This is a genomic window from Acidobacteriota bacterium, assembly GCA_028875725.1.
Classification (GTDB): Bacteria; Acidobacteriota; Thermoanaerobaculia; order Multivoradales; family Multivoraceae; genus Multivorans.
Map to the genome: position 1 here is coordinate 1897583 of JAPPCR010000006.1, position 115343 is coordinate 2012925.

The 115343-nt window shown below is 68.3% G+C and carries 91 protein-coding genes, 2 pseudogenes and 1 riboswitch (2 of these 94 running past the window's edge); of the genes and pseudogenes, 50 read left to right on the forward strand and 43 right to left on the reverse strand.

What is annotated here, in order from left to right; genetic code table 11:
• The 6 genes in view from OXI49_09650 to OXI49_09675 are tightly spaced (at most 28 nt apart) and all read left to right on the forward strand, a layout consistent with a single transcriptional unit that may run on beyond the window.
• On the forward strand, positions 1-1234 hold the 3' portion of the coding sequence (locus OXI49_09650; protein ID MDE2690764.1) for an MFS transporter. 140 nt of this gene lie to the left of the window's left edge; the window shows 1234 of its 1374 coding nt (coding positions 141-1374); the start codon falls outside the window, past its left edge; it ends in the stop codon at positions 1232-1234.
• Between the two features lie 4 nt (positions 1235-1238).
• On the forward strand, positions 1239-2150 hold the full coding sequence (locus OXI49_09655) for a GNAT family N-acetyltransferase (protein MDE2690765.1): 912 nt from the start codon (positions 1239-1241) through the stop codon (positions 2148-2150).
• Positions 2151-2174: 24 nt separating this feature from the next.
• The gene (locus OXI49_09660) at positions 2175-3053 is read left to right on the forward strand and encodes a P-loop NTPase (protein ID MDE2690766.1); all 879 of its coding nucleotides are present in this window, start codon (positions 2175-2177) and stop codon (positions 3051-3053) included.
• A 12-nt stretch (positions 3054-3065) separates the two neighbouring features.
• The gene (locus OXI49_09665) at positions 3066-3545 is read left to right on the forward strand and encodes a PCP reductase family protein (GenBank protein MDE2690767.1); all 480 of its coding nucleotides are present in this window, start codon (positions 3066-3068) and stop codon (positions 3543-3545) included.
• A gap of 18 nt (positions 3546-3563) precedes the next feature.
• The gene (locus OXI49_09670) at positions 3564-4934 is read left to right on the forward strand and encodes a radical SAM protein (protein ID MDE2690768.1); all 1371 of its coding nucleotides are present in this window, start codon (positions 3564-3566) and stop codon (positions 4932-4934) included.
• 28 nt (positions 4935-4962) lie between these two features.
• Positions 4963-5613: an SUMF1/EgtB/PvdO family nonheme iron enzyme gene (locus OXI49_09675; protein ID MDE2690769.1), complete on the forward strand. Its 651-nt coding sequence runs from the start codon at positions 4963-4965 to the stop codon at positions 5611-5613.
• A 270-nt stretch (positions 5614-5883) separates the two neighbouring features.
• Here the strand turns inward: OXI49_09675 and OXI49_09680 are convergent, their stop codons facing one another.
• Genes OXI49_09680 through metG form a run of 3 tightly spaced genes read right to left on the reverse strand, consistent with a single transcriptional unit; the run spans position 5884 to position 9726 of the window.
• Positions 5884-6855 carry a D-glycerate dehydrogenase gene (locus tag OXI49_09680; protein ID MDE2690770.1) on the reverse strand — a complete coding sequence of 324 codons (972 nt, stop codon included), beginning with the start codon at positions 6853-6855 and terminating at the stop codon, positions 5884-5886.
• A complete protein-coding gene (locus OXI49_09685) occupies positions 6852-8090 on the reverse strand; it encodes an ABC transporter ATP-binding protein (protein MDE2690771.1) in 1239 nt (412 codons plus the stop codon). Before OXI49_09685 ends, OXI49_09680 begins: the two co-directional genes overlap by 4 nt.
• Positions 8071-9726 (reverse strand): methionine--tRNA ligase, encoded by a 1656-nt coding sequence (gene metG, locus OXI49_09690; GenBank protein ID MDE2690772.1) that lies wholly within the window; start codon positions 9724-9726, stop codon positions 8071-8073. The genes OXI49_09685 and metG overlap by 20 nt, the downstream gene beginning before the upstream one ends.
• A 129-nt stretch (positions 9727-9855) precedes the next feature.
• Here metG and OXI49_09695 point away from each other — a divergent pair, with 129 nt between their 5' ends.
• The 3 genes from OXI49_09695 to OXI49_09705 are packed head-to-tail and all read left to right on the forward strand — an operon-like array spanning position 9856 to position 11785.
• On the forward strand, positions 9856-10473 hold the full coding sequence (locus tag OXI49_09695; protein MDE2690773.1) for an RNA polymerase sigma factor: 618 nt from the start codon (positions 9856-9858) through the stop codon (positions 10471-10473).
• A complete protein-coding gene (locus OXI49_09700; GenBank protein ID MDE2690774.1) occupies positions 10470-11168 on the forward strand; it encodes a hypothetical protein in 699 nt (232 codons plus the stop codon). The genes OXI49_09695 and OXI49_09700 overlap by 4 nt, the downstream gene beginning before the upstream one ends.
• Complete coding sequence (locus OXI49_09705; GenBank protein ID MDE2690775.1) at positions 11165-11785, forward strand: hypothetical protein; 621 nt, start codon at positions 11165-11167, stop codon at positions 11783-11785. Before OXI49_09700 ends, OXI49_09705 begins: the two co-directional genes overlap by 4 nt.
• Positions 11786-11853: 68 nt before the next feature.
• Here the strand turns inward: OXI49_09705 and OXI49_09710 are convergent, their stop codons facing one another.
• Both OXI49_09710 and OXI49_09715 read right to left on the reverse strand, forming a co-directional pair.
• Positions 11854-12777, reverse strand: coding sequence for an LLM class F420-dependent oxidoreductase (locus OXI49_09710; protein MDE2690776.1), 924 nt, complete (start codon positions 12775-12777; stop codon positions 11854-11856).
• A 32-nt stretch (positions 12778-12809) separates the two neighbouring features.
• A complete protein-coding gene (locus OXI49_09715) occupies positions 12810-13583 on the reverse strand; it encodes an SDR family NAD(P)-dependent oxidoreductase (GenBank protein ID MDE2690777.1) in 774 nt (257 codons plus the stop codon).
• Positions 13584-13661: 78 nt separating this feature from the next.
• Here OXI49_09715 and gshA point away from each other — a divergent pair, with 78 nt between their 5' ends.
• On the forward strand, positions 13662-14816 hold the full coding sequence (gshA, locus tag OXI49_09720) for a glutamate--cysteine ligase (GenBank protein MDE2690778.1): 1155 nt from the start codon (positions 13662-13664) through the stop codon (positions 14814-14816).
• An 18-nt stretch (positions 14817-14834) separates the two neighbouring features.
• On the opposite strand, the gene OXI49_09725 is transcribed toward gshA, so the two are convergent.
• Together OXI49_09725 and OXI49_09730 are read right to left on the reverse strand one after the other, a co-directional pair.
• Positions 14835-15329: a flavin reductase family protein gene (locus OXI49_09725; GenBank protein MDE2690779.1), complete on the reverse strand. Its 495-nt coding sequence runs from the start codon at positions 15327-15329 to the stop codon at positions 14835-14837.
• Positions 15319-18846: a fibronectin type III domain-containing protein gene (locus OXI49_09730; protein MDE2690780.1), complete on the reverse strand. Its 3528-nt coding sequence runs from the start codon at positions 18844-18846 to the stop codon at positions 15319-15321. Before OXI49_09730 ends, OXI49_09725 begins: the two co-directional genes overlap by 11 nt.
• A gap of 194 nt (positions 18847-19040) precedes the next feature.
• Between OXI49_09730 and OXI49_09735 the strand changes: the two genes are divergently transcribed.
• The 8 genes and pseudogenes from OXI49_09735 (at position 19041) to OXI49_09770 (ending at position 26978) form a co-directional block, all read left to right on the forward strand.
• Complete coding sequence (locus tag OXI49_09735) at positions 19041-20726, forward strand: arylsulfatase (protein MDE2690781.1); 1686 nt, start codon at positions 19041-19043, stop codon at positions 20724-20726.
• The gene (locus OXI49_09740; GenBank protein MDE2690782.1) at positions 20723-20941 is read left to right on the forward strand and encodes a hypothetical protein; all 219 of its coding nucleotides are present in this window, start codon (positions 20723-20725) and stop codon (positions 20939-20941) included. Before OXI49_09735 ends, OXI49_09740 begins: the two co-directional genes overlap by 4 nt.
• Positions 20942-20956: 15 nt before the next feature.
• Positions 20957-21343: pseudogene (locus tag OXI49_09745) on the forward strand (redoxin domain-containing protein).
• A gap of 43 nt (positions 21344-21386) precedes the next feature.
• Positions 21387-22670 carry a serine hydroxymethyltransferase gene (locus tag OXI49_09750; protein MDE2690783.1) on the forward strand — a complete coding sequence of 428 codons (1284 nt, stop codon included), beginning with the start codon at positions 21387-21389 and terminating at the stop codon, positions 22668-22670.
• A 36-nt stretch (positions 22671-22706) separates the two neighbouring features.
• Positions 22707-23564 (forward strand): crotonase/enoyl-CoA hydratase family protein, encoded by an 858-nt coding sequence (locus tag OXI49_09755; GenBank protein MDE2690784.1) that lies wholly within the window; start codon positions 22707-22709, stop codon positions 23562-23564.
• A gap of 44 nt (positions 23565-23608) precedes the next feature.
• Positions 23609-24886 (forward strand): MFS transporter, encoded by a 1278-nt coding sequence (locus OXI49_09760; GenBank protein ID MDE2690785.1) that lies wholly within the window; start codon positions 23609-23611, stop codon positions 24884-24886.
• Positions 24887-24936: 50 nt separating this feature from the next.
• On the forward strand, positions 24937-25524 hold the full coding sequence (locus tag OXI49_09765) for a hypothetical protein (protein ID MDE2690786.1): 588 nt from the start codon (positions 24937-24939) through the stop codon (positions 25522-25524).
• A 20-nt stretch (positions 25525-25544) separates the two neighbouring features.
• Positions 25545-26978 (forward strand): SPFH domain-containing protein, encoded by a 1434-nt coding sequence (locus OXI49_09770; protein ID MDE2690787.1) that lies wholly within the window; start codon positions 25545-25547, stop codon positions 26976-26978.
• 18 nt (positions 26979-26996) lie between these two features.
• On the opposite strand, the gene rpmB is transcribed toward OXI49_09770, so the two are convergent.
• Positions 26997-27236 carry a 50S ribosomal protein L28 gene (gene rpmB, locus OXI49_09775; GenBank protein MDE2690788.1) on the reverse strand — a complete coding sequence of 80 codons (240 nt, stop codon included), beginning with the start codon at positions 27234-27236 and terminating at the stop codon, positions 26997-26999.
• A gap of 186 nt (positions 27237-27422) precedes the next feature.
• On the opposite strand from rpmB, the gene OXI49_09780 reads away from it, so the two are divergent.
• From OXI49_09780 to OXI49_09795, 4 genes are all read left to right on the forward strand, one after another.
• Complete coding sequence (locus tag OXI49_09780; GenBank protein MDE2690789.1) at positions 27423-29282, forward strand: thiamine pyrophosphate-binding protein; 1860 nt, start codon at positions 27423-27425, stop codon at positions 29280-29282.
• Between the two features lie 232 nt (positions 29283-29514).
• A complete protein-coding gene (locus tag OXI49_09785) occupies positions 29515-31608 on the forward strand; it encodes a DUF5916 domain-containing protein (GenBank protein ID MDE2690790.1) in 2094 nt (697 codons plus the stop codon).
• A gap of 46 nt (positions 31609-31654) precedes the next feature.
• Positions 31655-34900, forward strand: a complete 3246-nt coding sequence (locus tag OXI49_09790; GenBank protein MDE2690791.1) for an amidohydrolase family protein — start codon at positions 31655-31657, stop codon at positions 34898-34900.
• Positions 34901-34913: 13 nt separating this feature from the next.
• Complete coding sequence (locus tag OXI49_09795; protein MDE2690792.1) at positions 34914-35039, forward strand: hypothetical protein; 126 nt, start codon at positions 34914-34916, stop codon at positions 35037-35039.
• 54 nt (positions 35040-35093) lie between these two features.
• Here OXI49_09795 and OXI49_09800 read toward each other — a convergent pair whose 3' ends face one another.
• From OXI49_09800 to OXI49_09820, 5 genes are all read right to left on the reverse strand, one after another.
• On the reverse strand, positions 35094-36122 hold the full coding sequence (locus OXI49_09800; protein ID MDE2690793.1) for an isocitrate/isopropylmalate family dehydrogenase: 1029 nt from the start codon (positions 36120-36122) through the stop codon (positions 35094-35096).
• Between the two features lie 7 nt (positions 36123-36129).
• Positions 36130-36648, reverse strand: a complete 519-nt coding sequence (locus tag OXI49_09805) for a 3-isopropylmalate dehydratase (protein ID MDE2690794.1) — start codon at positions 36646-36648, stop codon at positions 36130-36132.
• Complete coding sequence (locus tag OXI49_09810; GenBank protein MDE2690795.1) at positions 36645-38000, reverse strand: aconitase/3-isopropylmalate dehydratase large subunit family protein; 1356 nt, start codon at positions 37998-38000, stop codon at positions 36645-36647. The genes OXI49_09805 and OXI49_09810 overlap by 4 nt, the downstream gene beginning before the upstream one ends.
• On the reverse strand, positions 37997-39157 hold the full coding sequence (gene lysS, locus OXI49_09815; GenBank protein ID MDE2690796.1) for a homocitrate synthase: 1161 nt from the start codon (positions 39155-39157) through the stop codon (positions 37997-37999). Before lysS ends, OXI49_09810 begins: the two co-directional genes overlap by 4 nt.
• Positions 39158-39405: 248 nt before the next feature.
• Entirely contained in the window at positions 39406-40245 is an 840-nt protein-coding gene (locus OXI49_09820) for a TIGR03619 family F420-dependent LLM class oxidoreductase (GenBank protein ID MDE2690797.1), read from the reverse strand.
• An 81-nt stretch (positions 40246-40326) separates the two neighbouring features.
• On the opposite strand from OXI49_09820, the gene OXI49_09825 reads away from it, so the two are divergent.
• Positions 40327-40821, forward strand: coding sequence for a thioesterase family protein (locus tag OXI49_09825; protein MDE2690798.1), 495 nt, complete (start codon positions 40327-40329; stop codon positions 40819-40821).
• Positions 40822-40839: 18 nt separating this feature from the next.
• Here OXI49_09825 and OXI49_09830 read toward each other — a convergent pair whose 3' ends face one another.
• The gene (locus OXI49_09830; GenBank protein ID MDE2690799.1) at positions 40840-41172 is read right to left on the reverse strand and encodes a DUF2834 domain-containing protein; all 333 of its coding nucleotides are present in this window, start codon (positions 41170-41172) and stop codon (positions 40840-40842) included.
• A 282-nt stretch (positions 41173-41454) separates the two neighbouring features.
• Between OXI49_09830 and OXI49_09835 the strand changes: the two genes are divergently transcribed.
• On the forward strand, positions 41455-42378 hold the full coding sequence (locus OXI49_09835; GenBank protein MDE2690800.1) for an alpha/beta hydrolase: 924 nt from the start codon (positions 41455-41457) through the stop codon (positions 42376-42378).
• 14 nt (positions 42379-42392) lie between these two features.
• On the forward strand, positions 42393-42998 hold the full coding sequence (locus tag OXI49_09840) for a CoA pyrophosphatase (GenBank protein ID MDE2690801.1): 606 nt from the start codon (positions 42393-42395) through the stop codon (positions 42996-42998).
• Positions 42999-43001: 3 nt separating this feature from the next.
• Here OXI49_09840 and OXI49_09845 read toward each other — a convergent pair whose 3' ends face one another.
• From OXI49_09845 to OXI49_09885, 9 genes are all read right to left on the reverse strand, one after another.
• The gene (locus tag OXI49_09845; GenBank protein MDE2690802.1) at positions 43002-43808 is read right to left on the reverse strand and encodes a tetratricopeptide repeat protein; all 807 of its coding nucleotides are present in this window, start codon (positions 43806-43808) and stop codon (positions 43002-43004) included.
• Entirely contained in the window at positions 43805-45631 is a 1827-nt protein-coding gene (locus tag OXI49_09850; GenBank protein MDE2690803.1) for a BatD family protein, read from the reverse strand. Before OXI49_09850 ends, OXI49_09845 begins: the two co-directional genes overlap by 4 nt.
• 4 nt (positions 45632-45635) lie before the next feature.
• Positions 45636-46571: a tetratricopeptide repeat protein gene (locus tag OXI49_09855; protein MDE2690804.1), complete on the reverse strand. Its 936-nt coding sequence runs from the start codon at positions 46569-46571 to the stop codon at positions 45636-45638.
• Positions 46555-47724, reverse strand: coding sequence for a VWA domain-containing protein (locus tag OXI49_09860; protein ID MDE2690805.1), 1170 nt, complete (start codon positions 47722-47724; stop codon positions 46555-46557). Before OXI49_09860 ends, OXI49_09855 begins: the two co-directional genes overlap by 17 nt.
• Entirely contained in the window at positions 47721-48779 is a 1059-nt protein-coding gene (locus OXI49_09865; GenBank protein ID MDE2690806.1) for a VWA domain-containing protein, read from the reverse strand. Before OXI49_09865 ends, OXI49_09860 begins: the two co-directional genes overlap by 4 nt.
• On the reverse strand, positions 48776-49798 hold the full coding sequence (locus tag OXI49_09870) for a hypothetical protein (GenBank protein MDE2690807.1): 1023 nt from the start codon (positions 49796-49798) through the stop codon (positions 48776-48778). Before OXI49_09870 ends, OXI49_09865 begins: the two co-directional genes overlap by 4 nt.
• A 2-nt stretch (positions 49799-49800) precedes the next feature.
• Positions 49801-50733, reverse strand: a complete 933-nt coding sequence (locus tag OXI49_09875) for a DUF58 domain-containing protein (protein ID MDE2690808.1) — start codon at positions 50731-50733, stop codon at positions 49801-49803.
• A gap of 18 nt (positions 50734-50751) precedes the next feature.
• Positions 50752-51819 (reverse strand): MoxR family ATPase, encoded by a 1068-nt coding sequence (locus tag OXI49_09880; protein MDE2690809.1) that lies wholly within the window; start codon positions 51817-51819, stop codon positions 50752-50754.
• 115 nt (positions 51820-51934) lie between these two features.
• Complete coding sequence (locus OXI49_09885) at positions 51935-52555, reverse strand: histidine phosphatase family protein (GenBank protein MDE2690810.1); 621 nt, start codon at positions 52553-52555, stop codon at positions 51935-51937.
• A gap of 70 nt (positions 52556-52625) precedes the next feature.
• Here OXI49_09885 and OXI49_09890 point away from each other — a divergent pair, with 70 nt between their 5' ends.
• Positions 52626-53384, forward strand: coding sequence for a glycosyltransferase family 2 protein (locus tag OXI49_09890; GenBank protein MDE2690811.1), 759 nt, complete (start codon positions 52626-52628; stop codon positions 53382-53384).
• Positions 53345-53629, forward strand: coding sequence for a lipid-A-disaccharide synthase N-terminal domain-containing protein (locus tag OXI49_09895; protein MDE2690812.1), 285 nt, complete (start codon positions 53345-53347; stop codon positions 53627-53629). The genes OXI49_09890 and OXI49_09895 overlap by 40 nt, the downstream gene beginning before the upstream one ends.
• Before the next feature lie 10 nt (positions 53630-53639).
• Here OXI49_09895 and OXI49_09900 read toward each other — a convergent pair whose 3' ends face one another.
• Complete coding sequence (locus tag OXI49_09900; GenBank protein MDE2690813.1) at positions 53640-56879, reverse strand: TonB-dependent receptor; 3240 nt, start codon at positions 56877-56879, stop codon at positions 53640-53642.
• Between the two features lie 207 nt (positions 56880-57086).
• Positions 57087-57215, forward strand: a riboswitch (SAM riboswitch).
• A 127-nt stretch (positions 57216-57342) separates the two neighbouring features.
• Between OXI49_09900 and metB the strand changes: the two genes are divergently transcribed.
• A complete protein-coding gene (gene metB / locus OXI49_09905; protein MDE2690814.1) occupies positions 57343-58533 on the forward strand; it encodes a cystathionine gamma-synthase in 1191 nt (396 codons plus the stop codon).
• A 231-nt stretch (positions 58534-58764) separates the two neighbouring features.
• Here the strand turns inward: metB and OXI49_09910 are convergent, their stop codons facing one another.
• Entirely contained in the window at positions 58765-59772 is a 1008-nt protein-coding gene (locus tag OXI49_09910) for a D-alanine--D-alanine ligase (protein MDE2690815.1), read from the reverse strand.
• A gap of 60 nt (positions 59773-59832) precedes the next feature.
• On the opposite strand from OXI49_09910, the gene OXI49_09915 reads away from it, so the two are divergent.
• Positions 59833-61482 (forward strand): tetratricopeptide repeat protein, encoded by a 1650-nt coding sequence (locus OXI49_09915; GenBank protein MDE2690816.1) that lies wholly within the window; start codon positions 59833-59835, stop codon positions 61480-61482.
• On the opposite strand, the gene hemW is transcribed toward OXI49_09915, so the two are convergent.
• Both hemW and OXI49_09925 read right to left on the reverse strand, forming a co-directional pair.
• Positions 61479-62633: a radical SAM family heme chaperone HemW gene (gene hemW / locus OXI49_09920; protein MDE2690817.1), complete on the reverse strand. Its 1155-nt coding sequence runs from the start codon at positions 62631-62633 to the stop codon at positions 61479-61481. The two genes, OXI49_09915 and hemW, sit on opposite strands and share 4 nt — an antisense overlap.
• A gap of 287 nt (positions 62634-62920) precedes the next feature.
• A complete protein-coding gene (locus OXI49_09925; GenBank protein ID MDE2690818.1) occupies positions 62921-65503 on the reverse strand; it encodes a DUF3604 domain-containing protein in 2583 nt (860 codons plus the stop codon).
• 99 nt (positions 65504-65602) lie between these two features.
• Between OXI49_09925 and OXI49_09930 the strand changes: the two genes are divergently transcribed.
• From OXI49_09930 to OXI49_09940, 3 genes are all read left to right on the forward strand, one after another.
• Positions 65603-67534 carry a DUF3604 domain-containing protein gene (locus OXI49_09930; protein MDE2690819.1) on the forward strand — a complete coding sequence of 644 codons (1932 nt, stop codon included), beginning with the start codon at positions 65603-65605 and terminating at the stop codon, positions 67532-67534.
• Positions 67535-67579: 45 nt separating this feature from the next.
• The gene (locus OXI49_09935; protein MDE2690820.1) at positions 67580-68206 is read left to right on the forward strand and encodes an SRPBCC domain-containing protein; all 627 of its coding nucleotides are present in this window, start codon (positions 67580-67582) and stop codon (positions 68204-68206) included.
• A gap of 1361 nt (positions 68207-69567) precedes the next feature.
• Positions 69568-71817, forward strand: coding sequence for a carboxypeptidase-like regulatory domain-containing protein (locus OXI49_09940; GenBank protein ID MDE2690821.1), 2250 nt, complete (start codon positions 69568-69570; stop codon positions 71815-71817).
• Between the two features lie 357 nt (positions 71818-72174).
• Here OXI49_09940 and lepA read toward each other — a convergent pair whose 3' ends face one another.
• Positions 72175-73965: a translation elongation factor 4 gene (lepA, locus tag OXI49_09945; protein MDE2690822.1), complete on the reverse strand. Its 1791-nt coding sequence runs from the start codon at positions 73963-73965 to the stop codon at positions 72175-72177.
• A 53-nt stretch (positions 73966-74018) separates the two neighbouring features.
• On the opposite strand from lepA, the gene rocF reads away from it, so the two are divergent.
• Together rocF and OXI49_09955 are read left to right on the forward strand one after the other, a co-directional pair.
• Positions 74019-74924, forward strand: coding sequence for an arginase (rocF, locus tag OXI49_09950; protein ID MDE2690823.1), 906 nt, complete (start codon positions 74019-74021; stop codon positions 74922-74924).
• A 25-nt stretch (positions 74925-74949) separates the two neighbouring features.
• Positions 74950-75426 (forward strand): EVE domain-containing protein, encoded by a 477-nt coding sequence (locus tag OXI49_09955; protein ID MDE2690824.1) that lies wholly within the window; start codon positions 74950-74952, stop codon positions 75424-75426.
• A gap of 6 nt (positions 75427-75432) precedes the next feature.
• Here OXI49_09955 and OXI49_09960 read toward each other — a convergent pair whose 3' ends face one another.
• A complete protein-coding gene (locus OXI49_09960) occupies positions 75433-76641 on the reverse strand; it encodes a DUF4097 family beta strand repeat-containing protein (GenBank protein ID MDE2690825.1) in 1209 nt (402 codons plus the stop codon).
• Between the two features lie 167 nt (positions 76642-76808).
• On the opposite strand from OXI49_09960, the gene efp reads away from it, so the two are divergent.
• Together efp and epmA are read left to right on the forward strand one after the other, a co-directional pair.
• On the forward strand, positions 76809-77378 hold the full coding sequence (efp, locus tag OXI49_09965; protein MDE2690826.1) for an elongation factor P: 570 nt from the start codon (positions 76809-76811) through the stop codon (positions 77376-77378).
• Between the two features lie 9 nt (positions 77379-77387).
• The gene (gene epmA, locus OXI49_09970) at positions 77388-78374 is read left to right on the forward strand and encodes an EF-P lysine aminoacylase EpmA (protein MDE2690827.1); all 987 of its coding nucleotides are present in this window, start codon (positions 77388-77390) and stop codon (positions 78372-78374) included.
• On the opposite strand, the gene OXI49_09975 is transcribed toward epmA, so the two are convergent.
• Together OXI49_09975 and rnd are read right to left on the reverse strand one after the other, a co-directional pair.
• Positions 78346-78957, reverse strand: coding sequence for a hypothetical protein (locus OXI49_09975; GenBank protein ID MDE2690828.1), 612 nt, complete (start codon positions 78955-78957; stop codon positions 78346-78348). The two genes, epmA and OXI49_09975, sit on opposite strands and share 29 nt — an antisense overlap.
• 53 nt (positions 78958-79010) lie before the next feature.
• A complete protein-coding gene (gene rnd, locus OXI49_09980) occupies positions 79011-80186 on the reverse strand; it encodes a ribonuclease D (protein ID MDE2690829.1) in 1176 nt (391 codons plus the stop codon).
• Positions 80187-80318: 132 nt separating this feature from the next.
• On the opposite strand from rnd, the gene OXI49_09985 reads away from it, so the two are divergent.
• Both OXI49_09985 and OXI49_09990 read left to right on the forward strand, forming a co-directional pair.
• On the forward strand, positions 80319-81254 hold the full coding sequence (locus tag OXI49_09985) for an NTP transferase domain-containing protein (protein MDE2690830.1): 936 nt from the start codon (positions 80319-80321) through the stop codon (positions 81252-81254).
• A gap of 2 nt (positions 81255-81256) precedes the next feature.
• The gene (locus tag OXI49_09990) at positions 81257-82591 is read left to right on the forward strand and encodes a sulfatase (GenBank protein ID MDE2690831.1); all 1335 of its coding nucleotides are present in this window, start codon (positions 81257-81259) and stop codon (positions 82589-82591) included.
• 5 nt (positions 82592-82596) lie between these two features.
• Here OXI49_09990 and OXI49_09995 read toward each other — a convergent pair whose 3' ends face one another.
• The 4 genes and pseudogenes from OXI49_09995 to OXI49_10010 all read right to left on the reverse strand — a co-directional run bounded on the left by OXI49_09995 (position 82597) and on the right by OXI49_10010 (position 87571).
• Positions 82597-83856 (reverse strand): aminotransferase class I/II-fold pyridoxal phosphate-dependent enzyme, encoded by a 1260-nt coding sequence (locus OXI49_09995; GenBank protein MDE2690832.1) that lies wholly within the window; start codon positions 83854-83856, stop codon positions 82597-82599.
• Positions 83857-83861: 5 nt separating this feature from the next.
• Positions 83862-85034: a PQQ-dependent sugar dehydrogenase gene (locus tag OXI49_10000; protein ID MDE2690833.1), complete on the reverse strand. Its 1173-nt coding sequence runs from the start codon at positions 85032-85034 to the stop codon at positions 83862-83864.
• A 523-nt stretch (positions 85035-85557) separates the two neighbouring features.
• Positions 85558-86673: pseudogene (locus tag OXI49_10005) on the reverse strand (PQQ-dependent sugar dehydrogenase).
• Between the two features lie 10 nt (positions 86674-86683).
• Positions 86684-87571: a DMT family transporter gene (locus OXI49_10010; protein ID MDE2690834.1), complete on the reverse strand. Its 888-nt coding sequence runs from the start codon at positions 87569-87571 to the stop codon at positions 86684-86686.
• 123 nt (positions 87572-87694) lie between these two features.
• On the opposite strand from OXI49_10010, the gene fabI reads away from it, so the two are divergent.
• Positions 87695-88486: an enoyl-ACP reductase FabI gene (gene fabI / locus OXI49_10015; protein ID MDE2690835.1), complete on the forward strand. Its 792-nt coding sequence runs from the start codon at positions 87695-87697 to the stop codon at positions 88484-88486.
• A gap of 202 nt (positions 88487-88688) precedes the next feature.
• Entirely contained in the window at positions 88689-89360 is a 672-nt protein-coding gene (locus tag OXI49_10020; protein MDE2690836.1) for a hypothetical protein, read from the forward strand.
• An 11-nt stretch (positions 89361-89371) separates the two neighbouring features.
• Here OXI49_10020 and OXI49_10025 read toward each other — a convergent pair whose 3' ends face one another.
• From OXI49_10025 to aceA, 3 genes are read right to left on the reverse strand one after another with little or no spacing between them, the layout of a single operon-like run.
• The gene (locus tag OXI49_10025) at positions 89372-90589 is read right to left on the reverse strand and encodes a M20 family metallopeptidase (GenBank protein ID MDE2690837.1); all 1218 of its coding nucleotides are present in this window, start codon (positions 90587-90589) and stop codon (positions 89372-89374) included.
• Positions 90586-93186 (reverse strand): zinc-dependent metalloprotease, encoded by a 2601-nt coding sequence (locus OXI49_10030; protein ID MDE2690838.1) that lies wholly within the window; start codon positions 93184-93186, stop codon positions 90586-90588. Before OXI49_10030 ends, OXI49_10025 begins: the two co-directional genes overlap by 4 nt.
• Positions 93183-95432, reverse strand: coding sequence for an isocitrate lyase ICL2 (aceA, locus tag OXI49_10035; GenBank protein ID MDE2690839.1), 2250 nt, complete (start codon positions 95430-95432; stop codon positions 93183-93185). Before aceA ends, OXI49_10030 begins: the two co-directional genes overlap by 4 nt.
• A gap of 203 nt (positions 95433-95635) precedes the next feature.
• Here aceA and OXI49_10040 point away from each other — a divergent pair, with 203 nt between their 5' ends.
• The 7 genes from OXI49_10040 (at position 95636) to OXI49_10070 (ending at position 103310) form a co-directional block, all read left to right on the forward strand.
• A complete protein-coding gene (locus OXI49_10040; GenBank protein ID MDE2690840.1) occupies positions 95636-97336 on the forward strand; it encodes a thiamine pyrophosphate-binding protein in 1701 nt (566 codons plus the stop codon).
• A gap of 173 nt (positions 97337-97509) precedes the next feature.
• Entirely contained in the window at positions 97510-98217 is a 708-nt protein-coding gene (locus tag OXI49_10045) for a (2Fe-2S)-binding protein (protein ID MDE2690841.1), read from the forward strand.
• A 9-nt stretch (positions 98218-98226) separates the two neighbouring features.
• Positions 98227-100677 (forward strand): xanthine dehydrogenase family protein molybdopterin-binding subunit, encoded by a 2451-nt coding sequence (locus OXI49_10050; protein MDE2690842.1) that lies wholly within the window; start codon positions 98227-98229, stop codon positions 100675-100677.
• Positions 100678-100753: 76 nt separating this feature from the next.
• Complete coding sequence (locus OXI49_10055; protein ID MDE2690843.1) at positions 100754-101758, forward strand: xanthine dehydrogenase family protein subunit M; 1005 nt, start codon at positions 100754-100756, stop codon at positions 101756-101758.
• 6 nt (positions 101759-101764) lie between these two features.
• Positions 101765-102583 (forward strand): cytochrome b/b6 domain-containing protein, encoded by an 819-nt coding sequence (locus OXI49_10060; GenBank protein ID MDE2690844.1) that lies wholly within the window; start codon positions 101765-101767, stop codon positions 102581-102583.
• A gap of 92 nt (positions 102584-102675) precedes the next feature.
• Entirely contained in the window at positions 102676-102912 is a 237-nt protein-coding gene (locus OXI49_10065) for a hypothetical protein (protein MDE2690845.1), read from the forward strand.
• Entirely contained in the window at positions 102909-103310 is a 402-nt protein-coding gene (locus tag OXI49_10070; protein ID MDE2690846.1) for a type II toxin-antitoxin system VapC family toxin, read from the forward strand. The genes OXI49_10065 and OXI49_10070 overlap by 4 nt, the downstream gene beginning before the upstream one ends.
• Before the next feature lie 26 nt (positions 103311-103336).
• Here OXI49_10070 and OXI49_10075 read toward each other — a convergent pair whose 3' ends face one another.
• The 4 genes from OXI49_10075 to OXI49_10090 form a co-directional block, all read right to left on the reverse strand.
• Positions 103337-106243 carry a carboxypeptidase-like regulatory domain-containing protein gene (locus OXI49_10075; GenBank protein MDE2690847.1) on the reverse strand — a complete coding sequence of 969 codons (2907 nt, stop codon included), beginning with the start codon at positions 106241-106243 and terminating at the stop codon, positions 103337-103339.
• 322 nt (positions 106244-106565) lie between these two features.
• A complete protein-coding gene (locus OXI49_10080; protein MDE2690848.1) occupies positions 106566-108134 on the reverse strand; it encodes a hypothetical protein in 1569 nt (522 codons plus the stop codon).
• Positions 108135-108207: 73 nt separating this feature from the next.
• Positions 108208-109086, reverse strand: a complete 879-nt coding sequence (locus OXI49_10085) for a haloalkane dehalogenase (protein MDE2690849.1) — start codon at positions 109084-109086, stop codon at positions 108208-108210.
• Positions 109087-109093: 7 nt separating this feature from the next.
• Positions 109094-110632, reverse strand: coding sequence for a VWA domain-containing protein (locus tag OXI49_10090; protein ID MDE2690850.1), 1539 nt, complete (start codon positions 110630-110632; stop codon positions 109094-109096).
• 208 nt (positions 110633-110840) lie between these two features.
• Between OXI49_10090 and OXI49_10095 the strand changes: the two genes are divergently transcribed.
• Positions 110841-112760: an AAA family ATPase gene (locus OXI49_10095; GenBank protein ID MDE2690851.1), complete on the forward strand. Its 1920-nt coding sequence runs from the start codon at positions 110841-110843 to the stop codon at positions 112758-112760.
• Between the two features lie 28 nt (positions 112761-112788).
• Positions 112789-113757: a MoxR family ATPase gene (locus OXI49_10100; GenBank protein MDE2690852.1), complete on the forward strand. Its 969-nt coding sequence runs from the start codon at positions 112789-112791 to the stop codon at positions 113755-113757.
• Between the two features lie 5 nt (positions 113758-113762).
• Here OXI49_10100 and OXI49_10105 read toward each other — a convergent pair whose 3' ends face one another.
• On the reverse strand, positions 113763-114800 hold the full coding sequence (locus OXI49_10105; protein MDE2690853.1) for a hypothetical protein: 1038 nt from the start codon (positions 114798-114800) through the stop codon (positions 113763-113765).
• 111 nt (positions 114801-114911) lie between these two features.
• Here OXI49_10105 and OXI49_10110 point away from each other — a divergent pair, with 111 nt between their 5' ends.
• Positions 114912-115343: the 5' portion of a (2Fe-2S)-binding protein gene (locus OXI49_10110; GenBank protein MDE2690854.1), read on the forward strand. The gene runs 51 nt beyond the window's last position; 432 of the gene's 483 nt are visible here — the first part of the coding sequence; its start codon is at positions 114912-114914; its stop codon lies off the right edge, out of view.

Consider the following 115343-nt stretch of genomic DNA (forward strand, 5'->3'; position numbering starts at 1 on the left):
CGGCGGCAGGACCGGTGTCGGCATCGGCGTGGCCGTCTTTGGCATGACGAATGGCCTGGTGGCGCCGTTCCTGGGCCACGCCCTGGACCAGGGCCACGCGAAACGGATCATGACCGCAGGCACCTGGCTGCTGGCCCTGGGCCTGCTGTTGACCGCGACGGTCCAGAATCTGATCCAGTTCTACCTCGTCCTCGGCACCTTCCTGGCCCTGGGAGCGGCGCTGATCGGTGGCGTGACCGCCTCCACCCTGGTCGCCAACTGGTACGTCCGCCAGCGCGCCATGGCTCTCGGCATCGCCACGATGGGCATCTCGCTCTCGGGCGTCGTCATGGCACCCGTGGCGACACGGCTGATCGACCTGATCGGCTGGCGCGGTACGTTCGTGCTCTACGGCGCGCTGACGCTGCTCTTCGTCCTTCCGGCCGTCCGGCGCTGGGTGATCGACCGCCCGGAGGACATCGGCCTTCACCCCGACGGGGCAGCGACCTCCCTGGCCGGCGAGTGGACCGCGGCGCCCGCGGCCGGGGAGGGACCGGTGGGCGTGGAACCGGTAACGCCCCTGCCCACGGCCGACGGCGCTCCGCCCAGGCGCCCACGGCTGGAGTGGACGCAGCCGCTGGCGAACCGCAACTTCTGGGTCATCGTCCTCGTCGTGTCGATGTGCTTTTGCGCCAACTCCGCCATCCTCACGCACATCATCGCCCACGCGACGGACCTGGGCTTTCCGCCCGTCGACGCTGCCTTCTGCCTGTCCACGATCGCTGCCATGGGAGTACTGGGCAAGGTCGTGTTCGGCTGGATCAGCGACCGGCTCAGCAGTCGCGGCGCCGTGTGGCTGGCGGTCAGCCTGATGGGCTCCGGCGCCGGCGGTCTGCTGGGGGCCGAGAGCTATCCGGCGGTTCTCGGCGCCGTCGCCGTCTTCGGACTCGGCATGGGCGGCATCATGCCCTTGTGGGGAACGCTGATAGGAGCCTGCTTCGGCCGCCGCTCCTTTGGCCGGGTGATGGGCCTGATGAGTCCCATGCTGCTGCCGATCCAGGTACTCGGCGTCCCCTTCGCGGGCTACGTCTACGATCGTTTCCACAGCTACGACCTGGCCTTCACCACGTTCGTCGGCTTGTACGCCTTCTCCATGGTGACCCTCCTGCTTCTCCGAGTCCCCGCACGGGAGCCGAGCGGCTCCGCGGCTTCCCCTACCGGCCTGACGACCGCCGCGGCGCCGCCAACGGAGTAACGGGGTGACCGCCTACCGTTTCTGCCGTTCGGACGACGTGCCCCTCATCGTCGACGCCTACGAGCGCTGCAACGTCGGCGCCGGCGCCCGGCCCTGGCGCATGACGGTGGACCACATGAAGCGCCTGGGCCGTGAGATGAACCTCTGGACCAGCAGTTGCATGGTCGCCTTCGAAGGATCCGACCCGATCGGCGTCCTCATCGCCGCGAAGCGGGAGCCGATCGCCAGCCTGGTGCTCCACGTCGCCGTCCACCCGGACCACCGCCGCCGGGGTCACGGCCGCCACATGATGACTTCGCTGAGCCAGAAGATGGCCATCCTCGAACCGACCCTGATGCTCGTCGAACTACCGGAAGACGACGCCCTCGGCCGCCGCTTCTTCGAAGCCTGCGGATTCACAAGGCGGGACGTCCTGACCGATTACACCTGCGCGGCCGAGGCGCCGGCCGGCGGCGTCGACCCGGTCGGTGGCGTCGACCTGGTCGCCGATGTCGCCGCCGCCGAGCTTGTCTCGCAAGAGGACTTCGAGGCCGTCCCGGAGCTCGACCGCTGCTGGCAGCGCGCTCCTCAGAGCATCCGGAACCTCCGTGACCGGCCGCAAGGTCTTGCGATCGCCACCGATCGGGACTTCGAGGCCTACCTGCTCCACCGGGGCGACGGCGACGCGGATAATCCCCTGCCCTTCCTGGCGACCCCGCCGCCGGGGACACCGCTTGAGGTGCTCGCCCTCGGCGGCAAGACGCCCGTTCCCGCGCTGGTGCGCCCGCTATTCGCCGTCGCCTCGGACCATGCCGGGCGGTCGCTCCACCTGCCGCGGGTCCATCCGTCGGAAGTTCCTGCCGGCCGCCTCGAGGAGTACGGCTTCAGGCCCGGCTCCAGGACGATTCGCTACGAGAGCGACGCGGCTCCGGCTTGAGGACTTGGTACTCTCGCACCCGCGATGAAGAGCTACTTCGACCTGATCGATGACGGCGGTTCCGACATCGTCGGCCAGGTCGGCCGGCAGCGGGAACGCATCGCCGAGGCCCTGACCGGCGTCGAACACATCGTCGCCATCGGCTCCGGCAAGGGAGGCGTCGGCAAGAGCACCCTGACCATGCAACTGGCCCTGGCAATAGAGCGCCGCGGCCGCCGCTGCGCCGTGCTCGACGCCGATCTGAACGGCCCTTGCCAGGCGCGCCTCGCCGGCCTGGAGAACACGGCTCTGCTGCCGGGCGGGCGCGGCATGGCGCTGCCCCGCACCTCGACCGGACTCGGCGTCGTGTCGATGGGCTCCGCGGTGCCGGAATCGGAGGACCTGGACTTCGCCAGCGTCGCCCGCGGCGACTCCCATGTCTGGCGCGCCACCCGCGAGTTCAACCTGTTCCAACAACTGCTCGGGCTGGTCGACTGGGGGCGTCTCGACGTGCTCCTGGTCGACCTGCCGCCCGGCGCCGAGCGCACGCTCCAGTACGCCGAGGTCCTCGGACCGGGGGCCCGCTTCGTCCTCGTCTCCATCCCGACCGCATTGGCAAGAGGCGTCGTGGCGCGGTCGGCCGCCGCTCTGCGGCGAACCCCAAACGTGACTCTCGGCGTGATCGAGAACATGAGCGGCTACTCCTGCGAAGGCTGCGACGAGGTCAGGACCCTGTTCGACGGCTCTGCCGGCGCGACATCAGAGCTTGGACTCCCGGTGCTCGCTTCGATACCGTTCGATCCGCGATTGGCCGCGGCCTCCGATGCCGGCGACCCGGAGCTGCCGCGGGGGCCGGCGGTCCGCGCCATCGAGACCGCCGCCGACTCAATCCTGAACGGCCTCGCCGAGCGCCGGGCCGGCTGATCCGGAGACCCGATGAAGTTCCTCTGCGTACCCTGCGACGAGCAGATGAAGCTCAAGCACGCGATCGGCCCCGAGGGCGGCTCGGTCGCACTGGTCTACGCCTGCCCCGCCTGCTCAGCCGAGATGGCGATGATGACGAACCCACACGAGACTCAGGTGGTCGGCTCGCTCGGCGTGAAGATCGGCACAACGGAAGATCCCGAGACGGCCGCGGCCGCGTCGAAGTGCCCGTTCACCGGCATGCTGGCCGACATGGGCGTTCCGATGACCGGGACACGGGCCGGGGAGAACGCCAGCCCGGTCGAGAGCGGCAACGGCGGCCCGGAGGGCATTCCATGGACCGCCGAGGCCCGCGAGCGGCTCGCCAACATTCCGGACATCGTCCGCGCCTCGGCGGTCGCGGGTATCGAGAAGTTCGCCGAGGACCACGGCTACGAAGAGGTGGACGCCGCCGTCCTGGAACGCGCCCGCTCGTTCTTCGGCATCGCCTGACCTCGCCTGGAGTTACCGATGACGGTGTCACCCCTGGAGCGGCAGCCGAGCGTGAATCCGGCCGCCTTCGCGCGTCCGTACGTCATCTCCTGGAACCTGACCTACCGCTGCAACCTGGCCTGCGAGCACTGCTACCTCGACGCCGGCGGCAAGCCTCTGGTCCAGACCGCGAACTTCGCCGACCGCTCGGAGCTCTCGACCGACGAGTGCCGCAAGGTGATCGACGACATCTGCGAGTTCGCTCCCGAAGCCCTGGTCATCCTCACCGGCGGCGAGCCGCTGCTGCGCCGGGACATCCTGGAGATCGTGCGCTACGCGGCAGAGCGCGACCTCTGGGTCGTCGTCGGCAGCAACGGCGTGCGCATCACCGAGAACCTGGCCCGGATTCTCGCCGGCGAGGGAGTCCGCGGTCTCGCCCTGTCGCTAGACGCCCTCGACGCCGAGGTCCACGACGGCTTCCGGCGGGTTCGCGGCGCCTGGCAGAACACGGTCGACGGCGCCGGGCACCTGGCCACGGCGGGGTTGCCCTTCATCATCCAGACGACGGCCGGGGCGCACAACCGGGGTCAACTCGAGGAGATCGCCGAGTTCGCCTACAGCGAACTGGCGGCCCGGGTCTGGAACCTGTACTTCCTGGTTCCGACCGGCCGCGGCCAGTTCGTCTCGGACCTGTCACCGGCCGACTACGACGACGTGCTGGCCGCCCTGACGTCCATCCAGCGCAACTACCGCGGGCGCATGGTCGTCAACGCGAAGTGCGCGCCCCACTACGTCCGCCAGTTGCTCGCAGCGGACCCGGACTCGCCCTTCCTCAAGGCGTACGACGGCGGCGCCGGCGGCTGCCCGGCCGGAACCCACTACATGGGAATCCGACCCAACGGCGACGTCACGCCCTGCCCCTACCTGCCGGTGTTCGGCGGCAACCTCAAACGGTCGACGCTCTCGGAGCTGTGGAACGACTCCGACCTCTTCCAGTCGATCCGGCGCCGCAACGATCTCGGCGGCCGCTGCGGCTCCTGCGAACTGTCGACGGTCTGCGGCGGCTGCCGGGCGCGGGCCTTCGGAATGACCGGCGACCTGATGGCGGAGGATCCGCTCTGCACCCACGAGCCCGGCTCGTTCACCGCGGATCAACTGCAGGCGTTCGGCGACCGCACGGGGCTGGCCTCTCTCGCGCGCTACGGCGAAGACAGTTCGACCAGTATCGCCTGGGAGCCCGAAGCCGAGGCTCGCATGAAGCGGGTGCCGGCCTTCGTCCGCGGCATGGTCGTGCGCTCGGTCGAGTCCCACTGCCGCAAGAACGGGATCTCGACCGTGACCGTCGACGAACTCGAGTCGATCCGCGCCCGGATGCCGACGCCAAAGGTCTTCGGCAGCCGCCCTTCCTGAACGGCGCAAGCAGCCCGGGTTAGAGGTCGTGGCCAGCAGCAGCAACCCGCTGCCCCGCTCCTACGCCCACGTCCCGCGCACGATCCTCTGGCTCGTGCCGGGCGGCGAGGTCCCGATCGACGGACGAACGGTGACGGTCCAGCCCTTCTACCTCAGCAAGTGGCCGGTGACGAACGAGCAGTTCGAAGCCTTCGACCCCGACCACCGGCGATCCCCCCTCTCTTCCGGTGACCGGGATCTCGCCGTCGGCATCAGTTGGAACCAGGCCGACGCCTACTGCCGCTGGTACGCCGAGGTGTCACGCAAGCCGATGAGACTGCCGACCCGAGCAGAGTGGCTCTACGCATGCCTCGGTCACTCGACCCCCGACGACCAGCCGCCCTGGACCGCCACCCCGGAGGCCATCGACCGCCACTGCTGGCACGCCGGCAACTCCGACGGCCGCGTCCAGCACCCTGAGCACCGGCAGGCGAACGACTTCGGCCTTCACGGCATGCTGGGCAGCGTCTGGGAGTGGGTCGCCGAGGGTCCTGGCGACGAACGACGAGTCCTTTGTGGGGGTTCGTTCCGGCTCCTGCCACAAGAACTCCACCCCGCCCCGATAAAGCACGAAGCACCCGGTTTCGCATCCGACGAAACAGGCTTCCGGGTCGCCCGCTCTTTCCGCATCCGAGGCTAGACGACGACGTCCAGCCCGTGTGGGGTCAGGGCGAGGGGGTCCCGGTGGGCTGGAGCCAAGCGACTACCGACGACATCCCCTCCAGCACCGCCCTAACGGAGCGCAGGCGACCGAAGCGAACCCCATCCCCACATCCACCAAGCGGGGGTGAGCGGCCGTCCGGGACCCCCTCGCCCTGCCCCCACGCGGGCGGGTGACATCCGACCGCCCGAAGACGGCCGCTCGGACTGTGACGCGGGTGGCGCGAGAACGCGCCACCCGGGTTCGACCTCAGCGCGTACCGCGGACGACCGGCGTCGGCGGGTCTTCGCCGCGGTGCAGAGCGAGGACGTTGTCCACGGCAAGCTGGGCCATGGCCAGGCGGGTCGGGATCGAGGCGCTGGCGATGTGAGGCAACAGGACCGCGTTGTCGAGGTCGAGAAGGTCCGGATGGACCTCCGGTTCGCGTTCGAAGACGTCCAGACCGGCGGCCCAGATCGTGCCCGAGCGGAGTGCCTCCGCCAGCGCGGCTTCGTCGACGATCGGCCCGCGGGCCGTGTTCACGAGCACCGCGGTCGGTTTCATCCGGGCGAGTTCGTCCCGGCCGATCAGGCCGGGCGTCCCGTCGGTCAGCGGCAGGTGGATGGAGACGAAGTCGGCGGCGCCGAGCAACTCGTTCAGGTCGGTACGCCGCGCGCCGAGCTCGCGCTCGAGCTCCGGCCGGCCCCGTTCGTCCCAGTACAGGACCTCCATCTCAAACCCGAGGCGCGCGCGGCGGGCCACCGCCTCGCCGATGCGACCCATTCCGAGGATGCCGAGCGTCCGGCCGTGAACCTCCTGCCCGGTGAGCAGCATCGGCCCCCAGCGCCGGTAGCGGCCGGCACGCAGAAAACGCTCGGCCTCCGGCAATCGACGAGCCGCCGCGAGCAGCAGCGCGATCGCCAGGTCGGCGGTGGCGCCGTCGAGCACGCCCGGCGTGTTCGTGACCCAGATGCCGCGGGCCTCCGCCGCCTCGGTGTCGACGTTGTCGAAGCCGACCGCCATGTTCGCGACCATGCGCAGGTTGCTCGCCCGGTCGAAGAGCTTCGCGTCCATCCGCTCCGTGAGCAGGGCCAGAATCACGTCGGCGTCGGCGGCTGCGTCGAGCAGCGTCGCGCGGTCCAGAGCCACGTTCTCCTCGAGCATCCACGTCTCGATCCCCGGTTCCGCCCGCAACCGCTCGACCGCCGGCTCCGGAATCGGCCGTGTGACGAGTACCTTCATGAAGCGTCCTCCCCGGATACTCCGGACCGCCGACCATCGAGTTCCCACTCGTGCGGCACGTCGAACAGGCTCGGCTCAAAACGTCCGGCCTCGATCTCCAGCACGTTCGCTGCCACCTTGCGGTCGTAGACGTGCAGGGACTCCTCGTCCAGCAGGAACACGCAGGCCGAGTAGTCCCCCTTCGTCATCGGCAGCCGCGGCACCGTCACCACCGCCCGGTGGCTGCCTCGCCCCCTGACCGGCGAAAGGCCGGCCCGCTCGGTCGTGAACGCGCAGACCTGGACGCCGTCCGCGGTGTCGAGGCCCACCGCCAGGTGAAAGCCGAATTCCTCTTCCCGGCTCTCCCACTCGATCTCGAGGGCCCAGGGCTCCGAAGCCCGGCGCCGGGCGGCGCCGTGGGGCCGGATGGAGACGATTCGCGCCAGGGCGCTTGCCGGATCGGCTCCTCCATCGCTCTCCTGGACACTCTCGCCACTCTTGGCCATCAGGAACCGTTCGTACTCGCCGACCACGCGCAGCGCCGGGCCCGCCGCGGCCACTTCGCCCTGGCGGAGCCACAGCGCCTCCTGGCAGAACGCGGTGACGTAGTACATCGCGTGCGAGCAGAACAGGAGGGTGCCGCCTCCGGCGACGAAGGCCTGCAACCGGTCCATGCACTTCTTCTGGAAGTAGCCGTCACCGACCGAGAGCGCCTCATCGACGACCAGGATGTTCGGCTCGACCTGGACCGCGATCGAGAAGCCGAGCCGCATCGTCATTCCGGTCGAGTACGAACGCACCGGCTGGTCGATCGCCGGCCCCAGCTCACTGAACTCGATGATGTCGCCGGTCCTCTCCCTGAGCTCGCGTTCGTCCAGCCCCACGATCGCGGCGCTCAGGCGGATGTTCTGGCGGCCCGTGAACTCGTGGTGGAACCCCGAGCCGAGTTCCAGGATCGAGGCGACCCGGCCCTGGACGTCGAGCTTGCCCGAGGTCTGCCGGGTGACCCCCGCGACGATCTTGAGCAGGGTGCTCTTACCGGCGCCGTTCTCCCCCACCACGCCCAGCCCCTCCCCGGCCGGCAGTTCGAAGCTGACGTCGTCAAGCGCCCGAAACGGCATGTGGGCAGGCCGTCTCGTCACCGCCTCCCGCAGCCGCCCCCAGGGGCTGGCGTAAACCTTGTAGACCTTGGTCAGACGGTCTGCCGTGACCGCGGTGGCGGCGGCCGTCATCGCCTCACCCGGCACCGTCCTCACCCGAAGCCGCGATCATCGCCGCCACCTGCTCGGGCCGCACCCGCGTGAGCAGCGGCTCGAAGGGACCGATCTCGCGGTCGAGCAGCGGCGTGTGAACGTCCTCCCAGACCAGGGAACCCGTCCGCAGAAAGGACTCTGCCCGCCCGGCGATCGCCGGCACGACCGGCTTCAGGAACACGACCAGTTGCCGGAACAGCTCGAGGCCCGTGGTGCAGACGGCCTGCACTTCCGCGGCGCGTTCCGGATCGCGCGCCGCCTCCCAGGGCCGCCGCTCGTCGATGTAGCGGTTGGCGCGGTCGGCGAGCGCGATGACGCGGCGGAGCGCCCGGTTGTAGTCGCGGCCTTCGTAGAGCTCGGCGATCTCCTCGGCTTCCGCGGCGGCCGCCGCCGCCAGCTCGGGCGCGTCGAGCGCCGCCGCCAGCCGGCCGTCGAACTGCCGGTGCAGGAAGCCGGCGCAGCGGCTGGCGATATTCACCACCTTGCCGACGAGATCGGAGTTCACCCGCAGGACGAAGTCCTCCAGGTTGAGGTCGATGTCGGCGAGGCCGTTGCTGAACTTGGCCGCGATGTAGTAGCGGAAGGCTTCCGGATCGAGGTGCTCCAGGTATGTGCGCGCCATGACGAAGGTGCCGCGCGACTTCGACATCTTGCCCCCGTCGACGGTCAGGAAGCCGTGAACGAAGACCGAGGAAGGCGTACGGTAGCCGCCGCCGTGCAGCATGGCCGGCCAGAACAGGCAGTGGAAGTAGAGGATGTCCTTGCCGATGAAGTGGTACAGCTCGGCGTCGCTGTCCGGTCCCCAGAAGTCCTCGAAATCGACACCGTTCCGATCGCAGTACTGGCGGAAGCTGGCCATGTAGCCGATCGGCGCGTCGACCCACACGTAGAAGTACTTGTTCGGCGCATCCGGAATCTCGAAGCCGAAGTACGGCGCGTCGCGGGAGATGTCCCAGTCGCGCAGGCCGTCATCGAACCACTCGCGGAGCTTGTTGACGACCTCGGTCTGCAGACGGCCGTCGCCGACCCACTCCTCGAGGAGCTCGCGGTAGTCGGAAAGGCGCAGAAAGAGGTGCTCCGACTCCTTCTCGACCGGCAGGGCCCCGGTCACGATGGAACGGGGGTCGATCAGATCGGCCGGCGCGTAGGTCGAGCCGCACACGTCGCAACTGTCGCCGTTCTGGTCCTTCGCCCCGCAGCGCGGGCAAGTGCCCTTGATGAAGCGGTCCGGCAGGAACATCTCCCGCTCCGGGTCGTAGAACTGGCGCACCGTCCGCCGGTCGATCGATCCACGGTCGCGCAACCGCTCGTAGATTCCCTCGACCAGCTTGCGGTTCTCTGCCGAGTGCGTCGTGTAGTAGTTGTCGAAGTGGATCGAGAACGCCCGGTAGTCCTCCAGGTGCTCGTCAGCCAGCCGGACGATGAGCTCCTCCGGAGAGATTCCCTCGCGCTCGGCGCGCAGCATGATCGGCGTCCCGTGGGCGTCCTCGGCGCAGACGTAGTAGCACTCGTGTCCGCGCATGCGCTGCAACCGGCACCAGATGTCCGTCTGCACCGCCTCCACCAGGTGGCCCATGTGGATCGGGCCGTTAGCGTAGGGCAGGCCGCTGGTGACCAGAATGCGTCGTCGTTCGGGCATGGCGATCCCTCCAGCGCGGACGAAGCCCGGCGGAGACGGGAACAGGTGGGACGACGGATTATGCAGGATCCACGGGCGCCCCACAGGAAACTTCGGCAGGGCATCATGCGTCTTCCTGATCAGAGAACGATGGCCTCCAAGCGACAGTCGCGAGAACCCAACCCCGACCTGTTCCTCGCCCGGCGCGCCGCCGCCGGCCACGCCGACGCCTGGTCCGAGCTGATCGAACGGTACGGCCGGCGCATCTACAACATCGCCTTCCAGTTCGCCGGCAACAGGGCCGAGGCCGAGGACCTGACCCAGGAGATCTTCCTGCGCCTCTACCGCAACCTCGGCCGCTACCGCGGCGACGTGCCGCTTGCCGGCTGGACCCTCCGCCTGTCTCGCAACCTCTGCATCGACCACTACCGGCGGACCCGGACCGAACGACGGACGGTCGTGGTTTCGGAGGAGATTCTGAAGCACCAGGCCAGCGGCAGCGACCCGGCCGCTCGGGCGGAACGAAGAGAGAAGCTGCGCCTGGTCTACGGGGTCATCGAGGAGCTGCCGGAGCCCTTCGCCGAGATCCTGACGCTTCGCGATCTGCAGGGTCTGAGCTACGCGGATATCTGCGCGTTCCTCGACCTTCCGGAGGGCACGATGAAGTCCAGATTGCGGCGCGCTCGCCTGGAACTCATTCGCCGGATCGACCGCAGGCGGCAGGCCCTCGGTGACTCCACGCCGACCCGCGGTGGAGCCTATCGATGAGCCGCCAGCGTCAACCCAGGGCGACCCCTCCGGAGGCGGCGCCCGCGGAACGGATGCCGGGCATCGAAGAGCTTGGCGCCGACTTGCCCGTCTCCACCGAACTTCAGGCCGGACTGCTCGAGATCGCCGTCGGCGCGCCGCTCCACCGCGATGGCGAGGCGCGAGCCGCGGAGCTCGAGGCGCTGATCGGATCCGAACTCGAGCCGTCACCGGCTCTGCTGGAGCGGTTGCGAACGATCCCGGAACGCAACCCGGCGCACCGGCCCGCGGTTCCCGGCGCGCCGCCCCGGACGGCGACGGCGGTCGCCGCCAGCTACGTGCTCGCGGTTGCCCTGACCCTGCTTCCCGGCGACCCGGTGGCCGCCGGCCGCAAGGCCGCCGCGAACCTCGGCGCCGCGGCCGGCGAGCACGTGCTCGAGCCCGTCGCCGAAGCCGGCTCCTCGATGCAGGCGGGGGTCGCGCACCGTCTCGGCACCGTCCAGAATCTCCGCCCCCCGGTCGGCTTCTTCACCGACCCCCTGGTCCTGGCCACCGACCGCGTGAGCGCCTGGTTTCAGAGCGCGGTCGACTCGTCGTCCGAGGCCGCCCGCAAACTGGGCGGCCTGTGGCCATGGAGCGATACCGGCAATGACGACAGTCCTCCGCCCACGAGTGGAGACCGCCCACAAACCCCGACGGAGGGAACTTCCGCATGAGTACCGAGAGCGAACACGACCTGTCCCGGACCGACCACACCGACACCGCCGGCCATGAACAGGCTCACGTAGCGGACGCTCCGCCGCCACCCCAGGCCGGCGCCGACCAGACGTCTGCACCGCCGCCGCCGACGTCGACGCAGGGAAGCCTCACAACCCGCCACGTGATCAGCGTCATCCTCGCCCTCTTCCCCGGGCTGGGCCACATCTACAACGGTCTCTACCAGCGGGGGATCGTGCTCTTCCTGCTGGCGGTCGGTTCCATCTATCTCGCCACCGAGGAGGGCGTGATGGGAATGGTCGTGGCCTTCGTGTGGCTCTTCAACATGATCGACGCCTATCGGCAGGCCTCCCTGATCGAGCGCGGCTTCGCCACGGACCTCGGACTGCAGGACGCCCCGAAACCGCCAGCCAACGGGCAACTGGGCCTGCTGGCCGGTGCCGGACTCTTCATCATCGGCTTCCTGGCCCTGCTCGACTACACCTTCGGCTACGACATCGACCGGGTATGGGAGTACTGGCCCCTCGGCCTCCTCGCGGCCGGCGGCTGGCTGATGATCGGCGCCTACAGGCAGTGGCTGCGCAATCGCGACGAGGCGAGGGCGGCTTCCGAGTAGGCCGATCTCGGCCCGCAACCTGTCATGCGGCAATGGCTGCGCAACCGCGACGAGGCGAAGGCGGCGGCCTAACCCAACTCGGCCCGCAGCTTCTCGTGGAGCGCGGCGGCGCCGTCGATCATCGCTTCGGCCGTCCGGGCGCCTGCCAGGAACAGGCCGGTCAGGTTCAGGGCCACGCCGTCGAACCCCATCTCGCCAAGCTTCGAGGCGGCCGCGGCTACACGGTCGGGTTCCGTGTAGAAGGTCCGGTCGCTCTCGTTGCCGGGCCGCGGCGGCGGCGACACCTGCGCCTGGAACTCGAGCGTCGCCGGATCGCGGCCGGCTTCCTCGGCGTACCTGCGGACCGCCGCGATGGCCTGGGCGCCGTTCTCGAAGAGCTCCGGCGACGCGACTCCCATCCAGCCTTCGCCGAGCCGTCCGGCCCGGCGAAGCGCGGCCTCGCTATGGCCGCCGATCCAGATCGGCAGCGCTCCGCCTCGGGGCGGTTTGGGTTCCATCGCCATCGCTTGGAGCCGGTAGAACTCGCCCTCGAAGTCGATCGGGTCCTGGCTCCAGCAGGCGCGGAGCACCGCGATCGCCTCGTCCATGCGCCGGCCGCGGTTCCTGAAATCGTGGCCCAGGGCCTCGTACTCCGACTCCTGCCAGCCAACGCCGAGGCCCAGGCGCAGGCGGCCGCCGGACAAGGTGTCCAGGGTCGCCGCCTGCTTGGCGGTCAGCACAGGGTCGCGCTGCGGCAGCACGAGGACTTCGGTGCCAAGCCCGATCCGGGAGGTGCATGCCGCCATGTAGCCGAGGGTGGCGAACGCCTCCATGATCGGCATCTTTGCCGGATAGCGGTTCTTTTCCCGACCCTCCGTGTCATGGCCCATGACCACGTGGTCGAAGATGTCGAGCTGATCGAAGCCGATCTCGTCCATCGCGGCGGCAAGGCGGGCGATGGCCTCCGGTCCCTCGCGGTACACGACACTCGGAAACTCAAGGGCAAGCTTCATTCTCGGTGCTCCTGGGAAGGTGTCGGCGGCGCTTACGCGCCGGCCAGGAAGCGCTCACGCAGCCGTCTCATGCCGTTGAGCCAGCGGTCGTAGTCGGCCGTCTTGCGGCGCATGTACTCCTGAACCTGCGGGTGCGGCAGGATGAGGAACCGTTCCTGGTCGATCGCCCGAACGACGATGTCGGCCACCTCTTCCGCTTCCATCATTCCGTCGACACCGGCAACGCCGGGGCCCCTCGCGGTCATCGCCGTGCGCACCGCCTGCGGACAGAGGACCGAGACACGAATGCCGTCGTTGCCGTGAGTGATGGCGATCCACTCGGCCAGGGCCACGGCCGCGTGCTTGGTCACCGCGTAGGGCGCCGAACCGATCTGCGACAGGAGGCCGGCCGCCGAGGCCGTGCTCGCGATGTAGCCCTCGCCACGCTCGATCATCTTCGGCAGCACGGCGCGGGCCGCGAAGATGTGGGACATCACGTTGATCTCCCAGATGTTCTGCCAACCCTCGTCGCTCACCTCGACGCCGCCTCCGGTACCGATGCCGGCATTCGAGAAGATGAGATCGATGTCGCCGAAGGTGGTCTCCGCGCGGGCGACCATGTCCTGGACCTCGCTCTCGACCGCCACGTCGACCGTCACGGCGATCGCTGCGGCGCCGATCTCCTCCGCCACCGCCGCCGCGCCGTCGCCGTCGCGGTCGGCGACGACGACTCCCCGCGCACCGTCGGCGGCGAACCGCCGGCAGAGCGCCCTGCCAATGCCGCTGGCGCCGCCGGTGACGACGCAGTTCCTGCCCTGTATCTCCATGGGCGGCGATCGTAGCAATTGCTCGAACGAGCCGCAGGATGCGGCTAGAATCAGTTTCCTGACCGGCCCCGCAGCTAGATGACCGCAGACCAACTATCGCTGCACCGGCAGTTACTGAAGGGCCTCGAGGAGGAGGTCTACACCGGCACCGCCGACGGTCAAGTGCTCCCGCTCTCGGCCCACGTCAAGGCCGCGATGGACGGCTACACGACCGAGCCGGACGGCCGGAACGTCGAGTTCACGACGGCGCCCTACCGCAGCTACCAGGTCCTGATCGACCGCCTGATGGCAAAGCGCTGCGCCCTGCGCCGTTACCTGGAAGCCGAGCACGGCTGCACGCTGATACCCGGCGGCGCGCTGTCCCTGGCCGACCCGGATTCCTTCCATTTCTCCGACCCGGACAACCCCTACTACCGCTACATCCGGGACACGTACGGCAACCGGGTCGTGACCGCCTCGACCCACATCAACCTCGGCATCGACGAACCGGACGAGCTGCTCCGCGCCTACCGGGTGCTGCGGCTCGAGGCGGCGATCTTCCTGGCCCTGACCGCGGCGTCGCCCTTTCTGGCCGGCAAGCCGACCGGACAGCATTCAAGCCGCTGGCTTCGCTTCCCCCTGACCCCGGAGCGCGTGCCCTTCTTCCCCGACGCAGCCGCGTTCGCGATCTGGATGGACGAACAGCTCGAAACCGGCACGATGCAGAACCAGCGCCACCTCTGGCTCGGCATCAGGCCGAACGGGCCGGCGACACCCAGGGAACTGGATCGCCTGGAGCTTCGCATCTGCGACCGGATCAGCGATCCCCACATTCTGCAGGCGGTCACGGCGCTCTACGAGGCCCGGGTCTGGCAGGTGCTGGAACGGCCCGACCTCGATCCTCTGCGGGAACGGCCCTCAACGGCGCTCGAAGAGCTGGCCGCCGCCAACGAGCGCGCGGCCGGCACCGGCAGCCTGGACGCGGTCGCCGTGAACTGGGTCGACGGCAGGAGTCTCACGTTCAGGGACTGGACCCGGTCGATGCTCGACGATGTCGCCGAGACCGCGAATCGTCACGGCTTCGCTTCGCTCCTCCAGCCGATCGAGGCTGTCCTCGCCAACGGCAATCCGGCGATCCAGTGGCTGCGCCGGGTGGAACAGGGGGCGACGCCCCAGCAGGTCATCCAGGAGGCGATCGTCGAGCTGGCCGCGCTGGACCGGGAGTTTGACCCGAGCTGTCCCCTAGTCGCCTGACGGCAGCCTTCGCCCGCGTCAGCCTGCTGTCAGGCGGGCGTAGCGGCCGCCGTGGAACAGCAACGGCTCCGCGTCGCGCAGCCGTTCGCCGGCGACGACGTCGCCGATCACGATGATGTGATCGCCGCCGTCGATCCGCTCCGCGATCCGGCATTCGATGTGGACCAGCGCGTTCTCGATCAGGGGCTCGCCCAGGCCGCCCTGCCGGAACGCAATGCCCAGCAGCGAACCCGCGGCCGGCTCGGTCGTGCGCGCGAACACGTTCGAGATCTCCTCCTGGTCGGACGCCAGGATGCTGAGGCCGAAAGCCTCCGCCCGCTGCATCTGCTGGTAGCAGTTCGACTCCCGGTCGACGCAGACGAGGAGTTGCAGCGGCTCGAGCGAGAGCGAACAGACGGCGTTCGCCGTCATTCCATGGAGCCGGCCGTCCACGTTCGTCGTCACCACCGTGACGCCCGTCGCGAACTGGCCGATCAGGCCGCGGTACGTGTCGCGATCCAGCTCAGAAGGCATCGATGTCGATCTCACCGCAGATGCTCCCCGCCTCGTTCCGGTAGGTCGCAACGCTATCGGTCAACGTGTCGGTCACCGTGATCGTGTACTCCACGTCCGAGAGACCGCCGTACAGGAACCAGAAGCTGCCGTTCACGCCGCGACCGTCCAGAATCTTCACCGCCAGTTCGACGTTCGAGGGGCTGAAGTACCAGAAGAAGCCCGTCTTTCCCGTCGTCAGCGACGGGATCACCCCGGCGGCCCGTGGCCCGTCCGCATCGACGTTCGGGTCGATGAAGTCGACTTCGACCGCGAACCGGTCGTCGCGCAAGCACAGTCGCTCGTCACTTGCCTCGCAGTGGCCCGTGCCGTCACTGGCGAGTTCGATACCGCCAGGATCGAGGGACGCCACCTTCATCCGCAGGAGGTCGAATCCCGGGCGGCCCGCACCGGTGTCGGCAGCACGCGGCGGACCCGTCGCGGCGGCCGTATCGGTGAAGGCCAGAAGATCCTTCTGGCCGCAGACGTCCTTCGGCGGGTTGTGGTACGTCCGCCGCTCTCCCGTAATCGCGTCTCTCACCGTGATCCAGTACTCGACGTCGGACAGGGCGCCGAAGAAGACCCAGTAGCTGCCATTGATCGCGGTCCCGTCGAGAACCTTGACGACCAGCTCGATGTTCTCGGACTCGAAGAACCAGAACAGCCCGGACTCGTCCGAGATGGCGACCGGCACGGCCGAACCCGCGCCGAACTCCTCCAGCACGTCCGGCCTGCTCCAGTGCGCCCGCACCTCGAAGCGTCCATCACGAAGACAGAGGTAGTCCGGCCCTTCCCGGCAGGCGCCCTGGAAGGCGCCGGTGGTGGCGCTGACCTCCGGAGAGTAGTCCGCGGCCCCGGACCGCAGCCGGAACGTGTAGGGAGTCTCCGGCTCGAGACCTGCGATCATCGTTCCCCCTGCCGTGGCCTCCGACCTGCCGACCTCCATCCACCCGCTCGCCGGATTCCGGGCCTCGATGACGAGCGTGCCCCGCGCCGGTCGCGCCCACCTGCCGGTCCAGATCAACTCGACCGACGTCTCGCCCGACGGAATGACCATCAGGCCGCCATCCTCCTCCTCCGGCGGATCGCCGCTCGGCACCGGCATTCCCCTGACCGTGTTGCTGGCGCGCGAGTAGCCGGCGTCGCTGTAGGCGAAGACGCGATAGTCGAGGGCTTCGCTCCGGGCCAACTCAAACGAAGTGGCGCCAGCCGGGACCAGAGCAACCCGCGTCCAACGGCCGCCACCCACCACGGTGGTGTCCTGCCGGTCGTACTCGGGCCGCAACTGGACCTCGAAACCCGTCTCTCCGCGCGAGTTGTCTCTCCAGGTCAACCTGGCCACGCCGCCGTCCACGCCCCAGTTGAGCCTGGTCGGCGCCGCCGGACCGCGGCCCGCCTCGCCCAAGCCCAACCTCGCGTAGCTGCGTTCGCCAACGCCCGCGTCGTTGTACGGCAGGACGAAGAAGAGGTAGCCGCCGCCGCGGGCCAGCCCCTCGATCTCGATCGCCTCGCTGTTGGCATCGGTCTCGAACAGGCCGAACCAGCCCGAGACGAGCGCCAGGACCCGGAAGCCCAGTTCGTCGGACGAGTTGTCGCGCCACGTCAGACGAACGGACGTATCGCCCGTCACCCTGGCGGTCAGGTCGGAGACGGCCCTGGGCCCCGGCATGGGCGGCGATTCCAGGACGAGGAGGCTGCTGGCAGAGGTCCCGGCGATGCCATGCGCGTACACCCGAACGCTGTAGGAGATGTCCGGGAAGAGGCTTGTCAGGAGCGTCGATTCGCTGTTCGCCGAGACCCACTTCCGCCGCTGCAGCACTCCCCGGTACAGGAGCTGAACCTCGAAGAGACTCTCGTTGTCCGAGTTGTCGACCCAGCTCACACGCGCCGAGTTCGTCCCCGCGCGGATGGGATCCTCCTCCACGACCGGGCGCCAGGCGAGTCCCGAAGGCGGGGCCGGCGCCGCGCCCGGAACGACCAGCGTGACCGTGCTGCTTCTCGCCGAGTAGGTGCTCTCCCCCCTGACCGCCCTGACGAAGAAGAAGTAGCGCGTGCCCGGGTCGGCCACCGGAAGATCGAGGGTCGCCGACCTCCGCTCCTCGAACCGTCGCGTCGGCAGATTTCCCGTTCGACCGGGCTGCCAGTACGTTACTTCGTAGCCATCCGCGTCGGGCGCGTTGTCCTGCCAGAGCAGCCGCACCGAGATGTCGCCGGCCATCCGGACCACCAGGTCCGTCGGCGCCGCGGGAGCGTCCTGCGGCAAGGCGTCGACGAAGTCGCCGTAGCGGACGCCGAGGTGGATGCTGTCCCGCAGAGCGCGCTCGTTCTCCCGTTCGTTCGCGATGCCGATCACCCGGCCCTGCGGCTTGACGCGTACGCTCGACAGGTACGGTTCGCCTTGGCCGGTGTAACTCATGATCGTCCCGACGTTCGGGATGCGATCGAGATTGCCGTGCCCGAAGGCGTACGGCCTGAAGGCAAATTGGGGAGAACCGCCGTTCTCCGGGTCGTGGTGGGCGCCCAGGCCGTGGCCGATTTCGTGGGCGAAGATCGGCCCATCGTCCGAACAGGCGCTGGAGGTCCAACCGTAGGCGTACTCCGAGAACTCCTCCGCGCCGTCCGCCCGTGCCAAAAGGTAGTGCTGGCCGCACGCGCCTCCAAGCGCCCACGGCGACTCCCCGGTGAAGAGATGAACCAGATCGGCGCCGTGTTCACGCCGCAGCCGCAGCACCTCCCCGTCCCACCGCAATTGCGTGATGATCGAGGTGCCGTACAGACCGGTGCCGTCTCTGCCGACACGGTCCAGGCCCGAGAGCTGCGCCATGTGGACGATTCTCGCGCTCACCCCGATGTTGCCGTTCCGCAGGACCATGTTCAGGTAGTCCCCGGCACTTCGAATCGCCGCTCGGGCGCCTCCCCGATCCGCCCAGGTCGAAGCCGCCGCCCTGGTGTAGACGACCAGGATGTCGAGCTGTTCGTGGTTCTGTGGCGCAGCCACTCGCGCCGGCAGATCGACGGCCATCGCTTCGGCCGGAAGGCGTGCCTGCTCACGCAATCGCGGATCGGAATCGCTGCCCACCGGGCAGAAGGCCTCGGGCTCGCGCCCGGGCAGGCCGAAGCTCGAAGCCATCTCACCGCCACCGTCGGGCCGGGCGCTGATCCGATATCGGACACCGCCGGGCTCACCGAACCAGCCGACCAGACGGCCACCCTCGACGGTCAGGACGACGCTGTCATGACCGGCACCCGGAAGACCGCCCGACCACATCAGGTCGCCGCCGCCCCGATCCTCGAAGACGCTGAGTTCCGCCTCCAGCACCAGGCCATTCGGCGTCGGCAGCTCCAGCCGGACCGGCTCCGTGCGAAGCAGCTCCATGTCGACCTGGACGGCGATGGAGGGAATCTCCGGCGCGAAGTCCTGGACGGAGACCGTTGCCGGCTGGGTCGCCTGCGGAATCAGCGTCAGCAGGCGCTGACCCTGAAGCGGCGCAGCGAGCAAGAGGAGCGCCGCGGCGGCAAGGACTCCGCCAATCCGGCTTCCGTCGCACTCCAGTCTGGACAGGACTGACCGCAAGACATCCTCCGCTGCTATCCGGGACTCAGTACACTGGATTCGTGCAATACAGGTCTATCTCACCATGCAAGAAGCCCGCCGTCGATCTCCTTCGGTTTCGGGGGCCGACCATCGTCCCCGTGCTGGTCGCGGCAATCGCCCTGGCGCTTTCCGGTTGCCGCGGTATCGACGCCCCGCCCCGGCCCGACATCGTCCTCATCATGGCGGACGACATGGGCTTCTCCGACCTGGGCAGCTACGGTGGCGAGATCGGAACTCCGCACCTCGATCGCCTGGCCGCCAACGGCCTGCGCTTCAGCCACTTCTACAACACGGCCCGCTGCTGCCCGACCCGCGCGTCCCTGCTGACCGGCCTCTACGCTCACCAGGCCGGCGTCGGCCACATGATGGGCGACGACGGGTTGCCGGGATACCGCGGCGACCTCGCCGCCAACGCGGTGACGATCGCCGAGGCGCTCAGCGAGGCCGGCTACGGCACCTACATGTCGGGGAAGTGGCACGTCACTCGTCACGTGGGCCACTGGAGCGGCAATGACGAGCTCACCTCGATCCACAACTGGCCGCGGCAACGTGGTTTCGACCGCTTCTACGGCACGATTCATGGCGCCGGCAGCTTCTACGACCCGATCTCCCTCACCGAAGACAACGAACCCGTCGAACTCACGCCGCCGAACAACCCCGAAGCCCCCGTCTACTACTACACGGACGCAATCTCCGAGCACGCGGCGCGGTTCGTGCGTGACCACGCGGAGGGCGAACGCAGCGACGATCCGCTCTTCCTCTACGTGGCCCACACCGCGCCCCACTGGCCGCTGCACGCGCTGCCGGAAGACACCGCCCGCTACCGGGGCCGTTACGCCGCCGGCTGGGACGCGATCCGCGCCGACCGGCGCCAGCGGCTGATCGAACTCGGGCTGATAGACGCCGACTGGCCGCTCACCGAGCGCGACCCGCGCGTACCCGCCTGGGCGGATGTTCCCGGCGAGGAACGGCCCTGGTTCGAGCGCGCGATGGAGGTCTACGCCGCGCAGATCGACCGCATGGATCGGGGCATTGGCGAGGTCGTCGCGGCGCTGGAGGAGACCGGCCGTCTCGACAACACGCTGATCCTGTTCCTGGCCGACAACGGCGGTTGCGCCGAAGTCCTGACGGACCGGTGGACAGGCCGCCTCTCGATCCCGCGTCAGGCGCTCGACGGCAGCCCGGTGGCCGTCGGCAACGACACGAGCGTGCTGCCCGGGCCGGAGTCGAGCTACCAGAGCTACGGCCCCCACTGGGCGCACGCGAGCAACACCCCGTTCCGCCTCTACAAGCACTGGGTCCACGAAGGGGGCATCGCCTCGCCGCTGATCGTCCACTGGCCGGCGCGGATCGCCGACGGCGGCGGCATCGTGCGCGAAACCGCCCACGTCATCGACCTGATGGCCACCGCGCTCGACGCCGCGGGTGCGCCCCACCCGAGCAGCCGAGCCGGTGACGACTCGATTCCGGTCGAGGGAACGAGCCTGCTGCCGGCGTTCCAGGACCAGCCGCTCGAACGCGAGGCGGTGTTCTGGGAACACGAGGGCAACCGCGCCGTACGCTCCGGCAAGTGGAAGCTCGTGTCCCGCTATCCCGGTGAATGGGAGCTCTACGACCTGGTGACGGACCGGACGGAGGCGAACGATCTGGCACCGGCGAAACCGGAGCGGGTCGCCGCCCTCGCCGCTCTCTGGAACGACTGGGCGGCGCGCACCGGCGTGGTCCCCTGGGACGAGATTCGTGAGCGCCGGCAGGCCGCCCGCGTGTTACGCTCCGGGCCATGAAAACGAGAGCTTTCCTGGCTGGCGCGGCCCTGGTTTGCGCCTCTCCCGCGCTTCCCGCAGACGTGCCGACGACCGCGGAGGAAGTCCGGCCGCTCCTGGTCGGCAGCGCCGTTCCCGCAGTCGAACTCCCCGCCGCCGACGGCGGCGTCGTCGACCTGGCCGCCGCGGCCAGGGCCCAGCCGACGATTCTCATCTTCTACCGCGGCGGCTGGTGACCGTACTGCAACACGCAGCTGGGTCAGTTGCAGGAGATAGAGCAGGATCTGATCAACCTCGGCTACCAGTTGTTCGCGGTGTCACCGGACATCGTCGCGCAACTGCACGCCACCGTCGACAAGAACGAGCTGAAGTACCGCCTCCTCTCGGATCGGGGGATGGCGGCCTCGCAGGCGTTCGGCATCGCCTTCCGCAACGAGGAGATGGTGCGGACCTACCGGGAGAGCTACCAGCTCGACCTCGAAGAGTACGCAGGCGACGATCACCACATGCTGCCAGTGCCCGCCGTCTTCGTGCTCGACACGGACGGCCGGATCGCCTTCCACTACGTAAACCCGGACTTCAGGGTCCGTCTCCCGGAGACTGTTCTGCTCGAGGCCGCGAAGGCGGCCCTCAAGTAGGTACCGCCAGCGGCCGCCGAGATCGCAGGCGGTCAACCGCGTAGTGGATTCGAACCGACAGGCGCTCGCGCGCAACGATCCTGCGGTGTGGGCGGCGATCGCCGGCGAGGAGGAGCGCGAACGGCGCGGCGTCGAGCTCATCCCGTCTGAGAACTACACCTACCCGGAGGTCTTCGCGGCCAACGGCTCGGTGCTGACGAACAAGTACGCGGAGGGCTATCCCGGCCGCAGGTACTACGGCGGCCAGGAGTTCACGGACGAGGTCGAGCGCCTGGCGATCGAGCGCGCCTGCCGGGTGTTCCGGGCCGAACACGCGAACGTCCAGGCGCTGTCCGGCTCGCCGATGAACCAGGCCGCCTACTTCGCCTTCCTCGATCCGGGCGACACGGTGCTGGCAATGGACCTGTCGCACGGCGGCCACCTCACCCACGGCGCGCCGGTGTCCCACATGGGCCGGGTCTTCAACTTCATCCGCTACCGGACCGACCCGGCCAACAAGGGCGCGATCGACTTCGACGCCCTGCTCGCCCAGGCCCGCGAGCACAAGCCGAAGATGATCCTCTGCGGCTACTCGTCCTACCCGCGGGACTACGACTACCGCGAGTTCAAGCAGGTCGCGGACGATGTTGGCGCGCTGACAATGGCCGACGTCTCGCACATCGGCGGCTTGATCGCCGGCAACGCGATGGACAACCCGCTCGACCACGGCTTCGACGTGATGACGACGACCGGTCACAAGACCCTGCGCGGGCCCCGGAGCGGCCTTATCCTGTGCCGAGCGGAACACCGCCTGAAGATCGACAAGGCGGTCTTTCCGGGCCTGCAGGGCGGACCACACATGAACGCCGTGGCCGCCCTGGCGATCACCCTGGGCAAGGCGCTCGAACCGGAGTTCGCGGTCTACGCGCGCCAAGTGCTGACCAACGCCAAGGTGCTGGCGGACGAGTTGATGAAGCGGGGCGCCGAACTGGTCACCGGCGGCACCGAGAACCACATGATGGTGCTCGATTCCGAGAAGAGCTTCGGCATCGACGGCAGGGTCGCCGAGGAGACCCTGGACAGGGTGTCGATTACCGTCAACAAGCAGTTGATTCCGGACGATCCGCGGCCGCCGCTGCGACCCAGCGGCATCCGCCTCGGCAGCCCGGCCGCGACCACGCGCGGCATGGAGGAGGCCGAGATGAAGCTTCTCGCCGAGTGGATCGTGGACGCGTTGCGACGCCACAGCGACGAGGAGCGACTCGAAGCCATGCGCCGTGACATCGAACGATTCTGCCTGCGCTTCCCCGTACCCGGTGTAACCCCGGCAGACGGGAGCGCCGGTTGACCCTGAAACACGAAAGCCAGGAGACTGAAGGACCAAATGGCCCCTGAACCGCACGACCGCGCGACCTGCCAGGAACTCGAGGACGGCGTCCTCACGATCACGCTGAACCGGCCCGAGCGTCTCAACGCCTTCAATGGCCAGATGATGGCGGAGATGATGGACACCTTCGACCGCGCGGACACGGACGACAACGTCCGCGCCATCATCATCACCGGCGAAGGGCGGGGCTTCTGCGCCGGTGCCGATCTGTCCTCCGGCGGCGACACCTTCGCCCGTTCCAACGCCGACCTCGACGACTACCGGGACGGCGGCGGCGTACTGTCGCTGCGGATCTACGACCTACGCAAACCGATCATCGCCGCGATCAACGGCCCGGCGGTCGGCGTCGGCATCACGATGACGTTGCCGATGGACGTCCGTCTCGCCTCGACGGAGGCGCGGATGGGCTTCGTCTTCGTGCGCCGGGGCATGGTGCCCGAGGCCTGTAGCAGCTACTTCCTGCCCCGCCTCGTCGGCATGGGCAGAGCCTCCGAGTGGACGCTGACAGGCCGCGTCTTCCCGGCCTCGGAAGCGTTCGAGGCGGGACTCGTCAGTCGCGTCCTGCCGCCGGACGAGCTGCTACCTGCCGCCCGTGAGCTGGCGAGCGAGATCGCGGCCAATACCTCGCCCGTTTCGGTCGCGATCACCCGGCACATGCTGTGGAAGGCCCTCGACGCCGAGTCGCCGATGGCCGCGCACCGGGTGGAATCGAAGGGCATCTACACTCGCGGCCGGAGCGCCGACGCCAGGGAGGGCGTCACATCCTTCCTCGAGAAGCGACCCGCCGAGTTCCCCTTGAAGGTGAGCGCGGACATGCCGTCCTACTTCCCCTGGTGGGAGGACGAGCCGTTCTAGGGACACGCGGCAGCGCAGCGGAAACCGCCGTCCGCCGCAGGTCGGTGGCGTCCTGGTGTCTCTACGACTGGGCCAACTCCGCCTTCACCACCCTGGTGGTGACCTTCATCTACGCGACCTACTTCACGCAGACGTTCGCCGAGAACGCGGACCGGGGCACGGTCCTGTGGTCGCGAGGGGTCACCACCAGCTCCCTGATCATCGCGCTGGTCTCACCGGTCCTGGGGGCGATGGCGGACCGCGGAGGGCACCGTCGCCGCTTCCTGGCAGCGGCAACCCTGATCTCGGTCGGGGCAACCGCCTGGCTCACCTTCGTCGTTCCGGGAAGCGGCAACGCCGTGCTGGCGGCTCTCGTCCTGTTCGTCGTCGCGAACATCGGCTTCGAGGTCGGCATGGTGTTCTACAACGCCTTCCTGCCACAGGTATCGACCCCAGCGACGATAGGCCGCATTTCCGGCATCGGCTGGGGCATCGGCTATGCGGGCGGCCTCGTCAGCCTTGTGCTGGCGCTGCTCGGACTGGTCGGGCTCGGCGACGCCCAGCCCTGGGTGTCATTGAGCACCGAGAACGGCTTCAACGTCCGCGCCACGAACCTCCTCGTCGCCGGGTGGTTCCTGCTCTTCAGTTTGCCGATGCTGCTGCTGGTGCGCGACCGAACGGCTGGCCACAGCTTGCCCGCCGCTGACGGCGCGGCCTCCATCGGCCGGGCCTTCCAGGATCTCGGACGCACCTTTGGCCGCATCCGCGAGTTCAAGGACTTTGTTCGCTTCCTGCTCGCTCGACTGGTCTACAACGACGGCCTGATCACGATGATGGCCTTCGGGGGCGTCTACGCCGCAGGGACGTTCGGGATGGACACGAGCGAAGTCATCCTCTTCGCCATCTCGCTCAACGTCACCGGCGGACTGGGCGCCTTCCTGTTCGGCCTCCTGGACGATCGGCTCGGCGGCCGCGCGACGGTGCTCTGGAGCCTGGCCGGCCTGTTCGTGTGCACCTTCGTCGCGGTCGTGGCAACGAGCAAGGCCGTGTTCTGGGTCGCGGTCCTGATTTCCGGCCTGTTCATCGGCCCCGTGCAGTCCGCGAGCCGGTCGCTGATGGCCCGCTTCGCGCCCGAGCGCTACGAGTCCGAGTTCTTCGGCTTCTTTGCCTTCTCCGGCAAGGCGACCGCCTTCCTCGGGCCGCTGCTGCTCGGGCTGATCACGGCCGGCTACGGGCAGCGCGCGGGCGTCTCGGTCGTCCTCGCCTTCTTCCTGGTCGGCGGCTTGCTGTTGCTGCGAGTTGACGAGGCGCGGGGCATGCAGCGGGCTCGCGAAGCCGCCTAGGACAGTGAACAGCCAGGCCTGAATCGACGTACGAGGATTAGGGAGGAGCGATGGAGGCAGTCAGCGACTGGTGGGGATCTTTGGAGGGGGCATACCGGGTCTTCTACGCGCTGGGGATCGTCTCGGCACTGGCGCTGCTCGTTCAGGTGATTCTCACCGTTTTCGGACTCGACGATCTCTTGGACGCCGCCGACGGCGAGGGCACGTCCCTGCTCTCGCTGCGCACCGTGAGCGGTTTCCTGGCCGGCTTCGGCTGGACGGGCGTCGTGATGATGCGCGCCGGCTACTCGACCCTGGGCGCGTCGGTCGGCGGCACCGTAGTCGGCCTCCTCTTCGCGGGCATCCTGTTCATGATCATGCGCGTGCTGATGGGCCTGCGCCACAGCGGCACGATCGACTACAGGAACGCGGTCGGCGTGGCCGGCAAGGTCTACGCGCCGATCGGAGGCAGTCTCAAGAAGCCCGGCCAGGTCGAAGTTCTGGTCCAGGGCCGCCTGCGGACAGTCGCCGCGATGACGCGGCACGACCAGGATCTGCCAACCCTGACCCGCATCCGCGTGGTCGACACTCTCGATTCCAACACCCTGCTCGTCTCTCCCCTCGACGCGGAAACCGACGAGCCGAAAGAAACCAAGTAGCAAGTTAGGAGAATCCATTCGTGGACCTGATCATCCTCATCCTGTCCGCCCTTGCGGCGGTGCTCATCCTCATCTTCTCTCTCTCGAGCCGGTACCGGCGTTGCCCGTCGGATCGCATCCTCGTGGTCTACGGCAAGATCGGCGGCACCGGTTCGGCGAAGTGCTACCACGGCGGCGCCGCGTTCATCATCCCGATCCTGCAGGCCCACCAGTTCCTCGATCTCGAGCCGATGACGATGGACATCAACCTGACCGGAGCGCTCTCGAAGCAGAACATCCGCGTCAACTGCCCGTCGACGTTCACGGTCGGCATCTCGACGGAAGCCGGGGTGATGGAGAACGCGGCCGAGCGCCTGCTGGGTATGCAGATGGAGCGCGTCTCCGCGCTCGCCCGCGACATCATTTTCGGTCAGATGCGCGTGGTCCTGGCGACGATGCCCATCGAGGAGATCAACGCGGACCGCGACAAGCTGATCGAGAACATCTCGAACGGCGTCGAGGTCGAGCTGAAGAAGGTCGGCCTGCGACTGATCAACGTGAACATCCAGGACATCACGGACGAGTCCGGCTACATCGACGCGCTCGGCAAGGAGGCCGCGGCGCGGGCGATCAACGAGGCGAAGGTCAAGGTCGCCGAGCAGGAGCGCGACGGCGAGGTCGGCGCGGCGGCCGCCGAGCGCGACCGGCGCATCCAGGTCGCCGAGGCCAGGGCGACGGCTCAGGAAGGCGAGAACGAGTCCGCGGTGCGCGTGGCCCAGTCCGACTCCCAGCGGCGAAAGGAAGAGGCAGAGGCCGAGCGCGACGCCTCCGCCGCGGAGAAGGTCAAGGCCGCCCAGGCCCTGCAGGAGGCCTACGCGGCGCAGCAGGAGTCCGAGGTCGCGCGCGCCAGCCGCGAGCAGGCGACCCAGCGGGCGGACGTCGTCATCCCGGCCGAGATCAAGAAGGAAGAGATCGCCACCCTGGCCGAGGCCGAGGCCGAGCGCAACCGCCGCCTGAAGCGAGGCGAGGCGGACGGCATCCGGTCGCTGACCGACGCCGACGCAGACCGGATTCAGCGCCTCCAGGAAGCCGAAGCGGCAGGCATCGAGGCGGTGCTCAAGAAGAAGGCCGAAGGCTTCGACCAGATCGTCGACGCGATCGGCGGCGCCGACAACGCGGCGCTGCTACTGGCGACCGAGCAGCTGCCGAAGCTGGTCGAGGAGCAGGTCAAGGCGATCGCCGGCCTCCAGATCGACAACGTGACCGTCTGGGATTCGGGGCGCGGCGAGAACGGCAAGACGGCCACCGCGGACTTCGTCTCCGGCCTGGTCGGCTCCCTGCCGCCGCTGCACGAACTGACGAAGAACGTCGGCATCAAGCTGCCGGAGTACCTGGGCGCCCGTGAAGGCGACGAGGAAACCGAGGCGCCCTCTGCCCAACCGCAAGACGAACCGCCCGCCGATCCCGCGCCCTGAGCGCGGGAAGCCGTCTGGCTACGTGATGTCGCGCAGCGTCAGACCGCGGCTCTTCAAGTAGGGCATCAGGCCCTTCCTGTCGATCGTGCGCAACGCGCGGGTCGACACCTTGAGCTTCAGCGTCCGCTTCAACTCGGGCACGTACAGCCGCTTGGTCTGGATGTTCGGGCGCTGCCACTTGTTCGTGACGTTGTGCGCGTGCGAGATGTTGTGGCCGCTGAGCGGCTTCTTGCCGGTGATCCGGCAGACTCTAGGCATGTCAGGACTCCATCGGCGCGACGCCGCGGTGAGAGCGTCGGGGCGGTCTCGTTGGGCGCGCGATCATAGCAGCGAAGCCGTTCCCTGTCGCGCGAGAGCCGCCGACCGGCTGCTAGGCTGCACCGACAAGAGCAGGCAACCGCAACGCCGGAAACGTCCCGGCGCGCCACACCGGGAGGACCCACCGTGAACGAACTGGTCTACCGCTTCCTCCGCAACGATCTCTCGCGTCGCGGGTTCATCCAGGCGCTGACCGCGCTGGGGCTCACCGGCACGATCGCCGAGTCCACCGCCAACGCGGCGGCTGCCGCGACCAACGCCGACCCGGAATCGGGCAGCCATACGGCCAACGGCACCGGCGGTGAACTGATGGTCGAACAGATGGAGGCGGCAGGCGTCCGCTTCCTGTTCACCAACCCCGGGTCCTTCGAGGTCGGCCTCTTCGACGCCTTCCTCGACCGGCCGAAGATGCAGCTCATCATGGGCCTGCACGAGGGCATCGTCATCGCGATGGCCGACGGCTACCACAAGGCCTCCGGCGAACCGGCTCTCGTCAACGTCCACGTGATCGCCGGCACCGCGCAGTCGGCCGGTCAGCTCTACAACTCCAGCCGCGACGGCTCGGCTCTGATCGTGACCGCCGGCCTGCTCGACAACGAGATGCAGGACGACAACCTGCTGCTGGGGCCCAGGCCCGGCTTCGACCAGAAGGACGTGAACCGGCAGTTCACGAAGATGTCCTGGGAGACGCGGGATGCGGGGTCCATTCCGGTGATGCTCCGGCGCGCCTTCAAGGTCGCGACCACGGCCCCCGGCGGCCCGACCTACCTCGCTCTGGCCAACCACGCCCTGGAGGCCAAGGGGGTCAGCGCCGCGATTCACGACCGGGCCTCCTTCATCATCCCGGACGACATCCCGGCCCGCGACGAGGACATCGAGGCGGTCGCGCGGACGCTGATCGAAGCCGAGGCGCCCATCATCCACGTCGGCGACGAAGTGAGCAAAGCCGGAGCCCAGCAGGCCGTGCTCGAACTCGCCGAGTTGCTGCGCGTACCCGTGGCCGACGTGAACTGGCCGTTCCACAGCTTCCCGCGGATGCACCCGCTCTACGCCGGCGGTTACAACAGCCGCGACCGGGACTTCGTGCTCCGCATCGGCGTCGGCGACATCGGCGGCACCGCCGCCGCCGCGCCCGACGCCGAGGGTTCCAGGAGCGCCTGGATCGGCCTGAATACGGGAGCGATCGGCGGCGACCGTCCGTTCGGCCGCGCCGTCGTGGCGAACACGAAGCTCGCCGCCGAAGCCCTGGTGGAGGCGGTCGAGTCGCTGACCACCGAAGAGCGCCGCAAGAAGATCCGCTCGTCGAGGCCCGAGAACGCTCGCCGGCAGCCCCAGCTCGACCCGGCAAACGTCGGCAACAGCCCGATCCACGCCGACGAGCTCGGGCACGTCCTCGAAACGGAGCTCGACCCGAACGCGATCATCGTCAGTGAGAACCTGAGCGGCTCGAATCAGTTCTTCTCCACCGGCCACCGGGACAACGAGAAGACCTGGCTCGCCACTTCCGGCGCCGGCCTCGGTTGGGGCATCGGCGCCGCGACCGGCGCCAAGCTCGGTCAGCCCGACCGCCAGGTGGTCTGCAACATTGGCGACGGCTCGGTCATGTACAGCGCCGCCGGTTTCTGGTCCCAGGCCCGCTACGGCGTGCCGGTGCTGACCGTGGTCACGAACAACCGGAACTACCAGACCGTCCGCTTCGCCTACGCCCGCTACGACGGCAGGATGAAGGCGGCCAACCGCTACACGGGAATGCACCTCGGCGACCCGGACATCGACTTCTCCGGACTCGCCCGGAGCCAGGGCGTCGACGGCGTGACGGTCGAGTCGGTGGCCAATCTCCGACCGGCCATTCGCCGCGGCATCGAAGTCACGCGCGCCGGCGAGCCGTTCCTCGTCGACGTGGTCGTCGACCGCAAGGGCGACGGCGGCGACTCCACCTGGCACCAGGAGTTCAGCCTGGCCGACCAGCGGACGAAGACGGTCTAGGACCTTGCGCCGCGAAGACCGGCTGCGCCGGCCTTCTGGTCGGCTTTGTGGCCGTGGGTCTTCTGACCGACGGGGAACCACGTGCCGGCCGCAAGGCCGGCTCCACACGACGAGGCGACCGCTGCTTCTACTCTGTCTCTCACTAGTCATCTCGCTCCCCCCGGCAGCCGCACAGACGAGCACGAGCCCGCGGCCCACGATCGAGGCGCTCCGCATCGACACGCCGATCCGCGTGGACGGCGTCCTCGACGAGGCCGCCTGGGACCAGGCCTCCGTCGCCGCCGACTTCACCGCCCGCGAGCCTGAGGACGATCGCCCGGCCGCGCAGCAGACCGAGTTCTCGGTGGTCTACACGGAGGACGTCCTCTACTTCGGGATTCGTGCTTTCGACTCGGAGCCTGAGGCGATCGTCGCCAAGGAACTCCAGCGCGATTCCGACCACGGACGCAACGACGACTCCCTGGCGATCGTGCTCGACACCTTCCACGACCAGCGCAACAGCGTCACCTTCGAGGTCAATCCGCTCGGCGCCCGGACCGACTCATTGGTCACCGACGAAGGCAAGAACCAGAACATCGAGTGGAACGGAGTCTGGAGAGCCACGGCCCGGAGGACGGCGAACGGCTGGCAGGCCGAGGTCGCGATCCCCTTCTCGACCCTGCGATTCGACCCGGCGGCGAGCACATGGGGCCTCAACGTCCGCCGGGTCGTGCGCCGGACAAACGAAGAGAGCAACTGGGCGCCGATCGGACGGGAGATCGGCCCGCGCGCCGTCAGCCGCATGTACGCGGCGCACTGGGTCTCGCTGGCAGGCGACCTCACCGGGATCTCGGGTGTCAAGCCGGGAAGACGCCTGGACGTCAAGCCGTTCGTCCTGGCCTCCGCCGCGGAAACGCCGAGCGTTCCGGCAAGCGGGACGCTCGACGACATCGACGGCGGCATCGACCTGAAGTGGGGACTGACGAAGTCGCTGACGCTCGATCTCACCTACAACACCGACTTCGCGCAGGTGGAAGTCGACCAGCAGCAGGTCAACCTCACCCGCTTCTCGCTCTTCTTTCCCGAGAAGCGGGAGTTCTTCCTGGAGAACGCGGGCATCTTCGAGTTCGGTCCGCCAAGTCCGGGAGGAGGAAACCAGCCGCCCCTGATGAAGGCCTTCTTCTCGAGGCGGATCGGCCTGGACCGCGGCGAGGAGGTTCCCATCGACGTCGGCGCCCGCCTGACCGGCCGGGCCGGCGCCTGGAACCTCGGCCTGCTCACCGTGGGAACCGAGGCTCTGGCGATGGGAGATCGGCCGGCAACGGCCGCCGCCCAACACAGCGTCTTCCGGCTCAAGCGCGATCTCGGTGAGCGGTCGAGCGTCGGCATGATCTACACCGAACTCGACCCGCGCGCCGGCGAAGGCAACCGGCTCTACGGCGTCGATCTCGACTACAAGCCGAACCGGCAGTCCCAGTTCTACCTGTTCGGCGCCGCCAGTGAGGACGAAGGTCGAAGCGGAGACACCGGCGCCCTCGGCACCGGCTGGGCCTACACGACGCGCACCGTCCGCGCCAGCGTCGATCTGACCGAGGCCCAGGGCGACTTCAACCCCGGTTCGGGTTTCCTCCTGCGCCGGGATTTCCGGCGCTACAACCCGAGGGTGCGCTGGGAACCACGAGTGAACCGCGGTGCCGTCCGCAGCGTGTTGTTCGAAGCGGAACTCGACTACTTCGAGCGCGAGAGCCTGGGCAGCGTGGAGAGCCGCAGGCTCCTCCTGGCGCCGATCGGCATGCGCACCACCGGCGACGACCGGTTTCGCCTGGCCTTGGTCGACGAGATCGAGCAGCTCTTCGAGCCGTTCGAGATTCGTCCTGGCATCGTGATCCCGGCCGGCCTCTACCGCTTCAACTCGATCTTCCTGCGCGGCTTCTCGAACCAGGGACGGCGCCTGGCCTGGCGCGGCAACATCAACGTCGGTGAGTTCTTCGGCGGCGACCGCCGGAGCTACGTCCTGTCGAGCTTCGTCCGCCTGTCGCGCCACCTGCTGACCGAGTTCCAGTGGAACTACAACGACATCATGCTGCCTCAGGGCGACTTCACCGCCACGATCTACACCGTCCGCCTCGACGCCGCCTTCAGTCCGGACCTGCGCCTCAACACGCTCGCCCAGTACAACGAAGCGGCGCAGCTCGCCGGGATCAACGTGCGCTTCAACTGGATCTACAAGCCCGGCGCCAACCTCTTCGTCGTCTACAACCACAACTGGGACGCGCCGACCTTCAGCGCCAGGGAAACGGCGCGGCGCGAGTTGATCGTCAAGTTCAACTACCTCTGGCAGCCCTAGCGCCCGGTCCCACCGTGGCCGCGGGGATCGGTCGTAGACTCGCCGGATGACACGCCTGCCCCCGCGCTCCAGCCTTCCGTTCCAGCTCTCCGCCGGCCTGCTCGTGGCGCTGGCCGGCTTGCCGGTCCTCGCCGACGACGGCGCGGGATGGGACGTGAACGACCCGCCCGGCGAGGAGTACGAGGTAGAGATCGACACGACCGAAGGCACCTGGATTGGCCTCGACGTGTCGCCGGACGGCGAGCGGATCGCCTTCGACCTGCTGGGCGACCTCTACCTGCTGCCGATCGGCGGCGGCGACGCGGAGGCGCTGACGAACGGGATGGCATGGGACATGATGCCGCGCTTCAGCCCGGACGGCTCGCAGATTGCCTTCATCAGCGACCGGAGCGGCGGCGACAACGTCTGGACGATCCCGGTTGCCGGCGGCGAGCCGAAGCAGATCAGCCGCGAGGACTTCCGGCTCGTCAACAACCCGGTCTGGAGCCCGGACGGCCGCTTCATCGCGGCGCGCAAGCACTTCGTGTCGACGCGTTCGATCGGCAGCGGCGAGATCTGGCTCTACCACGCCAGCGGCGAGGGCTCGGGCCTCCAGTTGAACGAGAAGCCGAACGAACAGAAGGACCTCGGCGAGCCGGCCTTCTCGCCGGACGGGCGCTACGTCTACTTCAGCCAGGACACAACGCCGGGCGGCGTCTACGAGTACGGCCGGAACGCGGCCATCGGCATCTACTCGATCCGCCGCATCGACCGCGAGACCGGGGAGATCGAGACCGTGATCTCCGGGCCCGGCGGCGCCGTCCGGCCGACTCCCTCACCCGACGGCAGGTACCTCGCCTTCGTGCGTCGGATCCGTTTTCAGAGCCACCTCTTCCTGCACAATCTGAGAAGCGGCGAGAACATCCCGATCCATGACGCGCTCGACCGGGACATGCAGGAGATCTGGGCGGTTCATGGCGTCTATCCGGGCATGGCCTGGACGCCGGACAGCCGTTCCGTCGTCTTCTGGGCGCGCGGCGGCCTCCACCGGATCGACATCGAAACCCGCGAGGTCAGCGAGATCCCGTTCCGGGTGCGGGCCACCCACCGGATGAAAGAGGCTCTCGCCTTCGACTTCGAGGCGGCGCCGGACACCTTCCGGACGAAGATGCTCCGCTGGATCCAGGTATCCCCCGCCGGCGACCAGGTGGTCTTCCAGACCCTCGGCCGGCTATGGACCCGCAGCCTTGATCCCGAGACCGGCGAACTCGGCGAGGCGCGGCGGCTGACCGCCCAGGACGACCATTACGAGTTCTACCCGTCCTGGTCGCGCGACGGAAAACAAGTCGTCTACGTGAGTTGGCACGACGAGGACCTGGGCGCGGTGCGCATCGCGCCGGCCGCCGGTGGCGAGGGGCGGACGATCACGTCCGATCCCGGCTTCTACGTCGAACCCGCCTTCTCGCCCGACGGCGCCACCGTCGTGTATCGCAAGAGCCGGAGCGGCGGCATCCTGAGTCCGCTGTGGTCGAAGGACCCGGGGCTCTACCGGATCGACGCCGCCGGCCAAAGCGCTCCCGTGCGGTTCGCCCGCGCCGGCTCCGGCCCGCACTTCGGCGGCGACGCGGATCGCGTCTACTTCACCGCCACCGAGAGATGGGACCGGCGCGTGCTCCGCAGCGTGCCGCTCGTAAGCAGCGGCGACGCGCAGACCCGCGACCACGCCGGAAGCAAGGTGGCCACAGAGATGCGGGTCTCCCCCGACGGCCGCTGGCTCGCCTTCGCCGAGCGCTTCGACGCCCACGTCGTGCCGTTCACGCCGGCCTCGAAGGCGATCGAGATCGGCCCCAGGACCGCCGGCCTGCCGGTGCGAAACGTCTCGACCGACGACGGCGCCTACCTCCACTTCTCGGGCGACAGTTCGACCCTGTACTGGTCCCTGGGACCCGAACTGTACGAGCGACGGCTCGATGAGGCCTTCGCACCGCGGGACGACGAGGCCGAGAACGTAACCGAAGAGCCCGCGAGCGGCCTCGATCTCGGCTTCGACGTGACGGCCTACCGTCCCGAGGGCCGGATCGCGATCACGAACGCGCGGCTGATCACGATGGCCGGCCAGGACAACCTGGAGATCATCCGCCGCGGCACGGTAGTCGTCGACGGCGACCGGATCGCGGCCATCGGCCCCTCAAGCCAGGTCGACGTGCCGGCCGACGCGACGGTGATCGATGCCTCCGGCCTCACCGTCATGCCCGGCCTGATCGACGTCCACTGGCACGGTCCGCAGGGCAGCCAGGAGATCATCCCGCAACAGAACTCCGAGCTCTACGCGACGCTCGCCTTCGGCGTAACGACGGCCCACGACCCCTCGACCGACACCAGCACCTTCTTCGCCGCCAGCGAGATGCAACAGGCCGGCGACATCATCGGACCCCGCATGTTCGCCACCGGCACGATCCTCTACGGCGCCTTAGGCGCCTTCCGCGCGATCGTCGAGACGCCGGACGACGCGGTACAGCACGTCCGCCGCCTGCAGAAGGCCGGCGCGATCAGCGTCAAGAGCTACAACCAGCCCCGGCGCGATCAGCGCCAGAAGATCGTCGCCGCCGCCCGCGACCTCGGCATGCTCGTGGTCAACGAGGGCGGCGCCCTGTTCCAGCACAACATGACGATGGTCGCCGACGGCCACACCGGAATCGAGCACTCGCTCTCCGTGGGCGCGATCTACGACGACGTGATCCAGTTCTGGGGCAACAGCCGCGTCGGCAACACGCCGACGCTGGGCGTAGCCTTCGGCGGCATCCAGGGCGAGGACTACTGGTATGAGCACACGGACGTCTGGACCAACGAGCGGCTGCTGAACTATGTGCCGCAAGAGGTGATCGACGCGCGCTCCCGCCGCCGCCAGAAGGCGCCGGAAGGCGAGTACAACCACATCCTGGCCGCGCGAGTCACCAACGCCCTCGACCAGGCTGGCGTGCAGATCATGCTCGGCGCCCACGGCCAGCGCGAAGGCCTCGCCGCCCACTGGGAAATGTGGATGTTCGAGCAGGGCGGGATGAGCCCGCACCGCGCACTGATCGCCGGCACGATCAACGGCGCCCGCTACATCGGCATGGAGGCCGACCTCGGTTCCCTCGAGGCCGGCAAACTCGCCGACCTGATCGTCCTCGAAGAGAACCCGCTCGAGAACCTCCGCAACTCCGAACTCGTCCGCTACGTCATGGTAGGCGGCCGCATCTTCGACGCCCTGTCGATGAACGAGACCGCCGGCGAGAAGCTGCAGCGGAAGCCGTTCTGGTTCCAGCAGTAGGGGCGCGCTCTTCATGCAGCGTCTGGAGATCAACCTGCAGGTCAGGAGATCGAACGTCAGGGCCGCGGAGTTCTACCGTTCGATCGGCTACGCGGAAGACGATGTCCTGAGTATGGGTAAGCGCTTGGTTGAAGACTGAGACGCCTGGGACTGACAAGTGGCTGTCCTACGCGGCTAGCGAATCGAAGCCGACTCAGACTCGACGGAGCAGATCTGCGACCACGTCCCCTGTCGTGGCGTCTCCGTCCTGGTCGGGGGTCCTGGGTCCGCTCTTGTGGTGACCCGCAACCAGCTCGCCGACGCGCACGGCCTGGCGGGTCAGACCCACACGCTGCAGCAGCAGCGCGGCGGCCGAAACGGCCGCAATCGGGTTCGCGATTCCCCGACCAGCGAGGTCCGGCGCGCTGCCGTGCACCGGCTCCGCTAGGCAGAAGCGCTCGCCGCAGTTGGCGGAGCCGACCACGCCGAGTCCGCCGACCATGGCGGCGCCGGCGTCGCTCAGGATGTCGCCGTAGAGATTCGGCGCGACGATCACGTCGTAGCGCTCCGGCTCCAGGATGAGACGGTAGGCCATCGAGTCGACGAGTTGCTCCTCGACTTCGACCTCCAGAAAGCCACTCGCGACGTCGAGTGCGGTCTCTCGGAACAGGCCGTCACTCAGGCGAAGGACGTTCGCCTTGTGGACGACGGTGAGCAGGGGCCGTCTTCCTCGATCGGCGGCCCGTGACTGCGCCAGTTCGCAGGCGAAACGCGTGATCCGTTCCGTGGCCCGGCGGCTGATCACCCGCTCGGCGACGGCCACCTCGCCCTCCCGTTCCCAGCGTTCGCGGCCGGCATAGAGGCCCTCCGTGTTCTCGCGAACGACGACGGCGTCGACGGCGCCGCCGCGGAGCGGGCGCACGTTCGCGTAGAGGTCCAACCGCCGACGCAGCTCGACGATCGGGCTGCGGTAGCCATCGACCGCGTGGCTGGGCGATGAGACGGCGCCGAACAGGACGCCGGCGGAGCCCTCCAGTGCCTCGACGGTCGCCTCGGGCAAGGCCCTGCCGGTGCGCTCGAAGGCCCGCCAACCCATCTCCGCATCGATCCACTCGATCCGGTCCCCGCACACGGCATCCACGACGCGCACGGCCGCGTCCACGACCTCTGGCCCGATGCCGTCGCCGCCGATGCGGGCGAGGCGGACCGGCGCGGCGGCCGAGTCGTCGTGGCTTGGCGTCACGGCCTGCCTACCCCGCCGCCAGGCGTCGCTTCGTTTGCTCGATCAGGCCGCCGGCCGCGATCATCGACCGCACCGCCGGGCTGAACGGCGAGAACGCGAGCACGGCCTCGCCGCGGCGAATCACCGACGCCTCGAGATCGACCTCCACCTCCCCGCCTTCCTCCAGGGCGTCGACCGCCTCCGGGCAGACGATCGCGAGCAAGCCGTTGTTCAGGGCGTTGCGGTAGAAGATGCGCCCGAAGCTCCGCGCGACGACCGCGCCGACGCCTGCGTAGCGGAGGCAGACCGCCGCCTGCTCGCGGCTCGAGCCGCAGCCCCAGTTCCAGCCCGCGACGATGACGTCGCCCGGCCGGACCCGTTCGACAAACGTGGGGTCGAGGTCTTCCAGTGCGTGCGGCGCGACTTCCTCCGGCCGGCTCTTCGTGTACGTGTAGCGGCCCGGGAAGATGACGTCCGTGTTCACGTGGTCGCCGTAGCGGAAGACCCGGCCACGGAATGGTCGAGCGACATCGACTGGACCGTTCACTCGGTCACCTCCCGCGGATGGACGATCCGGCCGGCCACCGCGCTCGCCGCCACGACCGCAGGCGAGGCAAGGTAGACCTTCGAGCCCCGGTCTCCCATCCGGCCCTGGAAGTTCCGGTTCGCACTGGAGATGCAGACCTCGCCCGGTGCCAGCACGCCCAGGTGGTTGCCCATGCAGGGGCCGCAGCCGGGCGTGCCGAAGACGGCGCCGGCATCGGCGAGATCGGCCACCCAGCCGCGGGCCAAGGCCTCGTTCCAGACCTCGCTCGAGGCAGGCACGATGACCATCCGCGTGCCCGGCGCCGTACGCCGACCCGCCATCACCCGATGCACCGCGTCGAGATCCTCGATCCGGCCGTTCGTGCAGGTACCGATGAACGCCTGGTCGACCCGCACCGATTCGAGCTCGCCGACGCCGACCGTGTCGTCGACCTGATGCGGGCGAGCTACGCGAGGTTCGACCCGGCTCAGATCCAGCCTGTGCTCCGCCGCGTACCCGGCGCCGGGATCCGGCTGCAGCGCCCGTTCCTCGAGTCGCGCCGCCACCTCCGCCGCGGCCTCGCCGGCCTCCGCTCCCCGACCCGCGCGACGCCCGGGACGCGCCAGCAATCGCTCCGCCAGGTACCGGAACACCTCGTCGTCCGGCGGCATGTACGCGTTCTTCGCCCCCATCTCGGCCATCATGTTGACCAGGGCCGCGCGTGAGTCGAGGCTCAGGCCCTCGATTCCGGGACCCGCGAACTCGACGCTCCGGTAGAGCGCGCCGTCCGCGCCCAGATCGCCGATCAGAGTCAGGGCAACGTCCTTCGTCGTCACCCACTCGCCCAGCACGCCTTCCAGCCGGATCCGGATCGACTCAGGCACCCTGAGCCAGAGTTCGCCGGTGGCCCAGATCACGGCCATCTCGCTGCGGCCGACGCCGGCGCCAAACGCGCCCAGCCAGCCGAAGTGCGGCGTGTGGGAATCGGAACCGAGAACCAGATCGCCCGGCAGCACGACAGCCTCTTCGCTCAGCACCTGGTGGCAGATGCCGCGACCGACCTCGAAGAAGTGGGCAACGCTCTGTTCGGCGACGAAGGCTCGGACTTCGGCGTGGTTCCGGGCGTGACGGACCGTCGGTGCCGGCACGGCGTGGTCGAGAGTGACCGCCATCCGCTCCGGGATGGAAACCCGCTCCTGGCCGAACTGCCGCCAGATCTCCGCGATCGGCGCCGTGTTGTCGTGGCTGAGCACGATGTCCGGCCGCGCGTCGACGATCTGACCGACCGCAACCGCGTCCTCGCCGGCTGCACGGGCCAGTGCCTTTTGCGCGAAGGTTCGGGCCGTGTCGGCCGGCCGACCGTGTTCGATCACCCTGCTACTCCGGCCACAGCCGGCACCAGCTCCGCCGTGTGGTACTCGCGCAGCAGCGTGTCAACGTCCGAGAGACTCAGCGGCTTCTCGTCGGCCAACGCCTTGACGTGAGCCGTGATCTCCTTGATCTGCTGGTCGCTGAGGTCGAGCCGCAGTTGCTCGGCGCGGGACTTGATCGCGTTCCAGCCGGTCAAACGGTGGGCCACGTGGACGTAGCGGTCGAGGCCGAAGTCGGCCGGATCGAGAATCTCGTAGGTCGACGGATCGTTGAGGATCGCCTTGGCGTGAATGCCCGCCTTGTGAGTGAACGCCGTGTAGCCGGTGATGTAGTTGTTGAACGGCACGTCGATCTTGACCAGGGAGGCGACGTAGTTCTCGATCTCGCGCAGAAGCGGCAGGTCGTAGCGGTCGCGCACTCCTTCGGGATCCTCGGCGTAGAGGCGAGCGACCAGCCCCCCGAGCGGCGTGATGCCGTTGCGCTCCCCGATTCCGAGCACCGAGGTGTCGACGTGGGTCGCACCCGCTTCCAGCGCGCAGAACGCGTTCGCAACGGCGCAGCCGGTGTCGTTGTGACCGTGGAACTCGATGTCGCAGTCCACTTCCCGGCGCAACCGCCGCACGAGGTCGTAGACCTGACGGGGACTCGCCACCCCCACGGTGTCCGCGACGCCCACGCGGTTCACGCCCACCGCGTTCACGGCGCGGTAGGCCCGGATCAGGTCGTCCAGATCGCTCCGGAAGGAGTCCTCGGTGCTGAAGCGGACCTCGACTTCGTGCGACCGGATGTACTGGACGACCTCGATCGCCGTCTCGATCACCTGGTCCATGCTCTTGCCGTGCGAGTACTCCCGGAGGTAGCGGGAGGTACCGAACACGACATCGATGCCATCGACGCCGGTCTCGAGCGCCAGCTTCGCGTCATCGAGATGGCAGCGCGTGTGAGTGAGCACCTTGGCGCGCAGGTCGAGATTCGCCACCCGCTCACAGTCGGCCCGGCTACGGCGGCTGGCCGCGGGAGAGGTCAACTCCAGGTACTCGACGCCGAAGGCGTCCAGCAGGCGCGCGATCTCCACCTTCTGGTCGCTGTCGAAGAAGGCATTGGCGAACTGCTCGCCTTCGCGCAGAGTCGACTCGATGATGGCTGGATGGGAGGGCATGGAGGGTTCCTCAGGTACAGAAAAGCCGGCGCATCCCTGAACTGGATGGCCGGCCGAGAAAGGTCGCTGCGTCGATCTCTAGGCGGTAGACACCCGGTCCTGTAGGCAGGGCTTCGCGCCCGGCTTGTGCAGCCGCCTGACCAGGGACGAACCGTGTGTCGTGTGATCCATGAGGGAGGACGCGGATTCTGCGTGCTCGGCCGTGCGAAAGTCAAGCTGCCCGCACCGGGCGCGTCGCCTCGAACGTCTCATAGAAGCTCCCGAAGCTCCTCGAACGCGCGGCGCGCCGTCACGATATGAGCGTCGGCATCCGCGCCGAGCCCACCGCCCAGGGTCCGCAAGCAGAGGTGAGTCAGGCCCTTCTCCCGCCATCCGCGGACGCGGTCCTGCCACTCGTGCTCACGCGGCCCTACGACGGCGACTCCCGCCTCCGTGCCGATGACCGCCGGGTCGCGGCCTGCGGCGCGGGCCGCGGCGGCAATGTCGGACGAGAGTTCGCCGAAGTCCTCCGGCGAGCACAGGACGAACCAGCCGTCTGCCTGCCGGCCGATCCTCCGGCGAATGCGCGGCACCGGCAAACCCCGCGCGCCGATCCAGATCGGAATCGGACGAGACGGCAGGGGATCGATGCCTGTACCCTGGACGATGTCCCAGCGGCCCTCGAAGTCGACCTCCGGCTCCGTCCAGAGGCGCCGCAACAGTTCGAGCTGTTCCTCGCAGCGGGCGCCCCGCGTGCCGAAGTCCTGCCCCAGCGCCCGATACTCCGCCTCGCTGCCGCCGACACCGACGCCGAGACGCACACCGCCCCCCGACAGCCGTTCGAGTGTCGCCAGTTGCTTCGCCAGCAGCACCGTCTGACGCGATGGCGTGACGATGACCGAAGGTACTAGCTCGATGTTCTCTACCATCGCGGCGACGTAAGCCAGCAGCACGAGGGGCTCGTGGAGGTGCCCGCTCTTCGGTCGTGCGACCAGATCCGGTACCCGCAGGTGCGTGTAGCCGAGCTCGTCGGCAGCCTGTGCGAACGCCTTGACCGCGCCGAGGTCGTCCTTCAGTTCGCGGACGGGTAGCGAAATGCCGACTCTCATGGGTGAACTCCTGCTGGTTCAGGCGCGACCGGCGACGGATCGTAGCAAGGACATAGACTCCGGGACCGCTGGTTCGTACGAATGACCGACGCACAGAAGATCTGGACCGGCACGGTCCTGCCGGAGTGGATCGACCACAACGGTCATATGAACGCCGGCTACTACCTGGTCGCCTTCGACGACGCGACCGGCCCATGGACCGCGTTTCTGGGGATCGACCGGACCTACCGCAGGTCGAAGCGGCGCTCCACGTTCTCGATCGACAGCCATCTCACCTGGCTGAGAGAACTGCCGGAGGGCGCGCCGATCGCGGTCGAAGCGGAACTCCTTGGCTTCGACGACAAGAAGTACCACACCTTCATGCGCATGCTGCACGCCGACGACGGCTACGTCGCCGCGACGCACGAGCTGCTGAGCATCCACATCGACCTCGATACACGGCGCAGCACGCCTCTGCCGCCCGAGATCCACGAGCGGATGAACGAAGTCCTCTCGAAGCAGCGCGCGATCGCCGAGCCCGGCGAGGTCGGACGCGTCATCCGCACCAAGCCGTGGCCGCCGGACGCGGCGCCCTGACTCGAGGAGCCCCTCGGCTCAGGCCGCGGCGGCCCGCGCCTGCTCGATCGCCGCCGTGCGCCGGTAGAGATAGAGCGGCAGCGCCAGCGACAGGCCGACCAGCAGGTTCGCCGCGACATGGACCCAGAGATGGCCGATGCGGTGACGGCGGCCGTCCGCGAACAGAAACACCCAGAACGCGGCGGACGACACGACGAGGTCGATGCTGAAGCCGGCCGCCACGGGATTGGCCGTCGCCGCGCCAACGAAGCCGGGCAGGTCGAGCCCGCCGTCGCCCAGGAGGAACCGCAGGAACTGCCAATACGGCAGCACCGTGCCCAGGACGCAGAGGAGGAGGTAGAAGCGCTTCATCGCAAGTCCTTTTCCGGCCGGTCGCACCGAAGAAAGTACCAGTTCGCGGGGCCGGGCGACGACACCGGTGCGGCGGCCGGCCGGTCGGCTACGATTCCTCCCATGACGACCCACGACGACTCCAGCGACTCCGACACCCCGATGACCCGCCGCACCCTGATCGCCGGCTCCGCCGGCGGCGCCGCCGCGCTCGCCGCGAAGCCGGGCGCCGCCGTGGCGGCTGAACACGACAGCCCGGCCTGGCCCGCGCCGGATTACGTCCGCACCAACGGCGGCCTCAGAATGGCCGTGTACGAGGCCGGGACCGAGGGCATACCCGTCGTGCTGAGCCACGGCTTCCCGGAGCTGGCCTACTCCTGGCGCCACCAGTTGCCGGCGCTTTCCGAGGCCGGATTCCGCGTGCTGGCGCCTGACCAGCGCGGCTACGGCAACACCCAGCGGCCCCTGGCGATCGAGGCCTACAACATCGCGGAACTCTGCGCCGACCTGGTCGGCCTGCTCGACGCCCGGGGCATCGCCAAGGCCGTCTTCGTCGGCCACGACTGGGGCGGCGGCGTGGTCTGGGCGATGCCGCGGCTGCACTCGGACCGTGTGCTCGGCGTGGTCGGCGTGAACACCCCGACTGGACCCCAGCCGCCTTCGCCGCCGATCGAGCTCCTCCGCCGGATGCGTGGCGAGGACAACTACGTCGTCGCGTTCCAGGAGCCCTGGAAGGCCGAGGAGGTGCTGGAAGCGGACGTCGAGAAGACCTTCCGCACCTTCATGCGGCGCGGCTCGTGGGACGCGGAGGAGTTCAACAAGCTCCCCGCCGACGCTCCGGAACGGAAGTTCCAGTTGCTCGAGATCATCAAGCACGGTTCACCCGAGGCGCTGCGGGGCGAGCTGCTGCTGACCGATGCGGAACTGGCCCACGTCGTGACCACATACCAGCGCACGGGCTTCACCGGCGGGGTCAACTGGTACCGGAACATCGACCGCAATTGGGAGTTGATGAAGGGCGTAGACCAGAAGATCGACCAGCCCTGCCTCTACATCGGCGCCGAGAACGACGTCGTGCTGCCGCCCTCCTCCGCCGACGGCATCGAGGCCCTGGTACCGAACATCGCCAAGCACACGATCAGGGACTGCGGCCACTGGACCCAGCAGGAGCAGCCCGAGGAGTTCAACCGGGTCCTGATCGGCTGGTTGAAGGCGACGTTCGCCTAGAGCCTCGCTGCGCTATGAGTATCGGCGACATCCGTCGAAGGCTGGCTGCCCACGAACCGACGATCCTTCCGCCGGCCGCGTTCGAGGCCAGCGTGGCGATGGTGCTGCGCCCGTCGACAGCGGGACCGGAAACGCTGTTCATCGAGCGGTCGAAGAAGCCGCAGGACCCCTGGTCCGGGCAGATGGCCTTTCCCGGCGGCCGGCACGACGAGACGGACCGCGACCTGAGGCACACCGCCGAGCGCGAGACGGTCGAGGAAGTGGGCCTGTCGCTTGAAGGCGCCCGTCTGATCGGTCGGCTCGACGACCAGACCGGACAGCGGGCCGGCCAGGGCCGGCAACTGCGGATCGCGGCGTTCGTCTACGAAGTCGGGGACGGAACCGGCAACGACCTGGTCCTCAACTACGAGGTCGCCGAGACGCTCTGGGTGCCGCTGGCCTGGTTCGAGGACCCGGAGCGTGTCATCGACTACCGCCATCCGCCCTATCCCGAAGTCAGCTTTCCCGGCGTCGTGGTCGGCGACCCGAAACGGCACATCGTCTGGGGCCTCACGTTCCGCTTCCTGGTCGCCTTCTTCGAGATCCTGCAGCGCCCGTTCGCCGCGAACGGCAGGCGGTAGCGCTCACTCGACGATCTCCAGATACTCCCGCATCGACCAGCCCCGCTCCCCTTCCGGCAGTTCGATACGCACCCACTCGGGGCGTTCTTCGATCACACGCACTTCCGTGCCGGCGTGAAGCTGGAAGCGGACCACCGAACCCTCGCCGGCGGCAGCGTGGAGATCGATCTCCGGCGGAACCACGACAGCGACCGGCGAGCTGAAGGCGGCCTGCGCCACGAGCGAACCGGCCAGTGCCAGACCGACTACGAGCAGACAGACCGCGGACCAGCGAAGCACCTCCGACGCCGGTCGATAGAGCCGGGACGCAAGCACGACCCAGAAGCCGAGACCGACCAGCACCGCGCTCCTCAGCACTTCGACCGGAGCCAGACTGTAGTGCCAGAAGAGCACAGTGCGAAGAAGTACGGGCGGCTCGGGCGGCGCGATCTCGTCGCGCGCGCTCCGGCGAGCGAACGTCAGGTTCGCGCTGGCGTCTTCGTCTCGCGGCAGAAGCCTGAGCGAACGGCGGTAGGAGGCGACGGACCGGCCCAGTTCGCCGGCGCGCAGGTAGGCGTTTCCCAGGTTGTAGTGCAGATGGCCGTTGTCGACCCCCATCTCACGCATTTCTCCGTAGAGGGCGACGGCTCGACCGAAGTCGCCCGCCTCGTACGCCGCGTTGCCATTGACCCAGAGCTCGGCCGGTTCCGGGGCCGCCAGGGCTCCCTCGGCCGGCAGGGCTTCGGTGACCACAGGCAGTTCCTCGTCCTGTGTGAACCCCGGGATTGCCGCGGCAGTGCCGAGCAGGGCGAGAATCGCGACTCTTCTCACGTACTCCGGCCCCGTAGCTGCCTGTCGAGGGCCTTGATCAGATCGCTCAGACCTTCGGTGCTGGTCTCCGCCGCCAGTCCGCCGCCGCCCGCCACCGGGGTCAGGCCGTACTGGGCGGCCTCGAGTCGCTCCAGCAGTCCCCGGCAGCGCGCCGCCAGAGCGCCGTCCACGCCTACCCGGACCAGCGCGGTCTCCGCCTCCGACGGCGTCAGGGCGGAGCCCTCGACCCCCAGCTTGTCGCCGACGTAGCGACGCACGATCCGGGAGGCCTCAGCCGCGGAGGCGGGCCCCGCGCCGGAGCGGAGCTTCCTCGCAACGGACAGTGCGTCGCGCAGCGCCCGGTGACGCCGGCGCAGCGTCCTGTCGGCGGCGTAGCGGCGTTCGCGTCGATGGTGCACCAGCAGGGCCACGTACATGAAGGGCGGCAACACGCCGCAAACGAACCAGACCCACAAACGCCACCCCTGAGGCATGGCCGAGACGATGCCTGCCGCCGTCCGGCGAATCGGCAGGATGTCGTCGGCGAGGATCCGCACCGCCACCTTGCCCGTGGTCGGCGCCAGCGACTCGGTAAGCATCAGCTCCTCCTCGCCCTCGGCCGGAGTGACATCGAAGTCGATGTGCTCGGTCGACCGGGTCGCGTAGTCGCCAAGCTCAGGATCGAAGTAGACGAGATCGATCGGCGGGACGTCGAGGGCTCCGGCAACCAGCGGGACCAAGGCCCGTCGGAACACCTTGCGGCCGGTCAGCAGGCGTCCGCTGCGGTCGATGCTCGCGTCCGGTTGGTCCGGATAGATCTTGAACGCCGGCAGCTCCGGAATGTCGGGCTCGGTCAGGAGCTGCACGTTGCCGCTACCGCCGACCTGCACTTCGAGCGTGGCCGACTGCCCCACCTGCAGCTCGCGCCGGCTGAGCGAAGCCCGAATGTCGAACTCCCCGACCAGACCGTTCCAGCCGGCTGGAGCCGGTGGAAGCGGCCGGACGTCGAGCGTCAGAGGTTCCGTGAGCAAGTACTTCGTCGCCCAGCGCCCACCCGCTCCAAGCAGACTGTCGAACTCGTCGAAAATGCTCCGCCTCCGGCCCGGCCGGCGCGCCTGCTCGGCCTCCACCTGTACCCGAAGCTGGGTCTGCGGCAGTGTCACCTCGCCGGATCGCTGGGGGAAGAGCGCCTTGCGCACCTCGTTCACCGAGTACTGGACACCGTCGATCGAGGTCGAGAACTGCCGCACCTCGCCTAGGTCCTCGACGACCACGTCGCTGCCGAAGTCCATCGACTCGATCGACCCCTGTCCCACGGGCACACGACTGTAGAAGCGCCAGGTGTAGATCACCTGCTGGCCCTGCCAGGGTCGATCCGTCGACACGGTCGAAGTGACGAAGAGATCCCGGTCCTGCTCGTCGTTCTGGCCCCCGGCGTCGGTGACCTGAATTGTGAACGGCCGACTCCGGACCTCCGCACCGTCGATCACGGCGGTGACGGGGCCGATCTCGTAGCTGCCGGCCCGCGTGGGAATCAGGAGGTAGTTGTAGGACGTACTGTTGCTGACGCGGCCGTTCGTGATCTGCATGTCGCGCCGTTCGCCACGCGACAGGACCCGAAAGTCCGGCAATTCGGGCAGCCCCGGCGGTTCGTCCGGCGACCCTTCGATTCTGATCGTCAGGTAGAGCTGATCGCCGAGGGCGACCTGATTGCGGTCGACAGTGACCTGGAGCCGGTCCGGCTCCTGGGAATCCGCCCCGGCTGGGCCCAGAAGGACAGCCCAGGAGACCAGAGCCGCGACCCGGAACCAGCCGAAGGACCACCCGTGCGTGTTCGTGTCCATCGCGCTACCAGTCCTTCGCCAGCCGGCTTCTGCGCCCGCGCTGCCCCCGGCGGGTCGGGTCCGGCCGGCCCTCTTCCAGCGCCTGAAGGTAGCGCTCCGCCTCCTCCGGCGTCATTCCCGGCTGCGGTTCCTGCGGACGACTCCCGCTCTCGCTATCCGGTCCGTCAGGCTGCATCTCCGGGTCCTCGGCGTCCGGGATGCCGTCCCCGTCGCTGTCCTGCGGATCCTCGCCACCCTGGGGCTGCTGGTTCTCTCCCTGGTCTCCCGGGTCCTGCTCCTGGCCGGACGGTTGCTCTCCCTGACCGTGATCCCCCTCCGGCTGCTGCTGCGCGCCCTGGTCCTCCTGGTCCTGTTCCTGCTCCTGCTGCTCGTTCTCCTGCTGGTTCTCGCCGCCCTGGTTCTGCTGCTGGCGCCGCCTCATCTCCTCCCGCACGAACTCGAGGTTGAACTTCGCATCGATGTCGTCAGGATTCGCTTCGAGCGACGCCGTGTAGAAGTCGACCGCGTCTTCGAGCTTGTCCTGACGATAGGCGCTGTTGCCCAGGTTGTAGAGCGCCTGAGCACGCAGCTCATCGTCACCGATGGCCGCGGCCCGGTAGAACTGATTGTCCGCCGCTTCGAAGTCGTTCAGCTTGTAGTGGGCGGCGCCGACGTTCAGACTCACCTCCGGGTCGTCCGGCCGCTCCGTCTGGTGGTCAGCGAACCCGCGCAGGGCCTGGTCGTAGGCGCCGGCGTCCCAGGCCGCATAGGGCGATGCGTACTCGACCGGAGGAGTTTCGATGCCCGCTTCGCCGTTCACGTCTGCAGAAGGCAGCTCCTCGTTCGGAGCCTGTGCCGTGACGGCGAGCGGAAGGAGAAGCAGCCCCAGCCCCGGCAGCCAGGGTGCAGCAGCCGGGCCCATGCGGCGACGCCGGCCTACTGGCTCAGGTGGCCGTGACATGGTCCCTTCCCTCCTGGCCAGCACCACGGCGCGCCAGGCGCTCGCCGATCAGCGGCTCGAGCATCAGCGCTGCCAGCGCGATGACCAGCAGCCACTGGAACCGCTCCTCCCAGCGCTGCTGCCGGCTCGAGCCGAGTTCCTGGTCCTCCAACTGCGCCTTGATGCCCTGAGCGTAGATCTGTTCGAGGTCCACGTCGCCGGTCACCGAGCGGACATAGCGGCCGCCCGTGGTCAGGGCGATCCGCTGCAACGCCGCCTCGTCCAGACGGCTCAGGACGATCTCGCCCCGGCGGTCGGTACGGAAGCCGCCTCCCTCTCTGGGTATGGGTGCGCCCTCGTCCCGTCCGATGCCGATCGCGAAGATGCGCACCCCCGCCTCGGCCGCGGCCTCGGCGGCGTCCTGCGCCTCGCCCAGGTGATCCTCGCCGTCGGTGATCAGGATGATCGCGCGCGACTTCCGCGAACCCGTCTGGGCCACCCGGTCGAAGGCCTCGAGCGAAACGCGGAGCGCCTCTCCGATCGCGGTGCCCTTGACCGGAATCAGATCCGGCTCCATGGCCTCGAGGAATAGCGCCGCCGCCGAGTAGTCCAGCGTCAGGGGCAGTTCCAGGAAGGCGCTGCCCGCAAAGGCAACCAGCGCGATCCTGTCTCCTTCCAGCCGCCGCAGCAGATCGGCGATCTCGCGCCGGGCACGTTCGAGCCGACTCAGTTCGCCGCCCGCCTCCGCATCCAGCACGAGCATCGAGTCCGAGACGTCGAGGGCGACCACGATGTCGACGCCCTCCCGATGCACCTCCTCCCACACGAAGCCCCAGCGCGGCTGCGCCAGCGACGCCACGAGCGCGAGCACGGCGACGAGCACGAGAAACGCCTTCAGACGCCGCCTCGGCCGGCTGACGCCGGCAATCAACCCCGGCAGCATCTCGCGAGAAGCGAAACGACCGAGCAGGCGCGCGCGGGCGCGGAACGCGTAGACGTAGAACAGCAGGAGCGCCGGGCCGAGCCACAGGAGCCAGAGCGCGTCCGGCCGGCCCGTACGCATCTCGCAGCCGCCGGCCAACAGCAGAACCGGAATCCACGCCAGCAGTTCCCGGCGGCGGCGCGAGCCAGCGCCGCCCGGCCCGGTGTCGCGGGTTGCGAACCTCCCGCTCACGGCAACTTCCTCAGGCGGGTATCGAGCAACACGACCTCGAGCAGCAGCAGGAACACCGCCGGCGCCACCAGCCAGGCGAAGCGTTCCTCGTACTCCATGTAGGACTCCTGGCTGATCTCCGTCTTCTCGAGCGCGTCGATCCGTTCGTAGATCTGCTCCAACCCGACCTCATCCTCGGCCCGGTAGTAGGCGCCGCCTGTCGTGTCCGCCATCCTGCGCAGCGTCTCCTCGTCGATCTCCACGTCCTGGTAGACGACCCGCGGCCCAAACCCGGTCTCGACCACGAAGGGTGCCTGCCCCCTGGTGCCGACGCCGATCGTGTAGAGCCGGACGCCGAGCGCCGCCGCCGCTTCAGCCGCACGCACCGGCGACAGGGAGCCGGCGTTGCTCCGCCCGTCCGTGAGCAGGATGGCCACCTTCGACTCGGCATCCGAGTCCTTGAGGCGCTTGGTGGCGACTCCGACCGCCGATCCGATAGCCGTGGCATCTCCGGCCATGCCGATCTCCAGTTGCTCGAGAAAGGTGGCCGCGACCCCGTGGTCGAGCGTCAACGGACACTGGGTGAAAGCCTCTTCGCCGAAGACGACCAGGCCGACGCGGTCATTGGGCCGGGCGGCGATGAACGTCTCGACGACCCCCTTCGCCACTTCGAGCCGGTCCCTCCGGCGGCTCAATGAACGTTCGTGCGCATCCAGGTCCAGTGCCCGCATCGATCCTGAGGTGTCGATCACGAGCACGATGTCGATTCCCTCCGTACTCACCTCGGTCAGCGCGCGACCGGTCTGCGGGCGCATGACGGCAAGCAGGATCAGGGCGACGACGAGGAGCCGCAGAGCCGAGACCAGCCGGCGCGCCGTCAGCGCGCCGGAGCGCGGGGTTCGCAGGGCATGGCCAAGGGAAGAGTACGCCACAGCCGCGTTGTCGCCACCGGCGCCGCGCTTCGCCGAGACCTGGCGCAAGCGCGGCCGGAGCCACCACAGGAGCGCCCAGATCACGTACAGCGGAAGCAGCACCCAGAGCCAGCGGGCGTCGGCGAAGACGAGTTGTTCCGTCATGCCGCCTCCTCCGTTTCAACGGACGCCAGCTCAGCGTTCCCGCCGTCCTCCGCGTCCTCCATCGGCTGGGTCCCCGTGACGAAGCCCAGGGCCTGCTCGTAGGTGCGCTCGATCTCCTCCGGCACCGGCAGATGGGCCGCGAACTTCACCTGGTCGGTAGCGACCAGGAAGCGCTCCAGGCGCCGCGCCTGCGACGGATCGAGCCGCACCAGCCCGCCCAGTCGGCTCAGGATCTCCTCGGTCGTCAGGTCGGTCGCGTTCAATCCGAAGCGGCCTTCAACGTAGGCCCTGACCACCGAGGAAACAGCGAAGTAGTAGCGGCGGAGTTCCCGCAAGTCGGAGAAGTCCGTGCGACGCAATCGCTCCAGTTCCCGGATCGCCAGGTCGTAGGGCGGAATCGGAGGCGTTTCGGACGCAACGCCGTCCGGTCGGCGGCGGCGCCACCACCACCACGCCGCCAGTCCGAGCGCAGCGGCGGCCAAAGCCAGACCCGTCCACAACAGCCAGAACGCGGCGGTGTCGATTCTGCGCAGCGGCTTGATGTCGCGGATGTCCGTCGTTTCACTCCGGTCGTTGGGCAGCACGGACTCGACCTCAACGGAGATCTCCCCCGCTTCCAGGTCGCCGCCAGGACCGGACGGCTCGGTGTACGTCGCGGTCAGCGCCGGCAGGACGTAGGAGCCCACGAGGTCGGCCCGGAGTTCGTACCACCTTCGCTCGAGGAGCCGACCGGAAGACAGGGTCTCCGCGGGGGTCCGCCCCAGGTCGACGATGCGGAAGCCCGCAATGTCCGCGCCCGGATCATCGAATGCCACCTCGACCTCCGGCTCGCGCTCGACCTCAACGGTATACGTGATCAGGTCGCCAGTGGTGGCGGTGGACCGGTCCACGGAGGCACGCAGTTCAGCGGGCGGCCTCGCTTCAGCATCGCCGGCCGGTTCACCGGCGGCGCAGCCAAGAGCGAGCAACGCCGCGGCAAGCGGCAGCGCGGCCCTGACTCTGATGATTCGCGGTGCCATTCCTACACCCGCACCGACTGCTCGCGCGCTCTCATGTAGCGAACCAGGGGCTCGATCCACGGCCGGTCGGCCCAGACCTGAATCTCGCCGACCCCCGCCTGGCGGAACTGTTCCGCCCGCCGCTCCATGTCCTGCCTGGCCAACCGTACGAAACTCTCCGAGACCCGCCGGTTCGCCGTGTCGATGACCATTGTCTCGCCCGTTTCCGCATCTTCGAGCTCGATGAGCCCCATGCGCGGCATGCTCACTTCACGCTGATCAAGCACCCGGATCGCCGTCAGATCGTGACGCCGCGCGGCGACCCGCAACCGCTCTCCGAAACCTGAATCCAGGAAGTCCGAGATGACGAATCCCACCGACCGGCGCCGCACCACCCGGCCCAGATACTCAAGCGCGCCGTCCAGGTCCGTACCGCGCCCGGTGGGCCGAAAGCTGAGGACTTCCCGAATCACGCGCCACACGTGCGCCCGTCCCTTCTTGGGCGGAATGAACCGCTCGATCCGGTCCGAGAAGATGATCATCCCCACCCGATCGTTGTTCTGGATCGCAAGGTAGGCGAGCACGGCCGCGAGCTCGGCGACGACCTCCCGTTTCTGTTTGCCGGAGGTCCCGAACGCCCCGGAGGAACTCACGTCGACGATCAGCATCACCGTCAACTCGCGCTCCTCGCGGTGTTCCTTGACGAAAGGGCTCGACATCCGCGCCGTCACGTTCCAGTCGATGTGGCGAATGTCGTCCCCCGGCGCGTACTCGCGCACCTGCTCGAACTCCATGCCCCTTCCCTTGAAGGCGCTGTGGTACTCCCCGGCCAGCGCATCGGTCACGAGACGCTGCGTGCGGATCTGAATCGCCTTGATCCGCGCCAGCAGCTCGGGCGACAGGGTCGCCGTTTCCTGCTCCGGGGCCTCGTTCCGCTCTGGTCTGAAGAAGAACATCGATCCCTTGATGTGGCCTCAGGGAACGTCGACGGTGTTGAGGAGCTCCTGGATCAGGTCGTCCGAGGTGAGGTCCCTGGCCTCGGCCTCGTAAGAGATCAGCACCCGGTGCCTGAGCACGTCCGGCGCCACGGTCTTGACGTCCTGCGGCGTGACGTAGGCCCGGCCCGACATCAGGGCCTGCACGCGGGCCGCGGCGGCAAGGAAGATCGTCGCACGTGGCGACGCTCCGTACTCGATCAGCGGCTCGAGCTTCTCCAGGCCGACCCCGGCCGGCTCCCGCGTCGCGAACACGAGGTCGACAACGTACTCCTCGACCTTCGGGTCGAGGTAGATCGCGTCGGCCACATCGCGCGCGCGGCGGATGTCCTCCGGACTGACCACGGCTTCGACGGCAGGTCGCTCGCGACGGGCCATCCGTCGCATGATCTCCATCTCCTCCTGGCGGTCCGGGTAGTCCACGCGCAGCTTCAGCATGAAGCGGTCGACCTGCGCCTCCGGTAGCGGGTACGTCCCCTCCTGCTCGATCGGGTTCTGGGTCGCGAGGACAAGGAACGGGTCCGGCAGATCGAAGGTCTGGTCGCCCAGTGTGACCTGTCGTTCCTGCATCGCCTCGAGCAACGCGCTCTGGACCTTGGCCGGCGCGCGGTTGATCTCGTCGGCGAGCAGCAGGTTGGTGAAGATCGGTCCCTGCTTGACCTGGAAATCGTGCTGATCCGCCCGGTAGATCTGGGTTCCCAGCAGGTCCGCCGGCAGCAGGTCCGGCGTGAACTGGATGCGTGAGAAGCCGGTGTGAACCGCTTCAGAGAGGGTCTTGATCGCCGTCGTCTTGGCCAGGCCCGGAATGCCCTCGACCAGGACGTGGCCATCGGCGATGAGCGCCATCAGTAGTCGATCGATCATGTAGATCTGGCCGACAATCACCTTGGCTACCTCGGCGCGGACACGCTGCAGCAGGTCGGCCTGGGCGGCGATCTCCGTGCGCAACTCCTCGCTGACGCCCGGCACGGCAGGGCCGGCTGGCGGCGTTTGAGGCGCCGCCAGGGGCTGATCGACTGGAATGTTCTCGCTGGAATCCATCGTCATCTCGGTCGACTCTCCCAACCCCCGGAAACCCCGGGTTCTTCCCGAACAGCCGGAGCTACGAACCTTATCCGAGCACCCCGTCCGAACCGGGGCGCCGCGAAAGCCGAACTGACCGTCAGATCCCGGACACCTGACCGCCATCCGCGGTCTCGGCATCGAGGTGGTCGCAGCAGTTGACCAGGCACGCTTGCCAGGGCGCCCGAGCCTGCACATGGGTAACGGACGTGTTGCCCCACCGGGTCGGCGGCTCCACTCCGTCACCGAGGTGTAGATGACGGAGCGCCAGCGAGTAGCAGACGAGACCGTGAGTGACGAAGACGCTGTCTCCCTCCGCTGCCTCTGCCGTCTGGCGAATCCGGGCCCAGGCCGCATCCACCCGAAGGTGAAACGTCTCCCAGTCCTCCCCGCCCGGCGGTGCGTAGCCTGGTTCCATGATGTCGAGGCCGATGTCGGCGTAGGCCCGCCCCCGCAGGTCGCCGAAGTTCCGCTCGGCGAGCAGGGGCTCGATGAGCAGAGGCAGTCCCAGGGCCCCCGCCACCGGCTCCGCGGTCATCTCCGCCCGGCGCAGATCGCTCGCGACGACGCAGCCGATCGGACGTTTCCGGTGGTGTTCCCGCAATCGCGACGCCAGGCGCTCCGCCTGACCGACGCCGCGTTCGTTGAGAGGCGTCCCTGGCGTCTGTACGACGCGGGCGGCGTTCGACGCGGTCTCGCCGTGGCGCACGATGAGCAGCACGGCGGGAGGGTATCAACGCGCCTTCGGGCACGAGTAACTCTGCGGCGGGGCTAGGATCGGAGCAGCCGCCATGCCGCCGCAGCTCTCGATCGTCGCCCCGGTGTACAACGAGGCGGGCAACCTGGAACGCCTCGTGGCGGAGACGCACGACGCGATGACGTCGGCTGGCCTCGACTACGAGTTGATCCTGGTTGACGACCGCAGCACCGACGGCAGCCGCGACGTGCTCACGGAACTGGCAACGGACAACGAGAGACTGCGGGTCCTGAGTCTCGAACGCCATGCCGGCCAGTCGGCGGCGCTGCTCGCCGGGCTGCGAGCCGCCCGGGCGCCACTCCTCGTCACGATGGACGCCGACCTTCAGAATGACCCGGCCGACATCCCGGCGATCGTCACTCTGCTCGAGAACCACGACGTCGTCTCGGGCGTGCGGGCGAAACGCCAGGACACGGTGCCGCGGCGGCTGGCGAGCCGCGCCTCCAACCGGGTGCGGCGGCTCATCCTCGGCGACCCGTGCACCGACATCGGATGCGCACTCAAGGGCTACCGCTCCGCCGCTCTCGAAGACCTTCCCGCTTTCGACGGGCTTCATCGCTTTCTGCCCCTACTGGCCTTGCGACACGGCGGCAACTACGCTGAGATCCAGGTCGGACACCGTGCGCGCACGGCAGGTGCGAGCAAGTACAACATCCGGGGCCGCTTCCTGCGCGGAGTTCTGGATCTGTTCGGCGTCGCCTGGTACCGCCGACGTGCGGTCTCCGTCACCGTCAAAGCACTGGAGCGCTCACCATGCCACCCGTCACACCCGATCTCATCTGGAAGGCTGTAGGTTTCGGAGGACAGGCCCTCTTCGGCTCTCGCTTCCTCGTTCAGTGGATTGCCACGGAGCGACGCCGCCAGAGCGTCGTTCCGACCGCCTTCTGGTACCTGAGCCTCTTCGGCGGCCTGACCCTGCTGAGCTACGCCATCTCGATCCGTGACCCGGTGTTCATCACCGGTCAGAGTTTCGGAGTGCTCGTGTACTCGCGCAACCTCTGGTTCGTACACCGGAAGAAGGCGGACCAAGCCGACTGACGCACGCGCCTCAGAAGCTGTACTTGATCCCGAGCTGGACGATCCGGCCATCGCCGTTCGTCGCGGTGATGACTCCATAGTCCCGGTCGCCGACGCGGTTCCCCGGCTGCGCGAAGTTCACCCGGTCGAAGACGTTGAACGCTTCCACCCGGAGTTGCAGCGATCGGTCGCCGCCGCCGATCGGGATGTGTTTGATCAGCGAAAGGTCGATCCGCTCGAAGTCCGGACCGCGGATGACGTTGCGGCGCGCGTTACCTCGACGCGTAGCCGTCTCGGCCAGGGTCAGCGGCACGAAGCACTCCGTGTTGAACCACTGGTCGACCGTCTTCGGGGCACCGCTGTTCGGGTCGCAGACCTGGTCCGGACGCGAAGTCAGGCCGCGGATGTCGTCGCCGCGAACCCGGATCGGGAACGGATAACCGGTCTGGTACTGCAGAATGCCGTTCAACTGCCAGTTGCCGAACACCCCGCGCACGAACCCGCCCCTGTCTTCGAGCGACGGCAGGTCGTAGCCGAAGCTGAGCACGAGCCGGTGTCTGACGTCGAACAGCGCCGGGCCGCGCTCAAGCTCCAGCGCCCGGTCGATCGAACTCCGGCGCTCCAGGTCGATCGGAACGATCGGCCGCTCCTCGCCGCCGACGTTGAGACCGGAGACGTGATCCTCCGCTTCGCCGTAGGTGTACGAGAAGAGGAAGTTCAGCCCTCGGGTCGGCCGCATCCTGACGCTCGCCTGAAACGCGTCGTACCAGGACTTCGCCACGGTGAAGGTCGGCCGCACCAGGCTGAAAGCCGGGTACTGGCGCGGCCCGGCCGTCGTCTGCCCGGGTTCGACGACGCGCGGATTGACTTCCATGAAGATCGGCAGGTTGCGGCCGCGCGAGCCGACCCAACCGACCTCGAGGCCGACGTTCCGGCCGAGCTGGCGCTGGTAGGTCAGGTTGAAGTGCTGGTAGTTCGGCGTCGTGAACTCGCTGCCCCAGCCGATGAAGATGATCCCCGGCGGGAACCTCGTTGGCCCGCCCGTGAGGTTCGCGAGCGGATCGGCGAGGGTCATCTCAGTAGGCGGCGAGTTGAGCTGGACCAGCGGGTTGAACGGCGGCGCCAGAACGGAGTTCTGGAAGAAGTCGCCCTGACCCGGAATACTGTCGTGAAACAGTCCCCAGCCGAGGCGGACGCTCGAACGACCGTTGCCCTCGGGGTCCCAGACCATCGCCAGCCGCGGCGCGAAGTTGTTCGAGTCCGTATCGTAGGTTCCCGCGGGCACGCCAGCGTCGCCCGGATAGACCAGGCCGGTGGGCGCATCGGGAAAGCGCGTCGACTGCTGGCCCGGCCGGAAACTGTTCAGCGCATCGCCGGTGTCCTCGAAGGGCTCGGCCAGTTCGTAGCGGAGACCGAAGTTCAACGTCAGCCGCGGCGACAGCCGGAACTCGTCCTGGATGTAGCCGGCGTACAGCGAGCCGTCGCCCTCGTTGATCGAGTCGGCGCCCGGCACCGCGGTGCGGAAGAGCGCGGGAAGCCCGAGCAGGAAGTCCGCCGCGGCGCTGCCGGTGTGGGTACCCCGGAACGTGAAGTCCCCGTTCGGCCGGTTGATGAAGCCGATGAACATCTTCTCGTTGCGGTAATCGATTCCCGTCTTGATCGTGTGGCGGCCGCGCAGGATGGTCAGATCCTCCGTGAACTGCTCGACTTCGTTCTCCCGCTTGACGAACGGCTGGTTCCGGTCACCCATGCTCGAGAAACCCGAGATGGAGAACTGCGGCAGGCCGATCGCCAGTTCGTTGATGTTCGGGAGGTTGATGCCATACTCGGAGTTGGTCAGGCCGCTGGTGACCACCGGTTCCGCGTCGATCGCGCTCGTCATCACTCGCACCTGGTTGAAGACGTTCGATCCGACGGTAGCCGTGTGGGACACCATGTAGTCCTCGAGCGTGGACGCAGCAGTGTTGCCGATCGGCCGGACCGTCGGCGGCTCGAAGCGGTCCGAGGTGCTCCTGAGCGCCCGCACCAGCACGTTCTGCGAGTCGGCGATCCGGAAGTCCAGGCGGAACCCGAACTGGTCACGGTCGTCCGTCACGTCGGGCGACACGATGTACCGACTGCCCACGTTCGGAAGCGGCATGAACTCACTGATCAGCCTGGTTGCGATCGGGCTTAGACGGTCGGCCGGGATCACGTTGCCCGGGAAGGGTTCCCCGGTCATCGGGTCCATGATCGTCGATCCGCCGGAGAAGTCCCCCATCCGCTCCGCGGCAGACATCACGGCGATGTTCTGGGTCGTCCCGCGCGTGTTCCGGAACCCCTCGTAGTAGCCGAACCCGAAGAGCCGGTCGGAGATCATCGGACCGCCGATCGTGCCGCCGAACTGATCCTGCGCCAGCGTCGGCTTCTCCTGGTCGGGCGGCGAGAAGTAGTTCCGGGACTCCAGCGAGTCGTCGCGGTTGAACTCCCAGATGCTCCCCTGCAGGCTGTTGCTGCCCGACTTCGTCACCACGTTGACGATCGATCCGGCGTTGCGGCCGAACTCCGCGGTGTAGGAGTGCGTCAGGATCTTGAACTCCTCGATCGCATCCGGCGGCGGCCGCACGACAAAGCCGGTATTGAACGTGTCGTTGTTGGCAGCGCCGTCGAGCAGGAAGTTGTTCGACTGGTTGCGCACGCCGTTGACGGCGAAGCCGGCGGTGACGGCGCCGAAGCCGTGGATTGCCGCGTCCGCATCCCCTCGCGCACCGCCCAGGCGAGCCGGCGGTTCGACCACGCCCGGAATCAGCGTGCCCAACTGGGTGAAGTTCCGGCCGTTGAGCGGCAACTGGACGATCTTCGCTTCATCGACGACGACGCCCAGCGTGGCGTTCGAGGTCTCGATCAGAGGCGTCTCGCCGGTTACGGTCATCGTCTCCGAGAACTCGCCGACCGAGAGCGCCATGCTGACCCGCACCGTCTCGGCCGCGGTGACCCGAACGCCTTCCTGGCTCAACTGGACGAAGCCATCGAGGGCCGCGGTGACGTTGTAGTCGCCCGGTGCCAGCAGCGGCGCCGCGAAGTAGCCGTCCTGTCCGGTCATCACCAGCCGGGACTGATTCGTAGCCACGTTCGTCACCGTCACGCTGACGCCCGGCAGGGCGCCGCCCTCGGCATCCGTGACGAAGCCGCTCAACTGTCCGGTCGCCTGCGCCCAGGCTCCCGTGGCGCAGAGTGCAAGGGCCAAGGCAAGTACCGAAACCACCCGAGTCCAACCAACCGAACTCCTCATCAAGGCCTCCTTCCGTCGCCCCTTCCTGGGCACAACCGCGGGGCAACCAAACAAAGAAAAACCGCACCGGCGGTTCGCCGCCGGAATCCAGGTGAGTGGGTCGTCAAAGGCAGCATAGCACCGGGGTGTCCGCGAGGTCCCACGGACGGTGCCTCGGCGATCTGCTACCATTTTCCCGCTTCGGCAACGGTTCTCCGTAGCCGGGGCAACTCATCGAGACCGGCTGAGGGACAGGCCCGTCGACGCCGGGGCAACCACCGGGGCCTCGCAACTCCGGGTTGGTGCCAACTCCTACGGGAGTTCCGCCCTCGGGCGGGGCTTGCCGAGAGATGAGTCAGGAGCCGCGCCAGCGCGGTCTCGACGCCACCTCCGGTTCACTCTCCGTAGAAGTCTTCTCGGGAGAGCGTTGAAACCGTCCCGCGCCTGCGGGACCAAACAACCCCCTTCTCGACCGGAGACTCACATGACAAACAACCAAGACCCGGCGACGCGCGCCGTACGCGCGGCGCTTGCTACCGACACGCAGCACGGGGCGGTCGTTCCACCGCTCCACCTCTCGGCCAACTTCACCTTTGCCGGCCTGGACGGCAAACGTCCGTACGACTACACGCGCTCAGGCAACCCGACACGCTCCGCCCTCGCGGAGGCGCTCGCCGAGGCCGAAGGCGGTCATGGCGCTGTGGTCACCGCCTCCGGCATGGCGGCGGTAACCCTGGTGTGTCAATCGCTCGATCCGTGCGATCGGATCGTCGCGGCCCACGACTGCTACGGAGGCACGTTCCGGCTGCTCGACCGCTGCCGGCAGCGGGGCCTGCTCGAAGTCGACTTCGTTGATCTGACGGACACGGAATCCATGGCAGCAGCGCTTGCCTCCCGCCCGAAGCTCGTCCTGGTCGAAACGCCCAGCAACCCGCTGCTCCGGATCACCGATCTGGAAGCCGTCTGCCGGCACGCGAAACAGGCCGGCGCGCTGGTCGTGGCCGACAACACCTTCATGTCGCCGGCGCTCCAGCGACCCATCGAGTGGGGCGCCGATGTGGTGATTCACTCGACGACGAAGTACCTGAACGGCCACAGCGACGTGATCGGCGGCGCGGTGGTGGCGGCGACTCCGGAACTCCACGAGTTCTTCGAGGAGTGGGCGAACATGATCGGCGTAGCCGGAGCGCCGTTCGACAGCTACCTGACGCTGCGCGGCCTGCGCACCCTGCACAGTCGCCTGCGCTGCCACGAGGAGAACGCACTGGCGGTGGTCGGGATGCTCCGTGAGCATCCCGCCGTCGAGCGGGTCTACCATCCGAGCCTGCCGGACCATCCCGGCCACGACATCGCGAGCCGCCAGCAGGACGGCTTCGGCGCCATGGCGAGTTTCGACCTCCGGGGCGACACCGGCGACGTGGCCCATTTGGTCTCGCACCTGACCTGCTTCTCCTTCGCCGAGTCCCTTGGCGGCGTCGAGAGTCTGGTCTCCCATCCAGCCACGATGAGTCACGCCTCGATGACGGCGGAAGCTCGCGCCGCGGCCGGCATCAGCGACCAGCTTCTGCGACTCTCGATCGGCATCGAGAACGCCGACGATCTGGTGGCCGACCTGCACGAAGCGCTGGACGGCGTCCTGCACCGGCCTCGGTCGGCGGCTGCGGCTACGGCGTAGCGTCGGGGCGTGGAACCCGCCCGAGCCGCTCCGGGGGAAGGGGTCCCGGGGGACGCTCACCCTTGGGAGGAAGACGGGAAGGGGTGGGCTCGCTGTTGTCGGCTGCGTTTCGGTTCGATGTCGGTTGCTGGGAAGGGTGTCGGGAGTCACTTGCCTCCGACCCCCCGGGACCCCTTCCCCCGGAGCGGCTCGGGCTGGACGTCTCCGGCATGCGGGCGACCCAGCATGTGGCTAGGTGTTGCGCGCCAGGGCCAGGCGGATCATGCGGTCGCAGAGGTGTTCGAATGAGATCCCGAAGACTGCGGCGGACTGGGGGAGGAGGCTGGTGGGGGTCATGCCCGGCAGGGTGTTGACCTCGAGGCAGGAGGGAGAGCCTGCGGCGTCAAGACGGAAGTCGACGCGGGAGAAGTCTCGGAGTTCCAGGGCCTCGTGGGCCGCCAGGGCGAGCTCGCGGAAGCGGCTCTGGAGGGCCTCGTCGATCTCGGCCGGGAAGAGCTCCTGGGCGCGACCCGGGGTGTACTTGCTGTGGAAGTCGAAGATCACGCCCGGCGCGACGATCTCCCCGACGCCCAGGGCCTGGCCGTCCAGCACGCCGACGGTGTACTCCCGCCCAGGCAGGAACTGTTCCAGGATCACCTGGTCGTCGAAGCTCAGGGCCTTGCCAACCGCCGAGTCGAGGTCGAAGAGGTCCGACATGAGGGTCAGGCCGACCGTCGAGCCCACGCGTGACGGCTTGACGATCAGGGGCAGGCCGAGTTCTTCGATCCCGGACTGCCGGGCCGGCCAGGTCAGCCAGTCGGGGGTCGGGATGCCGGCATCACGGAAGCGACGCTTGCTCTCATCCTTGTCCATCGCCAGGCGGCTGCTCCGGGCGTCGCTGCCCGTGAAAGCGATGCCGGCCGCTTCGAGCAGCTCCTGGACTTCGCCGCCCTCGCCCTGTCGGCCGTGGAGCACGAGAAAGACGGCGTCGTGGGCGCCGAGGTCGCCCGCGACCAGCGCGGAAAGGTCTTCCCTCGCTTCCAGCTCGCGCAGCTCGGTCAGCGACGGTGGGCGGGTGCCGACCGCCCGACCCAGGCGCTGCCGCTCCAGTTCCGCGTCCAGGGGCCCCGGTTCGATCGTGTCGAACACGGTGACGTCATGGCCACGGTCGCGGAGCGCGGCCGAAACCTGGGCCGCCCCGGCCAGGGCGACCGTCCTCTCCGGCGTCGAACCTCCGGTCAGAACTGCGATTCGCGCCACGGGTCACCCACCGAGGGCGGATGCTACTGCCGATCCGCCGCCGCTGTTACTCTGAACGCCATGAGGATCAGCAGACGCATCCTGCGCACCGTCATCGTCGCGTTCGCGATCCCGGCCATCGCCGTCTCAGCGGTCACGGCCGACGACGCCGGCGAGCCGCTCGCGCCGACGCTGGAGGGGCTGGGCGACCTGCACTACGCCATCACCACGTCGTCGGTGGCAGCCCAGCGCTTCTTCGACCAGGGGCTGCGCCTCGTCTATGCGTTCAACCACGCCGAGGCGATTCGGGCCTTCGAAGAAGCTTCGCGGCTCGACCCGGAAGCGCCGATGCCGCACTGGGGCAAGGCCCTGGCCCTAGGCCGCAACCTGAACGACTCGATGCCGCGCGAGCGCGAACTCCAGGCGCTGGAGAGCCTGAAGCAGGCCCAGGGCCGGAGCGACAACGCGAGCAAGCGGGAACAGGCGCTGATTGACGCGCTTGCCAGCCGCTACTCGACGGACGACGACGCCGACCGCGCGACCATGGACGCCGCCTGGGTCGAGGCGATCGGGAAGGTCGCCGAACGGTTCCCCGACGATCCGGAGCCAGCCACGCTGCACGCCGCGGCGATCATGAACACGATGCCCTGGGACTACTGGCGCGGCGGCAAGCCGCAGCCGGGCACCCTGGTGGCGAAGGAACTCCTCGAACGGGTGATCGCCGCGCATCCCGACCACCCGGGAGCGCACCACTACTACATCCACCTGATGGAAGCCCGGGAACCGCAGCTCGCCGAGCCGAGCGCCGACGCCCTCGGCAAGCTCATGCCGGCCGCCGGCCACCTGGTCCACATGCCGGCTCACATCTACATTCGCGTCGGCCGCTACGACGACGCCGTTACGTCCAACCAGCGCGCGATTGCCGCCGATGTCGACTACATCGCCCAGTGCAACGCCCAGGGGCTATACGCGGTCGGCTACTACCCCCACAACATCCACTTCCTGTGGGCCTCCGCCACGTTCGGCGGCCGCGCCGAACTCGCGATCGAGACTGCCGACCACCTGGCCGATGAAGTCCCGGTCGAACTCGCTCCGGCTCTCCCCTTCCTCCAGAACTACCTGGCGACGCCGCTGTTCGCGCGGGTCCGATTCGGCCGCTGGCAGGAGGTCCTCGACACGCCGCGCCCCCCCGCCGGCCAGACCTTTCAGACCGCGATGTGGCACTACGCCCAGGGCCTGGCCCTGGCCGCCGGCGGCGATCCGCGCGGAGCCAGACGACACCTCAAGGCGCTCGGCAAGCTGCGGCGGAGCACGGAACTCGCGGAGCTGAGCATTTCCTTCGCCACCGGTTCCGACCTGGTGCGACTGACCGAGCACCTGCTCGCCGGCGAGATCCAGGCGACCCGAGGCCGGATGGGCCGGGCGATCGACGAGATGCGCTCGGCCGTGACACTCCAGGACAGTTTCCGCTACGCCGAACCGCCGTCCTTCCACTACCCCGTGCGCCAGTCCCTCGGTGCCGTGCTGCTCGAAGCCGGGCGGGCCAGCGAGGCCGAAGCCGTCTACCGCCGCGACCTGGAGCACAACCCGCACAACGGCTGGTCCCTGTTCGGCCTCGCGCAAGCGCTGCGCGCGCAGGAGCGGAACCAGGAAGCGAACGAGGTGCACAAACGCTTCGTGGAAGCGTGGCAGAGCGCCGACGTGGAACCCGAAGCGTCCGTCTTCCGCTAAAGCCTCCACTCCGCCGCCAGACGATCGGCCCGGGCCATGCCTTCGAGGGTCGGCTCCAGGCGACGACCGCGCGCCCGGAGCCAGCCCGCCTTCTCCCAGGCCTCGATCTGCCCGGCGGCGCCAGCGGCCGGATCGATGCCGAAGCGTGACTCCAGGGCGGCGCAGTCGATGCCGGATCGCTGGCGGAGTCCCATCATCACGGCTTCCAGCAACAACTGATCGTCGGTCAACTCCTCGCGACCGGCAACCGGCGAGTCGCCGCCCGCTACCGCGGCGCTCCAGTCCCTCCACGGAGCGACGTTCCACCACCGGCTCCGACCGGCGAAGGAGTGCGAAGAAGGTCCCAGCCCCAGATAGGGCTGATGCCGCCAGTACTTCCCGTTGTGGCGACTCCGGTCCGACTCCCGGCGGGCGAAGTTCGAGACCTCGTACCCCTGGTAGCCAAGCTCCCCTAGGCGACGGTGAGTAGCCACGAAGTTCGCGGCCCTCTCGTCCTCGCCGGTTTCCCGCAGCCTGCCCGCGTCCCGCCGCCGGCCGAACGGCGTCCCGTCGTGGATCGTCAGTTCGTAGCAGGAGATGTGGTCCGGCCCGAGCGCCGCCGCCTCGTCCAGCGTCCGAAGCCACGAACCGCCATCGAAGCCAGGCAGCGAGTAGATCAGGTCAACCGACACCGACCGGAAGCCCGCGGCACGGGCCCGCTCGACGCTCGCCCTCGCCGCCGCCTCATCGTGCCGCCGGCCGAGAAAGCGCAACGCCCGATCGTCCAGCGCCTGCAGCCCCAGGCTGATCCGGTCGAAGCCGAGCTCCCGCCAGCCGGCCAACGACTCTGGGGAGGCATCCTCCGGATTCACCTCGATCGTCCACTCGGCCTCCGGATCAATCGCGAATGCCGCGACCAACCGCCGCCGAACCTCTCCAAGCTGCTCCAGGCCCAAAGCCGAGGGAGTACCGCCCCCGAAGTACACCGTGTCGAACCCGGCAGCCTCGAAGCCCCATTCGCCCCGACTCGCCCGACCTTCGATCTCGCTGCAAAGAGCGGCCACGAACTGTTCACGATCCGCCTCGCCGCCACGCGCCACAGCGAAGTCGCAATACGGGCAGATCGCCGAACAAAACGGAATGTGGACGTACAGCCCCGCAGCTTCCGTCACAACCGTCCGCCCACGACCAGACCCTACCGCCGCCCCTCCGTTCTTCACATCAGCGCGACCCGGCATTCGTTCCGACCGCCCGACGACCTCCAGCCGGTCCGGGGCCTGAGGGGGGAGGGTCCCAGCGGCCTCTGAACGAGCGACGCCCGACGCCCTTCCCGCAACCGACGCCCAACCGGAGCGAGTGAAGCGGAGCGAGCGCCAACCTTCCCTCTTCCGAGAGAGCGCGAGCGCCCGCTGGGACCCTCCCCCCTCAGGCGCCGGACCGGCGGGTGCAGCCTCCGGCGCTAGCGCGGCTTCTCGCCGCCGACCCACCAGGGGCTGGACCAGGCGAGGTGACCGTCGGTCTGCTCGACCCGGAGGTAGTACCAGTCCTCTTCTTCGCCGAAGTCGGTGAAGCGGAAAGTGACGTCGTCCCGGAGCCCTTCAATGAAGTCGACGCGCACGCTGTCCTGGTAGTGGCCTTCGTGAAACACGTGCTCATTGCCGCCGCGAGCATCGGCCGAGGTGCCCGGCGCCGCCGGCAGGGCCAGCGTGAACTCCGCCGCGGCGAACCGCTGGGGAGTGCGCACCTGGGTCGGCGCGGTGCCGTACTCCACGGCGGCCGCGATCCCGAGGTTGAGCCGGACCGCCGCCGGATCGCCCTCCAGCACCAGCGCGAAGGAGCGGCGCGAGCCGCGGGTCGTGAAGTCGAAGCTGGCCACATTCCCGTCCACCCCGAAGCGGTCCGCCACCAGCGGCGTCCCGGTCAGACGACCGCCGACCAGCTTCGCGCCTTCCACCGTCACGGTGCCCCGCCAGGGCCGCTGGCCGCGCGGGTTGTCCCGGATGTCGACCCAGGTCTCCGAGAAGAAGCTGACCAGGGCCTCGAACTGGCCCTCCGGCAGCGCGGCGCCGCCTGCCCCGCGCGTGTCGAAGGTGGCCACGACCTCGCCGTTGCGGATCAGGTCGACCCGGCGGATCGGACCCGTGCCGATCGCCCGTCCCTCGAGCACGCGGCGATCCGTCTGGTCCAGTTCGCTGCCCATCGGCGTACCGTTCAGCCGGGCGTCGAGCACGATCCGTTGCGCGCCGGTCGTCGCGTACGCGTGGCGAGACTTGAGAGCGCCGAACACGGCCTCAGTGGTGCGCGCGGGCGCCCAGGCCGCCGCCAGGCCGCCGAACTGGAAGATGTTCGATCGCCGCCCGGAGGCGCCCGCCTGATGACCGGGCGAGTAGCCGGGATGACCGCGATGGTCGTCGGACGCCGACACGAAGCCGACCCGGAAACCCTGCTCGAGGTAGCGGCTGCCGAACCACTCGAACGTTCCGTGGCCGGACATGATCTCGATCAGGTTCTCCATCTGGAAGTCGCTCTGCCGCCAGTCCCCGTTCTGGTGGGCGTGGGGGATGATCAGCACGTCGTCCGTGTCGTACTCGGCGCGCAGCCCCCGATAGAGCTGGGAGAGGTTCGGCGCCGCCTGCACGCCGACCCGCTGCATTCCGACGTTCCGGAAGAACACGTTGTGGTGGCCGCCCCGTTGCCGCGGCGACGTCCACTCGTAGCCGGCGAAGACCAGCAGTTCGCCCTCCCGGTGGAACTTCCGGACCGCTTCGTTCAGCTCCTCCCACAGGCCGTCCGTCAGCCAGATGTCGTGCTCGCTCATCGTGATGAAGTCGAGGCGGGCATCGTCGCGGGCGAAGGAGAAGTAGCCCTCCGGCGTGCCCTGGCCCTCGGCGAAGCCGGAGTGGCCGTGGGTCTCGCCCCAGTAGAGACGGTGTTCGGGGTCCGCCTGCACCCACACCGGATTCGCGGCGCCCGTCACCCCGCCGTCCGGGCTGCGGAACGTGTAGCGAAGGACACCCTCCGCGTCGGCCACGAGCTCCACGAGGTGAATCGCCTGTCCGGCCGGCAGCTCGGCCACCTGCTCGCCGTCGAGCAACACCTGCAGGCCGGGGATGTCCCGGGTGGCCCGGTTGTAGGCCCAGTCCTCCGCCCGCACCGAGATGACGAACGGTTCGCCCGTGCCGACGATCGACGGGGCGAAACCGTGGACCCGCTCCGCGGCACCGCCCACGACCTCGTATGTCGCGGGCGGCATCTCGTAGACCCTGCCGTCGCCCGGGTCGACGTGAATCGGCAGGGAGATCCGGTCGTTGCTGAACTCGCCGATGCCGAGACCGCGGCCGCCACCGCTCCTGTCTCCGTAGGTCAACGTGATCGTGTCGCCCGGCGAGAGATCTCCGCCGCGGACCCGAAGAGTCGGGAAACCGGCAGGACCGCGGAAGCCACCGTAGGGGCCCCAGATCGGGTGCGTATCCTGCTCCAGGCTGATGCCTTCACGGTTCACGCGGGCGGAGACGTAGTGATCGCCGGCCGGGTCCGTGGTCTGCAGCAGGCCGTAGCCGCCGGCACCCTGCGTCGAGATCACGATCCCGCCGCCCTCCTCCATGCCCAACGAACCGACGGCGTAGACGACCTCGATCGTCACCCAACTACGCGCCTCGAACACCTCGGACCCGGTTCGCGTCACGGTGCCGAGAGCCTCCTCGTCCTCCTCCAGCCAGGCGAGCTGGCGCACGTAGTCGTCCATCGACGCCAACTGGAAGGGCGCCGGTTCCGATCCAGGCCGGGGGAACGGCCCGTAGAACGCGACGAGCGGCAGGTTCTTGGGCACGAAGCCGCCCTGCATGGAGACGGCATTCGCCCACTCCCACAGAACCGGAGTGCGCTCCGCCACGTTCGAGACGGTGGTCGGGGACCCGGCAACATCCGCGATCAGCGCCTCGACGCGGGCCCTGAGATCGGGGTCCAGCTCGGCACTCGAAGCCGGCGACACCGCCACCGACATTCCCACCACAAGAACGAGTCCGCCCGTCAGTTTACGCACAACGAAACCTCCCTTCGCGATCCGGAGCAAGAAATTCAAACAGCGCTAGCAGGACAGACAATAGTAGACTGCCCGAACACCGTTCTTGAGGAGAAGCCGATGAAGCAGTTGACGACGGTCGCGGGGGTGGCCGTGTTCTCCGTGTTCCTGATTGCCGCATGCGCTCCCGGCGACGACCCCACCGGCCGCGGCGAGGCGCCCGGCGAAACGGCTGAGGCCCCTAGCCCCAACCCGACGAAGAACGCCTACTTCGGCGACCTCCACGTCCACACCCGCTACTCCTTCGACGCCTTCATCTTCGGCACGACGACGGATCCGAACGACGCCTACGAGTTCGCCAAGGGCGGGACGATCAAGCACCCGGCCGGCTTCGACATGAAGCTCGACCGGCCGCTCGACTTTCAGGGCGTGACCGACCACGGCATGTACCTCGGGATGCTGCCGGCTATGACCGAGGAGGGCTCCGCAGCGTACGGTCACCCGATCGCCGCCGACATGCGCGCGGCCGAGCAGGCCGACGAGCGCCGCGGCATCTTCGTCGGCATGCGGCCCTACCTGGGCGCCCGGCAGGGCGAGGACGAGCATCTCAGCATGGACGTCGTCCGGGACGCCTGGTCCAAGATCGTCGCGGCCGCCGAGGCGCACAACGATCCGGGGAACTTCACGGCCTTCATCGCCTACGAGTTCACGTCGTCCGGCTACGAGCGGGACAACCTGCACCGCAACGTGATCTTCCGCGGTTCCGAAGCCCCTGACGCTCCGTTCAGCCGGATCGACTCCCAGAACCCCGAGGATCTCTGGGCCGCAATGGACGGCTGGCGGGACCTCGGCATGGACGCGCTCGCCATTCCGCACAACCCGAACGGCTCCGGCGGCCGCATGTTCGAGATGGAGCAGTTCTACGGCGATCCTCTCGACGAGGGCTACGTCGACGTCCGGATGCGCAACGAGCCGCTCGTCGAGATCACCCAGGTCAAGGGCACGTCGGACACCCATCCGGCGCTGTCTCCCAACGACGAGTGGGCCGACTTCGAGATCATGCCGTACAAGATCGCGACGAACATCATCAGCCAACCGGAAGGCAGCTACGTCCGTAACGCGCTGCTCCGCGGCATCCGGCTCGCCGACGGTGGCCTGACGAATCCGTACAAGCTGGGCATCATCGGCGCCAGCGACACCCACGTCTCCGGCGGCGCCTTCCGGGAGGACGACTACTGGTCCAAGGTCGGGGTCCTCGACGCCACACCGCAGCTTCGGGGTTCGGTGCCCGGCACCGGCGCCAACCAGAGCACGGGCGATCCGGACCAGCAGTCGGACTCGTCGATCCGCACCGAGGACGGATCGGGCAGGACCTTCCGCGACACCTACTACTACACGTGGGGCGCCTCCGGCCTGGCCGGCGTCTGGGCGGAGGAGAATACCCGCGAGGCGCTCTTCGACGCGATGCGGCGGAAGGAGACGTTCGGCACGTCCGGACCGCGCATGATGGTCCGCTTCTTCGCAGGCGACTTCACGGACGACGACCTCGACGATGCCGAGTTCCTGACCACGGCCTACGCCGAAGGCGTGCCGATGGGCGGCGACCTGCTGGCCGCCGACGTCGGCGAAGCGCCGACCTTCGCCGTCATGGCGATGAGGGACTCGATGGCCGCGCCGCTGGATCGCGTGCAGGTGATCAAGGGATGGTCCAGCGACGGCGAGGGCGCCGAGATGGTCTACGACGTGGCCTGCTCGGACGGCGCCGCGGTCGACCCGGCCACGCACCGTTGCCCCGACAACGGAGCGACGGTCGACCTCTCCACCTGCCAGATCAGCGACGACTCCGGGGCGGACACCCTGCAGGCGGTCTGGACGGACCCCGACTTCGACGCCTCGAAGCGCGCCTTCTACTACGTCCGGGCGCTCGAGAACCCGACCTGCCGCTGGTCGACCTGGGACGCCCTGCGCGAGGGTGTCGAGCCCCGCTACGACGTCTCGCCGACGATCCAGGAACGGGCCTGGTCCTCGCCGATCTGGTACACGCCGGAGTAGCACACCTGACCGCGCGCCGGCGCGTATAGTCCGCCGTCGAGAATCATGAGTCTTGACGTCGAAGGCCACCTGGCCGCCGTAGAACGTGCCGTCTCGTCGCTCGAACGCGACGGCCGGCCCGCTCGTTCGGTCACCCTCGCCCGCGGCTTTCCCGTCCCCCTGGAGGACCTCTGGGACGCCGTGACCAACGGCGAACGGATCGCCCGGTGGTTCGCGCCGATCACCGGCGAACTCGAACCCGGCGGCCGCTACCAACTGGAGGGAAACGCCGGAGGCCTCATCACGGCCTGCGAGCCGCCGTCCGGCTACGCCGTCACCTGGGAGTTCGCAGGGGACACGAGCTGGGTCGAAGTCCGCTGTGGCGAAGACGCAGAAGGCGGCGCCCGGCTCGAACTCACCCACACCATGCTCCACTCTCCCCACTGGGACCAGTACGGCCCCGGCGCGACCGGCGTCGGCTGGGAACTCGGTCTGCTGGGACTGCCGCTCCACCTAGAGCAGCCGAACGAACCGCGGCCGGACGAAGCCGCCTTCGCTACGTCACCGGAGGGCAAAGCTCTCATTGCCGGCAGCAGCGACGCATGGGGAGAAGCAGCGATCACCGCCGGCGTGGATGCCGACGCTGCCCACTCCCGAGCAAACCGCACCACCGCCTTCTACACCGGCGCATAGGCGAGAGACCTGCACCGCGCCTGAAGCATCGGGAGCAGCGGTCCGTATAGCCGACATCGTCCAGCCCGCAGCAAGCCGCCGTCTCCGTCAACTGACGCCGTCCGGGGCTGCGGGGCGTGGGGTCCCAGCGGGCTCGGAGCGAGCGACTTCCAACGCCAGCCCGGAACCGACAACCTACGGAAGCGAGCGGAGTGAAGTGTGGTTGGCGAGGCAGTAGCAGCGGTGCGGTCCGTCCGATGAACTCCGGTGTCGGCCGTAGGGAGAGGAGCGACCGGAGGCCGACACCGGCCACGGTCCGGACCCAGGAGGTTGGCAGTCACGAGGGTTCCACCACTGCGCGGTGCCTCTACTGCGCGGTCCGGAACAGGTCCTGGTGCGCTCTCGTCCGGTGGCAGTTGCCGCGAAAGTTGACGATGTGAAAGTGGTGCGGCAGGCAGTCGATCAGCTGACCAACGCCGGTTCCGGTATCGAGCCGTCGATGGGTGGGTGTTGCCGGGACATCGCCCGCGCCCAAAGCCCGAACCTGCCAGCCCGAGAATTGACCGCCGAGTCGCGCAGCAGCTCCAGTTCTCGTTTCCTTAGTTCTCGTCAATCAAGTCGTCAACACACTGAAACGCTCACTCATCAAGCTTACGGAACGACGAACAGCCACTGCGGTGGCTCCACTCCGACTCGCCCTGCTGCCCGCCGGCCGAGAGTCTCTGGAGCCTGGCTGTCTCTCTGCTCGACTCCAACCCAACGCTCCGATGGGCGAGAAAGTCATCTTGGAGCAGGAAGGGGATCTACACCACCGTTGTCGGAACCGAAGAAAAAGCACACAACGATCACTGAGTGGGTGGGTTATGTCGCTCTATGGTCACACTTTCTCTGTATGGTCCCGTTGAGCGTCTTTGGCGAGCAATGTTGTCCGCCTCGACCATTCTCGGAGAACAGGAAGGAGCCCCTATGCGACCCAACATGATCTCGAAACTCGCGCTAGCGGTGCCGTGCGTGACGTTCTCGGGAGCACTGATGGCCCAATCGAAAGACGTGTGTGTGCCGGACATGGAGGTGGTGGTTCCCATGTCGATAGCGGCCGGGGAGTCCCCCACCCCCACGTTCGTAACCGCCGCTAGCGCCGACTGCACGACGTACTACATTAGGCTCACCCAAGGGTGCGTATCGGCCAACAACAGGTGCAACTGCCGGTTCCAACCAAGAAACGACAAGGGGAGAGGCAAAGGCAAGGAGTGCGTACCAGAACCAGTCTGGAAGTGCAATAAGAACGCCAGCAAGTGCAAGAGCAAAGCGGAGAAAAGGCGGAGCAAATGTGTGCGTGACAAGCGGCGCGGCAAAGGCTGAGCAAGGCGCCTCCTGAGCAGATGGCCACGATCTTGGTAGGTCGCCGGTGGGCCGTGGCGTCGCTCGTCGCCAGCTTGATGGCGTTGTCGGCCGGCGCTCAGACGCCCGTTGTGGTGACGCCAAAGGGCGGACTCGCGGACGTGGCTGAGGTTCAGTTGGTGACCCTCGGGGCCGACGGAGTGGTGAGCGGTATCGCCCACCACTCCGTCAATCTCGACCCGGACGCGATCGTGACGTGCGCGGGTGACGATGTGTGGTGTCCGAAGGTTCGTCTCGATGACCCCGCCGAACGCATCATCGTTCCCGCGTATCGGCGCGCCTCAATGTCGGTCGTACTTGAACTGCCGCCTGGCGAGCAGTGGGCGAGCGAGCCGATCCAGATCGACGGGTGGCTGTACGACTACTCGGACGAAGCCCCGCTGCTGTTTAGCGAGAGTGCGTCGGTGGAGATCGCGAATGGGCGTGTGGAGGCCCTGTGGAGCGGACCGCAAGGCGTTGTCGATCTTCGGTTGACCGTTCGGGACTGGATCCCCCACTACTGGTTCGACGTTGAGCCGGAGGGCGGAGTCGTGAAACTCGGCGAAGCTCGTTTGAGGCGTGGCGCGTCGGCGTCGGCGTTCGTGGTCGACGTCGAGACCGCGCTGCCGCTGGTCGGCGCCACAGCGTCTCTTGAGCCACCGCAGGACTTCCTCGAGGACCAGAGGGCCGAACGTCTCCGTGTGTCGGGGAGTACGAACGAGCGCGGGTTCATTCAACTCAAGGGCGTCGAACCGGGCGCGTACGACCTCATCGTGGAGGCCGAAGCGAGACCGTCGGTTCGTCTTGGGGGAGTCGAGATGCAAGAGGGCCGGGAGACCTGGTTGGGCGATGTACCAATGCACCGCTACCGCCGAGTAACGATCCGCACCGATCCGCCGTCCGACGACGGGGCGCCTTGGCGGATCGAACTGGAACGGATGGTGTCACCGTGGGACACCACGAAAGGAACCACAGACGAGTTCGGAGTGCTGGTGCGGCGCGAGTTGGTGCCCGGCCCTTACGTGATGAAGGTCTTCGACCTCCGAGGCAACCAACTGTTGTCTGAGGAGCGAACGATCGAGGGAGACGAGAACGTGTCAGTGTCGATCCGGCTCTCGCGAGTCCGCGGCCAGGTACTGCTCGGCAAGGACGGCCACCAGGCGATGGTAGAACTCTCGACCGGAGCAGGCGCTTGGACGATGTTCGAGACCGACTCGGAAGGCCGGTTTGGCGGCCGTGTGTCGGTCCCCACCGAGGACGAGTTCATCGCTTTCGTCGACACCGAGACGATCAGCAGGGAGTTTGAGGTCGAACCCGTCTGGCGGGACGGCCAGTACAACGTCACGTTCCAGCTCGGGGCATTCAGGGTGAGTGGCTTCGTACTGGATCGGCAGGACGGCTTCCCGCTCGACGGCGTAGATGTCGAACTGGTGCGCCCGACCGACGCCGAATCGGGGCCTCGACGGACCACTACCGACCTCGACGGCCAGTTCGTGTTCGAGGGACTCGACGACGAAACCCATGTGGTGTCGGCCTACCTGGAGGGATACTCGCGCTCCCAACAGGTGGAGGTCAGGCCATCCCGGATGGACGAAGATGACGACCTCGACCCTGCGGTGACGCTCTACCTGCGGGAAGGAACCGAACTGGAGGTGCTGGTGACCTCCGAAACCGGCACTCCACAGCGGAGCGCTCATCTGTGGGTTCTGACTCTGACACCGGATGGGGTAGGGGTTGGCTCGTCGCTCACGAACCTCTCGGGGCATGCTCGACTGGTGGTGCCCCGGAGCGTCACGCCCGCCGCCGTGGTGGTGAGGGTGCCGACGGGTGTTCTGTGGTCAGGATGCGTCCCTGTCCCGCCGGAAGGCACTACCATGGAGATTCGGGTGCCGTCGGGCCCAGGCGGAACCTTGCAGGTGACACCCTCCGGCCCGCCCAACAGCATCGCGACGCCCGAACACGCCGTGGTGTCGATCGATGGCGGCCTGCTGACCACCCAAGCGTTAGGGATGTGGATGAGCGACCAACAGGTGCCGTTCGCTGACAACGGCACCCTCACGGTGCCCCGTGTGGCGTCCAACCACTACAGCGTCGCGGACATCTCGGGTCTCGGCCTAGCGGCCTATCCGGCCGCCTGCCAGGGCGCTGTGCGGCCGATAGAGCCCTGGGAGTTCTTGGTCGCGGGCGGCGAACTGCAACTGCGGATGCGGTTCTCGATCGACGACGAGGTTCCGTTCTGGAACCTGCCCTAGTACGCCTTGATCTGCTCGCCACTACCACTCTGACGCACGACGCCGGCGGACCACGATCCAGCCCATGCGGGCGACGGTCTTTCGGCACGCGTACTGTCGCGGCCGATCGTCGACGTCCTGTTCGTCCGCCTCCCCGACCACGATCTTCGCGACCCGCACCATGGCGGTCACAGATCACAGACGCTCGTGTGGCCCTACCGGCAGTCTCCTCATCTCCGACGAACAGACCAGCGCCCGACGTGCCGACAAGTCAAGCGTGAGGGTGCCGGACTTCGAACTGACCCACTACCAGGGCTCCGAAGAAAGCGCGAACGTCTGCCTGGGACCCCACCTCCCGCAGCCCCGGACGGGCGGGTTCTAACCGTCGCTGCGCAACACCGACACGAAGGCCTCCTGCGGGATGTCGACTGAGCCGACGCGCTTCATGCGCTTCTTGCCTTCGCGCTGCTTCTCGAGGAGTTTCCGCTTGCGGGTGATGTCGCCGCCGTAGCACTTGGCGGTGACGTCCTTGCGGAAGGCGGTGATCGTCGTGCGGGCGATGATCTGGCCGCCGATCGCGCCCTGGATCGCGATCTTGAACTGCTGGCGTGGGATCGTGTCCTTGAGCCGCTCGCAGTAGCGGAGCGCCCGCCGGCGCGCCTTGTCCCGGTGAACGAGCTGGGACAGCGCGTCGACGCGTTCGCCGTTGACCAGGATGTCGACCTTGACCAGGTCGGTCGACCGCAGCCCGATCAGCTCATAGTCGAACGAGCCGTAGCCCTGCGTGACCGTCTTCAGCTTGTCGTAGAAGTCGAAGAGGACCTCGGCCAGCGGCAGTTCGCAGGTCAGCTCGACCCGCCCCACGGCCAGGTAGTGAATGTTCGTCTTGCCGCCGCGACGTTCGAGGCAGAGTTCCATGACCGAGCCGAGATAACGCTCCGGGAGCATGATCGACGCCTTGATATAGGGCTCGGAAACCTCCTCGATCTCTGACGGGTCCGGGTAGGCGGCCGGATTGTCGATCTGCCGCTCCGCGCCGTCCGACATCGTCACTTCGTACCGCACCGACGGCGCGGAGAGCACGAGCGACAGCCCGTACTCCCGCTCCAGGCGCTCCTGGACAACATCCAGGTGAAGCAGCCCGAGGAACCCGCAGCGGAACCCGAAACCGAGTGCCGACGACGAGTCTTTCTCGTAGGTCAGCGAAGCGTCGTTCAGCGCCAGCTTCTCGAGCGCACGGGTCAGATCCTCGTAGTCGTGACTCGAGACCGGATAGATCGAGGAGAAGACCACTGGCTTGGCCTCGCGATAGCCCGGGATGGGTTCCGCGGCGCCACTCGGGAGCGTCGTGATCGTGTCGCCGATGTCGATCTCGGAGATCTTCCGGATCCCGGCGATGACGTAGCCCACGGCGCCGGCCTCCAGCTCCTCGCGCTGTCTCCGCTTGAGCAGCAGGGTCCCGATCTCCTCCACTTCGTGCTCGCTGCCGGTGTGCATCAGGCGGATCTTCTGTTTCGGCCGGAGCGTGCCCTGGCGCACCCGGACCAGCATCACGACGCCACGGTACGGGTCGTACTGGGCGTCGAAGACCAGCGCCTTCAGCGGCGCCGAACCATCGCCCTCCGGCGCCGGCAGTCGCTCCACGATCGCGTCGAGCACATCCTCGACGCCGTCGCCAGTCTTGGCCGAGCACAGCACCGCCTCGAACGGGTCCAGGCCCAGGTCACTCTCGATCTCCTCGCGAACCCGGTCGACATCCGCGGACGGCAGGTCGATCTTGTTGATCACCGGAATGATCGTGAGGTCGTACTCCAGCGCGAGGTAGAGGTTGGCGACCGTCTGTGCCTCCACGCCCTGGGACGCATCGATCAGGAGCAGCGCCCCCTCGCACGACATGAGCGACCGCCGCACCTCGTGCGAGAAGTCGACATGACCCGGGGTGTCGATCAGGTTCAGACGGCAGGGCAGGCCCTCCGCGTCCTGGTGCCGGAGGGTGACCGTATTGCTCTTGATCGTGATCCCCCGCTCCCGCTCGATGTCCATCGAATCGAGGATCTGGTCGCGGAACTCCCGGTCCTCGATCGCCCCGCAGTGCTGGATCAGGCGATCGGCGAGCGTCGACTTGCCGTGGTCGATGTGCGCGATGATGCAGAAGTTGCGGACGGACATGGCTGATCCGCATCCTATGAGCTTGCGGCGCCAGGTGCGCTAACTTCCCACCCATGTCCACCCCCGCAGCCCGGACCACGATTCGGATCGTTGGCGCGCCGCTCGATCTCGGGCAGGCGCGCCGCGGCGTGGACCTGGGGCCTACCGCGCTCCGCTACGCCGGTCTCAAGTCGGCCTTGCTGGGCCTCGGCTACCGCGTGGAAGACCGCGGCAACATCGAGGCGGTCGAGCGCGACTCCCTGCCGGAGGAACCCGGCCTGGGCTTCCTCCGACCCGTTGTCGACGCCTGCGAACGCATCTACGACGCAAGCCGTGAAGCCGTAGCCGACGGCGCCCTGCCGCTGGTCCTGGGCGGCGATCACTCGATCGCCGTGGGCACCGTGGGCGGCGTCTCGCACGAACACCGCGCCGGCGTTCTGTGGATCGACGCACACGGCGATTTCAACACGCCCGAGACTTCCCCGACCGGCAATCTCCACGGCATGCCGCTGGCGGCGCTCTGCGGCTACGGCGCGCCGGAACTGGTCGATGCCGGTCGCCCAGGCGCCAAGCTCCGGCCGAAGGATGTCGTCCTGTTCGGAGTCCGCGACCTCGACCCGGGCGAGCAGGCGCTGATCCACCGGGCCGGCGTCACCGTCTTCACGATGCGCCAGATCGACGAGCGAGGTCTGGCTCCCCTCGCAAACGAAGCCCTCGAACGCCTGGGGCACGTGGACCGGCTCCACGTCAGCCTGGACATGGACTCGATCGATCCGCGGGAAGCGCCGGGCGTGGGTACCCAGGCGCCCGGAGGCCTGAGTTACCGCGAGGGGCACCTGCTGATGGAACTGATCGCCGAACACGGCGGTCTGGGTTCCGTCGACGTCGTCGAAGTGAACCCCATTCTCGACACGCGCAATCAGACCGCGAAGCTCGCCCTCGGCCTGCTGAGTTCGCTCTTCGGACGCAGCATCCTGTAGCGCGCGCAACGACCAGGAGACCACCATGACCGACGAACCCCGCCAGTACTGGCTGATGAAGAGCGAGCCGGGCGAGTACTCGCTCGACGACCTGGCCCACGACGGCAAGACCTACTGGGACGGCGTGCGCAACTATCAGGCCCGCAACCTGATGCGCGACCGGATGCGGATCGGCGACGGCGTCCTCTACTACCACTCGAACGCCAAGCCGACCGCGGTGGTGGGACTGGCCCGGGTGTGCAGCGAGTCCTATCCCGATCCGACCCAGTTCGACCCGGATGACTCTCACTACGACCCGAAATCGGACCCGGAGAATCCCCGGTGGTACCTCGTCGACATCGAGTTCGAGTGCAAGTTCGACGAGCCCGTCACCCTGGCCGAGCTACGCCAGCGGCCCGACCTGGAGGGAATGGCCCTGCTCCGCCGGGGCCAGCGGCTCTCCGTTCAGCCAGTGACCGAACGGGAGTGGCGGATCGTGTGCGCGATGGCTGGGGCGCGCTAACTTCGGTCAGTTCACGTTCGCGACGCGGACGCTTCCCGAGCCCGTGTCGAGGATCACGCTCGCATCGCCGTCGCCGGCAATGAACCGCATCTCGCCCCGCGACTTGTGCAGCGTCTTCGCGATCGGCACGTCGACGTCGATGCCGCCGCTTCCGATGTCGATGTCGAACCGGGCCGACAGATCCTCCGGAACCAGCATGACGATGCCGCCGGAGCCGGTGCCGATCTCGAACCTGCCGTCACCCATCCGCTCGAGGGCCAGATGCACCCTGCCGCTGCCCGTATCGATCTCCGCGGCGTCGGCGCCCGCGGACTCGACCCGAACGCTGCCGCTGCCCGTGTCGATCGACAACCGTTCGGCTTCCAGGCCGTCCACCGTGACTCCGCCGCTGCCGGTGTCAATGTCGATCGCCTCGGCCGCCACTTCCGTCACCGCCACCGGGCCGCTGCCGGTGTCGATCGAGAGCGCCGAGCCCTCGAAACGGTCGAGACTGGCGCTGCCGCTGCCCGTGTCCAGGTCCAGCCGGCCGCGCACGTCCCGCACGGCCAAGCCACCGCTGCCGACACGGAGCTCGATCCGGCCGTCCAGTCCGGTTGCCTCCATGGCGCCGGCCTTCACGTCCAAGTCGAGGTCCGCGGCGAGGGTCTCGATCTGCACGTCACCCGCCCCGTGTTCGAGCGTGAGCGAAGCCCCCTCGGGCACGCGTATCACAAGATCGGCCCACACCTCCATGCCCCTGCCGCTCCGCTCGACCCGAACGCGACGACCCGAGACGGCCCGCAGGATCTCCCCCAGCAGGCTGCTGGATCGACCCTCGCGGAACCAGAGCTGAGCCCGCCGGCGGCTGAACTCCGGATACACGAACCGGCGCTCGTCGTCGACCGGGAAGACGACGTCCAGCCGGGCGCGGGAACCGCGCTCCTGTTCGATGTCGATGTTGCGCCGCACGCCGTCGGCGCCGCGCACGGAAACGTCGACCTCGAACTCGTCGCCGGCTGCCTGCCCGATAGTCACCTTGCCGATCAGGTTGGTGACCTCCAGCGAACGGGCGTCGAAGCGGTGGCTCTCGTCGAATTCGCCGAAGGCGGGCGTCGAAAGAGCCGCTGCGGCAGCCACCAGCGTCATGACCGCCAGGCCCCAACGCGGTGTCCGCGGCCCGCGGCGACCGATTGAGGCGTTGGAATCCGGAACGGGAATCGAAGGTCGGTTGGTCATCGCGCTCTCCCTGGTTCGGGGCAGGGCTTCCGTCACGGCCGGAAAGGACCGCCACCTGCCGCCCTTACCGCCATACAACGCAGGCAGGAGGCGGTGAGTTTCACCGCCGCCCTGCTGCTAGGGTTCGCCGCAGCGAGGGGCGTCAACGGATAAGGCGTTCGGGATCGATGGCCAGCTACAACATGAACCAGGTCCGCACCGGGCTCAAGGTGCTCGAGAGCGGCGAGCCGAACGTGATCATCTCGTGCGATTTCGTCAAGCCCGGCAAGGGCCAGGCGTTCACCCGGGTCAAGATGCGCAACCTCCTGAACGGACGGGTCAACGAGAAGACCTACAAGCCGGGCGACCTGCTCGAGGGCGCCGACGTCATCGAGACGTCGATGCAGTACCTCTACACCGACGGCGGGCACTGGTTCTTCATGAATCCCGACACCTACGACCAGGTCGAGGCCGATGCCGCGGCCCTGGGCGGAGCCGAGCAGTGGATCAAGGAGGAGGACATCTGCAGCGTGACGCTCTGGAACGGCCATCCGATCCTCGTCGCGGCGCCGAACTTCGTGACTCGTGAGGTGATCGAAACGGATCCCGGACTCAAGGGCGACACCTCCAGCGGCGGCAGCAAGCCGGCGAAGCTAGAAACCGGTGCGGTCGTCAAGGTACCGCTCTTCATCCAGACCGGCGAGGCCATCCGGGTCGACACCCGGACCGGCGAGTACGTCTCCCGCGGCAAGACCTAAGGGCGGACGGTGACGGGCGACGCCGCGGAGTGGCGGCCCACAGCCGGGTTGACCGCCCTGAAACGACGCGCAGCCATGCTCGCCAGGCTGCACGCCTTCTTCGCCGAGCGGGAAGTGCTCGAGGTCGAAACCCCCCTGCTGTCCGCCGAAACCACTCTCGACCCGCACCTGGAGCCGCTGAGCTCCGCCGTCGAGGCCCCCGGCATTGACGGCCGGCGGATGTACCTCCAGACCTCGCCCGAACTCGCCATGAAGCGGATGCTGGCCGCGGGTTCCGGATCGATCTACCAGGTATGCAAGGCGTTCCGTGGCGGCGAGCGCGGCCGCTGGCACAACCCCGAGTTCACGATCCTCGAGTGGTATCGCGTGGGATGGGACGTGCACCGACTGATGAGGGAAGTCGCGGCCCTGATCGAGACCCTTCTCGCCGGTTCGCGGCGCCTGGAGCCGGCGACCTATGTCGGCTACGCCGATCTCATGCGCCGGCACGCCGGGATCGATCCGTACGACGCATCGACCGGAGCCCTGCGACGGGCCGTCGCGGACGGCCCCTCACCGGTCGACACCACCGACCTAGACCGGGACGATCTGCTGTCCCGGCTGTTCGGCGAACGGGTGGAGCCTGAGTTCGCGACCGACCGTGTCACGGTCGTTTTCGACTATCCCGCCTCCCAGGCCGCGATGGCGCAATTGAACGCTTCCGACCCCCGCACCGCCGAGCGTTTCGAGGCCTACGTCGGGGATATCGAGCTCGCCAACGGCTACGGCGAACTCTGCGATCCGGCCGAACAGCGGCAACGCCTTGAGTACGACCTGGCGAGCCGCCGCAGAACCGGCCAACCGCTGCCGCCGATTCCGTCCCGTTTCCTGGCCGCACTGGAGTCGGGTCTCCCGCCCTGCGCGGGAGTCGCCCTGGGTTTCGACAGGCTGCTCGGTCTCGACCTTGAAGCAGGGAGTATCGACGAACTCATCTCCTTCCCGATCGAGCGAGCCTGACGGCGGCAGGGCCCGGCGGCACGACTTCGAGGAGTTCGACCGCGGGTTGCCCATCGCAGAAGATCGTCGCGAGACGGCCATGAACGCGCGACCCTTTGCAGTCCACCCGGTCGCCCAGACCGAAGTGGCGCCGCATCTCGCCGTCCGGCTCGATCTCGAGCAGACAGTGGGTGCTGATTCGCCGCAACCGGCTGTGGCGAATCAGCACATGGCCGAGCGGAGTCGCTTCGCTGAGGATCTCGCGCCGGGCTGCCTCCCTCGTAAACCGGAAGTCGATGAGCACGATCCCGAACAGCACCACGCCAGCGGATTGTCCTGGCGCGACGGCCCTGGCGTCCGCACGCCGCAGGAGGATTCTGCGCGCGTAGCGTCCGTCGTGCGCGACGCGATCCAGGACATCGACGTCGACCGCGGCCCCATGGTGGGCCTCCAGGGTCACCGTCATGTGATCTTCGTGATCCAGAAGAGCCCGCTGAGGCTGTGGAACGGCAGACCGCGGTACAACCACGGCTTCAGGGGCCCGCCGGCCGAACAGGCCGTACAGGTCGCCGATGTCGTGCGCCTGCGCAATCACCTCTTTCACGGCGGCGGACTCTACCCCTAGTCTCCGCGACTCTCATCCGAGGCCGCTGCCCTTCAGCGGCGCAACGACCTGTTCCGCTGTTTCCTGGCTACGCCGGCCTCGAGGAGAGCGGAACATTCCACTTCAGGTTGGAGTACCGAGCGGCGCCAGCCTTCGATCTCCGGCGGCCAAACCCACATGCCTCGCTCGAGACTCCGCGCCGCCCAGGCCTCGAGCGTCCTCCTGGGCACGAGGAACTCGACCGGAACGTCGAGATCGGCGGCGACTCGCGCAACCAGTTTTCGCAGTCCCTCCGACACGCGGCTCGAGGACCGCCTGCCGGAGCGTTCCAGACGTTCAGGGAGCCGATCCGCGGACAGCGCGCGGGCACCCCGCACGAGATCGAGCAGTTTCGGCCCGTACCGCGCTGCCTGGCGCCGTCCAAGGCTCTTCACCGGGGCGAGGTCCTCCGGCGTGCGCGGCAGGCGTCGCGCCAGGTCGACCAGCGTCTCGTCCTTCAGCACGAAACCCCGGGGCACGTCCCGCCGGCGAGCGCGCCGCTCCCGCCACGCGGACAGGGCCTCCAGGGCCGCCAATTGACGCCTCGACATGCCCGGTCGCCGCAACCGGTTGTAGGACCACGCCGGATCCAGACGCGCCTCGGCGGTCTGCAACAGGCGGTCGAAGTCCTCCCCGGCCCAGCCTTCCCGGCCGAGTTCACGCAGCCTCGCCAGTAACCGCTCGTGGGCCGGCAGGAGGTAGGCCACGTCGAGACCGGCGTACCGCACCTGCTCGTCGCTGAGCGGACGCCGCAGCCAGTTCGACCGCTGCACGCCCTTCTCCAGCTCGACATCGAAGAGTCGCGAAACCAGACGAACGTAGCCCAGCGAACCTCCCAGTCCGCACAGCGTAGCCGCGACCTGACAGTCGAACAGGGGTTCTGGAGGGTGGCCGACGGCCTGGTGGAGAATCTCCAGATCCTCGCTCGGCGAATGGAACACCTTCATCACCTCTGGCGCCTGGACGACGGCAACCAGGGGCGCCCGATCCCTGATCGAGACCATGTCGACCAGGTAGCAGCCCTCCGAATCCGCCACCTGAATCAGGCCGAGCCGGGCAAAGAACGTCCGCTCCCGCACGAACTCCGTGTCCAGGCCAATGGCCGGCTCGCGCAGCCAGCGTTGGGCGAGATCGGCCAACCGAGCGTCACGGTCCACGACCTCGGGGGTCGGCGGCGGAGGAAGTGTCATCGAACAGAAAGGCGGACGACCGGAACGAGGCGGTTTAGCCGGATGGTAACGCCAGACCCGGCGAGTCTTGGGCGTCGGATGATCCCCGGCGTACAATCGGCTCGTCCCGACGAGAGAACCGGACGACGACCGATGGCCAACCAATCCGTACCACTCGTCATCCTGGGAGGCAGCGACCGCAGGCCCGCCTACATGCCCCCGGGAGGACGTTCCAAGCACCCGCTCGCCGGCATCAAGGGCGTGGACGTGAAGATCGGCGGCAGGCCGCTGATCGAACTGGTCATCGAGCGGATCCGCCAGGCCGAAGCCTTCGACCCGATCTACGTCGCCGGACCCGGTCACGCCTACCGGTCTTTGCCTGACGGGATCTCCGTCGACACCGACGGCGGTTTCGGCCGCAACATCCAGGTCGGAGTCGAGACGGCCCGCCGGCGGCACGGCGACGGACCGCTGGCGATCGTCACGTGTGACATCGTTCCCGACCCCGCCGAGATGAAGACGGTGGTCCGCGACTTCTGGAAGTACAGCCCCCTGGATTTCTTCTTTCCGATGATCAAGGCGCCGCGAGACCCCGAACGGCTCGGCGAGTCCGGGTGGAAGCCGCAGTACCACGTCAAGCCCGAAGGGGCGTCCGAGCCCGTCCCGGTACTGCCCGGTCACCTGGCCATGTTCGACTCGGCAGCGCTTCGCTGGAAGTTCATCTACCGTTTGATGGACCTCGGCTACCGGACGCGCAACCGCCCAATCCTGTACCGCAACGCCTACATGGCGCGGCGCCTTCTGTGGATCATGCTGGTTCAGGACTTCATCCACCTTCTGAACCTCCGCCTTCCGACCTTTACCTGGGACACGTTGCTGTCGGGCACTCGCGCAGCGCGGCGTCTCAAGGAGAAGGTCATCCAGCAGTCCGAGCTGGAACTGGCTCTGCGCCGGATGTTCATCAAGCGACGTCACCGGCGCAGGCATCCCGACCGCAAGGTCCGGATGCCGGTCGTCGACGCCATGTCCCTGGCCCGCGACATCGACACACAGGAAGAGGCGATCGCCTTCGGGGCCGTCTCGGCGTGAGCGTGGCCGGACGACGCCTCCTCCTCGGCACGGCGCTGGCGGCCGCGATCTGCGCACCGCTGCCTGCGGCCGAGCCGCACCTCGTCCTGCTCTCCGTGGACACCCTGCGGGCCGATGCGCTCGGGGCCTACGGCGGCGAGTCAGCCACGACGCCGACGATCGACGCTCTCGCCGCCGAGGGCGTGCTGTTCGAGGACGCGCACACCACGATCGGCAAGACCGGTCCCGCCTTCGCCTCGATGTTCACCTCGCTCTACCCGCCGACTCACGGGGCGCGTCGAAACGCCCAACGGATGCGAAGCGACATCCCGGTTCTCGCCGAGATTCTGGGCCAGACGGGGTACGAGGCAGCCGCCTTCATCTCGAACTGGACGCTGCGAGCTGATCTGGTCGGCCTGAACCGCGGTTTCGACCACTACGACGAGGAGTTCACCCAGGCCCGCAACGCCGTCGGGGTGATGGAGCGCCACGCCGACGACGTCGCCAGGGCGGCCGAGCGATGGCTGCGCCAGCGCGCCGGCGACGAGGAGAGGAACCGGCGGCCCCTGTTCCTCTGGGTCCACTTCTCGGACCCGCACGATCCGTACCTGGAACGAACCGGTTTCACGCCCCCCAGGCCACCGCAGGACCAGCGCGCCGGCGGCTGGCAGAGGCGCTGGCGCTACCAGTCGGAGGTCAACTACGTCGACCACTGGCTCGGCCGGCTGTCCGAGGCGATCGAGGAGTTCCTGCCGGGTCCCCGCTACACCGTGTTCGTGAGCGATCACGGGGAAAGCATGGGCGAGCACGGCTACTGGGGGCACGGCAAGAACGTCCACTGGCCCAACGCGCGCATACCGATGATCCTCACCGGCCCGGGGATTCCAGAAGGCCGGCGGGTCGAGGCCGCGGTCGGCGTGATCGACGTGCTGCCCACCGTCCTCGACCTGCTCGAACTCGAGCACCCCGCGGGCGTCGAGGGCCGAAGCCTCGTGCCCATCGGCGACGAACCCGAAGGCGGGGCGCGGCCCCGCTACGTCATCGGCGACAAACACAGCGCCCTGTTCGCCAGGTCGCGACGCAGCGCGCCCTACGAGAACCCCCTGCAGATCAGCATGGAGCTGGAGGGCGCCAAGGTCCTCCACGACTTCTCGAAGCGCACGACCGTCTACTTCGACCTCACCGTCGACCCGGAAGAGGAACGGCCGCTGCCCGCGCCGCCGGTCGACATGGTGCCGCCGCTCGGACGCCGCCTGGTGAACTGGTACCGGGATCTTCCGAAGTACGAGGCGAAGAGCGGCAACGTCCTCAGCGAGGAGGACATCCGCCAGTTGAAGAGCCTCGGCTACATCGACTAGCTCGGCTACTGGCCGGCGCTGACGAGCACGACGCAGTCGGCGAGCAACCGGGTCGCCGTCTCGATCTCGTCGAGACCCGGCAGCGTCGGCGCGATGCGGATGTTCCGGTCCCGCGGGTCGACGCCGTACGGGAAAGTAGCGCCCGCGGGCGTCAGCTTGACCCCCGCCCGGCCCGCCATTTCGACCACGGCCCGCGCGCAGCCGGGCTCCGTGTCCAGGCTCACGAAGTAGCCGCCCCGGGGGCGGCTCCAGGTCGCGACGCCGAGGCCCTCCAGCGACTCGTCGAGAACGCGCAGTACGGTTTCGAACTTCGGCCGGATCAGCTCCGCGTGTCCTCGCATGTGCTCCCGGACGCTCGCGACGCTGCCGTCGAAGAAGCGGGCATGGGCAAGCTGGTTCAGCTTGTTCGGTCCGATCGTCTGGATCGAGCGGAAACCCCGGATCCAGTCGCCGTTCGCAGGACTGGCTGCAAGCGCCGCCAGACCGGCGCCGCCGAACGTGACCTTCGAGAACGAGGTGACGATCAACGGCCGGTCCTCGTGGCCGTGAGCGACGCAACGGTCGTACAGGCTCGCCAGACGATCCGGCTCGCCCTCGAAGGCATGCAACGCGTAGGCGTCGTCCCAGATGACCCGGAAGTCGGCCGCCGCGGCCGGCATCGCGGCGATCGCCTCGACCGCGTCGTCCGAATAGGTCACGCCGGTCGGATTGCTGTAGCGGGGCACGCAGAACATCCCCTTGACGTTCCGATCCTCGCCGGCAAGACGCGCGATCTCGTCGACGTCCGGGCCGTCGTCACCCATCCCGATCGGCAGCATCTCGATGCCGTAGCGCTCCAGCAGAGCGAAGTGACGGTCGTAGCCGGGACACGGACAGAGGAACTTCACCGGCGTCGAGCGTCTCGGCCCGCCCCAGGGATCGCCGCCCGGCACGCCGACCAGCATCGCCTGCACGACCAGGTCGTGCATCCACTGCAGGCTCGCGTTGCCGCCGACGAAGACCAGCTCCGGATCGATCTCGAGGATCTCGGCGAACATCGCCCGCATCTCCGGCAGGCCGCGCGGATCGCCGCCGTAGTTGCGGCAATCCGTGCCGTCGTCGGCCAGGCTGTCCTCCCGGCCGACCGCAGCCAGGAGACCATGGGAACGGGCGAGCTGCTCCGGTGACGGCTTGCCCCGCGTCATGTCGAGGTTGAGGCCGGCGGCGCGGGCCGCGTCGTAGCGGGCTCTCGCCGCATCGACGACTGCCGGATCGATCGCCGGCACCGCCCCTACTCCCCGGCGGCCGCCGCCGCGGCCCCGTCATAGACGATGCGGTAGATCACGCCCCGCATGTCGTCCGACACCAGGAGCGACCCGTCGACCCGCTCCATCACGTCGACCGGCCGGCCCCACGAATCTTCGCCCTGGAGCCAGCCCGTGGCGAACTCCTCGTAGTCGGTGGCCCTGCCGTCCCCGTCGACATGAACCACCATGATCCGGTAGCCGATCTTGTTGCTGCGGTTCCAGGAACCGTGCTCCGCAATGAAGATCTGCCCGCGGTAGCGCTCAGGGAACGCGGCGCCCTGGTAGAAGCGCATGCCCACTGCCGCCACGTGCGGGTCGAGGTCGACGACCGGCGGCACGAGTTCGTCGCAGGGACGCTGATCGCCGAACTCCGGGTCCGCGATGTCCTGGCCATGGCAATACGGATAGCCGAAGTGCTGGCCATCCTCCGTCAGCACGTTCAACTCGTCGGGCGGAACGTCGTCACCCATCATGTCCCGTCCGTTGTCGGTGAACCACAGTTCGCTCGTGCCCGGGCGCCAGTCGAAGCCGACCGTGTTCCGCACTCCGCGGGCGACGACTTCGTAGTCGCCGGTGTCGTCGAGCCGGAGGATCGTCGCGAAGGGATCCCCCTCGTCGCAGATGTTGCACGGGGCGCCCACCGGCACGTAGAGCCTGCCGTCCGGGCCGAAGCGGATGAACTTCCAGCCGTGATGGGTCTTGTCCGGCAGGTCCGCGGTGACCACGACCGGTTCGGGAGGGGAGTCGAGGCGGCTCTCGATCCCTTCGAAACGAAGCACGCGGCTGATCTCGGCAACGTACAGGTCGCCGTCGTGAAAGGCGACGCCGTTCGGCCAGTTCAGATCGGAGCCGATGCGATAGCGGTCGTCGGCCTTTCCGTCGCCGTCCGCGTCCAGGACTGCGTGAACGACTCCGCCGCCCCTGCGTCCGGTGCCGACGAAGACGGTTCCGGACGGACTCTGGGCCAGCGAGCGGGCGACGTCGATCTCCGCGGCGAAGACGTCGATCGAGAAGCCGGCCGGCAGCTCGATCGTGTCCAGACGGAGTTCATCGTCGGAAGCGAGAGCGCCGCTGCCGACTCCGCAAAGAAAGACGAGGAAGCCGGCCACATAGGGCAGGAGGGAACGGAAGTTCTGGCTGAAGACGGACCGCGACATGGCGGATTCTCCTTTGGGTGGGTGTCCTGGCAGCCAGAGCTTACGGGACGAACGCCGGCGGCGTGCAGGCCCTGGAGAACGCCCTGTTGTCGGTGATCGCGGGAGCTGGTTCACCCGCCTCGTTGCGGTACTCGCTCTGCTCACCCGTCAGGGTGTCTCTCACCCGGATCGAGTAGCCGAGGTCCGTCGTCGAGGCGCCGTAGACCCAGATGTGGCCGTTCGTTCTGCAGCCGTCCAGGACCTTGATCAGGATCTCCCAGTTGGACGGATCCAGGAACCAGAACATGCCGGCGTCGGACGTACCGTGTTCGGCCACGAACGCGGGACTCGGCTCGCCGCCTGGCCTCCACCACACGGCCTTCACTTCGTAGCGACCGTCGCGCACACACAGTGTTTCGCTCCCGGGTTCGCACGGCCCGTCGTCCCCGGGCGGCTCCGGTTCCGAATCCGGCGGAGGATCGGGCTCCGGATCGGGCTCCGGATCGGGTTCCGGCGGTGGAGGCTCAGGCTCAGCCGCCGACGCATGAGTGACGCGGTAGATGACACCCAACCGATCGTCAGACACGAGCAGTGAGCCGTCGTCGCGCACCATCACGTCCACCGGCCGCCCCCACGCGGTTCCGCCCTGGAGCCACCCGGTCGCGAACTCTTCATAGGCCGTCGGCCTCCCGCTCGCCCCGAGACGCACCAGCATGACCCGGTAGCCGATCGGCACCGTGCGGTTCCACGACCCGTGCTCGGCGATGAAGATCTGGCCGCGGTAGCGCTCCGGGAAGGCAGTGCCTGTGTAGAAGCGCATACCCAGGGCTGCCACGTGCGGGCCAAGCGCCTGGACTGGCGGCCTGAACTCCGAGCAGGAGCGTCGGTCGCCGAACTCGGGGTCGGCGATGCTGCGACCGTGGCAGTACGGATAACCGAAATGCTGGCCGGTCGACGTCAGAACATTCAACTCGTCAGGAGGACTGTTGTCTCCGAGCCAGTCCCGACCGTTATCGGTGAACCACAATCGACGCGTCGTCGGATGCCAGTCGAAACCGACGGTGTTTCGCACCCCGCGCGCAACAACTGAGTAACTGCCATCGACAGCCATCCTCAGGATCGAGTTGTACGGATCAGGCTCGTCGCAGATGTTGCAAGGGGCGCCGACCGGGACGTAGAGCTGGCCATCCGGCCCGAAGCGGATGAACTTCCAGCCGTGATGTTCATCCGTTGGGAGACGATCAGTAACCACGAAAGGCGGCGAAGGCGAGTCCAGGCGATCTTCGATGTCGTCGTACCGGAGTATCCGGCTGATCTCGGCCACGTAGAGGCTTCCATTGCGGAAAGCAACGCCATTCGGTGAGTTCAGCCCTGCGGCCAATCGGTACGTACGGTCTGCCTCACCGTCATCGTCCGAGTCGACGACCGCGTAGACCACGCCCTCGGGTCGGGTGCCGACGAAGACGGTGCCGGCCGGGCTCTGCGCAAGCGACCGGGCTCCCCGAACGTCGTCGGCGAAAACACTGATCGCAAACCCCTCCGGCAGCTTGATCTCGGACAAGCGCGACACCTGGGCGCGGGCGTCGCCGGATCCGACCGCCACGAGGCCCAGGAGGACTGCCAGGCGAAGCCGGGAACCGACCGGGAAGCCGCTGGCCATCGAGGTCAACCTACCAGAGCATCACGGCGACACCGGCAACGATCACGGCCACCGTCAGCACCTTGCGCAGCGTGAGCGGCTCCGCGAAGAAGACGCGACCGAGAACCAGCGCCAGCGAGGAGCCTATGCCCCGCTTCACCGTCTCGACAAAGCCGACCCAGGCGTGCTGAAGCGCCAGCAACTGGAGCCCCTGCGCCGCGGCGCCGAGGGCGACGGCGGTCAGCAGCAGGGCCCAGGTCCCCGCTCTCGCGCGCACGTCCGCGCGGGAGCGCACTCCCGGCGCCTCGCGCAGGCCGCGAAGAACGAGCGTCAGCACGGACAGGCCAACGCCCAGGTGCAGAACCAGGCCATGGAAGGCCGCGTTCGAGGCTTCGGTCGCGAGCTTGTCGAGCGGCAGCGCCGACGCCCAGAGGAAGGCGACCAGGATCATCCACCGCGCTCCCGCGCTCAGTCTCCACGGCTGGCGACGCTCTCCGCTCCGCTCGCCCAACTGGAGCGCGAGAGCGCCGAACACGACCATCGCGATGCCGAGCCACTCGCGGGCGCCCGGCAGTTCGCCCAGCAGTGGGATCGCGAGCAGCGACGTGAACACCGGCGTCAGCGAGAGCAGGGGGATCACCGCGCTCAGCCCGGAGAGACGCACGGAGCGCAGGAAGCCGTAGTTCGCGCCCAGATTGCACGCGACGGAGGCAACACCCGGCCATACGTACGCGGCACTCACGGCAACGGGCGGCTGCCGTGCCACCCACACGCCGTAGAGAGGCACAGCGCCGAGCGCCAGGACCATGACGAGGAAGGCGTCGCTCAGGCGACCGGTGAGCTTCTTGCGCAGCAGGTCGAACAGCGAGAAGCAGAGCGTTGCGCCGACCACCAGCACGATGCCGAGCAGGGAAACCATGCGCGAGGGTCAGTCTAGGACCAAGCGCAGCGGAGCGCTACAATCCCCGCGCCCGTGACTCGGCACGAATCATCGCCCGGCGATCTCCCGTCCGAGGCCACCGCCGGTGGCTCGTCGAAGGGGCTGCTGGCCGGCCGGCGGGGCCTCGTCGTCGGCGTCGCGAACAAACGCTCCCTGGCCTGGGGGATCGCCCGGCGAGCCCACGAGGAGGGCGCCGATCTCGCGTTCACGTTCCAGGGCGACGCCCTCGAACGGCGGGTACGGCCTCTCGCCGAGAGCGTGGGCTCCACCATCATCGAACCGCTCGACGTCACCGACGACGACCAGATCGATGCCGTGTTCGAGACGCTGAAAGACCGCTGGGGGCGGCTCGACTTCCTCGTTCACTCCGTCGCCTTCGCCAACCGCGAGGACCTCCTGGGGCGCACGATCGACACGTCGCGCAGTGGCTTCGTCACCGCGCTCGACATCAGTTGCTACTCCCTGATCGCTCTCGCCCGGGCGGCCGAACCCTTGATGAGCGAGGGCGGCAGCATCATCGCGATGACGTACTACGGCGCCACCAAGGCCACCCCGAACTACAACGTGATGGGCATCGCCAAGGCGGCGCTCGAGGCCTCGATCCGCTATCTGGCCGTCGACCTGGGGCCGAAGAACATCCGCGTTCACGGAATCTCCGCCGGCCCGGTCAGGACCCTCGCCGCTTCCGGCGTCTCGGGGATGCGCGGCATGCTGAAGGTGATGCCGGAACGGGCCCCGCTCGGCCGCAACATCACCGTCGACGATGTCGGCGCCACCGCCGCCTACCTCCTGTCCGATCTGAGCGCCGGAACCACCGGCGGCATCCACTTCGTGGACGCCGGGTTCAACATCACCGCGATGCGCCACCCGGACCGGGATACGGCGAGCGGCTAGGAAGCCTCGGCTCACCCGAAACCCTGTCCGCCCGGTTCCGTAAACCGGGGACAGGGGCAGGGCGGCCCGCTCCTCCTCGTGTGACGTCGACTGACTACCTCCCCAGTGGACCGATACCGGCCGCTCCGCCCCTGTTTCCACAGCGCCGCGCCGGCCCGGAACTTGCAGTCTCTGTTCCTCGCCCCATGGAGGATCGACGACCATGACGCGAGTCCGACGCCTTGAATCCCCCAGACGTCACCTGATCTGGACGCTGGCCGCCACAGCACTGCTGACCGTAGCCGCCGGCGCGACACCGTCACCGGCCGTCGCCCAGAAGGTACGCTTCGAGATCACTCCGTACTACGGACACAGCTTCCTCGACAGCTTCGAGATCGACGACTACGAGTTCGGAAGGCTCGATCTCGAGATCGACGACGGCACGGTGGACGGCGTAGTCATCGGAATTCCGCTCCGGCGGAATCTCCACGTCGAGCTGTTCGTCAACGAGCAGGAGACCGGCTTCGGGCTGGACGAGGGCCCCTTCCTCGGCGCCGCGTATCTCGGCGGGATGGACGTCGACTACTACCAGGCCGGCGTGTCGTGGACCGGGTCACTGGGTCAGGTGCGTCCCTTCGCGTCCCTGACCGCCGGTGTCACCCGCCTCGCGCCGAGCAGCGACTTCCTGCCGGAGTCCGAGAGCCACTTCTCCATAGGCCTCGGCGGCGGCGTGAAGGTCTTCTTCACGGACCACGTCGGCCTGCGGCTGGACGCGCGCCTGCTGGTGACCGACACCAGCGACGAGGACGGGTGCTGCTACGACTGCTGCTACGGAGCCGAACGCGACGACCTGGTCCAGGGCCTGGTCAGCGCCGGCCTGGTCTTCGCGTTCTAGGACGGCGCTGGTCAGGAAGTGCCCGCAAGCTCCGCCGAAGCGCGGCGCGCCGCCGCCGCCAACAGCGCCCCGCCGACGAAGATCGCCTCTTCGGCCGGCGCGAAGTACGGCGTGTGGGCGCCGACTACCGGGTCGCCGGGCAGCCGGGCGCCGACCCGGATGAAGCAGCCCGGAATTCGCTCCAGGTAGAAGGCGAAGTCCTCGCCGCCCATGTTGGCGGCCGGCAACGGCCTGATCGCATCCGCGCCGATCACTGGAACCGCGGCGTCCCTGGCCCAGCCCGCGGCACGCTCGTCGTTCAGCACGGCCGGCGTTCCCTGGAGCATCCGTACCTCGGCCTCGAGCCGGCAGGCCGCGCCGACGGACTCTGAAACGTGCCGCACCTCGTCCGCCAGCAGTTTCCGGATGGCCGGGTCGAGCGACCGCATGGTGCCCTTGAGCACGGCACGGCCGGGGATCACGTTGTGCGCCGTGCCCGCCTCGACAGCGCCGACGGTGACCACCGCGGGCTGGTCGGGCGGCACGCGCCGGGAGACGACCGTCTGCAGGACGGAAACGACCTGGGCCAGGCCTGTGATTGGATCGAGGCCCTGGTGGGGCCTTGCACCGTGCGCCCCCTTGCCCCGAAGCTCGACCTCGAAGCGGTCGGCGGCGGCGCCCACGGCGCCGGGCTGGATCATCGCCTGTCCGACCTCGAAGGTCAGGTCGACATGGGCGCCGAAGATCGCCCCGACCTCGTCCAGGACGCCGGTAGCCAGGACCGCCGCCGCGCCCTCGCCGCTCTCTTCCGCCGGCTGCAGCACGAGCAGAACGTCGCCTGCCGCGGGCTCGGCCTGGAGCAGGCGCGCCGCGGCGACCGCCCAGGAGGCATGGACGTCGTGGCCGCAGGCGTGCATCACGCCCTCGTTGCGGGACGCGAACGGCAAACCGGTGTCTTCCTGGATCGGCAGCGCGTCGATGTCGCCGCGGACCGCAACCAGCGGCGCCTTCCGGTCGCGACCGGGTATCCGTCCGACCACACCGGTGCCGGCAACGCGGGCTACGCCCTCGACGCCGAGTTCGTCCAGCGTCCGCTGAAGACGGGCACACGTACGCTCCTCCTGGAGCGAGAGTTCGGGATCGGCGTGGAGCGCTCGCCGGAGACCTACAAGCTCGGCAACCGCACCGGCGCCGTAGAGCCCGGAAACAGCCTCGGGCAGCCGGAGCGACGCGGACGGATGACCGCTCATTCCGGTAGCGCGAAGGGCGGGAGGTGCGCGCCGCCCATGCCCACGCCGCAGCCGATGTGCGAGCCGATCGGCGAGCCGTCCGGGGCCCGCAGCGGCGCGGGCAGTTCGACCGAGCCCGGGTCTTCCAGGAAACGGTGGATCAACCGTACGGCGTACGTCCGGTGGTCCCACTCCGGCGAACCCTGTGCCCCGGGGTTCGCAAGCAGCCACTGGTACAGATCCGTGAGCGACGAAGTCGCCACGGCTCGCACCTGGAACGAACCCGACCGCGCCGGCGCCACCGGCCAGTCGAAGTTCGGCGGCATGCTCACGGGGACGCCCGCCGCCAGCGCCATCAGCCGCCGCAGGGCGGCGAAGTCGACCGCCCTGCCGACTTCTCCGGCAAGGCCCGGAGACGGGTCGGCCCGCCAGGTCGCGGCCAGCACCCGATCGATCACGTCGCCAAGAGCCGGCTGTTCCACCGCCCGCGCGTGGTGGTCGACGAGGCGGGCCGCCCGCTCGCCATCGAAGACCATGGCGAAGGTCAGGTCAGCCGCCATCTCGGCCGCGCCCACCGGATCGAACGTCAGACCGGCACGGGACGGCAGATGCTCCCGGCCCCGGCTCCGGCCCGGGGGCGGCGGCGGAATGAGGTCGAGTATCCGCTGGGGCAGCGTCAGTTCAGCCGGGTCGACCGTCTGGAGCAGAGCGTCTAGCGCATCGAGCTGCATCGCCGGCGGCAGCAGGGCCACCGGCGTCTGGCCGTCTCCCCGCACGGCGTAGCTGTAGTCGACGCCGCCGACGATCTTCGCCGCCGCCTCGATCTGGTACCGGTGCAGCAGGTAGAGAGGCGTCAACACGTCCTCCAGTTGGGACAGCGGCGCGCCGACGCGGATGCTCCGCTCGGAGAACCGCTCGAGTGCGGTCCGTCGCACCGACAGCAGGCGCCGCAGTTCCTCGGCCGCGGAACGGCCGTTGTCCCAGAGGTGAGCCAGGGGATGGGCGCCGCCAACCGGCCGCGCGTCCTCGTCGCTGATGTAGTGGAGGCCGGCGTCGATCGTCCCCTGCAGGATAGCGTCGAGCTCCGCCGCCTCGTCGGCGCCCTCAGGGAACTCGGCGTAGCCGTAGAGAACCGCCCGCTTGTCCCATTCGCCGACGCCGACGTCGTAGGCGGCACTCAGATCGATCGTGCCGTCCTCGCCCAAGGTGGCCAGCGGATGCGGATAGTCCATGACGGACTCGCGGCCATCCGGTCCATCGACGCTGGAGGCGAAGTTGTGCGCCAGGCCGATCGTGTGGCCGACTTCGTGGGCTGAAAGCTGGCGTAGCCGGGCAAGCGCCATTTCGGTGAGCACCTCGGTGGACGAGTTCACGTCCTCGTAGGGCGACAACAGACCCTGGGCAATCAGGAAGTCCTGCCGCACCCGCAGGGAACCGAGCGTCACGACGCCCTTCAGGATCTCGCCGGTTCGCGGGTCGGTAACGCCACCTCCGTAGGACCATCCGCGGGTCGAGCGGTGAACCCACTGAATCACGTTGTAGCGGACGTCGAGCATGTCGGCGCCCTCTGGCAGGAGTTCGACCCGGAACGCGTCGATGTAGCCCGCGACCTCGAAGGCCTCGTTCCACCAGCGGGCTCCGTCGAGCAACGCCGAGCGGATCGGCTCCGGCGCACCCCGGTCCAGGTAGTAGACGATCGGTTCGACCGGTTCGCTGCGCTCGGCCCCCGGGTTGCGCTTCTCGAGCCGGTGACGGTCGATGAAGCTGGCCTCGAGCGGCTGATCGATCGGAGTCGCGTAGTCGAAGTAACTCGTCGTGTTGAAGCCGGACCTCGGATCCGCGCGGCGCGGCTTGTAACCGGGCTCGGGAAGCGCAACGAAGGAGTGGCGGAGGCGCACCGTCACCGCTTCGGGCGAGGGCACGACCTCTCGCACCCACGCTCCCGGACCGCGGTCGGGGGACCGCAGGGTGAAGGTCAGCGTGCCTTCGAGTTCCGAGTTGCGGGGAAACGCGGCGACGCCGGGGCGGTGAATCGCCGAGCGCGAGGCGTCCAGCTGGTAGCTCCCCTGCCCGCGCTGTTGGAGCCGTGCCACAACGCCGTGCGCGTCCCGGAGCACGAAGTCCGTCGCGTCCACCAGGATCGCGCCGTCTTCGTCCTCGGCCGCGACTTCAAACCCCCACAACACCGAGCGGGCAAAGGCGTCCGCGACCGCACGCTGCTCGTCCGGGTTGGCGCTCAGAGCCCGGTAGCGTGTGTTCTGCTGGACGAGAAGCACCTTCGGGCCCACCCGTTCGAACCGTGCCAGATGAGTGCGACCGAGCTGCCCGCGGTCGAGGCCGATGTCGTTCGACCCGAGGCCGGCAGAGAGCGACTCGATGTAGAGGAGATCGGCGTCGAGGGAATCAACGTAGAGGAACAGCCGGCCGCCGCGGCTGTCCCAGTACAGGTCCAGGAAGCCCGGCAGCTGCTCGAAACCGCTCGTGACATCCGAAATCGACCGCGCCGGCTCCGCCGGCTCCTCGGTCGCGCTCTGCGCCTGAAGCCCCTGAACCGAGAGGACCGCGGCCAGGACTCCGACCGCGCCCGGCACCCGGCTCGAAGGCCAGGCCCGGATCACGAAGCGGCCCGCACCGGCACCGGCTCGGTCTTCTCGATCAGCGCCGTCAGCAACTCGCGGTCCTGCGCCGCCAGTTCGCGAACCCGTTCCCGGTTCACCTCCGCGACGATGATCTCGCCGACCTCGGTGTTCGCGTCCTCGAAGATCCCCAGCTCGATCATGCGCCGGGTCTGGTGCTGGTTGTCATCCGTGGGGCTGACATAGTGCACCCACACCGCGCCGTAGCGGTGGATCAGGAACACATGCATCAGGGCCATCAGGCGACGTCGCCTCAGGTCGGTGTCGAAGGTGTTCTGGTCCCGCACCGAGAGAATCATCCGTTCGCGCCGGTCACGGATAGGCGCGAACACGACGTTCGCCGCCTTCGATTCCTCGCGTCCGTTCTGCGCCAGAACGTTGAGCTCCAGGAGTTCGGAGCCGGCGACATGAGGCCGGAGTTCCACGCGCATGCGCTCGTCGACATCGTACTTGCCTCGCCAGAGGTCGAGCCACTCTTCGAGCAACCGCGGCGGCACTTCGGTCTGCGCCAGGTGCTGGACATGGGTCGACCCCTTGCCCATTGCCTTGGTCGTCGCGGTATGTCCGGTTGCAGCCGAGAGCCCGCCGTCGAGCCGGGCGCCGCCGACGTGGGCCTGCGGGGTGCGATACGGCGATCCCACGAGGCGCAGCTTCCGCTGCAGCCGGGCCAGGGCCAGCATGCCGTCCTCGCATAGAGCGGTGGCGAAGTCCTCAGCCGCCAGACCGTCGACCTGGTGGCCGCCGTAGGTGATGAAGTTGAAGACGTAGCCGAGCTTGCCCAGCTCCTCGGGAAACTGCCTCATCTGCTCGTCGGACATGCCCGTCGTATCCCAGTTGAAGGAGGGCGACAGGTTGTAGGCGAGCAACTGATCCGGATACACGGCATGGATCGCCTCGGCGAACCGCCGGGCATCGGCCAGGTTGGCCGTCGCCGTCTCCATCCAGATCAAGTCGGCGTAGGGCACCGCGTGCAGGGAACGGGAGATCGCGTACTCGATGCCGCCCTGAATCTGGTAGTAGCCCTCGGGCGTCCGCGCAATCTCCGCGTTCCAGACCAGGTTGATGCCCATCTTGCGCGCCCGGGCCGCCGCCTCTTCGACTGACACGGAGTGGGCGAACTCCAGCCACTCCTCCACCGAGAGCTCGAAGACGGCGCCTTCCTCCTCGCGAAACGCGATCACCTCAGCCACCGCCTGCGGATAGGTCTTGAGCCCCGCCTCCGACTGCCAGGCGTCGAGGAAGGAGGCCATCGTCTCGTCGAGCACGGCCTCGATGGCCATGCCGCCGTTCGCGGCCATCTTCCCGTAGGCCGACTCGAGCTGCTCGTAGACGCCGGCGCCTTCCAGCCAGACATCGGCGCGGTGATAGGCGGCTTCCGATATGTCGTACAGCTCGTGGCCGCGGACGTCTTCCGCTCCGAGAGCGTTCAGCCGCCGCAGAATCGCCAGGGTCGCCGTCTTGCAGCTCGGTAGATCGAGGTTCGTGGCCCCCAGGATGAAGGCCTGGTCGCGCTCGTCGCCGTTGCCGTCCAGGAAGGTCGCGGCCTCCGAGTCGGTGCGGGCGACGATGAGTCCAGGCACCGCCATCACGTCCAACTGGAAGCGGGCCGAGTTCAGGCGCTTGTTCTGTTCGTCCTGCGGCACGAGGACCTTGCCCGCCTGATGGCCGCACTTCTTGACCCCGGGTTTCTGGTCCTCGATGTGGTAGCCGGGCACGCCGACCTCGACGAAACGGCGAATCAGGTTGCGCACATGCTGTTCGCCGCCGTGGCCCGTGTCCGCGTCGGCGATGATGAACGGCCGGTAATCGAAGGCAGGGTTCGCTCGCTGCTCCGCTTCACTCATCCGCGAGCGGGTGAAGGCCTGGTTCTTGTCGGCCGTCAGCAGGGCGCGCACGACCGGCGCCGCCTCGTCCGGCACCTGACTCAGGGGATAGCTGGCAAGATCCGGTCCCGGATCCTCGGTGATCGAGCCCTTGGCAGAGGTCGCCCAGCCACCGATGTAGATGCCCTCGATCCCCCGGCGCTTCATCGCCACCGCCTGGCCAGGGGAGTAGGGGCCGAAACTGGTGATCGACTTCCTCTCGTCGAACAGTTCCCGCAGGCGTGCGTGGAAGGCCGCCGCGGCCTCCCGCGCCACCGTGTAGTCCTGCGGAATCGTGCCCCGCTGTGCTGCCACTTCGCGCGCGGTGTGGAGCCGCCTGATGCCGTCGAAGCGATCATCGCCCATGAACGCCGCCGCGGCTTCGGTCTGCCGCTCCATTGCCTCGTTGCCCGTCTCGCCGCTAGCCATCACCGTCATCTCCGTCAGCTTCTCTGTGGACGCCCTGGAAGGGCCCGGAAGAGACTAACCGTAACACCGGAAGGGCGCCTCCGGCCATGGCGACGGGGCCGCCGGAGAACCGCCGGTTTCTCCTGCTACCCTCCACGCCCATGAGCCTGCCAGCGATCCGTCCCAAGCACAGTCCCCAACGCGGCGGAGACGTCCTGCTCGATGCCCTGACCGAGTACGGCATTCCGTTCCTGTTCGGCAACCCCGGCACCACGGAGAGTCCGTTGATGGACCGGCTCGGGGACCACCCGGACCTCCGCTACGTCCTCGCCCTGCACGAATCCGTGGCGCTTGGCGCCGCCCACTACTACGCCCAGTCGACCGGCGTCACCGGAGTCGTCAACCTGCACGTGGCGCCGGGGCTCGGCAACGCCCTGGGCATGCTCTACAACGCTTGGGAAGCGAACACCCCGATGGTGATCACGGCCGGCCAGCAGGACACCCGCTCGCGGCTCCGAGAACCCCTGCTCGGACATGACCTGGTGGCGATGGCCGAGCCCCTGGTCAAGTGGAGCGTCCAGGTCGAGCGCGCCGACGAGTTCGCGCCGATCCTCCATCGTGCCTTCAAGGTCGCGCACGATCCACCCGCCGGACCCGTGTTCGTCGCCCTGCCGCTGAACGTCCTGGAGGAAGAGACCGCGGAGTCGGTACGGCCGCTCGGCGATCTGTACCGGGCGCCGCAGCCGGAAGCGGCGGCGGTAGGCCGCATGGTCGGCGTGCTGAGCCAGGCGCGCCAGCCGGCGATCGTGATCGGAGACGGCGTGGCCCGAAGCGAAGGGCAGCAGGAACTCGTGGCCCTGGCCGAGTTCGTCGGCGCGGGGGTCTACCCGGAAGGGCTGATGCAGCGTCTGAACTTCCCGCAGAGCCACCCCTGCTTCCGGCCGCGCATGCCGCTCAACCATGCCGGCATCCAGCACGCACTCGGCGGTGCCGACGTCGTCCTGCTCGTCGGCGGCTCCTTCTTCGAGGAGGTCTGGTTCGATCCGGACTCGCCGTTCGGCGCCGAGACCACCGTTCTCCAGATCGAGGACGCGCCCGACCGCCTCGCCTTCAACTTCGCTGTCGAAGTGGGAATGCTCGCCGACGCCCGCGCCGGGCTCGCGGCCCTGCGGGAAGCGCTCGAGGCGTCCGCCGACACCAGCTTCCGGGCTGCCGCCGCGGAGCGGATGGACAAGCTGCGTGCCGCCAGCGAGGGCGCCCGGGCCGCGCGCCAGAAGCGGCTGGCCGCCCACTTTGACGACGCGCCCATGTCGCCAGCGCGGCTCATGTCCGAGGTCGCCAGGGCGGTGCCCGACGACGCCGTGATCGTCAACGAGTCGATCACCGCGGGCGGCGATCTTCTCGGCTTCCTGCCCGTCGACGATCCCGACCGCTACTGCGGCACCCGCGGCGGCGGCATCGGCCAGGGACTGGTCGGCGGCATCGGCGCTTCGCTCGCCCACCCCGAGCGGCCGGTCATCGTCTTCTCGGGCGACGGCTCGGCGATGTACTCGATCCAGGCGCTCTGGACCGCCGCTCACTACGACATGCCGATCGTCTTCCTGATCCTGCACAACCGCGAGTACAAGATCCTGAAGATCAACATGGACATCTACCGCGAACGCTTCGGGATTCCGGCGGACCGGCCCTATCCCCACATGAACCTGACCGAGCCGGAACTCGACTTCGTCGAGATGGCCGCGGGAATGGGCGTTCCCGGGCGGAAGATCGAGGACCCGGCGGATGTCGAGGAGGCGCTGCGGGAAGCCTTCGCGACCGGCGGCCCCTACGTACTCGACGTGATCATCGGGGGCCGGATCTGAGTCGTTCTCGCACCCTGCGGCTCTTGATCGTTGCTGGAGCGTCGCGCGGCCATGGCGGTCCCTGGCGAGCCTCGGACCGGTCGCCAACCCATGTTGTATGCTTCGCCGGCAAGCCGGACAAAGCAGAGGGCAGCACGCCGGTATCACCACCCGCCTAACGGAGGCTGGAAACCATGGATGAGCTGAGAGAAGACGTCTTCCTGCAGGACGACCTGATCGAGGAACTGCGCGAAGACCACGCGGAAACCGAAGCGGACGACGGCCGGGAAGAGAGTTCAGGCGGGCTCTCGGACGTCACCCGACGGAGCTTCATTCAAGGTTCGGTCGCCACCGGCGCCGCCGTCTCGATGGCGGGGGGCAATCTGCTCCAGCCGGATGTGCTGCGCGCCGCCACCGAACCGGTGGCCCGCACGATCGACCTTCGGGTGAACGGCGAGACCCACGAACTCGAAGTCGAGCCGATGGACACGCTGGCCATGGTGCTGCGCTACAAGCTCGACCTCACCGGCACCAAGCTGGGCTGCGACCGCGCCGAGTGCGGCGCCTGCACCGTGTTGATCGACGACGTTCCCCACTACGGCTGCTCGATCCTGGTGCACCAGGTGCGCGGCCGGGAGGTGACCACGGTCGAAGGGCTCGAGCAGGACGGCGTGCTCCACCCGGTCCAGCAGGCGGTGCTCGACGAGATGGGCTTCCAGTGCGCCTTCTGCGCCCCGGGCTTCATCATGAGCATGGCTGCGCTGGTCAAGGCCAACCCGAACGCGACCCGCGCGGACGCCCAGAAGTGGCTTGCCGGCCACATCTGCCGCTGCGGCGACTACAACAAGATCCTGAACACCGCCGAACGCGCGCTCGAGAACGCACGCGCCACTCTGAGCTGAGGAACAAAGATGGCCAATACACTCGTAGGCACCGACTACGTTCCACCCGATCTGATCGAAAAGGTCACCGGACGCGCCAGGTACGCGGAGGACTGGCGCGCCGAGGGCATGCTGTTCGCCAAGCAGTTGCTGTCGCCGATGCCCCACGCGCGGGTGCGGAACATCGACGCCTCCGCCGCGCTGGAGATGGACGGCGTCGAGGCGGTTCTCACCGCGGACGACCTCGCCGAGTACATGGGCGAAGCGGGTCCGCTGGATGAGCGTTCCCTGACGAACCATCCGAAGTACGAGGGCGAGCCCGTGCTCGCCGTCGCCGCCGTGAGCGAGAAGATCGCCGCCGACGCGATCGAAAAGATCAGGGTCGACTTCGAGCCGCTGCCGTTCGCGCTGGACCCCCTGGATTCGATCGCTCCGGGAGGCGCCGACTCGCTGCCCGATGGCAACAGCATCGTCCGCCAGCGCACCGACACCGGCGTCGAGACCGTCGTCCAGCGCGTGGAGTGGACGGCCGAGGACCTGGCGACCGCGAGGGGCTCGAACGGCGAGAAGGGCAGCATGCCCGAGGGCGTGTTCCAGGACGAGTGGACGAACGGCGACCTCGAGAAGGGCTTCGCCGACGCCGACTACATCATCGACGAGCCGCTCTTCTTCCAGTCGGTCACCCATCACCCGATGGAGCCGCGAAGCTGCATGGCGCACTGGGAGGGCGACACCTGCCACCTCTACCCCTCGACCCAGAGCGTCGCCTTCACGCTGCTCGCGGGCCAGGGCACGGTCGGCGTTCCGCCCCAGAACCTGGTCGTCCACGCCGAGTACACCGGCGGCGGCTTCGGCAGCAAGATCGTCGGCACCAGCAACATGGCGGTGCCGGTCTACCTGGCCAAGAAGACCGGCAAGCCGGTCATGCACCGGGTCACCCGCTACGAGGAGAACTACATCGGCCGCGCCCGCCCGGGCTTCCAGGGTTGGGCCAGGATCGGCTTCAAGAAGGACGGCCGCATCTCCGCCTTCGACTGGGCGGTGATCCAGGACAACGGTCCGTACGGCCGTCAGAGCGACATGGGCACCTCGGGCAACATGGTGTCCCTCACCTACCAGCCCGAGAGCATGCGCCACCGCGGCCTCTCCATCGCGACGAACACGCCCCCGCGGGCTCCGCAGCGGGCGCCGGGCGGCGTGCAGATGTCGGCCATGGTCGAGCCCCTGCTCGACCGCGCCGCGGACCACCTGGGAATCGACCGCCTGACCATCCGCCAGATCAACATCGCGAAGAACGGCGCCAAGTTCGGTGACGGCGAGGGTCGCAACGTGACCACCGCCTACGTCACCGAAGCCTGGGACCGGCTGGCCGAGATGGTCGACTGGGAAGACGCCAAGGCCCGAAGCGGGCAGATGAACGGCTCGAAGGTCACCGGCGTCGGTCTCGCGAGTTCGACCTACACCGCCGGTTCGAGCGGTTTCGACGGACTGATGCTGATCACGCCGGAAGGCCGGCTCGAGATCCACACCGGAATCGGGAACCTGGGCACCCACTCCTACTCCGACACCGCGCGGGTCGCAGCCGACCTGCTCGACGTGCCGTGGGAGAAGGTGGACATGGTCTGGGGCGATACCGGCAAGGGCGTGCCCCACACCTGCGTGCAGGCGGGCAGCCAGACCACCCACGCGATCACGCGCGCCACCCACGCCGCCGCCACCGACCTGAGGACGAAGCTCCAGGAGCTCGCGGCCCAGGTCCACGGCGGCTCGGCCTCGCAGTACGTCGTCGCCGGTGAACGCGTCTACCGCCGGGGCAACCGCGCCGCCGGCCTGAGCCTGGCCCAGGCCGCCGAGAAGGCGATCGAGATGGGCGGCCGCTACGACGGCACGGAGCTCAACGAAGGACTGAGTCCGATCACGCTCGGCGGCGCCGCCGTCCTCAAGGGCCGCGGCCTGCTGGCTGCCGCCAAGGACAACTACGGTCGCGCCGGCGACGTCTACTCCTGGGTCGTCGCCTACGCCGAGATCGAGCTCGACAAGGAGACCGGCGTCATCGAACTGACGGACTACAAGGCGGTCACCGACTGCGGGACCGTCCTCAACCCCCGGAGCCTCGGTGGCCAGCTTCACGGCGGCGCCGTGCAGGGCTTCGGCTGCGCGGTCGGCCAGAAGTGGGTCTACGACCCGCAGTGGGGCATCCCCTTCGCGAACCGCTTCTACACCGCCCGGCCGTCGACGATCCTCGACGTGCCGCTCGAGATGGAGTGGGACGCCGTGAACATGCCGGATCCGAACAACCCGGTGGGCTCCAAGGGCATCGGCGAACCGCCGATGGGCGCCGGCTGCGCCTCCCTCCTGTGCGCCATCCAGGACGCGCTGGGGCAGGACACGGTGGCCTACCTGCCGCTCATGACCGACCACATCATCAACCAGCTCGAGGGCCGCGAACAGGACAGCGAGTTCCTTGCCGCGCACACCTGATCTGTTCGTGACCGCTTAGATCAGATCAGCACGATACTGCTCCGGACGATACTCCCCAGAAGGAGGAAACCACAGCATGGCCGTCATCCACGACATGATCCCCGACTTCGAGCTGTACCAGCCCGAGAGCCTGGACGGCGCCCTCGAAGTCCTCGACCGTCACCGCGACACGGCCTGGGTGCTGGCCGGCGGTATGGACACCTTCGACTGGTTCAAGGACCGCGTGAAGCGGCCCGAAGCGGTCGTCGACCTCGGCGCGATCCCGGAACTGTCCGGGATCAGCGAGACCGACGGCGGCATCGAGATCGGCGCCATGACGCCGCTCACCGAGGTGGTCGAGAACGAGTTGGTCCGCGAGCGCTACGGCATCCTTGCGGAAGCCGCCGAAACCGTCGCCACCCCCCAGATCCGCAACCAGGGAACGCTGGGCGGCAATCTGGTGCAGGACACCCGCTGCTGGTACTACCGGGCCGGCTGGCCCTGCTACCGGGCGGGCGGCAACATCTGCTACGCCGACACGCCGGAGTCGATGAACCGCGAGCACTGCATCTTCGACGCTTCTCGCTGCGTCGCGGTCACGCCCTCGGACACCGCGCCGGCGCTGATCGCGCTGGACGCCGAAATGGTGATCCGCGGCCGCCGCGGCGAGCGCACCGTCGCCGCCGAGGACTTCTTCGTCGGCCCCGCGATCGACATCACCCGGATGACCGTCCTGCAGCCCAACGAGGTCCTGCAGTCCGTCCGCATCCCGGACACCTGGGCTGGCGCCGACTTCTACTTCGAGAAGGTCCGCGACCGGAACGCCTGGGACTTCCCCCTGGTCAACGTCGCCTCCGCGATGCGGGTCGAGGACGGGGTCGTCCAGGACTGCCGGCTCTCGGTCGGCGCCGTCTCACCGGTGCCGCTCCGCATGGACCGCTGCGAGGAACTGCTCCGCGGCCAGAAGATCAGCGAGGACATCGCGACCCGGATCGCCGAACTGGGCGTCATCGGCGCCAAACCGCTACGCCACAACGGCTACAAGGTGCCCCTGATGAGAAACCTGATCCGCCGGGCCATCCGCGGACAGGCGCCGGTCTAGAACTCGATGGAAATCGTCCAACGCGCCACCAACCCCTGGGGACAGGACGTCCTCCTGGGGATCGACTGGAGTCTGTTCTGGATCGCGCTGATCGCGGGAGGCGTCTTCCTGATCCTGCACCTGGCGCTTCGCCGCCGCTGGATCGGCGAGGAGAAGAAGGCCGCGGCAAACGCACCTGACGATCCAGGCCTGCCGCAGAAGATCCAGCGGCACAGCCTGGCCTCCCGCCTGTTCCACGCGGTCATGGGGATCTCCATGATCCTCCTGCTGATCACCGGCTTCCTGCCCAAGGTCGGCCTGCAGTTCGCCTGGCTCGAGATCCACTGGATCACCGGCCTGATCCTGACGGCGTCGATCGTCTTCCACATCATCCACGCCACCTTCTTCCAGAGCCTGAAGAACGTCTGGATCGGGCTCTCGGATCTCGGCGACATGATGCGCGAGATGCGCAAAGCCGTTACCGGCGGCGAACCACCGGCGAAGCCCGGCAAGTACCCGGCGGCGCAGAAGATGTTCCACCACGCGGCGACCCTGGCGGGCATGGCCGCGATCGTCACCGGCATTCTGATGATGTGGCGTATCGAGCAGCCGCTCTGGGCCCAGGACGACTACGCGTTCTTCGGCGACGGCGGCTGGGGCTGGGTCTATGTCCTCCACGGCGTCGGCGGCGTCGTGCTGGTCACCCTGACAGTGGCCCACGTCTACTTCGCCATCCTGCCCGAGAAGCGCTGGATGACCTGGTCGATGATCCTCGGCTGGATCGACCGCAAGGACTACCTGAGGCACCACGACCCGGCCAAGTGGCCGGTCACCGGCGGCAAGTAGGCCTAAAGCAGGCTGGGCGGCTGGGCCGGACGCGGTTGCCCCTCTCGCCAACCGTGCTTGCAGAATGCTGTCTGTGATGTCATTCTTGCCTCATGCCGGTTCAACTGACGATTCGTGACGTCCCCGATCGGGTCCGCGACGAGCTCGCCGCCCGAGCGGCGCTCCAGCGCAAGTCCATGCAGGAGTTTCTTCGCGGCGAGTTAGAGAAGATCGCGTCGCGCCCCTCGCTCGAGGTCTGGCTCCAGACGGTGAGGGCCCGGAAGGACGCCGCCGGAACCCGAGTGGACACGGACACGATCCTCAGAGCCCGCGACGCGGACCGGAAGTGACCGTCGTCATCGACGCCTCCGCGCTGGTCGCCGCCCTCCTGGACTCCGGAAGCGAAGGCGACTGGGCCGCCGGGGTCACGGCAAGCGGACCACTACTTTCGCCTGAACTAGTTCTCGTCGAGACAGCGAACACTCTTCGGCGTCTGGAAGCATCGGGCACGATCACACGGCTCGAGGCCACGAGCGCATTCCGTGACCTTCTGCGCCTGGACCTGGAACTGTTGCCGTTCGCTCCGTTCGCCGAACGGGTCTGGCAGCTACGCGGGAACCTGACGAGCTACGACGCCTGGTACGTCGCCATCGCAGAAGCCTTCGAGTGCCCACTCGCGACTCTTGACCGGAGACTCAGCCAGGCCGCTGGGCCAACCTGCGCGTTCCTTGCGCCACAGCCCACCTAAAGAAGCCCGACGCAACGGCGGACCTGTTACTCGATCTCGACCTCCGCGGCACGCCGGCGCTCGGTCCAGACGGTTCGCACCTGATTCCCCCAGCGGAGGGTGTACTCGCCCTCCGGCAGGTTGGAGATCGTCTCGCCGACAGAGAAGGTCGTAGCGCCGCCGAACCAGATGCGGAGAGAGCCGAGATCCCAGCCGCCGGGGCCGCTGACCTGCACCGCCGCCATCGACGGCTCGCCGGTCAGGACGATCGAGGACTCGGACTCGAAGGGGTCGAGGTCGACGCCGCGCTCCAGAGCGGGTTCGAGGGGCTGCCAGCCGGTGAGGACCCAGCGCCCGTCCGCCCGGCAGGCGACGCGGACGCGGTCGGTGAGCGGCGGAGTGAGTTGGGTGCTCGCGACGCCGCCATCGATCCGGACAGTCCGCTGCCCTGCCCCCTCCATCTCGACGAAGCAGAAGCCGCCGACTCCACCGGCGAGCCGGATCGCCAGTTCGTCGCTCGCGGGATCGTCCCGCAGGTCCAGTCGCACCGACTGGCGGTCGTTGTAGTCCCGGAGCTCCACGTCCACGAGATCGGAACGTGAGTGCTGAAAGCGCGCCCGGAGTTGGTAGGCACCGGGCGCCAGGTCCATGATCTCGTAGCGACCGCTCCGGCCCGTCACGACCGCCCGGCGGCCCGGGAAGATGTCGACGGTCGCGTGGGTCACGGGCTGTCCCTCGGCACCGACGACGATCCCGTCGATGGACACGCCGCCATAGTGGAAATCCAGCGCGACTTCCTCACCCGGGGCATCCGGCACCGTGACCTCACGCTCCTGCTGCCATCCGTCGTTGTCCGACATCAGGGTCACGTTCCACTCGCCAGGGAGCATCGACTCCAGCCGATAGCGACCCTCGCCGTCGAGGGGCGCCGTCAGTTGGAGCTTGTCGGTGACGACCTGGCTTCGCCGTATCGACCCGCCAAGCGTGCGGAAGATACCTTCGGGTTGCGGGTTTTCAACCTTCGACTGCCAGTTCAACCTCCCGTTCCCGGGTTGGCCTGCAACCGTCACCAGACCCGTGACGGTCACCGTGCTCCGGTTGCACCTGATGACCTCGTCGCCGGTTCCGGCCTCCTCGCGACGCTCGCAGACAGGTACGCCCTCCTGCAGCACGCGAACCCGCAGAGACTCCTCCTCGGGCACGTTCTCGAACACGGCCTCGCCGTCGACCACCTTGCCCGTCATCGGACCCAGAGGATCGTGCTCGGCCCCCGGATCGAGTCTCACCGTGCCGTCGTCGACGTCGGAACGCACGGTGATCCGGCGCCCGCGCGAGAGTTCGACAAAACCGGCATCGACCCACTGGATCGCCGGGGCCTCGATCTCGAACTCCAGCGGAGCGAACCCCTCCGCCTCCACGCGAAGACTGGAAGGGCCGATTTCCAGGCCGTGCATCTCGAAGTAACCGTCGGCGTTTGCCGTGACCTCCTCTACCCGTCCCATCGCACGGGCCATCAAGGCGCCGAACCTAGTCGGCCGCAGGTAGGAGATCCTGGCGCCCGAGACCGGGGCGTACTCGGGACTCACCACGGTCCCGGACACCCAGGCCGAAGCCGGCGCCATGATGGTGCCCAGGTCGCGTGCCTCCCCCGCCGACCCGGAGACCTCCAGCACCCGCCTTCCGGCATTCGCGGCGGTCAGTTCGAGCGTGTAGGCGCCCGGCTCGAGGTCCAGAGAGAAGGAACCGTCCGCCGCGAGCGCTTCGTTGCTCGTCCTGCTCCCACCGGCCACTGACTGGGACGCAACCAGTCGCCCGGAGACGGCCGGAGTCACTCCGTCGGCCGCCACGAAGACCCCCTCGACCGTGAAGGCCGGCGCCAGCCGCAGCACCAGGGGGGTCTCGGCCGTCGCGCCGACGTCGCCGGCCAGGTCGACACGGAGGGCCGCCAGGCCAGGCGGCGGGTTCGCTTCGGCCGCGGCGCCGCCGCCAGCGAACTGAAACCGCGCCCTCCGATAGCCCTTCGCGTCGACCAGGAGGATCCGGTCGAAACGGGGCGACACCCGCGCGAGTCCATCCCGGTCGGTCGTCGTTGTCTCTCCACCCTCGAAGAGAGTGCGCGCCTCGGGTACCGGTGTTCCGCGGCTCGCATCGACAACCTGGACCCAGTAGTGCTCGGGCGCCATCAGCACGATCGACCCCAGGTCCAGGGGACCCTCCAGGTCGAAGGTCCGGGAGTACTCCAGATCGCCGCCGTCGGTTCGCAGGGACGCGGCGCCTTTAGCGAAGCCGGTGAGCGAGAAGCGGCCGTCCGGGCCGGAGAGGCCCAGGTGACGCTGCATCGCCACCAGTTCGTCGCCAACCCACGACAGGCCCAGGAGTCGTACACCAGCTACGGGCAGTCCTTCCGGATCGACGGTCCGGCCTGTCAGGGCCAGCCCCGGACCGAGCTCGACGACCGCTGGCGTCTCGTCGAAACGCTCGAACGCCGACGCATTCCGGGTGACGTGGGACACGAGGACCGCGGACCGTTCCAGCTCGGACACGGTCAAGCTCACCCTGCCGTCTGCGTTCGTGATCCCAAAGCCCAGAGGCTCGGGTATGGCATACATGCCCGAGCCCGGTCGCACCAGGTACATCCGCGCGCCGGCCAGAGGCGCGCCGCCGGCGGTCGCCTGCACGGTGAACTCCACAGCCTGACGCAACGAGAGTTCAACCGAGCCCTCGTCAGGAATCGCGTCCCGCCAGGTCGAGGCGAGGCCTCCCGCCAGCGCCTGGACGCGCCACGTTTCGTCATGACGGGGCAGGGAGAGCGATCCGGACCTGACGGTGATCGTCGGCAGCAGACTCCAGGGCACCTGCCGCCACATCGCCACCGGCGCCGCCACCACCTCGAACCCGGCCGCGGTTGGGGTCCCGGCCGCGGAAGCCTCGTTCGAGGCCTCGGGGACGAGCATGCGAATGCTCAGCGGACTGGTTGAACCAGCACCGGCGCGGCAAGTGGCGGCCGGGCTCTGTCCGGCCTCGAGGAGCCGGGGTGGACAGGAGTCGCTCCACGCCCAGCAGCCAGCCGGCGCCGCACCGCCCGGCGGGATGTCGTCCAGTCGCTCCCATGTCCTGTCGGCGGGCACGGGAATCCCGTCGAGGAAGGCCGGAGCGCTCTCCCTGGGGCATACGAACTGGAACTGGTCGCCGGCAGCCGCTTCGTCCTGTCCCGCTGCCGGGACTGCAACCGCTCCAAGCGCGACCAGGAAAAGGAAAGCTGAAGACCGCACCGCCCTAGTCTCCCGACGCGGCCGGCGGGAGTAGGCGGGCTTCGAACGCCTCCGCAGACCGAACGTCTGCTCCCCGCACCGCCCCGCCGCGAAGCAGGATGACCGCCCGGTCGCCTAGGAGGTCGGCGCGCAGCCGGGTATCGGCGAACTCCGACTCGACGACGCATGGTTGTCTCGCAACACTCCGCAGATCGTCAACGTGGGCGTGAACCAGGTCCCAGCACACTCTGCCTCGTGGAGGCGGTACCGAAGCCGCGACAAGATCCTCTACCCTCCCGGTCCGGATGCGATCTATGTCCTGACGCGACCACTGGTGGTTGTTTCGTCCCTGCGGTTGCGGCTGCTGCTGCCGCGACGCCTGAAGGCCGGGCGGCCGGCCGGTCAACCCCTCCGCCTTGGGGCCGGAACGAAGCGCCACGTGGTGGATCGAAGGCCGGCGCCGAGAGCCCTCGGCACGCCACCTCGGTGCCGGCCGCCAACGGTAGGCGTTCGCGACGGGCACCAATCCTCCCGGCGTAGCGGGCTCGTAGCAATGCGGCGTAGGGCAGGCTGCATCCGTGTTGGGCAGCGTCGCCGCAATGTCGGCCGTGACGGCCTGCGGGCTGAGATCGGGGAGCCAACCGATAGCGGCTCCAGACTCCTCCGCCGGACGCTCCGCCCCGTAGCGGACGAAGAAGTACACGTTGCCGGTGCCGTCGGCCACGACCTCGTCGATGATGCGACGCGGGCCCAACCAGTCGGCCCGTTGGTAGGCATCCGAAAGAGGCGAGCTACCCCACTGATCCAACTCGAAATGGCAGCCGCTCTCGGCGAAGAAGGTCGCCGCGTCGAGACTGTCTTGAAGCGCGCCGTCGACGTCGTAGACGAAGACGCCGGCCTCGGCGCCCGGGATCACGAGCAGGCGATCCTCCGAGATGAAGCGAATCACCGACAGCTCGGCGTCGCGACAAAGTTCCAGACCGCGCCCACCGTCCCGCGTAGGCAGCAGGCCGCGCGGCGAGCCACCGCCGTCGGGGATCAACCAGGCCGCGTACGGCGCCCAGCCGTCGGCATCTCCGAGCATGAGACCAACCGCGGCCGTCAGCGATCCGCGGCGGTCGAGGTCGCCCAGGAACTCGATGGCCCCCGCGCCGCTGATTCCGTCTTCGTTCGCCACATGGATCCCGGCGAACAGGTCCGCAAAGGCAATCCCCTGAGGCGAGACGGCCAGGCGGCCGTAGTCCCGTTCGAAGGGGTTTCGAGTGATGACGACCCTGCCGCCCTCCTCGCGAACGTCGTCGGCAGGCTCCTCAAGCGCAACCCTGAGTTGAGCGACGCTCTCGCCAATCCGCCAGGCATGGATGCCCGGTCCGATCACGCCAAGCGCAACCCGGCCATCCTCGAGCCAGCGCACATCCGCCGCCCGAACGATCTCCGGCGGCAGGTCAAGGCGCTTCAGTCCCTCGAACCTCGGCCCCCTCTCGTCATCCTGGGCCGTCGCCAACCCAGGCGCACCGCCCAGCGTAGCGACCAGCATCGAGACCTTGACCGTCGATGGGAAGCGACGTCCTTCCCGGAGCAGGCTTCGCAGCATGTGAGCTTCCTCCCCGTGCCTGACTTCCTCAGGCGTCACACATGAAGGTGGGTATCGGGGAGGAGAACGCCGGCTACGAAGGCAACCATTCCGAGATCGCCTGACCGATCTCGTCCGGGGAGTCCTCCTGGATGAAGTGGGAGCCCTTGACCGTCACTTCCGTCTGGTTCGGCCAGCCGCGGCAGATCTCCCGCATGGCGCCCGTGAGGATGGCGCCGGGCTTCGCGTTGACGAAGAGCTTCGGTACGCTGGATCCGGCCAGCCAGTCGGCGTAGGACTGGACGATCTCCACCACGTCCTCCGGCTCGCCGGCGATCGGGATCTGGCGCGGCCAGGTCAGCGTCGGACGGCGCGACTCGCCTTCTTCCTCGAAAGGACTCCGGTAGACGGCCATCTCCTCGTCCGTCATCTTCCGCAGCACCGAACCGGGCAGCACCCGCTCGACGAAGACGTTCTTCACCAGCACCATGCCCTCGCCGGCCGGCGAGCGGAAACCCTGGAACACGCCCCGGGCCGCCTCGGGCCAGTCGTCCCAGCTCGGAACGGGGCTGACGATCGCCTCCATGTAGGCGAGGCCGCGGACCGCGTCCCGATGCCGGTTCGCCCAGTCGAAGCCGAGCGCGGAACCCCAGTCGTGGATCACGAAGACCACGTTCGAATCCACACCGATCGCCTCGAGCAACCCGCCAAGGTAGTGCCGGTGTTCGACGAAGCGATACCGGTCCGACCCGCTGTCCGGCAACTTCGCCGAATCGCCCATGCCGATCAGGTCGGGCGCCACCAGCCGCCCCTGTCCCTCCAGGTGCGGCATCACATTGCGCCACAGGTACGACGAAGTCGGATTGCCGTGAAGGAAGACGATCGGATCGCCCTCGCCACAATCGACGTAGGCCATCTCGTGACCGTGGACCTCGATCCGTTTCTTCTCGTAGCGCGCGTCGGCGGAAATCATCTGCGGACTACGGGCCGGCCGACTCGCCGTAGCGGAAGCCGGTGCGGGAACGTACCTTGTACTTGCCGTCGCGGACCTTGACCTTGATGCCGCGATAGCCCTGGGTGCCGGCTTCGTACTCGGAGCGGAAGCTCACGAGGTAGTAGCCCTGGTTCTCCTCGGCGACCTGGCGCATCGGCGACAGGATGTTCGTGAAGTTCGCGTAGTAGTGGCCGCCGGTTTCGTTCGAAATGTGGCTCAGTGAGTCGTTGAGGGACGCCGAAGCGATCGAGCGGCGGCGACTGCCCATCGTGTCGATCGTGTACACGGCGACGTTGCCTGCGTTCAGCGCCTCACGCATCTGCGGGTAGTACCGCGGATCCGGCGTGTAGCTGCCGAACTGGCCGATCTCGCCGAAACCGAGACTGAACATCACCAGGTTCTTGCGGCCGGCGATCCCTGAGGCTGCCTCTCCAAGCAGCTCCAGCGCCTCCTGGACCTTGCGGCTCTGGCGCGCAAGTTCCTTGCCCTTCGGCAGGTTCACCAGCAACGACGGTGAGTTCGGGTCGAACTCGGGCTCCGAGCGCGTCAGCCAGGGCTCGAGGTCCTTCTTGCCCCGGGAAGCCGCATCCACTGCCGCCAGGATCTCGTCGCGGTCGCGGCTGAAGTCCAGGTAGACCTTGAGCCGTGCCTGGTACGCGAACACCGCCACCTGGTCGTTGGGCTGGAGTTCCTCCTCGATCCAGCGCTTGAGCCAGCGCGCGTTGTCCATCTGGGGACCCGCCAGTTGCGGCGCCTGCATCCGCTGATCGTGGAACATGAGGACGAAGTAGCGATCGGTTCGCGTCGTGGCGCCCTCGCCGGTGGCCGACAACTCGCTCGGTCCGCCGTAGAAGGAGGCACTCGTCACGTCCTGCTCCTCGCCGTCGTAGAGAACGACGAAGTCCTCGGCGCCCAGACCCTCGATCACGTTGCCTTTCCGGTCCGTGACGAGGACATCAAGCAGCACCTCCGCGACCCGGATGCGCTCGCTGAGTTCGAAGTCCCTCGACGCCGGAACAGGGGCCGGCGTCCTCGCCGGGCGTGAAGTCGGCTCAGACGCGCGTGGCTGCTCGCGCAGCGGAGCCGGGGCCGGGTCGGCGGTACGAACGGGTTCCGGCGCGGTTCTCGGCGCCGGTTCCGCTGCCGGGACTTCCGCCGGCTCGGCCTCCGGCGCGGGCGCCGGTTCAGGCACGGCAGCCGGCGTGGTCGCCACCGCCGGTTCCGGCGCCGGCGCCGCGGCCGGTTCGGATCCCGCGGCCGGCTCCGACGGCACGACAACCGCGCGAACCGTCCTGCCCCGCTGCCGGCGCTGCTTTTCCAGACGCTTCTGTTCCTTGGCCGCCCGAGCCGCCGCCTTCCTCTCCGCCTTGCGCTTCTTCTTCTCGTCATCCTGGGCCGCAGCCTCAACGCCAACCGTGGCATCGGCGGCAACGGCCAACCCGAAACCGGTCGACAAGAGGTAAGCACCACCCGTCAAGGCGGCGGCAAGCGCCAATCGTCGTCCAACCGTCGCAACTTTCTTCATCCCTGGGGACCTCCTGGTTTCCTGAGTGCCGAACGCAGACGCACGACGGCACGGGAACGCGACGCATCCGCCATCCTACCAACCGCGGTTCCCGTCAGGTTCTTCCGGGAACCTCCCCTCGAAGGAAGCCGTACCTGCGTCGAACCGACGCCATCCAGCCTGCGTCGGCGCCGGAGGGTAGGCACCGGCCAAGTAGCATTCCGCGGCCATGACCCAATCCGCCCCGGATCGCCGAACCACGGAACTGGCCGCTGCCTTCGTCGACTTGCGGACCGCGCTCGGCCGAGTACTGATCGGGCAGGACGATGCCGCGACGGGGCTGACCCTCGCGTTGCTGGCGGAGCAGCACGCCTACCTGGAGGGTCCGCCCGGTTGCGGCAAGTCGGTGCTTGCCGCGGCCCTGGCCGCGCTGTCGGGCGCCCGTACGCACACGCTGGTGTTTCATCGCGACATTCGGGAATCGGATCTGCTCGGCGACGTCCTGCTGAGCCGCCACCGCCACCGTGGCCACGAGCGCCTGCGACGGGAGCTGATCCCCGGGCCGCTGCTCCAGGCGGAAGTCGCCCTGCTCGAGGACCTGCCGCGTTCCCCCGGCGAGGCTCTGGGACCGCTACTCCGAATCCTCGCCGAACGGCACGCCCTGGGGCAGCCGCTGCCGCTCGAGTCGGCAGTGGCAACCGGGCCGCTCGAGCAGGTCGAAGCCCCGATCGACCCGCTCGAACCGGGCCAGCTCGACCGCTTCGCCGTGCAACTTCGTCTGAGCGGTCTGCTCACCGGCGGGCTCTTCGACGAGGCCGCCGTCCTGCTCGAACGGGAGGCTGCCCAAGAGTCGTCGCGGTCGGGCGTCCGGTCGGCCGCCGGCGCAGCCCACGCCGCCGCCGCAAGCGCCGCACCGCGATCCGCGGTGATGAACCCCACAATCCGCAACGCCGCGCAACGGGCGGCCGCGTCCCTCAGGGTCGAAGCGCGGACCATCGACGCCTACCACCGTCTGCTTGACCGGCTCCGCCAGCGCAGCGCCGACGAGTCCGCCTCCGGCGACCGCCTGATGTCGGACCGCTCCTTCAGCTCGGCGGCGCTCCGGCTCGTGCGCGCGCACGCGTTCCTGCGCGGCGCCCCGGCCGCGGCGCCGCGCGATCTCCACGCCATCCGCTACATGGTCGCCCACCGGTTGCCGGACGAGGTGCAGGAAGACTTCGACCACATCCTGGAGGAACTGCTCGGCGATCCGCCCAACGTGACGATGACGGAGACCGGCGCCCAGATGCCTGGAGCGCAGTCCCAGGGCGACGACTCCGACGGCGCCGCGGCCGCATCGCCGGCGTCGGACTCGTGGATCGACGATCAGGCCGACCTGCCGGCGCCCCCGACCCTGTTCGGCAAGCCGCCTCCGCCCGCCCAGGTCGACCCGCTCCTGCGGGCGCTCGTCGGGCGTATCGAGCGGGGACGAGTCGATCCGGACACCGACCCTGGCGGCCAGCCCCGCGGCTACCGGCCGCTGCGCGATCTCGATGAAGTCATCGACGCCGACGTGATCGAGGCGTTGCTGTTTGCCGAGGGCCGTCTGCCCGGCGCACCGCGGACCTTCGAGCGCAAACGCAGGAGCGCCGGCGGCGCCGTCGCCGTCCTGCGGGACATCTCCGCTTCGATGGCCGGGCGGCTCACCGTCTGGTCGAGTCAGGTCGTGCTCGGCATCCTGCGAGTGGCGGCCCGTCGGCGCATGCGCGTCGGTTACGTGGAGTTCCACCACCGCGCGCTGCCTCACGAGGTCGGCGGCCGGCTGCTTCATCGCTCCTACTCGCGCCTCGCGGAACAGGCCGGGCAGGCCAAGGCGGTCGGCCAGACGAACTACGAGGCACCGCTGCGCACGGCCCTGGAAGGCCTGCGCGGCGGCTCCGGACGCAACCGCCACATCGTGCTGCTGACCGACGGCCTGCCGATCATCGGCGACACGACCGTACGGCGGGAACGGCAACTGGCGCGCCGGCTCGGCGTGGCTCTCCACACCGTGTTTCTGGGCAACGGCGATTGCCCGCCCGTCCTGGACGACATCTCGCTCGAGACGGCCGGGCTGCGCTTCTACGGTCGACCGACTGCCGGAGGCGGACTCAGGCTGGAGGAGCGGTGATCCCGGTACGGATAGAGTCGCGCGTTCCGTGAGCGACCTTAGTCCCCTCCGCGATCTGCTCGATCACCACGTCGTCGGCCACGACGAGGTGAAGACGGCACTGCTCCTGGCTCTGATCACCCGAGAGCACATCTACGTCGAGGGACCGCCGGGCACCGCCAAGACAAGGCTGGCAGAGGTCGCCGCCAGGGGCTCCGACCTCGACTTCTTCTTCTACCAGTTGCACCGAGACACCCGGCTCGCCGAGCTCGTCGGCGACATCGTCCTGGAGCGCCGCAAGGTGAAGACGGACGGCGCCGCGCCCGGAACTGCCGGCGAGGCCGAGCGGATCCACCAGCGGATCGAGCCTGGGGGCCTCCTGACCGCCGAGGTGGCCGTGCTGGACGACATTTCCCGCGCGCCCGGAGAGGCTCTGAACGTGCTGCTCCGCATCCTGAACGAGCGCCGCTTCGGCGCCGAGCCGATTCCGCTGATGGCCGCGATCGCCACCGGCAACCCGATGGATGACGAGTACTACAACGAACCGCTCGACCCCGCGAACCTCGACCGCTTCGCCCTCCAGTTGCGGGTCTCCGGCCTGATCCAGAGCGGTACCGAGGACGCGAAGACGCTGATCGACCGCTTCGCCTCCGGCTCCGTCGTCGAACAGCCCGATCCTGCGCCCGTCACCGACCGCGCCACCCTGGACGCACTGAACCGGCGGATGTACGACGTCGAGGTCGGACCAGCGGTGCGGTTAGCCCTCCTCGACGTGCTGCGCACCCTCGTGCTGGAGTTCGAGTGCAACGAGACGAACTCCCTGCTCACGGACCGCACCTTCCTGGTCAAGGCGATCAAGATCCTGCGGGGCGCAGCGCTACTGGCGGGCCGTGACGCCGTCAACCTGGAGGACCTCGCAGCCCTGTCCTGGATGACGACTTTCCGCGTACCGCCGGAGGCGCACGAGGCGCTGCCCCGGATCATCGGTCGAGTGAGCCGACAGGTCCGAGCGGTCTAGCTCGACTACTCCTGTCCTGAGCTGGACTGACCCTTCTCGAACTCCGCTTCGAGCAGACGCGCGCCGCGCAGCGTATTGCCCGCTGCGTAGTTGCCCTCGTGGCAGGCGTACTCGTAGCTCTTCTGTGTCGTCTTCGCCCACGGCAGCTCGCCGCTGAAAGGAGCCTCGTACTCGGGGTTCTCGACCGTGAAGCTGTAGAGCAGGCTGTTGCCGTCGTGCGGGCTGAACCGCTCGATCACCCGCACGCCCTCGCCGCGAAGATCGGGCATGTCGCGGAAGTTCGTCGTCTCGACGACCAGCGTGTCGCCTTCCCACCAGCCGATCGAATCTCCGGCAAGAGAGGTGTAGTCAGCCGGCATGTGCTCGCCCCCGATCCGGACGACCCGGGTCCAGTGCATCCACTCGATCATGATCATGAAGTGATCTTCGGTCTGCACGATCGTCTTCACGTTGTTGTAGGGCAGCGGACGAATCGCGACCGAGGCCGTCGGCTGGTAAAGGCAGCGCACGCCGACGATGTTCGTTTCCGGGCCGTCGTACGGGATGTCGCCCGTCTCGAGCCACCAGGCGTAGCCCTTGTTCGGCCACGCGAACTTGGGCGCGGCCGCCGCTCGGGCCTTGCCCTCCTCGGTCATCGCCGGCATCTGGCCGTTCGGGGGATCGGTCAGCACCGAGGTCCGGTACTTGCCGTCGATCACGTAGTTCTGGCTGCCCCACTCGAACCAGAAGTTGTTGTAGGCGCCGACGTTGCCGCCCTTCTCGGGCGCCGCGCGCTCGCTGGCCGAAGCGCTGGGAGCGTCCTGGACGGCGTTCCTGTCGGCTCGCGACTTCGCGTTCGCCTGTGCCTCCTCGGGGGTGAGGGTCAGCTTGTCGCCGAACTCCTTGGGCCTGGCGAACGGCGTGATGCTCGAGATGTCGTACACGCCGGTGAAATCCGGCTTGCCGTCGGCGGTCCGCTTGATGCCGTCCTCGGCGGCGACGACCGCGGATGCGGCGACGACCAACCCAATCAGCACGGTGGTGGCGATGAGCGACTTCTTCATGTCGGCCTCCCTGCGTTCAAGCGCGATTCTGCTGCAGTAGGCGCTCATCATAGCGCGCCTCCGCTGCGATACTCTTCCCCGTCACGACACCGATCCCTGTCAGGAGGTCCGATGCCACGATCCGTCCCCGTCACCGTCACGGTCAACGGCAGCACGCACGAACGAGAGGTCGAGCCCCGCACGCTGCTGGTCCACTTCCTGCGCGAGGAACTCGACCTAACGGGCGTCCACATCGGCTGCGAGAGTACGCTCTGCGGCGCCTGCACCGTGCATCTGAACGGACGCGCCGTCAAGAGCTGCACCGTGCTGGCGGTCCAGGCCGACGGCCAGGAAGTGACGACGATCGAAGGACTCGCCCCGGACGCGGACAACCTGCATCCGCTGCAGGTCGGGTTCTGGGAGAAACACGGCCTCCAGTGCGGCTACTGCACTCCCGGGATGATCATGGCGGCGAAACAGTTGCTCGACGACAACCCGAACCCGACCGACGAAGAGATCCGCGAAGCGATCGACGGCAACATCTGCCGCTGCACCGGCTACCAG

What these genes read in the sequence shown, in the direction of transcription:
- OXI49_09660 (MDE2690766.1), top strand. Translation starts at nt 2,175, where the DNA reads ATGAAGAGCTACTTCGACCTGATCGATGACGGCGGTTCCGACATCGTC.
- OXI49_09665 (MDE2690767.1), top strand. Translation starts at nt 3,066, where the DNA reads ATGAAGTTCCTCTGCGTACCCTGCGACGAGCAGATGAAGCTCAAGCAC.
- OXI49_09670 (MDE2690768.1), top strand. Translation starts at nt 3,564, where the DNA reads ATGACGGTGTCACCCCTGGAGCGGCAGCCGAGCGTGAATCCGGCCGCC.
- OXI49_09680 (MDE2690770.1), bottom strand. Translation starts at nt 6,855, where the DNA reads ATGAAGGTACTCGTCACACGGCCGATTCCGGAGCCGGCGGTCGAGCGG.
- metG (MDE2690772.1), bottom strand. Translation starts at nt 9,726, where the DNA reads ATGCCCGAACGACGACGCATTCTGGTCACCAGCGGCCTGCCCTACGCT.
- OXI49_09695 (MDE2690773.1), top strand. Translation starts at nt 9,856, where the DNA reads ATGGCCTCCAAGCGACAGTCGCGAGAACCCAACCCCGACCTGTTCCTC.
- OXI49_09700 (MDE2690774.1), top strand. Translation starts at nt 10,470, where the DNA reads ATGAGCCGCCAGCGTCAACCCAGGGCGACCCCTCCGGAGGCGGCGCCC.
- OXI49_09705 (MDE2690775.1), top strand. Translation starts at nt 11,165, where the DNA reads ATGAGTACCGAGAGCGAACACGACCTGTCCCGGACCGACCACACCGAC.
- OXI49_09710 (MDE2690776.1), bottom strand. Translation starts at nt 12,777, where the DNA reads ATGAAGCTTGCCCTTGAGTTTCCGAGTGTCGTGTACCGCGAGGGACCG.
- OXI49_09715 (MDE2690777.1), bottom strand. Translation starts at nt 13,583, where the DNA reads ATGGAGATACAGGGCAGGAACTGCGTCGTCACCGGCGGCGCCAGCGGC.
- gshA (MDE2690778.1), top strand. Translation starts at nt 13,662, where the DNA reads ATGACCGCAGACCAACTATCGCTGCACCGGCAGTTACTGAAGGGCCTC.
- OXI49_09725 (MDE2690779.1), bottom strand. Translation starts at nt 15,329, where the DNA reads ATGCCTTCTGAGCTGGATCGCGACACGTACCGCGGCCTGATCGGCCAG.
- OXI49_09740 (MDE2690782.1), top strand. Translation starts at nt 20,723, where the DNA reads ATGAAAACGAGAGCTTTCCTGGCTGGCGCGGCCCTGGTTTGCGCCTCT.
- OXI49_09755 (MDE2690784.1), top strand. Translation starts at nt 22,707, where the DNA reads ATGGCCCCTGAACCGCACGACCGCGCGACCTGCCAGGAACTCGAGGAC.
- OXI49_09765 (MDE2690786.1), top strand. Translation starts at nt 24,937, where the DNA reads ATGGAGGCAGTCAGCGACTGGTGGGGATCTTTGGAGGGGGCATACCGG.
- rpmB (MDE2690788.1), bottom strand. Translation starts at nt 27,236, where the DNA reads ATGCCTAGAGTCTGCCGGATCACCGGCAAGAAGCCGCTCAGCGGCCAC.
- OXI49_09790 (MDE2690791.1), top strand. Translation starts at nt 31,655, where the DNA reads ATGACACGCCTGCCCCCGCGCTCCAGCCTTCCGTTCCAGCTCTCCGCC.
- OXI49_09795 (MDE2690792.1), top strand. Translation starts at nt 34,914, where the DNA reads ATGCAGCGTCTGGAGATCAACCTGCAGGTCAGGAGATCGAACGTCAGG.
- lysS (MDE2690796.1), bottom strand. Translation starts at nt 39,157, where the DNA reads ATGCCCTCCCATCCAGCCATCATCGAGTCGACTCTGCGCGAAGGCGAG.
- OXI49_09820 (MDE2690797.1), bottom strand. Translation starts at nt 40,245, where the DNA reads ATGAGAGTCGGCATTTCGCTACCCGTCCGCGAACTGAAGGACGACCTC.
- OXI49_09825 (MDE2690798.1), top strand. Translation starts at nt 40,327, where the DNA reads ATGACCGACGCACAGAAGATCTGGACCGGCACGGTCCTGCCGGAGTGG.
- OXI49_09830 (MDE2690799.1), bottom strand. Translation starts at nt 41,172, where the DNA reads ATGAAGCGCTTCTACCTCCTCCTCTGCGTCCTGGGCACGGTGCTGCCG.
- OXI49_09835 (MDE2690800.1), top strand. Translation starts at nt 41,455, where the DNA reads ATGGCCGTGTACGAGGCCGGGACCGAGGGCATACCCGTCGTGCTGAGC.
- OXI49_09840 (MDE2690801.1), top strand. Translation starts at nt 42,393, where the DNA reads ATGAGTATCGGCGACATCCGTCGAAGGCTGGCTGCCCACGAACCGACG.
- OXI49_09850 (MDE2690803.1), bottom strand. Translation starts at nt 45,631, where the DNA reads ATGGACACGAACACGCACGGGTGGTCCTTCGGCTGGTTCCGGGTCGCG.
- OXI49_09855 (MDE2690804.1), bottom strand. Translation starts at nt 46,571, where the DNA reads ATGTCACGGCCACCTGAGCCAGTAGGCCGGCGTCGCCGCATGGGCCCG.
- OXI49_09865 (MDE2690806.1), bottom strand. Translation starts at nt 48,779, where the DNA reads ATGACGGAACAACTCGTCTTCGCCGACGCCCGCTGGCTCTGGGTGCTG.
- OXI49_09870 (MDE2690807.1), bottom strand. Translation starts at nt 49,798, where the DNA reads ATGGCACCGCGAATCATCAGAGTCAGGGCCGCGCTGCCGCTTGCCGCG.
- OXI49_09875 (MDE2690808.1), bottom strand. Translation starts at nt 50,733, where the DNA reads ATGTTCTTCTTCAGACCAGAGCGGAACGAGGCCCCGGAGCAGGAAACG.
- OXI49_09880 (MDE2690809.1), bottom strand. Translation starts at nt 51,819, where the DNA reads ATGACGATGGATTCCAGCGAGAACATTCCAGTCGATCAGCCCCTGGCG.
- OXI49_09890 (MDE2690811.1), top strand. Translation starts at nt 52,626, where the DNA reads ATGCCGCCGCAGCTCTCGATCGTCGCCCCGGTGTACAACGAGGCGGGC.
- OXI49_09895 (MDE2690812.1), top strand. Translation starts at nt 53,345, where the DNA reads ATGCCACCCGTCACACCCGATCTCATCTGGAAGGCTGTAGGTTTCGGA.
- OXI49_09900 (MDE2690813.1), bottom strand. Translation starts at nt 56,879, where the DNA reads ATGAGGAGTTCGGTTGGTTGGACTCGGGTGGTTTCGGTACTTGCCTTG.
- metB (MDE2690814.1), top strand. Translation starts at nt 57,343, where the DNA reads ATGACAAACAACCAAGACCCGGCGACGCGCGCCGTACGCGCGGCGCTT.
- OXI49_09915 (MDE2690816.1), top strand. Translation starts at nt 59,833, where the DNA reads ATGAGGATCAGCAGACGCATCCTGCGCACCGTCATCGTCGCGTTCGCG.
- OXI49_09930 (MDE2690819.1), top strand. Translation starts at nt 65,603, where the DNA reads ATGAAGCAGTTGACGACGGTCGCGGGGGTGGCCGTGTTCTCCGTGTTC.
- OXI49_09935 (MDE2690820.1), top strand. Translation starts at nt 67,580, where the DNA reads ATGAGTCTTGACGTCGAAGGCCACCTGGCCGCCGTAGAACGTGCCGTC.
- OXI49_09940 (MDE2690821.1), top strand. Translation starts at nt 69,568, where the DNA reads ATGGCCACGATCTTGGTAGGTCGCCGGTGGGCCGTGGCGTCGCTCGTC.
- lepA (MDE2690822.1), bottom strand. Translation starts at nt 73,965, where the DNA reads ATGTCCGTCCGCAACTTCTGCATCATCGCGCACATCGACCACGGCAAG.
- rocF (MDE2690823.1), top strand. Translation starts at nt 74,019, where the DNA reads ATGTCCACCCCCGCAGCCCGGACCACGATTCGGATCGTTGGCGCGCCG.
- OXI49_09955 (MDE2690824.1), top strand. Translation starts at nt 74,950, where the DNA reads ATGACCGACGAACCCCGCCAGTACTGGCTGATGAAGAGCGAGCCGGGC.
- OXI49_09960 (MDE2690825.1), bottom strand. Translation starts at nt 76,641, where the DNA reads ATGACCAACCGACCTTCGATTCCCGTTCCGGATTCCAACGCCTCAATC.
- efp (MDE2690826.1), top strand. Translation starts at nt 76,809, where the DNA reads ATGGCCAGCTACAACATGAACCAGGTCCGCACCGGGCTCAAGGTGCTC.
- rnd (MDE2690829.1), bottom strand. Translation starts at nt 80,186, where the DNA reads ATGACACTTCCTCCGCCGCCGACCCCCGAGGTCGTGGACCGTGACGCT.
- OXI49_09985 (MDE2690830.1), top strand. Translation starts at nt 80,319, where the DNA reads ATGGCCAACCAATCCGTACCACTCGTCATCCTGGGAGGCAGCGACCGC.
- OXI49_10000 (MDE2690833.1), bottom strand. Translation starts at nt 85,034, where the DNA reads ATGTCGCGGTCCGTCTTCAGCCAGAACTTCCGTTCCCTCCTGCCCTAT.
- OXI49_10010 (MDE2690834.1), bottom strand. Translation starts at nt 87,571, where the DNA reads ATGGTTTCCCTGCTCGGCATCGTGCTGGTGGTCGGCGCAACGCTCTGC.
- OXI49_10020 (MDE2690836.1), top strand. Translation starts at nt 88,689, where the DNA reads ATGACGCGAGTCCGACGCCTTGAATCCCCCAGACGTCACCTGATCTGG.
- OXI49_10025 (MDE2690837.1), bottom strand. Translation starts at nt 90,589, where the DNA reads ATGAGCGGTCATCCGTCCGCGTCGCTCCGGCTGCCCGAGGCTGTTTCC.
- aceA (MDE2690839.1), bottom strand. Translation starts at nt 95,432, where the DNA reads ATGGGCGATGATCGCTTCGACGGCATCAGGCGGCTCCACACCGCGCGC.
- OXI49_10040 (MDE2690840.1), top strand. Translation starts at nt 95,636, where the DNA reads ATGAGCCTGCCAGCGATCCGTCCCAAGCACAGTCCCCAACGCGGCGGA.
- OXI49_10045 (MDE2690841.1), top strand. Translation starts at nt 97,510, where the DNA reads ATGGATGAGCTGAGAGAAGACGTCTTCCTGCAGGACGACCTGATCGAG.
- OXI49_10050 (MDE2690842.1), top strand. Translation starts at nt 98,227, where the DNA reads ATGGCCAATACACTCGTAGGCACCGACTACGTTCCACCCGATCTGATC.
- OXI49_10055 (MDE2690843.1), top strand. Translation starts at nt 100,754, where the DNA reads ATGGCCGTCATCCACGACATGATCCCCGACTTCGAGCTGTACCAGCCC.
- OXI49_10060 (MDE2690844.1), top strand. Translation starts at nt 101,765, where the DNA reads ATGGAAATCGTCCAACGCGCCACCAACCCCTGGGGACAGGACGTCCTC.
- OXI49_10065 (MDE2690845.1), top strand. Translation starts at nt 102,676, where the DNA reads ATGCCGGTTCAACTGACGATTCGTGACGTCCCCGATCGGGTCCGCGAC.
- OXI49_10075 (MDE2690847.1), bottom strand. Translation starts at nt 106,243, where the DNA reads ATGCTCGTCCCCGAGGCCTCGAACGAGGCTTCCGCGGCCGGGACCCCA.
- OXI49_10080 (MDE2690848.1), bottom strand. Translation starts at nt 108,134, where the DNA reads ATGCTGCGAAGCCTGCTCCGGGAAGGACGTCGCTTCCCATCGACGGTC.
- OXI49_10085 (MDE2690849.1), bottom strand. Translation starts at nt 109,086, where the DNA reads ATGATTTCCGCCGACGCGCGCTACGAGAAGAAACGGATCGAGGTCCAC.
- OXI49_10090 (MDE2690850.1), bottom strand. Translation starts at nt 110,632, where the DNA reads ATGAAGAAAGTTGCGACGGTTGGACGACGATTGGCGCTTGCCGCCGCC.
- OXI49_10095 (MDE2690851.1), top strand. Translation starts at nt 110,841, where the DNA reads ATGACCCAATCCGCCCCGGATCGCCGAACCACGGAACTGGCCGCTGCC.
- OXI49_10105 (MDE2690853.1), bottom strand. Translation starts at nt 114,800, where the DNA reads ATGAAGAAGTCGCTCATCGCCACCACCGTGCTGATTGGGTTGGTCGTC.